This is a genomic window from Corynebacterium sp., assembly GCF_030532715.1.
GTDB lineage: Bacteria > Actinomycetota > Actinomycetes > Mycobacteriales > Mycobacteriaceae > Corynebacterium.
Genome location: NZ_JAUNKO010000004.1, coordinates 115344 through 230686, shown reverse-complemented (window position 1 = coordinate 230686; position 115343 = coordinate 115344). Strand labels below are relative to the sequence as shown.

The 115343-nt window shown below is 59.7% G+C and carries 107 protein-coding genes (2 of these 107 cut by a window edge); 42 read left to right on the top strand and 65 right to left on the bottom strand.

The annotated features are described in order from the left end of the window. The 4 genes from Q4D83_RS08005 to Q4D83_RS07990 form a co-directional block, all read right to left on the bottom strand. Positions 1-200, bottom strand: the 5' end (the start) of a protein-coding gene (locus Q4D83_RS08005) for an anaerobic C4-dicarboxylate transporter (RefSeq protein ID WP_303174525.1). The gene continues 1186 nt to the left of window position 1, outside the view; 200 of the gene's 1386 nt are visible here — the first part of the coding sequence; it begins with the start codon at positions 198-200; its stop codon lies off the left edge, out of view. 103 nt (positions 201-303) lie between these two features. Continuing rightward, positions 304-1086, bottom strand: a complete 783-nt coding sequence (hypB, locus tag Q4D83_RS08000; RefSeq protein ID WP_303174524.1) for a hydrogenase nickel incorporation protein HypB — start codon at positions 1084-1086, stop codon at positions 304-306. Between the two features lie 12 nt (positions 1087-1098). Further along, complete coding sequence (locus Q4D83_RS07995; protein ID WP_303174523.1) at positions 1099-1419, bottom strand: hydrogenase maturation nickel metallochaperone HypA; 321 nt, start codon at positions 1417-1419, stop codon at positions 1099-1101. A gap of 84 nt (positions 1420-1503) precedes the next feature. Further along, complete coding sequence (locus Q4D83_RS07990; protein WP_303174522.1) at positions 1504-3576, bottom strand: VWA domain-containing protein; 2073 nt, start codon at positions 3574-3576, stop codon at positions 1504-1506. A gap of 85 nt (positions 3577-3661) precedes the next feature. Here Q4D83_RS07990 and hypF point away from each other — a divergent pair, with 85 nt between their 5' ends. The 3 genes from hypF (at position 3662) to Q4D83_RS07975 (ending at position 7348) form a co-directional block, all read left to right on the top strand. Next, positions 3662-5779: a carbamoyltransferase HypF gene (gene hypF, locus Q4D83_RS07985; RefSeq protein WP_303174520.1), complete on the top strand. Its 2118-nt coding sequence runs from the start codon at positions 3662-3664 to the stop codon at positions 5777-5779. A 469-nt stretch (positions 5780-6248) separates the two neighbouring features. After that, positions 6249-6929 (top strand): response regulator transcription factor, encoded by a 681-nt coding sequence (locus Q4D83_RS07980; RefSeq protein WP_303174519.1) that lies wholly within the window; start codon positions 6249-6251, stop codon positions 6927-6929. After that, on the top strand, positions 6926-7348 hold the full coding sequence (locus tag Q4D83_RS07975; protein WP_303174517.1) for a hypothetical protein: 423 nt from the start codon (positions 6926-6928) through the stop codon (positions 7346-7348). Before Q4D83_RS07980 ends, Q4D83_RS07975 begins: the two co-directional genes overlap by 4 nt. 12 nt (positions 7349-7360) lie before the next feature. Here Q4D83_RS07975 and Q4D83_RS07970 read toward each other — a convergent pair whose 3' ends face one another. The 13 genes from Q4D83_RS07970 to Q4D83_RS07910 form a co-directional block, all read right to left on the bottom strand. Further along, positions 7361-8824, bottom strand: a complete 1464-nt coding sequence (locus Q4D83_RS07970) for a hypothetical protein (RefSeq protein WP_303174516.1) — start codon at positions 8822-8824, stop codon at positions 7361-7363. Continuing rightward, entirely contained in the window at positions 8821-9591 is a 771-nt protein-coding gene (locus Q4D83_RS07965) for an ATP-binding cassette domain-containing protein (RefSeq protein ID WP_303174515.1), read from the bottom strand. Before Q4D83_RS07965 ends, Q4D83_RS07970 begins: the two co-directional genes overlap by 4 nt. Positions 9592-9638: 47 nt before the next feature. Further along, positions 9639-10328, bottom strand: coding sequence for a response regulator transcription factor (locus Q4D83_RS07960; protein ID WP_303174514.1), 690 nt, complete (start codon positions 10326-10328; stop codon positions 9639-9641). Then, complete coding sequence (locus Q4D83_RS07955) at positions 10325-11506, bottom strand: sensor histidine kinase (protein ID WP_303174513.1); 1182 nt, start codon at positions 11504-11506, stop codon at positions 10325-10327. The genes Q4D83_RS07960 and Q4D83_RS07955 overlap by 4 nt, the downstream gene beginning before the upstream one ends. 20 nt (positions 11507-11526) lie before the next feature. Beyond that, the gene (locus tag Q4D83_RS07950; RefSeq protein ID WP_303174512.1) at positions 11527-12381 is read right to left on the bottom strand and encodes a trypsin-like serine protease; all 855 of its coding nucleotides are present in this window, start codon (positions 12379-12381) and stop codon (positions 11527-11529) included. Beyond that, positions 12381-12743: a hypothetical protein gene (locus Q4D83_RS07945; protein ID WP_303174511.1), complete on the bottom strand. Its 363-nt coding sequence runs from the start codon at positions 12741-12743 to the stop codon at positions 12381-12383. The genes Q4D83_RS07950 and Q4D83_RS07945 overlap by 1 nt, the downstream gene beginning before the upstream one ends. Positions 12744-12777: 34 nt before the next feature. Further along, positions 12778-13596 (bottom strand): ABC transporter permease, encoded by an 819-nt coding sequence (locus Q4D83_RS07940; RefSeq protein WP_303174509.1) that lies wholly within the window; start codon positions 13594-13596, stop codon positions 12778-12780. After that, entirely contained in the window at positions 13593-14207 is a 615-nt protein-coding gene (locus Q4D83_RS07935) for an ATP-binding cassette domain-containing protein (protein WP_303174508.1), read from the bottom strand. The genes Q4D83_RS07940 and Q4D83_RS07935 overlap by 4 nt, the downstream gene beginning before the upstream one ends. 4 nt (positions 14208-14211) lie before the next feature. Then, the gene (locus Q4D83_RS07930) at positions 14212-15465 is read right to left on the bottom strand and encodes a lanthionine synthetase LanC family protein (RefSeq protein WP_303174507.1); all 1254 of its coding nucleotides are present in this window, start codon (positions 15463-15465) and stop codon (positions 14212-14214) included. 6 nt (positions 15466-15471) lie between these two features. Next, positions 15472-18372 carry a lantibiotic dehydratase gene (locus Q4D83_RS07925; protein WP_303174506.1) on the bottom strand — a complete coding sequence of 967 codons (2901 nt, stop codon included), beginning with the start codon at positions 18370-18372 and terminating at the stop codon, positions 15472-15474. Continuing rightward, positions 18369-18845 carry a hypothetical protein gene (locus tag Q4D83_RS07920; RefSeq protein WP_303174505.1) on the bottom strand — a complete coding sequence of 159 codons (477 nt, stop codon included), beginning with the start codon at positions 18843-18845 and terminating at the stop codon, positions 18369-18371. The genes Q4D83_RS07925 and Q4D83_RS07920 overlap by 4 nt, the downstream gene beginning before the upstream one ends. Positions 18846-19082: 237 nt before the next feature. Then, entirely contained in the window at positions 19083-19226 is a 144-nt protein-coding gene (locus Q4D83_RS07915; protein ID WP_303174503.1) for a hypothetical protein, read from the bottom strand. A gap of 82 nt (positions 19227-19308) precedes the next feature. Next, the gene (locus Q4D83_RS07910) at positions 19309-19467 is read right to left on the bottom strand and encodes a gallidermin/nisin family lantibiotic (RefSeq protein ID WP_303174501.1); all 159 of its coding nucleotides are present in this window, start codon (positions 19465-19467) and stop codon (positions 19309-19311) included. 610 nt (positions 19468-20077) lie between these two features. Here Q4D83_RS07910 and Q4D83_RS07905 point away from each other — a divergent pair. Continuing rightward, positions 20078-21436, top strand: coding sequence for an HNH endonuclease signature motif containing protein (locus tag Q4D83_RS07905; RefSeq protein ID WP_303174499.1), 1359 nt, complete (start codon positions 20078-20080; stop codon positions 21434-21436). Between the two features lie 142 nt (positions 21437-21578). Then, positions 21579-21995: a hypothetical protein gene (locus Q4D83_RS07900; protein WP_303174497.1), complete on the top strand. Its 417-nt coding sequence runs from the start codon at positions 21579-21581 to the stop codon at positions 21993-21995. On the opposite strand, the gene hypE is transcribed toward Q4D83_RS07900, so the two are convergent. Beyond that, positions 21992-23074, bottom strand: coding sequence for a hydrogenase expression/formation protein HypE (gene hypE, locus Q4D83_RS07895; protein WP_303174495.1), 1083 nt, complete (start codon positions 23072-23074; stop codon positions 21992-21994). The two genes, Q4D83_RS07900 and hypE, sit on opposite strands and share 4 nt — an antisense overlap. Positions 23075-23151: 77 nt before the next feature. Between hypE and Q4D83_RS07890 the strand changes: the two genes are divergently transcribed. Further along, on the top strand, positions 23152-23421 hold the full coding sequence (locus Q4D83_RS07890; protein ID WP_303174494.1) for a HypC/HybG/HupF family hydrogenase formation chaperone: 270 nt from the start codon (positions 23152-23154) through the stop codon (positions 23419-23421). Between the two features lie 12 nt (positions 23422-23433). Beyond that, complete coding sequence (gene hypD / locus Q4D83_RS07885; RefSeq protein ID WP_303174492.1) at positions 23434-24564, top strand: hydrogenase formation protein HypD; 1131 nt, start codon at positions 23434-23436, stop codon at positions 24562-24564. Between the two features lie 15 nt (positions 24565-24579). Here hypD and Q4D83_RS07880 read toward each other — a convergent pair whose 3' ends face one another. The 5 genes from Q4D83_RS07880 to Q4D83_RS07860 are packed head-to-tail and all read right to left on the bottom strand — an operon-like array spanning position 24580 to position 27915. Beyond that, positions 24580-25020: a YdcF family protein gene (locus tag Q4D83_RS07880; RefSeq protein WP_303174490.1), complete on the bottom strand. Its 441-nt coding sequence runs from the start codon at positions 25018-25020 to the stop codon at positions 24580-24582. Beyond that, entirely contained in the window at positions 25017-25517 is a 501-nt protein-coding gene (gene purE, locus Q4D83_RS07875; protein WP_303174489.1) for a 5-(carboxyamino)imidazole ribonucleotide mutase, read from the bottom strand. Before purE ends, Q4D83_RS07880 begins: the two co-directional genes overlap by 4 nt. A gap of 1 nt (position 25518) precedes the next feature. Then, the gene (locus Q4D83_RS07870; protein ID WP_303174487.1) at positions 25519-26724 is read right to left on the bottom strand and encodes a 5-(carboxyamino)imidazole ribonucleotide synthase; all 1206 of its coding nucleotides are present in this window, start codon (positions 26722-26724) and stop codon (positions 25519-25521) included. Between the two features lie 4 nt (positions 26725-26728). After that, entirely contained in the window at positions 26729-27136 is a 408-nt protein-coding gene (locus Q4D83_RS07865) for a hypothetical protein (protein WP_303174485.1), read from the bottom strand. Beyond that, positions 27133-27915 (bottom strand): biotin--[acetyl-CoA-carboxylase] ligase, encoded by a 783-nt coding sequence (locus Q4D83_RS07860; protein WP_303174484.1) that lies wholly within the window; start codon positions 27913-27915, stop codon positions 27133-27135. Before Q4D83_RS07860 ends, Q4D83_RS07865 begins: the two co-directional genes overlap by 4 nt. A 205-nt stretch (positions 27916-28120) precedes the next feature. Here Q4D83_RS07860 and Q4D83_RS07855 point away from each other — a divergent pair, with 205 nt between their 5' ends. The 10 genes from Q4D83_RS07855 (at position 28121) to Q4D83_RS07810 (ending at position 37885) form a co-directional block, all read left to right on the top strand. Next, positions 28121-29740 carry an acyl-CoA carboxylase subunit beta gene (locus tag Q4D83_RS07855; protein ID WP_303174483.1) on the top strand — a complete coding sequence of 540 codons (1620 nt, stop codon included), beginning with the start codon at positions 28121-28123 and terminating at the stop codon, positions 29738-29740. A gap of 138 nt (positions 29741-29878) precedes the next feature. Then, positions 29879-31501, top strand: a complete 1623-nt coding sequence (locus Q4D83_RS07850) for an acyl-CoA carboxylase subunit beta (protein ID WP_303174481.1) — start codon at positions 29879-29881, stop codon at positions 31499-31501. Positions 31502-31516: 15 nt separating this feature from the next. Beyond that, entirely contained in the window at positions 31517-31750 is a 234-nt protein-coding gene (locus Q4D83_RS07845) for an acyl-CoA carboxylase subunit epsilon (protein ID WP_303174479.1), read from the top strand. Between the two features lie 225 nt (positions 31751-31975). Beyond that, positions 31976-32200, top strand: a complete 225-nt coding sequence (locus Q4D83_RS07840; protein WP_303174476.1) for a hypothetical protein — start codon at positions 31976-31978, stop codon at positions 32198-32200. A gap of 430 nt (positions 32201-32630) precedes the next feature. Continuing rightward, the gene (locus tag Q4D83_RS07835; protein ID WP_303174474.1) at positions 32631-33518 is read left to right on the top strand and encodes a GIY-YIG nuclease family protein; all 888 of its coding nucleotides are present in this window, start codon (positions 32631-32633) and stop codon (positions 33516-33518) included. A gap of 597 nt (positions 33519-34115) precedes the next feature. Continuing rightward, positions 34116-35543, top strand: a complete 1428-nt coding sequence (locus Q4D83_RS07830; protein ID WP_303174472.1) for a VWA domain-containing protein — start codon at positions 34116-34118, stop codon at positions 35541-35543. Between the two features lie 36 nt (positions 35544-35579). Next, on the top strand, positions 35580-36179 hold the full coding sequence (locus Q4D83_RS07825) for a nucleoside triphosphate pyrophosphatase (RefSeq protein ID WP_303174470.1): 600 nt from the start codon (positions 35580-35582) through the stop codon (positions 36177-36179). A 10-nt stretch (positions 36180-36189) separates the two neighbouring features. Further along, entirely contained in the window at positions 36190-36828 is a 639-nt protein-coding gene (locus Q4D83_RS07820; protein ID WP_303174468.1) for a peptidylprolyl isomerase, read from the top strand. After that, on the top strand, positions 36825-37202 hold the full coding sequence (locus Q4D83_RS07815) for a DUF3151 domain-containing protein (RefSeq protein WP_303174466.1): 378 nt from the start codon (positions 36825-36827) through the stop codon (positions 37200-37202). The genes Q4D83_RS07820 and Q4D83_RS07815 overlap by 4 nt, the downstream gene beginning before the upstream one ends. Continuing rightward, complete coding sequence (locus tag Q4D83_RS07810) at positions 37199-37885, top strand: hypothetical protein (protein WP_303174464.1); 687 nt, start codon at positions 37199-37201, stop codon at positions 37883-37885. Before Q4D83_RS07815 ends, Q4D83_RS07810 begins: the two co-directional genes overlap by 4 nt. A gap of 82 nt (positions 37886-37967) precedes the next feature. Here the strand turns inward: Q4D83_RS07810 and Q4D83_RS07805 are convergent, their stop codons facing one another. After that, a complete protein-coding gene (locus tag Q4D83_RS07805; protein ID WP_303174462.1) occupies positions 37968-39029 on the bottom strand; it encodes a Cj0069 family protein in 1062 nt (353 codons plus the stop codon). A 158-nt stretch (positions 39030-39187) separates the two neighbouring features. Here Q4D83_RS07805 and Q4D83_RS07800 point away from each other — a divergent pair, with 158 nt between their 5' ends. The 3 genes from Q4D83_RS07800 (at position 39188) to Q4D83_RS07790 (ending at position 42520) form a co-directional block, all read left to right on the top strand. Continuing rightward, complete coding sequence (locus tag Q4D83_RS07800; RefSeq protein WP_303174460.1) at positions 39188-40075, top strand: sulfurtransferase; 888 nt, start codon at positions 39188-39190, stop codon at positions 40073-40075. Between the two features lie 224 nt (positions 40076-40299). Next, the gene (locus tag Q4D83_RS07795) at positions 40300-42078 is read left to right on the top strand and encodes an acetyl/propionyl/methylcrotonyl-CoA carboxylase subunit alpha (RefSeq protein ID WP_303174458.1); all 1779 of its coding nucleotides are present in this window, start codon (positions 40300-40302) and stop codon (positions 42076-42078) included. A gap of 91 nt (positions 42079-42169) precedes the next feature. Next, positions 42170-42520, top strand: coding sequence for a hypothetical protein (locus Q4D83_RS07790; RefSeq protein WP_303174456.1), 351 nt, complete (start codon positions 42170-42172; stop codon positions 42518-42520). On the opposite strand, the gene Q4D83_RS07785 is transcribed toward Q4D83_RS07790, so the two are convergent. Genes Q4D83_RS07785 through prpD form a run of 3 tightly spaced genes read right to left on the bottom strand, consistent with a single transcriptional unit; the run spans position 42517 to position 46040 of the window. Then, positions 42517-43638: a bifunctional 2-methylcitrate synthase/citrate synthase gene (locus Q4D83_RS07785; RefSeq protein WP_303174455.1), complete on the bottom strand. Its 1122-nt coding sequence runs from the start codon at positions 43636-43638 to the stop codon at positions 42517-42519. The genes Q4D83_RS07790 and Q4D83_RS07785 overlap by 4 nt on opposite strands. Further along, positions 43639-44544 (bottom strand): methylisocitrate lyase, encoded by a 906-nt coding sequence (prpB, locus tag Q4D83_RS07780; RefSeq protein WP_303174453.1) that lies wholly within the window; start codon positions 44542-44544, stop codon positions 43639-43641. Beyond that, positions 44541-46040: a 2-methylcitrate dehydratase PrpD gene (gene prpD / locus Q4D83_RS07775; protein WP_303174451.1), complete on the bottom strand. Its 1500-nt coding sequence runs from the start codon at positions 46038-46040 to the stop codon at positions 44541-44543. The genes prpB and prpD overlap by 4 nt, the downstream gene beginning before the upstream one ends. Before the next feature lie 192 nt (positions 46041-46232). Here prpD and Q4D83_RS07770 point away from each other — a divergent pair, with 192 nt between their 5' ends. Then, a complete protein-coding gene (locus Q4D83_RS07770; RefSeq protein ID WP_303174450.1) occupies positions 46233-47687 on the top strand; it encodes a short-chain fatty acyl-CoA regulator family protein in 1455 nt (484 codons plus the stop codon). A gap of 18 nt (positions 47688-47705) precedes the next feature. On the opposite strand, the gene Q4D83_RS07765 is transcribed toward Q4D83_RS07770, so the two are convergent. From Q4D83_RS07765 to Q4D83_RS07755, 3 genes are all read right to left on the bottom strand, one after another. Continuing rightward, on the bottom strand, positions 47706-51107 hold the full coding sequence (locus tag Q4D83_RS07765) for a pyruvate carboxylase (protein WP_303174448.1): 3402 nt from the start codon (positions 51105-51107) through the stop codon (positions 47706-47708). Between the two features lie 162 nt (positions 51108-51269). Continuing rightward, the gene (locus Q4D83_RS07760; protein ID WP_303174447.1) at positions 51270-52676 is read right to left on the bottom strand and encodes an NAD(P)H-quinone dehydrogenase; all 1407 of its coding nucleotides are present in this window, start codon (positions 52674-52676) and stop codon (positions 51270-51272) included. Between the two features lie 47 nt (positions 52677-52723). After that, positions 52724-53857 carry an amidohydrolase gene (locus tag Q4D83_RS07755; RefSeq protein WP_303174445.1) on the bottom strand — a complete coding sequence of 378 codons (1134 nt, stop codon included), beginning with the start codon at positions 53855-53857 and terminating at the stop codon, positions 52724-52726. A gap of 50 nt (positions 53858-53907) precedes the next feature. On the opposite strand from Q4D83_RS07755, the gene Q4D83_RS07750 reads away from it, so the two are divergent. Continuing rightward, positions 53908-55428 carry a phospho-sugar mutase gene (locus Q4D83_RS07750; protein WP_303174443.1) on the top strand — a complete coding sequence of 507 codons (1521 nt, stop codon included), beginning with the start codon at positions 53908-53910 and terminating at the stop codon, positions 55426-55428. A gap of 10 nt (positions 55429-55438) precedes the next feature. Here Q4D83_RS07750 and upp read toward each other — a convergent pair whose 3' ends face one another. Continuing rightward, entirely contained in the window at positions 55439-56074 is a 636-nt protein-coding gene (gene upp / locus Q4D83_RS07745; protein ID WP_303174441.1) for a uracil phosphoribosyltransferase, read from the bottom strand. Positions 56075-56129: 55 nt separating this feature from the next. Between upp and Q4D83_RS07740 the strand changes: the two genes are divergently transcribed. From Q4D83_RS07740 to Q4D83_RS07730, 3 genes are read left to right on the top strand one after another with little or no spacing between them, the layout of a single operon-like run. Further along, positions 56130-56393 (top strand): hypothetical protein, encoded by a 264-nt coding sequence (locus Q4D83_RS07740; RefSeq protein ID WP_303174439.1) that lies wholly within the window; start codon positions 56130-56132, stop codon positions 56391-56393. After that, positions 56390-57184 carry a C40 family peptidase gene (locus Q4D83_RS07735; protein WP_303174437.1) on the top strand — a complete coding sequence of 265 codons (795 nt, stop codon included), beginning with the start codon at positions 56390-56392 and terminating at the stop codon, positions 57182-57184. Before Q4D83_RS07740 ends, Q4D83_RS07735 begins: the two co-directional genes overlap by 4 nt. 11 nt (positions 57185-57195) lie before the next feature. Then, entirely contained in the window at positions 57196-58401 is a 1206-nt protein-coding gene (locus tag Q4D83_RS07730) for a hypothetical protein (RefSeq protein ID WP_303174434.1), read from the top strand. A gap of 32 nt (positions 58402-58433) precedes the next feature. Here the strand turns inward: Q4D83_RS07730 and Q4D83_RS07725 are convergent, their stop codons facing one another. The 9 genes from Q4D83_RS07725 to Q4D83_RS07685 all read right to left on the bottom strand — a co-directional run bounded on the left by Q4D83_RS07725 (position 58434) and on the right by Q4D83_RS07685 (position 68118). Then, entirely contained in the window at positions 58434-59732 is a 1299-nt protein-coding gene (locus Q4D83_RS07725; RefSeq protein WP_303174432.1) for an adenosine deaminase, read from the bottom strand. A 9-nt stretch (positions 59733-59741) separates the two neighbouring features. After that, complete coding sequence (yhjD, locus tag Q4D83_RS07720; RefSeq protein ID WP_303174429.1) at positions 59742-60806, bottom strand: inner membrane protein YhjD; 1065 nt, start codon at positions 60804-60806, stop codon at positions 59742-59744. Between the two features lie 29 nt (positions 60807-60835). After that, on the bottom strand, positions 60836-61852 hold the full coding sequence (trpS, locus tag Q4D83_RS07715; protein WP_303174428.1) for a tryptophan--tRNA ligase: 1017 nt from the start codon (positions 61850-61852) through the stop codon (positions 60836-60838). Positions 61853-61863: 11 nt separating this feature from the next. Then, positions 61864-62646 carry an LGFP repeat-containing protein gene (locus Q4D83_RS07710; protein ID WP_303174425.1) on the bottom strand — a complete coding sequence of 261 codons (783 nt, stop codon included), beginning with the start codon at positions 62644-62646 and terminating at the stop codon, positions 61864-61866. Between the two features lie 13 nt (positions 62647-62659). Further along, entirely contained in the window at positions 62660-63550 is an 891-nt protein-coding gene (locus Q4D83_RS07705) for an exodeoxyribonuclease III (RefSeq protein ID WP_303174423.1), read from the bottom strand. 15 nt (positions 63551-63565) lie between these two features. After that, positions 63566-64831, bottom strand: coding sequence for an MFS transporter (locus Q4D83_RS07700; RefSeq protein ID WP_303174722.1), 1266 nt, complete (start codon positions 64829-64831; stop codon positions 63566-63568). A gap of 340 nt (positions 64832-65171) precedes the next feature. Next, positions 65172-65975 (bottom strand): DUF4261 domain-containing protein, encoded by an 804-nt coding sequence (locus Q4D83_RS07695; RefSeq protein ID WP_303174421.1) that lies wholly within the window; start codon positions 65973-65975, stop codon positions 65172-65174. Further along, positions 65941-66756, bottom strand: coding sequence for a DUF4261 domain-containing protein (locus Q4D83_RS07690; protein ID WP_303174419.1), 816 nt, complete (start codon positions 66754-66756; stop codon positions 65941-65943). The genes Q4D83_RS07695 and Q4D83_RS07690 overlap by 35 nt, the downstream gene beginning before the upstream one ends. Before the next feature lie 213 nt (positions 66757-66969). Next, a complete protein-coding gene (locus tag Q4D83_RS07685) occupies positions 66970-68118 on the bottom strand; it encodes a serine hydrolase (RefSeq protein ID WP_303174417.1) in 1149 nt (382 codons plus the stop codon). Between the two features lie 168 nt (positions 68119-68286). Between Q4D83_RS07685 and Q4D83_RS07680 the strand changes: the two genes are divergently transcribed. Next, positions 68287-70500, top strand: coding sequence for an NADP-dependent isocitrate dehydrogenase (locus Q4D83_RS07680; protein ID WP_303174414.1), 2214 nt, complete (start codon positions 68287-68289; stop codon positions 70498-70500). Positions 70501-70689: 189 nt separating this feature from the next. Then, on the top strand, positions 70690-71760 hold the full coding sequence (locus tag Q4D83_RS07675; RefSeq protein ID WP_303174411.1) for a hypothetical protein: 1071 nt from the start codon (positions 70690-70692) through the stop codon (positions 71758-71760). Between the two features lie 26 nt (positions 71761-71786). Here Q4D83_RS07675 and Q4D83_RS07670 read toward each other — a convergent pair whose 3' ends face one another. Both Q4D83_RS07670 and Q4D83_RS07665 read right to left on the bottom strand, forming a co-directional pair. Beyond that, a complete protein-coding gene (locus Q4D83_RS07670) occupies positions 71787-71987 on the bottom strand; it encodes a YbdD/YjiX family protein (RefSeq protein WP_303174409.1) in 201 nt (66 codons plus the stop codon). Continuing rightward, positions 71974-74277 carry a carbon starvation CstA family protein gene (locus tag Q4D83_RS07665; protein ID WP_303174408.1) on the bottom strand — a complete coding sequence of 768 codons (2304 nt, stop codon included), beginning with the start codon at positions 74275-74277 and terminating at the stop codon, positions 71974-71976. Before Q4D83_RS07665 ends, Q4D83_RS07670 begins: the two co-directional genes overlap by 14 nt. Before the next feature lie 142 nt (positions 74278-74419). Between Q4D83_RS07665 and Q4D83_RS07660 the strand changes: the two genes are divergently transcribed. Beyond that, positions 74420-75097 carry a hypothetical protein gene (locus Q4D83_RS07660; protein WP_303174407.1) on the top strand — a complete coding sequence of 226 codons (678 nt, stop codon included), beginning with the start codon at positions 74420-74422 and terminating at the stop codon, positions 75095-75097. Here the strand turns inward: Q4D83_RS07660 and Q4D83_RS07655 are convergent. Then, a complete protein-coding gene (locus Q4D83_RS07655; protein ID WP_303174405.1) occupies positions 75036-78551 on the bottom strand; it encodes a DUF5979 domain-containing protein in 3516 nt (1171 codons plus the stop codon). The two genes, Q4D83_RS07660 and Q4D83_RS07655, sit on opposite strands and share 62 nt — an antisense overlap. A gap of 480 nt (positions 78552-79031) precedes the next feature. Here Q4D83_RS07655 and Q4D83_RS07650 point away from each other — a divergent pair, with 480 nt between their 5' ends. Beyond that, positions 79032-80345 carry an O-acetylhomoserine/O-acetylserine sulfhydrylase gene (locus tag Q4D83_RS07650; RefSeq protein WP_303174403.1) on the top strand — a complete coding sequence of 438 codons (1314 nt, stop codon included), beginning with the start codon at positions 79032-79034 and terminating at the stop codon, positions 80343-80345. 129 nt (positions 80346-80474) lie between these two features. Here Q4D83_RS07650 and Q4D83_RS07645 read toward each other — a convergent pair whose 3' ends face one another. From Q4D83_RS07645 to Q4D83_RS07625, 5 genes are all read right to left on the bottom strand, one after another. Beyond that, positions 80475-81485: an HtaA domain-containing protein gene (locus Q4D83_RS07645; RefSeq protein ID WP_303174402.1), complete on the bottom strand. Its 1011-nt coding sequence runs from the start codon at positions 81483-81485 to the stop codon at positions 80475-80477. A gap of 114 nt (positions 81486-81599) precedes the next feature. Continuing rightward, complete coding sequence (locus tag Q4D83_RS07640; protein WP_303174401.1) at positions 81600-82463, bottom strand: heme ABC transporter ATP-binding protein; 864 nt, start codon at positions 82461-82463, stop codon at positions 81600-81602. 1 nt (position 82464) lies between these two features. Then, a complete protein-coding gene (locus Q4D83_RS07635) occupies positions 82465-83484 on the bottom strand; it encodes an iron ABC transporter permease (RefSeq protein ID WP_303174719.1) in 1020 nt (339 codons plus the stop codon). Between the two features lie 59 nt (positions 83485-83543). Beyond that, complete coding sequence (locus Q4D83_RS07630; protein WP_303174717.1) at positions 83544-84569, bottom strand: hemin ABC transporter substrate-binding protein; 1026 nt, start codon at positions 84567-84569, stop codon at positions 83544-83546. Between the two features lie 131 nt (positions 84570-84700). Continuing rightward, positions 84701-86593, bottom strand: coding sequence for an HtaA domain-containing protein (locus tag Q4D83_RS07625; RefSeq protein ID WP_303174399.1), 1893 nt, complete (start codon positions 86591-86593; stop codon positions 84701-84703). A gap of 189 nt (positions 86594-86782) precedes the next feature. Here Q4D83_RS07625 and Q4D83_RS07620 point away from each other — a divergent pair, with 189 nt between their 5' ends. Both Q4D83_RS07620 and Q4D83_RS07615 read left to right on the top strand, forming a co-directional pair. Further along, positions 86783-87334, top strand: coding sequence for a hypothetical protein (locus Q4D83_RS07620; protein ID WP_303174398.1), 552 nt, complete (start codon positions 86783-86785; stop codon positions 87332-87334). Positions 87335-87393: 59 nt separating this feature from the next. Beyond that, a complete protein-coding gene (locus Q4D83_RS07615; protein WP_303174395.1) occupies positions 87394-88476 on the top strand; it encodes a homoserine O-acetyltransferase in 1083 nt (360 codons plus the stop codon). Here Q4D83_RS07615 and Q4D83_RS07610 read toward each other — a convergent pair. Genes Q4D83_RS07610 through Q4D83_RS07600 form a run of 3 tightly spaced genes read right to left on the bottom strand, consistent with a single transcriptional unit; the run spans position 88465 to position 91255 of the window. Continuing rightward, entirely contained in the window at positions 88465-88776 is a 312-nt protein-coding gene (locus tag Q4D83_RS07610; RefSeq protein ID WP_303174393.1) for a DUF3017 domain-containing protein, read from the bottom strand. The two genes, Q4D83_RS07615 and Q4D83_RS07610, sit on opposite strands and share 12 nt — an antisense overlap. Beyond that, positions 88773-89627, bottom strand: a complete 855-nt coding sequence (locus Q4D83_RS07605) for a bifunctional methylenetetrahydrofolate dehydrogenase/methenyltetrahydrofolate cyclohydrolase (protein ID WP_303174391.1) — start codon at positions 89625-89627, stop codon at positions 88773-88775. Before Q4D83_RS07605 ends, Q4D83_RS07610 begins: the two co-directional genes overlap by 4 nt. A gap of 8 nt (positions 89628-89635) precedes the next feature. Continuing rightward, positions 89636-91255 carry a cation:proton antiporter family protein gene (locus tag Q4D83_RS07600; protein WP_303174389.1) on the bottom strand — a complete coding sequence of 540 codons (1620 nt, stop codon included), beginning with the start codon at positions 91253-91255 and terminating at the stop codon, positions 89636-89638. 62 nt (positions 91256-91317) lie between these two features. Here Q4D83_RS07600 and Q4D83_RS07595 point away from each other — a divergent pair, with 62 nt between their 5' ends. Then, the gene (locus Q4D83_RS07595; protein WP_303174387.1) at positions 91318-91806 is read left to right on the top strand and encodes a tRNA (cytidine(34)-2'-O)-methyltransferase; all 489 of its coding nucleotides are present in this window, start codon (positions 91318-91320) and stop codon (positions 91804-91806) included. Positions 91807-91836: 30 nt separating this feature from the next. On the opposite strand, the gene Q4D83_RS07590 is transcribed toward Q4D83_RS07595, so the two are convergent. The 8 genes from Q4D83_RS07590 to Q4D83_RS07555 form a co-directional block, all read right to left on the bottom strand. Further along, the gene (locus Q4D83_RS07590; RefSeq protein WP_303174385.1) at positions 91837-92514 is read right to left on the bottom strand and encodes a metal-dependent transcriptional regulator; all 678 of its coding nucleotides are present in this window, start codon (positions 92512-92514) and stop codon (positions 91837-91839) included. Next, complete coding sequence (locus tag Q4D83_RS07585; RefSeq protein ID WP_303174715.1) at positions 92511-93347, bottom strand: metal ABC transporter permease; 837 nt, start codon at positions 93345-93347, stop codon at positions 92511-92513. Before Q4D83_RS07585 ends, Q4D83_RS07590 begins: the two co-directional genes overlap by 4 nt. A 17-nt stretch (positions 93348-93364) precedes the next feature. Then, positions 93365-94183 (bottom strand): metal ABC transporter permease, encoded by an 819-nt coding sequence (locus Q4D83_RS07580; RefSeq protein WP_303174714.1) that lies wholly within the window; start codon positions 94181-94183, stop codon positions 93365-93367. A 25-nt stretch (positions 94184-94208) separates the two neighbouring features. Next, positions 94209-94892, bottom strand: coding sequence for a metal ABC transporter ATP-binding protein (locus Q4D83_RS07575; RefSeq protein ID WP_303174382.1), 684 nt, complete (start codon positions 94890-94892; stop codon positions 94209-94211). Further along, entirely contained in the window at positions 94889-96031 is a 1143-nt protein-coding gene (locus tag Q4D83_RS07570) for a metal ABC transporter substrate-binding protein (protein ID WP_303174380.1), read from the bottom strand. The genes Q4D83_RS07575 and Q4D83_RS07570 overlap by 4 nt, the downstream gene beginning before the upstream one ends. Before the next feature lie 90 nt (positions 96032-96121). Continuing rightward, positions 96122-96958, bottom strand: a complete 837-nt coding sequence (locus Q4D83_RS07565) for a CPBP family intramembrane glutamic endopeptidase (RefSeq protein WP_303174378.1) — start codon at positions 96956-96958, stop codon at positions 96122-96124. A 10-nt stretch (positions 96959-96968) separates the two neighbouring features. Then, positions 96969-98315 carry a PH domain-containing protein gene (locus Q4D83_RS07560; protein ID WP_303174376.1) on the bottom strand — a complete coding sequence of 449 codons (1347 nt, stop codon included), beginning with the start codon at positions 98313-98315 and terminating at the stop codon, positions 96969-96971. Next, on the bottom strand, positions 98312-98767 hold the full coding sequence (locus Q4D83_RS07555) for a PH domain-containing protein (RefSeq protein ID WP_303174374.1): 456 nt from the start codon (positions 98765-98767) through the stop codon (positions 98312-98314). The genes Q4D83_RS07560 and Q4D83_RS07555 overlap by 4 nt, the downstream gene beginning before the upstream one ends. A 142-nt stretch (positions 98768-98909) precedes the next feature. On the opposite strand from Q4D83_RS07555, the gene Q4D83_RS07550 reads away from it, so the two are divergent. Both Q4D83_RS07550 and Q4D83_RS07545 read left to right on the top strand, forming a co-directional pair. Then, on the top strand, positions 98910-99830 hold the full coding sequence (locus tag Q4D83_RS07550; RefSeq protein ID WP_303174372.1) for an ABC transporter ATP-binding protein: 921 nt from the start codon (positions 98910-98912) through the stop codon (positions 99828-99830). Next, entirely contained in the window at positions 99827-100513 is a 687-nt protein-coding gene (locus tag Q4D83_RS07545) for an ABC transporter permease (RefSeq protein ID WP_303174370.1), read from the top strand. The genes Q4D83_RS07550 and Q4D83_RS07545 overlap by 4 nt, the downstream gene beginning before the upstream one ends. On the opposite strand, the gene Q4D83_RS07540 is transcribed toward Q4D83_RS07545, so the two are convergent. Both Q4D83_RS07540 and Q4D83_RS07535 read right to left on the bottom strand, forming a co-directional pair. Beyond that, the gene (locus Q4D83_RS07540; RefSeq protein ID WP_303174368.1) at positions 100510-103614 is read right to left on the bottom strand and encodes an error-prone DNA polymerase; all 3105 of its coding nucleotides are present in this window, start codon (positions 103612-103614) and stop codon (positions 100510-100512) included. The two genes, Q4D83_RS07545 and Q4D83_RS07540, sit on opposite strands and share 4 nt — an antisense overlap. 18 nt (positions 103615-103632) lie before the next feature. Further along, the gene (locus tag Q4D83_RS07535; protein WP_303174366.1) at positions 103633-103947 is read right to left on the bottom strand and encodes a hypothetical protein; all 315 of its coding nucleotides are present in this window, start codon (positions 103945-103947) and stop codon (positions 103633-103635) included. 424 nt (positions 103948-104371) lie between these two features. On the opposite strand from Q4D83_RS07535, the gene Q4D83_RS07530 reads away from it, so the two are divergent. Continuing rightward, positions 104372-104584 carry a hypothetical protein gene (locus Q4D83_RS07530; RefSeq protein WP_303174365.1) on the top strand — a complete coding sequence of 71 codons (213 nt, stop codon included), beginning with the start codon at positions 104372-104374 and terminating at the stop codon, positions 104582-104584. A gap of 24 nt (positions 104585-104608) precedes the next feature. On the opposite strand, the gene Q4D83_RS07525 is transcribed toward Q4D83_RS07530, so the two are convergent. Beyond that, on the bottom strand, positions 104609-106126 hold the full coding sequence (locus Q4D83_RS07525; protein ID WP_303174364.1) for an ABC transporter substrate-binding protein: 1518 nt from the start codon (positions 106124-106126) through the stop codon (positions 104609-104611). Positions 106127-106326: 200 nt separating this feature from the next. Between Q4D83_RS07525 and Q4D83_RS07520 the strand changes: the two genes are divergently transcribed. The 6 genes from Q4D83_RS07520 (at position 106327) to Q4D83_RS07495 (ending at position 111796) form a co-directional block, all read left to right on the top strand. Then, positions 106327-107184: a MetQ/NlpA family ABC transporter substrate-binding protein gene (locus Q4D83_RS07520; protein WP_303174362.1), complete on the top strand. Its 858-nt coding sequence runs from the start codon at positions 106327-106329 to the stop codon at positions 107182-107184. Positions 107185-107264: 80 nt separating this feature from the next. Then, on the top strand, positions 107265-108296 hold the full coding sequence (locus Q4D83_RS07515) for a methionine ABC transporter ATP-binding protein (RefSeq protein ID WP_303174360.1): 1032 nt from the start codon (positions 107265-107267) through the stop codon (positions 108294-108296). Beyond that, positions 108293-108970, top strand: a complete 678-nt coding sequence (locus tag Q4D83_RS07510) for a methionine ABC transporter permease (protein ID WP_303174358.1) — start codon at positions 108293-108295, stop codon at positions 108968-108970. The genes Q4D83_RS07515 and Q4D83_RS07510 overlap by 4 nt, the downstream gene beginning before the upstream one ends. 51 nt (positions 108971-109021) lie before the next feature. Then, on the top strand, positions 109022-109660 hold the full coding sequence (locus tag Q4D83_RS07505; RefSeq protein ID WP_303174356.1) for a hypothetical protein: 639 nt from the start codon (positions 109022-109024) through the stop codon (positions 109658-109660). Continuing rightward, positions 109657-110613 (top strand): PrsW family intramembrane metalloprotease, encoded by a 957-nt coding sequence (locus Q4D83_RS07500; RefSeq protein WP_303174354.1) that lies wholly within the window; start codon positions 109657-109659, stop codon positions 110611-110613. Before Q4D83_RS07505 ends, Q4D83_RS07500 begins: the two co-directional genes overlap by 4 nt. A gap of 64 nt (positions 110614-110677) precedes the next feature. Beyond that, positions 110678-111796: a methyltransferase domain-containing protein gene (locus tag Q4D83_RS07495; protein ID WP_303174352.1), complete on the top strand. Its 1119-nt coding sequence runs from the start codon at positions 110678-110680 to the stop codon at positions 111794-111796. 2 nt (positions 111797-111798) lie between these two features. Here Q4D83_RS07495 and Q4D83_RS07490 read toward each other — a convergent pair whose 3' ends face one another. Beyond that, positions 111799-112677 (bottom strand): sucrase ferredoxin, encoded by an 879-nt coding sequence (locus Q4D83_RS07490; RefSeq protein WP_303174350.1) that lies wholly within the window; start codon positions 112675-112677, stop codon positions 111799-111801. 217 nt (positions 112678-112894) lie between these two features. Here Q4D83_RS07490 and Q4D83_RS07485 point away from each other — a divergent pair, with 217 nt between their 5' ends. Next, complete coding sequence (locus tag Q4D83_RS07485; protein ID WP_303174349.1) at positions 112895-113452, top strand: hypothetical protein; 558 nt, start codon at positions 112895-112897, stop codon at positions 113450-113452. Positions 113453-113471: 19 nt separating this feature from the next. Here Q4D83_RS07485 and Q4D83_RS07480 read toward each other — a convergent pair whose 3' ends face one another. Continuing rightward, positions 113472-114956: a DNA polymerase Y family protein gene (locus Q4D83_RS07480; RefSeq protein ID WP_303174347.1), complete on the bottom strand. Its 1485-nt coding sequence runs from the start codon at positions 114954-114956 to the stop codon at positions 113472-113474. A 3-nt stretch (positions 114957-114959) separates the two neighbouring features. Then, positions 114960-115343: the 3' portion of a hypothetical protein gene (locus Q4D83_RS07475; RefSeq protein WP_303174346.1), read on the bottom strand. Its footprint extends 366 nt past the window's final position; only the last 384 of its 750 coding nucleotides appear in the window; its start codon lies beyond the right edge, outside the window; the stop codon is at positions 114960-114962.

Below are 115343 nucleotides of genomic sequence, written 5' to 3'. Positions count from 1 at the left end.
ACGATGGTCAACATAACTGCCACGGGTGGTTCGCCCGGCTGCAGGCCGAAGACGAACACCATAATGAGCAGACCAATGCCCGAAATTAAGCCGAGCCCAATCCCACCGTAGTGCGTTCCCCGAAGCAGGCAGAATAAAATGACTACCACTTGGAGAATGATCGCTACCGTGGAAGTAGGTTCCAAAACCGAAGCCAGCATTTCGCTTGCCTTCCACTAGAAAATAAATAAGCAATATTTTGCGCACTATTTATTTTTAGGTTAGCAGTTAGCGAGGTCGCCGGTCTACGAATACGCCAGAAAACTAAAGGTCAGACGACAGCCATTGCAGCCAATCACCCATGCCTTCCGAAGTTTTTGCGGAAACTTCAAACACAGGAACGCCCGGGTTCACTTTCTCCAAATTCGCGCGGAACAATTCCATATCGAAATCAAGGTGCGGCAGCAGATCGATCTTATTGACCACTACGGCATCCACGGAGCGGAACATCACCGGATACTTCAACGGCTTATCCTCCCCTTCGGTCACAGAAAACACCATGGCCTTGCGGTGCTCCCCCACCTCAAACTCGGCGGGGCACACCAAATTACCTACGTTTTCAATGAGCACCAGGTCCAAGGAATCCAACTCCAACCCCTGCAGCGCCCGCGACACCATCGGGGCATCCAAGTGGCATTCCCCGCCGAAACCTTGGCCAGTATTGAGCAACGAAATCTGTGCCCCGAAACCCTGCAAGCGATCCGCATCCAACGAGGTTTCAATATCCCCCTCAATGACCCCAATGCGCACCTTGCCCTGCGCCGCGCGCAACACGTGCTGCAACACAGCCGTTTTTCCCGCCCCCGGCGAACTCATCACGTTCACCGCCTGAACATTATGCTGGTCAAACGCCTGGCGGTTATGCGCCGCGCAATGATCATTTTCCGTAAAAATATCCTCCAACACTGCGATCCGCTCGCGGCCGGTCGCGTACCCGGAGTGATCCCCGTGATCATGTTCATGGTGGTGATCATGGTGGTGATCATGATCATGATGATGGTGATGGTGGTGCTCAGTGCCATCGTCGTGGCGGTGGAAACGACCCATTATTCGTACCTTTCAGTCAACGTCGATGTCTACGACGCGGAATTCTTCACCCGAAACAATGTGCGTGCGTGCGTCGCAATGCGGGCAAGATAAATCCAGTTGGCCGACAACCTCCGTAGTATGCCCAGCCTCGCACTTCACCCGTAGCGGCACCGGCAGAATCACCAGCCGCGCGGACTGCAACGGGGTGTCTTGGATAACAAAACGCCAGGCATACGCCAAGGTTTCGGGCACAACTTGCCGCAACGCCCCCACTTCAACTCGCACCTGACGCACCGTGCGCCCAGCTGCGGCGCGCGACACCACCCGCGCCAGTTGAGTACTCAACGCCACTTCATGCACCATTCGAACGTAACAAGCGGGTGCGACAAAACGGGGAAAGGGGTGCGCGCGGGGGTATGCCACGTGCGTTCGGCGCTAACGCTTCCGGCGCACCAGCACAAACACGCCCAAACCAAGGAACACCAGCAAGCCTAGGGCCATGACGCCCAGCAGCACTTTTACCACCACGCTCACAATGCCGCCGTTCGGCCCGAGCCCCTGCGCGCGCGGCGTGTCTTCCGTGACGCTATCGTACGTAAATTCGGGGGCTTGTTGAGCCTCATCAAGGGTTTCCACGGCGAGTTTGAACTGTACCGGGGCGGGCTGGTAACCCTCGTCCAAGTCCACTGGGAATGTGTTAAAACGAATCGCCACGTATTGTTCCCCGGACAAAAACCCCTTGCCGTAATTTCCGTTGTCAGCGTTCGCCCAGGTCAAAGGCTGCGTCACTGAAAGCGCCTGTTTGGGTTGCTCAGTATTAGTGAAGAGCGCGTAGGTTGGTTGCCATTTGTTGTCACTGAACGTTTCGGCCTCCACCGGCGCATACACGGGGTTGAGGAATACCCATTCGAGGAAGCCGTCGATCGGCACGGTGTCCTCCGCCACGGGCTCGGCAACCACCGGGGCAACGGGCGCCGCAGGCTCAGCCGGCTCAGCTGGCGCCGCAGGTTCAGCGGGTTCGGCGGGAACTTCAGCCGGAGCTTCGGCGGTGCCGGGCGCAATAGGCGGGGTTTCCAATTTGATTTGCAGCCGTTGGCCTTCCTGTACTGGCACTTTAAACCAGAGCATGTCGCCGGAACCGAGGATCGCATCGTACACTCCGGGTTGCACGACCGGCGCGTCGCTTAGGCCTAGCGCGCTCGGCAACGGGCCCGCAGGGTTGCCGATTTCCAGGTTCGGCGGCGGCTGCGGCGCGGACGTACTTGTCGACGCCGCGTTCGGCGAAGCTTCGCTCGTTAGCGTCGCGCCCGGCGACAACTCCAGCTTCTGCCGGTGCTTCACATTGGGCAGCCGCCACAATTTAAACTCCACCGGTAGATCCGATTCGGCGCCGAGCGCACCGTCACGGGAAATCACCACATCGAGCTCGCCGGGTTTGCAGGCAAAGAGGTCTTTATCGTCAACGTCTTTGGATACCGCGTACCCCGCGGAGGGTTTACTAAAGCCGTCCGCGATTGAGGATATGCCTTGATCTTCAGAACACGTCCTGCCGGTGGAATCAAAAATGTCCACCTTCTGGTTCATGTAAATGCCTACATCGTTGCCGGCCACGGCGGGCGGCGGGGTGACAAAACCAATGGCGAATCGTTGCCCGGGTTCCACCTTCACCTTGTAGTGCAGGGCCTCGTTGCGGGGCATGACGTCTTGGTAATGCGTGGGTTGCGGCACGCCATCCTTAAGCCCACCGAGTTCCAGCACGGGCGCATCTTTTGCTTCCTTGGTGCCCTTCACCTGTACACCGCCGGTGAGATACTTCTGTTCCACGCGCGTCGACTTCAGCACCAACTGTTTTTTCAACGAATCCGCATCACTCGCATCCGCATAGGATCCGCCGCCCGCGCCCGCAATGCATTGCAGCTCGCCACGGGCCTGTTCGTCCACATTAAACCCGACGACGTTGATCACCACGTCGCCGGACCGCTCGCGGATCTCCTTGGCAATGTCGCACGCTGGCGGTGGGGCACACCCGTCCGCGCCGGAGGACACAAGAACAATCTGCCGCTGCCCCTCGGCTGGGAGTTCGCGTTCCGCCTGGAGTAAACCTGCGCCAAGCGGCCGATAGCCGCGCGGCTGCACACCACGTAACCCGTCGATAGCGGGGCCCCGATCCTGGCTCAGCGGCGCAATGGTGCGCGCATCCTTACAGCCGGCCTCCCGCTCCTCAGGTGCCGTGCCAGTACCATCACCAATCGCCACCAAAGCGAACAATTGTTCGCTGGGGAGTTGGTTGAGCAATCCCTCCACCCCTTGCTTTTCGGCGTCCATGGGGTTTGGTCCCCCAAGGTTATTCACCAACATCGCTGCGGAGGCGTCGATAACCAACGCCGTGGCAGGCTGAGCCTCCTGAGCAGACGCAGGGGGTGACACGCTCACGCCAACCACCAAACCAACAGCAACCGACAACGCCAACAATGAGCGCAACCGTAACACGCCACTCGGACTCAGCATGCGTACAGCGTAACAAAGCGGAAGTCCTACACCACGCAACATGCACGGCTAGGAAAACTCGCACAATTGATTAATGTGAGTGAACATGGGTGTGATCCGAACGCGGTATATTGTGCGCGGCGTAGTGCAGGGGGTGGGATTCCGGCCGCACGTTGCCAACGTCGCCGCCGCCTTCGCAATCACCGGGTTCTGCGGCAACGACGATTCGAGCGTGTTTTTGGAAGCCCAAGGGGAAGCTAGCACCGTCGCCGAGTTCTTTTCACAAGTAATTTCAACGCTCCCGCCGTTAGCCCACGTGGTATCCGTGGCCGAATCCAGCATGCCTGTTATCGCGGAAACCGGATTCCGCATCGTCGAGTCCAAGCACTCGGCTGGGGCGCGCACGCTGCTACCACCGGACGTGGCAATGTGCGCCGACTGCCGCGCGGAAATGCGGGACCCGACGAATCGCCGCTACCGTTACCCTTTTATCACCTGCACCAACTGTGGTCCGCGGCTCAGCATCATCACCGACCTTCCCTACGACCGCCCCAACACCACCATGCGGAAATTCCCCATGTGTGCCGCGTGCGAAGCGGAATACACCGACCCTACCGATCGCCGCTTCCACGCCCAACCGATCAGTTGTTGGGATTGCGGGCCCACCTTATGGCTAGAACAAGATGGCGAACTCGTGCGGGATGAACCGATCGCCGCAGCGCAAGCCCTCCTCGCCCAAGGAAAGATTCTCGCGGTCAAAGGGCTCGGCGGATTCCACTTGATGTGCGACGCCGCGAATGCCAACGCCGTTGCTACCCTACGGGCGCGCAAACAACGCCCCGCGAAACCATTCGCACTAATGATCCCATACAGTGAAACCAGCACGGAAATGGCCGCCGATCTCGTGCGCCCCATCCGCATTACCCCTGGTGAACCCGGAGAAGGCATCGCACCGGGGCTACGAGAGTTGGGGATAATGGCGCCATACACACCCCTGCATGAGCTGCTGGTTACCACCACCCTAGTGGCCACCTCGGGCAACGCAAGCGGCGAACCGTTGTGCTACACCAACGAGGATGCGCGGGCGAAGCTTGGACATATGGCGGACGCGTTCCTCATGCACGACCGTGATATTTACGTTCCCGTGGAGGACTCGGTGGTGCGCGATAACACCCCGGTGCGTCGGAGCCGTGGGCTAGCGCCGCTTCCAGTACCGATTCCGGAAGGTCCAAATGTATTGGCAGTTGGCGGGGAACTCAAAAACACGTTCGCATTTGCGGTAGATGGGTTCGCCCATATTTCCGCCCATATCGGCGACATGCACAGCCTGGCGACCCAGGAAGCGTTCGATCGCGCCGTCGCACAAATGTTAGGCACCCACCGCAACGCCCCAGAGTTAGTGGTGTGCGACCTGCACCCGAACTACGCCACCACCGCATGGGCCGAACGCTATTGCGATAAGCACGATATTCCACTGTTGCAGGTGCAGCACCACGCGGCCCACGCTTACGCCCTGCTCGCGGAACACGATCGGCACACGGGAGTGGTGGCCACACTGGATGGCACGGGCTACGGCACGGATCGCACCATTTGGGGCGGCGAGATTTTGCGCATCACCGGAGCGACGTGGGAACGGCTCTGGCACATCCCGTCGTTCCCGCTGGTAGGCGGCGACCTTGCGGTCAAGCAACCATGGCGGATTCTGCAAGGCATCGCCCACGCGTGGCAGCTGGACCTGCCCAGCCCCAACCCACTCGTAGCCTCGCAATTACGTTCGGGGGTCGGCGTAGTGCAGACAACCTCGCTCGGTCGGATTTTCGACGCCGCGGCCGCGTTACTCGATCCCGAACTTGAGGTGACCTACGAGGCGCAGGCGGCCATGTGGTTCGAACAGCTTGCAACCTCCGGCCATCCCAGCAACGCCACCACGATTGCGGACGCATTGCTGGAGCTACAGCAAACGCGGGACGCGTTTCGCTTTCACCATGCCATCGCCCGCATTGTCGCCTCCGCGCTGCGAAGTACTGGCGAAGATATCGTTGGCATCAGTGGCGGCTGCGCGCTCAACCGTGTGCTTGTTGAGCTGCTACGCGAAGAACTCGGCGGCGTGGAATTGCTGACCCATCGCGTGGTGCCTCCCAATGATGGCGGGTTGTGTCTCGGGCAGGCCGTCGCTGGGCGGCTCGCATTGGCCTCAACCACCCCCGCTGGCGTAGTCCCCTGACAAACCCGTTTTCGTTTCGCTCCCCCGCGACGCGGCGTTTTCGCTAGATTCGAAAGAATTTTACAGGCGGGTAAGTGTTTGACGGACGAACCCGCCGAACGGTGTATGTTGTACGCAGTACAAATAGGCATCACACAAGGTATCGTGTCCGCTATGGCGCTAGCACATGTGTAAACCTTCGCGCGTAGCGCGAAATACATCCCATGCCTCGGCGCATCGAATAAAACGTGTTCAATCGTGCGCACCCCCGCTCAAATGCCGCTATGTAACATTGCTTCGCAAATGCTCCGATCGAGCGCGGAAACCCGGCGGAATACAGTGACGGACCGCGCAACGAAAGGCACCGTGACTATGAGACCGAGTTTTTATCGCGCTGGCTTCGGCCGCTGATTTTCCCACAAACAAACACATGATTACCCCACACCAAAGCCGGGGGTCTTTGGGCAACAACCCGATTGGAATTCTGTGAATGTGTAGCGAGACAGCAACCGCGATCCGAGTGTTGGTGGTGGATAATGATCCCCTTGCGATCTCCACAATCAAACGCTATTTGTCCTGCGAAAATGACATTAACATCATCGATGAAGCCGAGAACGGTTTCGATGCATTAGACAAACTTAAACACCACACGGTAGATATCGTGCTTGCGGCGATCCGCATGCCCTCAATGAGCGGCATTTCTCTTTTACAAGAAATGCAGATGCGACACATCTCCGCCAATTTTATTGCGATGACAGCGCTAGACAGCGACACCAACATGATCGAAGTGCTGAAAGGCGGCGGATCTGGATACATTGTGAAAAGCTCCACCCCGCGAGAATTATGCACCGCTATCAGAAACGTTGCCGACGGCGGCGTCGCCGTGTCCCCCAAACCGTTGAGTAGGCTCGTTTCCTATATTTCGGAAGCCCACCCGAACCCGCCGCAGCAGTCTCCGGTAGCGCGCACCTATGAAACGCTCAACCCGATGGAGAAAAAGGTGCTGGAGAACTTATGCTGTGGCAAATCCAACGCCGAAATAGCTCGCACGTTGCAATACTCCCAGGCGACGGTAAAGAAATACATTTCTTCGCTGATTGCACAATTTCACGCAAGTTCCCGACTCGACCTCGCCATCCTAGTGATTGAATCGGGGGTGATTGCCAAATGAACCGCTGCCTGCCTTGCGTTCTTGCGGCGCTACTGTGCACCCTCGCGGCGGGGTGCTCGGCGCAGCAACCGGAGCTGCCGTCGAAGGAGGATTTACTGTTTGGCCGCAACCCTGACGAACCCGTGATCAAAGATGTGGATGATACGGGGCACTGCTCACCCGCCGTGGTGAGCTTTGAACATGGGAGCGATTCCTCCACGTTGACGTACCGCGGCCAGCCCGGCGACCACGTCACCTACACCCTGCACTACGAGGACGGAATGCAGCACGAACGCGAGGCCGAACACGACGACGAAATGGTGAAAGTACTGCACCTTTCTCCCACCGACACCGCCGGGCTGGCGCGCGTAGATGCCGCAGCCACCGGAGCAGTGGGTGCGGCAAACTCGTGTGTGATTGAAGTGTCTACGGCAAACTAACCAATCGGCAGTTTATGCGTACCGGCGCTGCACCCGCAGCGCCCCACGCAACGCCACCGCCGCCAGCACGCAGCCAACCGTAGCGAGCACCACGGCAATGCCGTACCGTGCCGGCGTGGTGGCCAACTGCGGCCACACGGGGAACGCCACGATCCACAGGAAGGTATCGGCGAGCACGTCGCCTCCCAAGGTGATGGCTATCAGCGTCCAGATGATCATGGCGGAAATTGCCGCGCCGGTACCGAAGCGCACCATCAGCGCCAGCCCAAACCACAACAACGTCGTGCCAACCAACAGCCACAGCAGAAACTTGCCAAGCGCAGGCACCACGGCAACGCCACCGCTGATCAATAACACAGTGACCAATGCCGATAACGCCACCAGTACCAGCACATGGACCACAGCGAAGGCCAGCGAAGTACGGGGGTTTTCCGTCACCACTTGCGTGTATGTGCTTTCCTGCGCGCGCCACGCCAACACCGGCAGGATGCCGGTGCCGATGGGAAACACGGCGAAAGCGAACAAACTGGACACAATGCCGGGTGAGTACGCCAATGCGCTCACGATCATCACTAGGGCGGCCAGCACCGTTACGGTAAGGACGCCGCTGCCTTTCAAACCGCCGAGCATCGCACCCACAGGCAATGCTCGGGGATTCCGCCGGGCAGTAGCCACAGCGGAAGCCAGCTCGAACGGGGTGGTGGTTTCCGCCACCACCGATGCAGCCGGCGTACGCGGCACCGCGGGTTGACGCTCGCCCACCTGGATGGACACCGCCCAGACCACCAGTGCGAAGCACACACAGAGGATAACGCTGACGGCATGGGGCTCGTTGAGTGCCGGATGGGTCGGGGGCATGGGTTCACCATTGGCCTGAACCCCGATCGGCACCAACATGATTCGCACCGGCCAAGCTGGCGGGATGAGCCACCACGCAGCAAGTTCCGCGGTGAGCGTGCCCAACACCTGCCACACAATGCCGAATACAAGTGCGAGGATGACGCCGAAACGGCGCGCAATCATCGCCCCCAACCCGAGCAACGCCAGCGCACCCAGCCAGGCGCAGGCACCGCCGACGGCCGCGGCGTCGAGAGGCGCGCCAAAGAGGATCGCACCGCCGAACGAGAAGCACTGAAACAGGGCTGCCACAAACGCCACGCCACACAAGCGCGCCAAGCGATCGCGCCTCACGGAGGCGCCGCGCCACGCAATACCACCATTGCGCGCCACACGTTCGCGTTGTTCGGAAAGCCCCGCGAGCAGCATCATGAGCGGCGCGGCCATCCCCGTAACATACATTGCCTGCCACGCTAACGGGTTGGATTGGAAGCCCGCGCTCTGCGCACCCGCGGACAACATCACCCCGCTGATGCAGATCAGCACACCGATGCCCGCAAAGTACAGCACAGACGACCCCTTCAGCCGCAGCGCCTCCGCGCGGAGATACCTAGGCATGGTTACCAGTGCGGTGGTCATCGCAAACCCTCCTCTACGTATCGACGCCCCGCGTGACCAAACCCGGGCGCATCCACAAACGGATTCGGCTCCGGCGCGGCGGTCGCGTCGAGGAAACGCGCCTCCAAGTCACCGCCTTGCAGGAACTCGTCCGCGGTGCCGGAGAACACCGTGCTGCCGTTGTTAATAACGGTGATATCGTCTGCCAGCCGCTCAACTTCACCCAATTGGTGGGAGCTCACAAGCACCGTGCCACCCGCCCGCGCCCACTGCCGCAAGAATTCCCGAAGGTCCGAAATCCCTTGCGGATCGAGGCCGTTCTGCGGCTCATCAAGGATCAAAATCGGGGGCGAACCAAGCATCGCAATCGCCAACGCCAATCGCGCGCGCATCCCAGTAGAAAACGAACGCGCCTTCTTCTTGCCGGTCTGCGCTAACCCCACGAGCGTGAGCACACGCTGCACCTCCGACTTCGGGAGCCCCAACAACGACGCGTGAATCTTCACATTGTCCCGCGCGGAAAGATGCTCATACAACGCCGGGCCGTTAATCGAAGAGCCAATCTGCTGCAAACTCGCCGGGGTGATCGGGCCGCCGAACACCGTAATGGTGCCCGCCTGCACCGGGACGAGGCCAAGCAACGCCTTGAAGGTGGTGGATTTGCCGGCGCCGTTGCGGCCAAGGAGGGCGTGCACCCGCCCCGGAAAAACGCGCAACGACAAATTGTTTAGGATCTTATTTCCGCCAAGGGCGACGGAAATTTGCTGGATTTCAATTGCTGTTTGCATACTTTTATCATTTCGTACGCAACAACTCATGTAATCCGACTGCGGTGCTAACTTCCTTCTCCTACCACGGTATGAGCATGTACACCGGCCTCTCGGGCTAAAATTACCAACGCCACCCGATCGCGGCAATGCAATTTAGCCAACAGGTGCGAAACATGAGTTTTTACCGTGGTTTCCGAGATAACAAATTGCGCGGCAATTTCCGGGTTAGTTTTCCCTTGCGCAATGCTGGTGAGTATCTCCGCCTCGCGCGGGGTAAGCAAACTTAAGCCCTGCTGCACCTCGGCGGCAAGCGGCTGCGCCGGATTGCACAATTGCTGCCGCCACGCCTCGATCACATGTCCGGTCACCCCAGAACTCAGCACGGATTCGCCCCGGTGTATCGAGCGCACAGCTTGTAGCAGCACCTCCGGCTCGGCATCTTTCAACAAGAAACCCTGGGCACCCGCCGCAAGAGCACGCTCGATAAGGTCAGGGACGTTAAACGTGGTCAGCATGAGCACCCGAACGTGCGGGTCAATGCGGCTGATTTCCTGCAACGCGGCGATACCATCCTTCACCGGCATGCGAATATCCAAAATCGCGATATCAATACCGCCCTGCCGCACCGCCGCCACCGCTTGTTCGCCGTCGGCGCAGGTGGCCACGACGTCGATATCCGGTTGGCTGGACAGGATCGTAGCGAGGGCGGACACGAGCATCGGTTGATCATCGGCGAGCAAAACGCGAATTGTCATTGTGGGTCCTTCGGCAGCCAAGCGTATGTCGTTGCAACATTATGTTTAAGGTCAAATTCAAAGCCACCGCCGAGCGCAACGCAACGCTCCTTAATTCCCTCGAGGCCGAAACCACCAGAGGTAGGATACCGCTGCGAAGTGGTGGAAATCACTCGACTAGAGGCACGCAATTCAATGCGTTGTTCCCGCTCCTCAACGCTTAATCGAACTCGTGTACCCACACCCTGGTGTTTGAGCGCATTGGTTAACGTTTCCGTCAGAATTCGATGCAGCGCCAATTGCACGATCGGCGAATATGTGCGCAAATCCACCCGCACATCCTCCGCAATATACAAGCCCGCAGCGCGGAAGCGTTCCACCACATCATGCAGATGCAGCGTGTGCGGCACATCCACATTGCCCGAGCGCAACGCATTCACAATCATGCGTACCTCGGCGATTCCCTCCCCCGCCACCTTATGGATGGTTTCCAAACTAGTTTTCGCAGCTTTTTCGTCGTACATTCCCGCTGCCGCCTGCATGCGAATCAAGGTGAGGGAATGCGCCAGCACGTCGTGAATCTCGGAGGCAATTCGCAAATGCTCTCGTTCGCGGCTGCGCACAATGGCGTCCTGCCGCGCCACTTCCAACGCCTTCCGGCGCAACCCCAGCAGCACCAGCGCCAACACCGTCACCCAATGCAACGCCAACCACGTGTACCGATCGTCTCCGCCACGGTAGGCAATCCCGCCGTTATCCGCCAGCTGCCACATCAACGGCGAAATCAAACTGCCAATCGAAGCCACCACGCCCACGATCACCGCCGCCCGCTGCGACACGCTCGGTGCCCGCGCCACCCAATACAGTGCCCACGGAGCCAACAACAGCACCAGCGGATACCCCATATTCACCGGAAGCACACTGATCGACGCGGCGGACCACACCCCCAACAACACCAAGATGGCGACCGAACAAACTATCGGGTAGGCGCGGAGGTAACACGCGGCGCCCACCAACGCTACGGCCACCGCCGCATGCACCCAGACCACGACGATCACGCCCTGTTCCGCCACCCACGTGGGCGGCGGAACGGGCGCCTGCGCCGCCACCGTAGCGTCGTAGGCGATCCAGATGTAAAACGCCGCCATGACCGCGGTCAACGCAGCAATCGCCACGTCGCCGCGGGCAGGACGTTTCATAACCACAGGCTCCAGTCTAGCTACCTGGGTGAAGTCGTGGGTGAGGTCGTGGGCCGCTCACACTGCCCGCCAGCGTGGGGGTCCGCGGGCGTGCAACACGCGCATTCATCGAGAATGTTCCCGGCGATATGGGCGATCGGCTGCACAATCACATCACCCAGCGACTTGGAAACACCCACTACAATCCCCGCGAGGACGTATTCGCCGCGAGAATCCTTGCGAAACACCGGCGAGCCAGAATCACCTGGCCGCGTGGGGGATCCATCCATCGCCGAAGCCCGAATCAAATCATGCGACACCACCCCCAAATCCGCATTCTTGCCAACGTAGTCGGTTTGTTCGACACGGAGCTGTTCCTCGTGCACGCCCCCAGAGCTCACATCCACGGTATACAAATCCAGTGTTTCTGCCGGCTCCACCGGTTCCTCCGAAACCTGCACGCAATCCGCCGCAAACACGTCCGTATCCAGCGTCACCACCGCCGCATCGACATCCGGAACGTCCGCAACATGTTCGACGTTGGCTTCCGGATCAGCGAACAACGTGATGTCATCGAACGATTCCACAGCGTCAGTGCAATGCTGCGAGGTTAAAAACTGATTCGCACCCAATGACACTCCGCTGCAATGCACCTCGCCCGCGTCCGTTTTCAACCCATACAACACAAATTGCGCACCGTTTTCCGTGGTGTGCGTATTGTTCTCCGGGACAAGTTCGGATTGCGGCGTGTGCGCAAACGGCAATGCCTCCAGGCCACCGACAATGGCATCCGGCGCGTGCTGTGCCCCGGCAATACCCGGCGTTTGCCCAGTAATTAGCGCCGCAAATGCCAGCGCGCCAACCGTGGTACGCGAAACAACATTCCTAAAATTCATCACTGCCCTCCCCCATTTCCAAACAACAAATCCTGCAACCCAGTCGAAGAAGAATACTGCTGCTGGAAGCACGCCACGCCTTCCGGAGATTCCGGGTCGAATTCACCACACGTGCTATTCACATTGCTCATCATCAACAGCGTCGCCGCAGCAGCAAAGGCAATGCCCACCACATTCAACAACAACGCACCCAACGCCGCTTTTCGACGCCCCGTCCCCGCCGTTTTCCACACAGCTACAACGCTCGCAATACACAACACCACGGCAATCACGCCGGCGATAATTGCAAACCAGCAAGCAATAGCAACAATCAACGAAACGCCAAACAACAACAGAGTCATCGCAGATACAACACGACTCAACGTACAACACTCCTTCACATAGCAAATAGATGGTTTAATACCCGCCGATGGTTCCGTTGATGCGGCACTTCCGCATCCCCCAACAGAACACGTAAATACCCAACGGCGCGAGGAAACAAATCCACATCAAGGCCGGGACCAGCACGCCGAACGTCTGCGAAAACTCGGAACCGGTCAGGGTAGACAACCGCAGCGCCGACATCACAGACGTGGTGGGAACATAAAAGGCCAGGTTTTGCAGCCACTGGGGATAAAACTCCACCGGAAACATCACCCCAGAGAACAAACCGACTACCACGGTCACAGCCCAAGTAAACGGCTCACCGGACTTGGAATTCAGGATGTAACCCGCGGCGCACAGCCCGATGGAAGACATCAGTACAAAACCAATGACGATGGTGAGCAGCAGATTCAACCAGTTCACGCTGGCCGAAACATGAAACACGTAAAAGAAGCAAGTCATCACCAAGGTGGTGCTGATCAGCGTGGACAGCAGATTCACCAACAAGCGCGTCACAATAATCGTGGGCAGGCCGAACTTCGACATGATGATGAGCTCCAACGTTCCGGTCCGCTGCTCCTCCCGAATCGTGTCCTTGGGAACATTCATCAGCATGAACAAAATCGACGAGCCCATCGCACCCGTGACCATAAAACCAATGACATTGCCGCCATACGCTTCCAAACCCGGCAACGAGCCGCCCTGGGAAAGGAAAAGCCCCAACAGGCCGAATTGAATCAAGCCCACAATGGAAGACAACAACGTGAGCACCATTTGCGTCTTATAGGTCCGCTTTTCCCGCCAAAACCGCAGGATTTGCGGAATGATCAAAGACACGGCGTCGGTAATCATCGCAAAAACTCCTCCGACGTAATGACATAGTCGCTCACCTCAGCGAGCTCCATGTCATGCGTGGACACGATCACGATATGCCCACCGGCGGTCAACGCGCTGATCATGGCGTACACCACCCGCCGATTGCGGGCGTCAAGGGTGCTCGTCGGTTCGTCCAAAATCACAATCCCATGCGATGTGAGCGCCGCCACGAGCAGGCCGTAAATGCTGCGCTGCCCCAACGACAAATCGCTAAACCGACATTCAAAAAACCGCGCAGCGTCGAACCGACTAAACAACTCGTCAATCCGTTGACGCACCTCATGCTTATGCAGACCATTCAGCGCGCCAATAAACTCAGCGTTTTGGTAGCCATTCAAACGAAAGTTGAAACTTCGCTCGGAGTACAAACTCAGCCCAATCTTGGAACGAAACTGCTTCCAATTATCGGCGGTGTTCCAATGGCCAAAATACACCCGGCCGCTGCTGGGAATAACAAGCCCCGTGAGCAGCTTTAACAGGGTTGTTTTACCGGACCCATTGGGGCCAATGATCGCCGTCGATGTCCCCGGCGGAAAATCCTGCGTCCAGTGGTACAGCACCGGACGATCCGGGTAAGAAAAGCTCACATCGTCACAACGCAATGTTTCCACAAGGCACCCCCAAAATCTGCAATTGTTTCGGCAATGGTTGCCCGCTCGCAATCGCATGCATCACAACATGTAACCCGGAAACACCGTCCCAAAAACCCCACTTATGATCCGAATCTGCAGCATAAGCGCCCTCCTTTTCAGCGAGTTCCGCCATGAACTGCTCAGCGCGCTCCCACCAAGCGCCGGGGATCGGCTTGCCAACCAGATAATTCAAGGACATGCGTCCCGCTAACCCGTGGCACAGGCCGGGCTCATCAAACCCGCCGGAGGCAGGATCGAGGTAGGTCGGGGCGTCGAAACTCATTTTGATTCGATCAGGAATGTCCAAACCGTAAGCCCACCAAAACGCCTCCACCATGGGCAAGCCGTAACACCACCCGTTGCGCGCCGCGGGACCTGGATGAGGAGTTTCGGCACCGGGACCCCACCACGCCGCACTCGACGGATGGCCGCACAGATAATACGGCAAACACGGCACGATCGAGGCGTCATAGCCGCGGACAAGCGCCGCCAACAAAGGCGCAATCGCAGGCTCCACAATCTCCCGATCGTCGGTTTGAAGCTTCAGTAGCATCAGCCCAAGCACGCCCGCGATGCCATGCGCCTGGCCAAAATCCAGAATGCCGAACGCCGCCTTCGGCTCCTGCTGAATTACTTCCGGCGGTACGGAAATCGACGGGCTCCAGAAGAAGTCTTCGAAATCGGATGTGGCAACTTGCGCAAGGAATTCCGTAGCCTCCCGAACAAGGTTTTGATTGTTGGGTTCGGCTGGGGGAAACAGGGTGAAATAGTACAGCTGCCCAGTCAGCCCAATGGCGAAATCGTAATCGAAGCGCGGCATGCCCACGTCGCGGCGCAATCGCTCCAAGCCTTCCTGAACATGCCGCAACATGCGGCTCTCCAGCTTGTGCAACGCACCCGCAAACTCCTCGGGGGAAGACTTCGCCGACTGGAGCAACAACGCCAGTCCGGTCAAGCCGCCGAGCACCCCAGCGTGATGGTAACTATTCCCCCCTAAGCTGGCAAAAATGCCATTGAGGTGGGTAAGTACAACGTGGTCCCAATCGTAGGAATCATCCAGTGCTGCCATCGCGGCCGCCGCATACGCCTTCCCGAGGCTTCCCTGGTTGATATGCAGCGAATCCTGTGCCCGGCATTCCCGCGCCAGTTCGCGAAACAACACCGCGTTGCACTGCTCCCACGTGCGATAGGTGTGGACCTTGAGAGTTTGCATCGTACTTCACGCCCTTTCCAACGCCGGCATTGTTTTCGCCAGCGCTTTCCAAACCTGTTGTTCCTCTTCAGTGGAAATTCCCAGCCGGTTGCAGAACAGGTGTGCCGCAACACCCCAGGGTTCACGCAACTCCGGAATTGCCGCCACGACGTTGTCCATCGCACGAGCGATCGCCTCGAAGAATGCGTCGATCTGCTCCCGATGCGGCTGCAATGAGTCCGCCAACGCATCCGGAATAACCACGCGCGTTTTCCCACCGCGTGTGCTTCGTTGCTGGCGCGCCACCTCGCGGTGCACTCCATATGGGAGCGGACTGGTATGCAACCACCGGCGCAACAAAAACGCCCGCTCGGAGACCGACAACGGCTCCAAAAGCTTTTTCGAAGCAAGCCAGCTGAGCAACGCCGATTCTGCAATAAACAATTCGGAAAAGGCGGCGAATCCCGCCTGGCCGCCGTAGCGCTCCACCTCAAGGCGGTGCTGCTGTTCTGTCACCTCACTGACCCAGCCGTCCCACACCAACGCGGCGAAAAACTGTCGAACATCCGCTTGCATCATGTGTTCGCGAAGCAGGCGCAACCGGACACACGCTTTCCCGGACTTGGTGGAATAGCGCACAAAGTAGAACGGCACATTCAAACCGGAAAACAGCGAGATTAATGGATGAACCTCTCCGCCCCGAGGCACAATCTCTAAATTGCACCAATCGCTCGTCGCCGGAATTAATTGTTCGTAGCCGTAGGAATCGACATCTTCAAACTCAAGCAATGCCTGGTGGTTTAACGCAGCGACGCCCTCACCCGCGGCGGGCGTGTGTTCGCGCGTAGGATCGGCGAATTTCCGCACACATTGAAACGAAACCACCAATTCGCTGTGAAACGCATGCCCCGCGGAATCCGTGCACAATGGAACGCCGTGTTCAATGCCAGCATCGTCCACCCATTTGTCCCCGGAACGGAGTAGATGCGCCAGCGTCGAAGAATCTGCAAGTGTCGTACGGTTCACCAACACTTTCCGGTCGCTCATCCCCAGGCGAACCAACGGCCCAATCCCCAACTCGTCGCACCACGCGTTGAACGCCTCCAAGGTTTCCTCGCCCCGATACCGAAACTTCGGCCGCTGCAAAATCACGTTGTCAAAACGCACACCAGGCAAGAAGTCGTGGAATCGTTCTAACGAACCCCAATCCCACTGAAGCGCAGGCCAATCCGCGGTCGCCACCACAAACAACAACCGCACCCACTCCGGATACAAGTGCAGCGACACCATGGAAGTCGGTTCAAAATGCAACCTCGTTCCATCTTCCTTTTCGATGAACACGCGCTTGCCGTCGGACCATACATACAGGTCACTGCACACAAGCTCATTCTTGGACGTAGCAAACGCATTCACGTTGAGCGTGTAATCAACATCCTGGCGTGATTCCCGAATCGCATTGACTTTCCTGTCGTTGCTCATCCAATCAATAGCGGCCGTTGCCACCCCCTTGCGCGCCGCACCCGAGTTCGCCACAGGTTGCGAATCATCGCCGCGGAGCAACCGATACCGCGCAGTGAGCACGGCGCTCGGTACCGCGACCACCCCATCGCAAGCCAAAAACTGCACACCCCGCTGGGAGTCTTGGCCGTCGGGCACACGATGCGGAACCACCGGCACCGCAAACGACTCGAAATTGGCAGCGTATTCCGGGTCGCTCGCACCCTGATCGCGCGCAATTAACCGGCGAATCTCCGGCGCATTGAGGTCCACCCAACGGTCGTTATGAATCGCAGCTCGCGCGCAACACTCCGCAAGGCGAGACGTAGCGCCCTCCGCCGACGAAGCACCTTGAGCTGCGCTAAATTCATCCACGACGTCCTGGTAGGAAATACCAAACGCAGGGTGAATAAGATCAACCAACGAAACCCTGCTAAACCCATAACGTTCGTGCAGAATTTCCGCAAACTTTGCCGCTAGCCCCTTATCCACAGTGCCCAACAGCCCATTGCGCAATAAGAAGCCGTAACACTTTTCCAAACTCTCCAACGCTTGCGCCCCAATGCTGACGTCGGCGTCGCGCCTCGCCTCAAACTCAGCCTCGTTATGCTCAATGACCCAATCCCGAAGAGCGCCACCGAATCGCTCACACTGACTCACCCGCGTATCGACGCCCTGCTCCCCACAGCTCTCCGCATACCCCACGCTCCTAGACGAAAGCAGAAATTCCCGCTTGACCAGGGATAACACCGCCTTTTCCACAACGCTGGCATCGGCGATATTAAATTCCTCCAACAATTGCTGCACAAGCTGATCCCACGAAATCGGATTCCGCGCCAGCTCCACAATCCGGGCGATCACATCGTTGCCACCAACGGAACCGAACACCTCCTTGCGGCAGCGAGGCGCGGTGACAAAGTAGCGGGAACCAATCTCAATCGCACTAGGATTCCAGCGCACCGCTGGCGGCGCGGCCGCATCCGGCTCCCCCGCAGTAATCGGTGCCGCGCACCCAATTTCCAGCTCATCCCGCAACACAACACGCAGCTCGCGTGAACCCAAGCGACGGTGCGCAGACTGTGAGGCTGCGGCGGGCGCGGCGTCGATAATTGGTTCGTGGGTGTGGCCAACGCGACCGACGAGCCGTGATGGTGTTGCCCGCGTGGCTGCACGAGCCATCAGAATGGAAATGTGCCGCAGCGTTTTCCGGCCCTTTTTCGAATCCAAACGCAGGTCACCAGCCAGGATGGCGCGCGCGTTGGCGTCTACGATCGGATTGAACGCCCGCAACGTCGTGCTGATGATCGAGCTCTCATATGCGAGGCGAATTTTGGCCAACCCGTCGGTGGTATCGAGGAAACGTTGGTACTCCTCCCACCGCACAGCAGCCGAACGAATCCCTTGCACAGAGGCGCGTAGTTTGTACGTCATAGTTCCACACCCCGATCCTCAAGGTTTGCTTCAACGTGTTGGCGTTCCTCCGGATCCAACGAATCCACAACTTGCGTCAAACATTCCTTGAGTGCGGTGCGCGTATTGTCGGCAAACCAATCCTGGCAACCCGGCAACACCGGCCCCCGCAGGAAAAACAGCGCCCGCCAAATATCCCCCTGCTCTAGGCTCGTGAATACTTTCCCCAGGTCACTACTGATTTGAGCGTTGGTGAGATACACGCGGCTTTCCGCATTGTATTCGATATCCACGCCGAGCGTAGAACACCCCTTTACCGGGTACCACAACGCATTCTTCGAACAGAAATTGTTGTAGAGCTCGCAGAGGATCGTCTTCTTCGAAATTTTGCCATCGTTTTCAGAAAGCAGGTAGGCGAGCTCCAGCGCCTTAATATTGCTTACTGGATTTCCGTTGGCACTCGGTTTACCAGTCAAAGTGATGGTCAGCAACATTTTCTCCCATCTTGAAAAGACAAACACGAAAGGTTTTGTTATCCCAAGCCTGAGGCCCCAAACATCTTGGGATAAGAAGTTGATCAATCGATCGAAATTGACTGTATAAATCCCGTTACAACCGGGCAAGGAGTTTGCACAGGTATATCCATAAGTGGATCCCTCATTGCGTTCACGTATCCGCTTGTCTACCTTCTGGTATTCCCCCAATACATTTTCGAATACTTTGAAAAACTATTACGTCAATTCCAGCGGCTCGCTCAATTGTTTGAGCACCATGGCGCGTGCACCCGACGCCGGGCATATCCAAATGTCGCCCACTACCCACATGTCCCCGACCTCACTGCCTTCCCCCGATCTTCGGGTAGCCGGGCTTACCATCCCCGACCACCACCACAATCACACAAAAAATGCGCGGACCAGGGAGAATAATCCCACGGTCCGCGCTTGTGAGCGCTACGCCCTACTTGGAGATGTGCACGTGACAGGTAATGGACTTGAACGCGCACGTCTGCAGCGCGCCGGTGATGCAACCAGGCGTGCACAGCGACTTGGAGGTGATTTGGGTCTCCACGTCGTCCTGGGTGTCGCCTTCTGCGAAATCAAATTCATAGTCAGCCATGATACTCTCCCTTTCAAAACAAGAATGGTGTTTACATTTCGCCGCATTTCCGTTGTTCTCGGTGCGACAATTTCAAATATAGGCCGCTTTTTTGACTTGAAAAGAGCAAACGAAATCAACTAATTCAAAGACATTCCAACGTGACTCAACCCGAAACAGAGCAAACCAATTTGCATCAATGCAATTGAAATTCGCGCGGCAATGTGGCATAAATATCACGCGCGGGGCGTCGATAGGCGGGCGCGGGATGCGGGCCCCTGTTTGGGGGTGGCGGGAGGAAAATTTTCCATCTTTAATCTCAGCGTTTCTGCCGTTCAGGCCACCTTTTAGCCTGCCATGCCGCAGGTTCGTGCGTCACACAGGGCAATGCGGCGGCCTCAGGTACGCCACAACTCAGCGAGAGTGCTACCCATTCAAACATAGCCTAAGGGGCACACTACTCAACACTGTTTGATTCCGCTGGTCGCGCCACGCACCGAGGCCCGTGCTCAGGAAGCAAACATGGCCGTGAGCTGTGCAAACACTGGCTTCAAAGGTGCGGATTCGGTAAAATAAGAGGTATCTGAAACGGCGCACTAAATGTACAAGCCGCACTGGGGAGGTGAACATCATGGGGAAACAGCAAGCTTGGTTCAATGTAGAACGCAGCAAACACCCCGCGGCGCAACACAGCGTTGCGGAAAACAAGCGCGCGTTGGGCATGCTGCTGGGCTGCACCATCGACCATGATCTCACCGTGGTGGATTTACACACCCTCGCGGAACGCACCGCCGCATACACAGTGGGCCTGTACACGCCGTACCAATTGGAAGACGCACTCGGCTTTTGCGCGCGGCTCCACCGCGAACTCGGTGGATTCAAACAGCACGCCCGCGCAGCTGGGGTGGTGAGCGTGCGGCACATGATTGTGATTGAGCAAGTGTTGCGCCGTATGGACAGCCCACTGCCGCCTCATCGCATCCCCCAGCTCGACGCGGCACTGGTGGACAGGTTCACCGCGCACGTACCCAACCAGATCGTGCCCACCCCCGGCCATGTGCGGCGCTGGCTGGAAGACCTACTGCGCGGTTGGGGCATTGAAGACGAAACAACCCCGGAGCCGACGCCGTGCGAGACAGTGCTCACGGTCCCGTCTCTGTCACCGGGGATGACCATGCTCAGCGCGGAACTTCCCGACCTTGACGCCAACGCCATCATGGACCGGGTGACAGCCCACGCGAACGCCCACGATCTCTCCAAGGCGAAAGCCCTGCTGGATTTGGTATGCCACACCACCGAGGTGGAGCGCACCATTGACCGGCGCATCCTGTTCGGCACCGGCACCATCCGCCCTGGCGACCAAGTAAACACCACCTGGTTGTACGGCACGGGCCCAGTAACCAAGCAGCAACGCTGCCTGCTGGACGGCGTCGACGTCGACTTTGTAAATATCCACGAGATCGCCAAACAATGCCGCGCCACGCACGATCCCACCCTGCACTTGCGGCTCGCCGTGCAACTGCGCGACCTTACCTGCCGCTTCCCGGGCTGCACGAAACCCGCCCATCAGTGCGACATCGACCACGTGATCAACCACGAAGCTGGCGGCTGGACCACACTGTCCAACCTGCAATGCCTGTGCCGCAAACACCACAACGCGAAAACGGACCGTCGGGTGCGCGCCGTGATGGACGCCCTCGGGTCAGTAACCTGGTTTCACGCCGACGGCACACTCATCGGCACCACTACCCCCAACGGGCCGCTCGCCGGGATCGAAGGGCTCACCGGTGGAATCACCACCCGCCACTCTGGTCACACCCCTCACGATGGCAACACGAACCCACCCGGCAACAACGGCATCGGCCGCTGGGGTTACACCCTCGCGCAGAAAAACCGTCGCATCCAACGCTGGCGCCAGCAGCAACACACCGCCGCGATCAACTCCGACCCTCCGTCGGCGCTGCCACCCCCGCCTGCGCTCACAACCTAGCCAGCCCCAACGGGAAACCACCCCCGCGGGGCCCCTACCCATGCCCGCAACACGCGAGTTGGCTGGCCAGGCAGGAAATATGCTACCACCTGCGGCAATAATCGGAATCGGCAAATGCGCGTTCACCGATTACGCTGTCACCATGACGATGGTAATAAACAAAATTATTGCCGCCGCGGTGCTAGTTGCGGTGATTGCCTCCTACGTCGTGGTGTTTTCCGGCACCGCAGTACGAGAACTTATCGACTTCTTCATCCTGTCCCTCATCACCGTCGTGCTCGCCGCACTCAACGCCCTCGTCGCCCTCGCGCAACGCAACCAAAAATCAGCGCCCCGCCACCCGTTTACGCTGATCACCAACGTCACCTCCATCGGCGTACTCCTCCTCATCGGCGCCCTGTTTTTCATGCTGTCCGGCGGCTCACCCACCGCCGAAGACGGCAGCAACATCGGCGCAGGCCTCGTCATGCTCGGCGTACACCTATTCGCATTCTTCAATGCGGTACTTGTCCTCGTGACACGCCGGCCCCGCCCAACGCAGCCGGAACCCGCGCCTTAACAAATCCGCGGCAACGGGTCGCCCACCAGCATGTCCACCATGCGCGTCCCACCGAACCCAGTTTTGAGAACTACCGACGCCGCGGGCCGCTCCACCACCTGCCCAACCGCACGCCCTTCGGGCAGGCAAGCAAGCGCGGCGTCAACATCCGCGGGCGGCACAACCACCACAAACGTCCCCTCATTTGCCACGTACAAAGGGTCGATTCCCAACATGTCGCAGGCGGCACGCGTCATATCCCGCACGGGGATCGCAGAATCCTCCAACGCCACCCCCCACCCCGTAGCGCTCGCAAGTTCATTCACGACGGTCGCGAGCCCACCGCGCGTAGCGTCCCGCACCCACCGCGGCTCACAAACTTCGAATAGAGATTCCACCATGTGATGGATAGGGCGGGTATCAGACTCAATCGGCGCCGAAATCGCAAGATCGCCCCGCGCCAACATCACCGCCATGCCGTGATCCGCAATCGGGCCGGAAACGATCACCACATCGCCGGGCTGCGGGGGTGTGGACAAGCGGCCGGGGGGCACCACGCCGACGCCCGCCGTCGTAATATACAGGTTGTCACCTGCGCCTTTCGGCACAACCTTCGTGTCCCCGGCGACAATCTGCACCCCCGCCGCAGCGGCAGCATCCCGCATCGCAGCCACAATCTCGCGCAGCACCGCAATTTCCAGCCCCTCCTCCAGAATAAACGCGGCGGACAAAAACTTCGGCTGCGCGCCGCCCGCGGCGAGGTCGTTCACCGTGCCATTCACTGCGAGTTCGCCAATATTTCCGCCCGGAAAGACGATCGGGTTCACCACATACGAGTCAGTGGAAAATGCGAGCGATCCCTCCGTAGTTGCGGCAATCTCCGCAAGCGGAATCACCGCGGAATCCCCACGCTGCTCCAACACCGAATTCCCGTAAGCGTCGTAAAACACCACCTCCACCAGCGCCGCCGACGCCTTGCCACCAGCACCATGGGCGAGCGTCACATGACTATCAGCAAGCCTGTGCCCCCTCGAACGCACCCGCGAAATATTGAGGTTCACCCGGCGTTCATCCTGGTTCAGACGGTTTTTCGGTTCCATGATTCTCCTTGCCTAGCAACGTTCAAACTCATGGTATCCCCGCTGGTAGTGTGAGACGTGGTGAAAGGAGCAGCAATATGTGCCTCGGGGTGCCCGCGCAAATCGTGGAAATCCAAGACGACGCCCGCGCGACAGTAAGTATCAGCGGCGTATCCAGGGTCATTTCAACCGAACTGTTAATCGGGGAAGAACTTCACCTTGGCGATTGGGTGCTGGTGCACGTCGGCTTCGCACTCAGCACCATCGACGAAGAAGAAGCCCAGATTACGTTGCAACAAATCAAACAACTCGGCGGCGATACGTTCGAAGACGAACTCGAATCGTTTACCACCTCGGATATCACCTAGTAGGCACCCCGCATGAAATACGTTGATGAATTCCGCGACCCCGCCGCCGCGAAAGCCCTGCTGCACCGCATCGAGCGGGACGCCGACAAGGTGGGCACACAGCTCCACCTCATGGAAATCTGCGGTGGTCACACCCACACGATTTACCGCTACGGGCTGGAAAACCTCCTGCCAGAATCAATCAACCTAGTGCACGGCCCCGGCTGCCCAGTGTGCGTCATCCCTATGGGCCGCGTCGACGACGCCCTGTGGCTCGCCGAACAACCAGACGTCATCCTCACCACCTTCGGGGACATGATGCGAGTGCCCGGCAGCTCCGACTCGCTCCTCGGCGCCCGCGCTCGCGGGGCAGACGTCCGGTTCGTCTACTCCCCACTTGATGCGCTCAAACTTGCAAAAGAAAACCCGGCGAAACAGGTGGTGTTTTTCGCCGTCGGTTTCGAAACCACCGCACCGTCGACCGCAGTCACCCTGGAAACCGCGCGCCGCGAACAACTACCCAACTTCTCCGTATTCTCCAACCACGTCACCATCGAGCCCCCGCTCCGCGCACTCGTCAACGACGGCAACACTCAAGTGGGCGGCTTCATCGGGCCCGGCCACGTAGCCACCATTATCGGCACTCAAGCATTCGAATTCTTGCCGCGCGAATTTAATCGCCCCGTCGTGGTCGCCGGGTTCGAACCACTGGACATTTTGCAGGCGGTTGACATGCTGCTGCAACAATTCATCGAAGGTCGCGCCGAGGTAGGGAACCAATACGCCCGGGTAGTCCGCCCAACTGGCAACCCCGGCGCCCTCCAACTCATGAAACGCGTGTTCGAGACTCGAGATAGCTTTGAATGGCGGGGGTTGGGCTGGCTGGAACACTCCGGCCTCGGCATCGCCAGCGAATACGCCACCTGGGACGCCGAACAACGCTTCGACATCCCCGGAAAGCGTGTGCCTGATCCCGCAGCCTGCGAATGCGGGGCAGTACTCACCGGCCACATTAAGCCTTGGCAATGCCGAGTCTTCGGCACCGCATGCACCCCAGCAACGCCGATCGGCACCTGCATGGTCTCCCCCGAAGGCGCTTGCGCCGCCTATTACAATTTCGGACGAATCGACCGCGAAGCCAACGCCGAACTCTCGCTCACCTAAGAGACCGCACGCAACCTACCCGCCACGCTGGTAGGTTTTCCACCTGCGCCACACCACGCGCGCGCCGGAATGCAAAAAGGCGAAAGCTTCGCGTAGAAGATGCTTGAGCAGCACTTCTCGTGGGGTGCGGGCGCCCACGACTTGGACGGGGATGTTGTGGTGCCACGCCCACATGCGTACCCGCGGGAGGTGGTAGGTGTTGGTCACCACCAACCAGCCGCTGCCCCCAAGTAATGCGTGGACGCGTTCGAGGTTTTCGTTCGTGGAGGTGGCGTGTTCCTCCGTAATAATGACTTCCGCGGGTACGCCACGGGCGATGAGCCAGTCCCGCATATACGGCGCTTCCCCATATCCAGTGACCACAACACAATGCCCAATATGCGGCAATGCCGCCTCCAACCTGCGATCAAGGGCAGGTCCGGGGCGGCAGCCGAGGATCACTACAGGTGTGTTCATGCGCCGCGCAGCCGCTCGCGAAGCGCTTGATCTTTCTTCAGTACCTCCACCCGCATGGCCTCCTGATAGTTCACCATGCGTTCGAGCAGCTCCGGCGCGCCAGCACTCAAGATTCGCACCGCCAAAAGTCCGGCATTCTTGGCCCCGCCAATGGAGACGGTAGCCACGGGCACCCCACCGGGCATTTGCACAATGGAGAGCAGCGAGTCCATGCCGTCGAGTTCACTGAGGGCGCGGGGCACACCGATCACTGGCAGCGGAGTAGCCGCCGCGACCATTCCTGGTAAGTGGGCGGCGCCGCCGGCGCAAGCGATGATGCATTTCAATCCGCGGGTGTGGGCCTGCTTCGCGTAGTCCAGCATGCGGTCGGGGGTGCGGTGCGCGGACACCACCCCAACCTCGAAGGGAATGCCGAATTCGGCGAGGATTTCTGCGGCTGGTTCCACGGTGGGCCAGTCCGAATCGGAGCCCATGATCAGGCCAACCAACGGCGACATGCTAGTCCTTTCGAGCGGGATACCCGTCAGCCCACACGGCGTGCACGAGGAAGTGGGCGGCGAGTTCGGCGCGGCGTCGTAACTCGGTGACGGGTTCGTCGGAGCAAATGTTTACGTGGCCGATTTTACGGCCCGGGCGCCACCCCTTGCCGTACAGGTGCACCTTCGCATCGGGGAACCGCTGCCACACCTCACGGACCCGCTCCGGCATCGGCAGCTCAGGGTCTTCCTCGCCGCCCAACACGTTCGCCATCACGGTATGCGCGCCGAGGCAGCGAGTGGCGCCCAACGGACGGTCCATAACGGCCCGCAAGTGCTGCTCAAATTGGCTGGTCACGCACCCGTCTTGAGTCCAGTGCCCAGTGTTGTGGGGGCGCATGGCCAACTCGTTTACCCAAATGCCGTCTGCGGTTTCGAAGAGCTCCACGGCCATCACCCCGGTCACGCCAAGAGCGTCGGCAATATGGCATGCGAGGTCGGTGGCGGCGTCGGCGAACTGGCAGTCCTCGGCCGGGGCGATGGCTTCCACGCAAACGCCGTCGCGCTGAATGGAATGCACCACCGGCCACGGCTCGACGGTTCCACTAGGGGTGCGGGCAACCATGGCGGAAAGTTCCCGCACGAGGGGCATTTTACGTTCGGCCAGGAGCGGCACGCGCTGGGTAAGCAGGGTGTCAACAAGCTCGGTGAATTCGGCACGTGTTGCGGGGAACCACACGCCCTTGCCGTCGTATCCGCCGCGGCGGGCTTTCAGGCAAACTTCGCCAGCGACGGTATCCCAAAAAGCGAGCGCATCCTCGCGGGTAGAAACCTCCGCGAACGGGGGCACCGGCGCGCCGATTGCCGCCAACCGTTGGCGCATCACCAGCTTATCTTGGGCGTTGACGAGCGCTTCCGGCCCGGGCTGCACGTTCACCCCCTCCGCAACCAATTGGTGCAGGTGTTCGGTTGGCACGTGTTCGTGGTCGAAGGTGACCACGCACGACCCAGCCGCGACTCTGCGCAGCGCATCCAACTCAAGGTAGTCCCCGAGGACAACGTCGGCGGCAACTTGCGCAGCGGAGGCGTTCCGCGCGCCGGCCAGGAGGCGAACGGATTGGCCGAGTTCGATGGCGGCAGTGTGCATCATGCGGGCGAGCTGGCCGTCGCCGATTACTGCAACGACGGGCATTCCCGGCGCGTGGGCGTCAGTGGGGTGGTTATTCACCCGATTAACTATAGGACAGCTGGTTGATTGTATCCGCAATTCTTTTCGCTTTTGGCACGCCCGTGACGTACACGGGGCCAGCCTGCGTGTGTAGCGTGAGCATGTCCCGATGACGCCCAGCACCCCGCACCACCCGCATCGGAATCGTCATGGTGCGCGAAAACAACCCAGGGTTGCGCACCCGAATTTCAGTGTCAGTGACGGTGAGGCGTCGGCGGCGTTGCTTGAGCAGCGGCAGCACGAAGCGCCACAACACGCACAGCGCCCACACCAGCACCACGAGATTGCGCCACGGGTAGAAGTCACGGTCGAGGAAACCCACCAGCATCCAAAACGCCGCGGTGAACGCCAACATCTCCACCACCGGCATCGCCATTGCGCGCAGCGGGGACGTCACATCAACGTAGGTCATTGCAACCTCAGGTGGGTTACATCACCTGCGGCCAACTCGTGCAGAGTTCCCTGCTTATCGACGACCCGCAACTTACCGTCTTCAGCCACATCTACCGCCTCACCAAGAAGGATTGCATCACCAGGCAACACTACCTTGACTTGCTGCCCAATGGAGGAGCACACCTGGCGGTAGTCGCGGATCAGGGTGGGGTCGTTGTGAATCCACTGGCTCAGGCGATTGTGCAACGCCAACAGGATCTGCGCCGCCAATTCCGTGCGATCGAACTGCTGATCAGGGAAGGCAAGGTCGAGGGAAATGGCATGCGGCACCGGAAGTTCCGCCTCCGTGAGCGAAACGTTGAGCCCCAACCCCATGACGAGTGCGGGGTGCTCGTCAAGAGCCACGGCCTCGCCTAAGATCCCGCACAGTTTGCGCCCCTGCACGAGCACGTCGTTGGGCCATTTCAGGCGGGCTTCGATGGGCAGGGCATCAAGGATCGCCAGCCCGGTGATCAGTGGCATGGTGCCTAAGCGTTGCAGCGTCTCCGCGGGCGGGCGCATCAGGATAGACAAAATCACCTGGCTACCCGACGGTGCCGTCCAGACGCGGCCGTGCCTGCCCCGCCCCGCATGCTGGTACTCGGTCACGTGCGCCGTCCACGCTGGGGCGCCGCGCTGCGCCGCGAGCGCCAAGTCCGCGTTGGTGGAGCCGGTGGATTCCGTGTACACCACATCCGCGTAGACGCCTGCGACGGCGGCACGCAAACGCGGCACATCGAGCGGTGTTCGGTCAGTCATGGGTGCCACTCTAGCTGAGACGTGACTGGGGCAACACAATTTCTTGAGGTCGATGTTCGCCCCCACAACCTTTGCAACACTCAGCATTCCCGCTGCTCACACACAGTTCATTTTGGGGAGAAACACATCCAACTCTGCAACGTGGCACAAATCACTCGCGTTTTGTAGTGGAAACAAACGCAGCCATGGTCTAGTATCCAAAAACATGACTATTTCCTCACGTTTGATCGAGATCGCGCCCATGACCACTGCCGACAAGATCGCTGATCTGAAGGCACGCCGTGCAGAAGCGCAATACCCGGTCGGCCACCGCCCGGTGGCAAAGGTGCACGACGCCGGTCGCCTCACCGCACGGGAACGTCTAGATTACCTGCTCGATGAAGGCTCCTTTATGGAGACCGACCAGCTGACCCGCCACCGCACCCATGCGTTCGGTATGCAGAAGCGCCGCCCCACCACCGACGGCATCATCACCGGCTGGGGCACCATCGACGGCCGTGAGGTTTGCATCTTCTCCCAAGACGGCACCGTCTTCGGCGGCGCGCTCGGCGAAGTCTACGGTGAGAAAATGATCAAGATCATGGAGCTGGCCGTGGCTACCGGCCGCCCGCTGATCGGCCTGTACGAAGGCGCCGGTGCCCGCATCCAGGACGGTGCGGTGTCGCTGGACCTCATCGCGCAGACCTTCTACCACAACATCAACGCCTCCGGCGTGGTGCCGCAAATCTCCGTGATCATGGGTTCCTGCGCTGGCGGCAATGCCTACTCCCCCGCGCTCACGGACTTTGTGGTGATGGTGGACCAGACCTCCAAGATGTTCGTCACCGGGCCCGACGTGATCAAGACCGTCACCAGTGAAGACATCTCCCAGGAAGAACTGGGCGGCGCAAACGTCCACATGGAAAAGGCCGGCAACTCGCACTTCACCGCAACCAGCGACGAAGAAGCCCTCGACTGGGTGCAGGACCTGGTGTCCTTCCTCCCCTCCAACAACCGCCAGCAGGCGCCGCTGGAGGACTTTGACCGCGAGGAAGGCACCATCGAGGAAAACATGACTCCGGATGACCTCAAGCTGGACCACATCATCCCGGATTCCCCGACTATTCCTTATGATATTCGCGACGTCATCGAAAGCATCACCGACGACGGCACCTACCTGGAGATCCAGGAAGACCGCGCCCCCAACGTCGTCATCGCGTTCGGCCGCGTGGAAGGCCAGTCCGTGGGCTTCGTGGCAAACCAGCCGATGCACTTCGCCGGCTGCCTGGACATCGACGCTTCCGAAAAAGCCGCCCGCTTCGTGCGCACCTGCGATGCCTTTAATATTCCGATCGTGATGCTGGTGGACGTCCCCGGCTTCCTGCCCGGCTCCGGCCAGGAGTACGACGGCATTCTGCGCCGCGGCGCCAAGCTGCTCTACGCCTACGGTGAGGCGACCGTGCCGAAGATTACCGTGACCCTGCGCAAGGCCTACGGTGGCGCGTACTGCGTCATGGGTTCCAAGGGCTTGGGCGCCGACGTGAACTTGGCGTGGCCGACCGCGCAGATCGCCGTGATGGGAGCCGCGGGCGCCGTGGGCTTCCTCTACCGCCGCGAAATTGCCGACGCCGCGGAGCGCGGCCTGGACGTCGCCGAACTCACCAAGTCCTTCGAACGCGAATACGAGGACTACATGCTCACCCCGTACCTCGCCGCGGAGCGCGGGCTTATCGACGCCGTGATCGTACCGTCCGAAACCCGCGGACAGATCGCCCGCAACCTCCGCCTGCTGCGCGATAAGAACGTGGCACGGCCGGCCCGCAAGCACGGAAATATCCCGCTGTAAGGCACCCCCAGCCGTACCCCCTGTTCTCTCATGTGATCTTGAGCGGTTACCCCCATTGATGTGGGAAAAACCACTCAAGATCACAGTTGTTTGCCCACACTGGCAAAAAACTGCGAACAAAGATTTACACTGATTGCCATGACTGCTGCCAACACCGGCGCCGAAGCGCCTGATCTCACCACTACCGCCGGCAAGCTGGCTGACCTACGCGCCCGCATTGCCGAGACCCAAGCGCCCATGGGGCAAGCCGCCGTGGAGAAGTCCCACACGGCTGGTAAGAAGACCGCGCGCGAGCGCATCGAATACCTCCTTGACGAAGGTTCGTTCGTAGAGATCGACGCCCTCGCACGTCACCGCTCCAAGAACTTCGGGCTCGACGCGAAGCGCCCGGTTACGGACGGTGTTGTGACCGGTTATGGCACCATTGACGGCCGCAAAGTCTGCGTCTTTTCCCAAGACGGCGCCATCTTCGGCGGCGCACTGGGCGAAGTTTACGGCGAAAAAATCGTCAAAGTTATGGACATGGCCATCAAGACGGGTGTACCGCTGATCGGCATCAACGAGGGTGCGGGCGCCCGCATCCAAGAGGGCGTTGTCTCCCTCGGCCTTTACTCCCAAATCTTCTTCCGCAACACGCAAGCTTCCGGCGTGATCCCGCAGATCTCCCTCATTATGGGTGCCTGCGCCGGTGGCCACGTGTACTCCCCCGCCTTGACCGACTTCATCATCATGGTGGATAAGACCTCCAAGATGTTCATCACCGGCCCCGACGTGATCAAGACCGTCACCGGCGAGGAAGTCACCCAAGAAGAGCTGGGTGGTGCGCACACCCACATGGCCACCTCCGGCACCTCCCACTACACCGCCTCCGACGACGCCGACGCCCTCGACTGGGCACGCGAACTCGTGTCCTACCTGCCGCAGAACAACCGTGCGGAAGCCCCGCGGGCGGAAGCTGACCTCATGGTGGGCTCCATCCAAGAAAACATCAACGAATCCGACCTCGAGCTGGACACCCTCATCCCGGATTCCCCGAACCAGCCGTACGACATGAAAGACGTGATCACCCGCGTCGTCGACGACGGCGAATTCTTCGAAATCCAGGAAGGCTACGCCGAAAACATCATCATCGGCTTCGGCCGCGTCGAAGGCCGCTCCGTAGGCATCGTAGCCAACCAGCCCATGCAATTCGCCGGCTGCTTGGACATCAAGGCCTCCGAAAAAGCCGCCCGCTTCGTACGCACCTGCGACGCCTTCAATATCCCAATCATCGAATTCGTTGACGTCCCCGGCTTCCTGCCCGGCACCAACGAAGAATACAACGGCATCATTCGCCGCGGCGCCAAGCTCCTCTACGCCTACTGCGAAGCCACCGTTGGCAAGATCACCGTGATCACCCGCAAGTCCTACGGCGGCGCATACTGCGTCATGGGCGGCAAGGAAATGGGCGCAGACCTCGTCCTCGCATGGCCCACCGCACAAATCGCCGTCATGGGTGCCGCAGGCGCAGTTGGCTTCATCTACCGCAAGGAGATCAAGGCCGCCGCCGCCGAAGGCAAAGACGTCATGAAGGTGATGAAGGAATACGAGCGCGAGTACGAAGACACCCTGGTCAACCCGTACATGGCCGCCGAACGCGGCTATGTCGACGCCGTCATTCCGCCTTCCGAGACCCGCGGCCAAATCATCGAAGGCCTCCGCCTGCTGGACCGCAAGGTTGTTCAGGTTCCGGCCAAGAAGCACGGCAACATTCCGCTGTAAACCGAAAGGCCCTCTATGTCTCAAGACACCACCACGAGCGAGGCAACCAAGCCCTTCCTCACCATCGTCAACGGCAACCCCGACGATACCCAGGTTGCGGCACTCACCGTCTTGTTCGCCACCATGGCATCCAACGCCGTGGCCCAAGAAGCAGAACGCGAGCGCAACATGTGGGGCAGTTACGACGACCGCCTGCGCATGCACGCCTCCTACAACCCTGCATCATTCCGCAACGTGAGCTTCTACTAGTCGCAGCTCACCCGCCGAACTCCCCCGCTTGTTGGCCGGGGGAGTTTTCGTATCGGCATGACAAACGATAACAACAAGGTTTCAGCACATGAGCTGTGTAATATCCACAGCACACCCTTCGATACATTGAATGAATAGCTCAAGAAGCACTGCCTTATCCTGAATCTTCCACCCATAAAGATTCCGGGCTATTTCATTGTTTTGTAACTCGAACCGAAGGACACCATGACCAACAAATTCACTCGCCGCATCACGACCGCAGGCGCCACCGCCCTCGTCGCAGGCACCGCGCTCATCCCCCAAGCAGCCGCCGCTGACCTCAGCCAAAGCGTGAAAGAGTCAGTTCAAGAATTCCTCTGGAACGCCCTGAACACCATCTTCTGGATCCCCGCGGGCATTTCCATGGAACTCGGCATCTTCGACCTGCTCGGCAAACTATCCGGCAACTAGAACCGTAGGCTGCGAAACAAAAGCAACCGCAAATCAACCACCAACAGGGCACCTACTTGAAAAAGTGGTGTCCTGTTGTCGTGTGCAACTGCCACCTACCTGTTAGCTGGACGGGAAAATACGATCACTGCGATACCCACGGTGTCAAAAATTCAGAAATGTCATCTCTCGCCATGCACGCTTTTCACTCGCATCAGGATTGCGCAAAGACGATAGCCCTGCCCGTGACAGCACCAACTCTTGCCAGCGTTCACTTGCACGCGGAAGCAACGTGTGAAAGCTACATCGTTGCAGTTCACGTAGATACCTGGATCAACACCTTGCAACTAACCTAACTATCACAACATATATCCTTGTCGAATAGGCACAACAACGCGAGGAAAGATTGAGGTTACCCGTGGCATTCCCTAGGACTGTCCAGCTTTTCTTGATGGACGGCTCACCCAATGGGCGGATCAAGTGTTCCCTCGACAACTGGGTAGGCAAGGTTTATTCCATCCCTCGAACGGAGATCACCCGTTCGAAGGATCGCTCCGAGCTCAGCCAGACTGGTATCTATCTACTGTTCGGCACTGACATAGAGTCCGGCGACGAACTGCTTTACGTTGGTCAAGCACGCGAACGCAAAAATGGAAACGGTGTGCTAAGCAGAGTCGCTGAACATCTAGGGGATGAAAAGCTGGATTACTTCACGCACGCGATTCTGATCATTGACTCTGATAATTCACTCGGACCGACCGAAATTTCATATCTAGAAAACGCTTTTTACCAGCAGGCGATTGCCGCGGATCGGGTGCGGGCGGTCAATAGCAATGACCCCTCACCAGGCAACGTCACCGAAGAGAAACAGGCTGCGTTGGATGAATTCATTGCCAACGCGAAGATCCTTATCGGCTCACTTGGTTACCGAGTTTTCGACGCAGTAGATGACGCAAAGGCAGCCATCAAATCCCCGACTGAAGCAGCATCTCTGAGTGTAGAGCCGATGCTGTACCTCAACTGTGCTGGCGCATCTGGTTATGGTCGGCAGACCACTGATGGTTTCGTGGTCTTAGCTGGAGCAAAGCTGCGACCTAATCTGACTCATTCGGCACCCGAAGCAACAAAGAAGAACCGCGAACGTTTCGCCGATCGAATTAGCCCAGACTTTGAACTGCTACGCGACACCTTATTCACTTCGCCGTCCGCGGCCTCCAACTTCCTCACAGGTTCCTCCACCTCCGGTAAGGCGACTTGGAAAAATGGTGACGGCACTACACTTCGCGAACTGGAACAAGCTGAACTCAAGGCTGCGTCAAACAAGGGGCTGTACTTCTAAATTGTCCTCACATCCAGTGCCGCCCCTTCATTGGCCGAGATACCTTGAACTCAAAACCGACACCCCTCCCTTTTAGACTATCTTCTTGGCAACTTGAGAACACGCATACATGACTGCCCAGGATGCAGGAATCGCACTGGACATCGAGGACCCTACAGCAGTACATAATTAGCACAGTGTTACGTCTCGGCCCTTTACCCCGATAGCGTTAGTAGCAGCCCAAATGCATTTGTTTTTCCGAGATTGCCACCCCTCAGCTTTTGGGCTGCACCCCATATACTGGCCAGCTTCTGGGCACAGACGTTGAAGCGCGACCGCCGGAGAATCGTCGGACCTCGTTGCTGGCCACGAAGGGACGTGAGGGATATGGCCGCCCCGTATGAAATCTCTAGCATGAGCGGCACCGAACGTTACCACTGGTGAGCAACACGGGGCCGTTCACCCCGGCGCGCAGCTCGAACAAGCCCTCGAAAACACCCTTTGACCTGCCCATCAACCTCCTACCCCCAACCAAAAGATCATTCCCAATTGGGTAGCGCGCTTGCTATTCTAGTTGCAGCATTTCTACTGCTTTGAAACCTTCCTTGGGGGTTTGCCATGCACACTCGCACAGTTGTGATCCTGTGCTCCACTTTGATGTTCTTGTCCGGATGTTCGCTGTTTAGGTCGGATCCTCCCACCATGCTGGTGTTCGACGCTTCTTCCAGCATGCTCATCAACGATGCTGACGGTTTGCGCATCAACGCCGCGAAGGCTGCCGCCCGCAACTTGATTGAGACAATGCCGCAGAAAACCCAGTTGGGTATTGTGGCTTACGGGCATAGCGTGGGCGATAGCCCTGCCGAAAAGGGGTTGAGCTGCCAGGATGTGGCGCTGGTGCGTAAATTGGAGCCGATTGATAATTCCTCGGTGACTTACAACAGCATTGGCGGTATCACTCCCCGCGGGTGGACTCCCCTGGCGAAGGCGATTGAGGAAGCCGCCAACCAGCTGCCTTCCGACCAGGCTTCCAGCATTATCGTACTTTCCGACGGCGTGGATACCTGCGACGGGGATTTTGAGGCGCTCACCAACACCATTACTCACACGCACCCAAACCTGCGTATCGACGCCGTGACGTTCAAGGAAGACGCCCAGCATTTGGAGGCAATCACCGCCGCTACCGGTGGAATTTCCGTGACGGCCGATAATCAGCAGCAGCTCACGCAGCGCATCAATGCGTTCCGGGATGAAGACCTGCACAAATCCCTCAACGGCAACGGCATAGACGGGATCAACCTAGGCGATTCGGTGGAGGAGATTCAGCAACACAAACCGGGCTTCCCCAACGTGGAATGCAACGAGTCCACCTGCACGGTGACGTTTAAGAAGAGCGATTTCGTGTTCCAGGATGGCAAGCTGCATTCCATTGAGCCGAGCAATCCCACCACCATTGACGGCGTGGTCATCGGCGACTCCATAGAGAAGGCCATCGAGTTGTGGGGCGAACCCGCGGAACAAAAGCAACTCCCCGACGGCACCACCGAATATCTTTTCCCGGTTGGGGACGAGAACTCTTGGAAGGTGACCACCCAAGACAAGGAAATCATTAGCATTACCCTGTGCCGCTGCAAACCCAGCCAGCAGGCCTCCGAGCGGAAAAGCACTGGTGACATCGCTGCGGGTACCGCGCTCAAGGACCTGCCCGCGGGCTTGGATATCGGCAGCGCCACCACCATGGGCGACTTTTACGCGGTGAAGCACTCCAACGGGGTGCTCATTTTCGCCGAAAACACCGACAGTGATCCCCTAAACACGAAGGTGGCCTACACGCTCCCTTTTAATCACGACGGCGAGCTCCGGTTGAATACCCGCCAAGAAGCTGACGAATATTTCGGCCAGCCCGAGAAATATGGCGTGAAAAACGACAAAGAGTTCGCCGTCTACCCCACCGATGATCCGGATTTGTTTTACGCCGTGCAGTGGAACCCCGGCAAGGAGGGCTATACGGAAATCTTGCCGTTGAAGTCCGCTGGGGATTACTAGTTGGGGTGAGGTCCGCGGCGTCGATAAGCTACGTGCATGCGTATTGTGCTTGCTTCCGCGTCCCCTTCCCGGCTTGCTATCCTGCGCGGGGCCGGAGTCGAACCTGTGGTCCACCCCGCCGACGTCGACGAAGCACGCTTGCTCGAAAGCATGGGCGACGCGGGGGCGGCGGAGAAAATCCTCGCGCTCAGCCAAGCGAAGGCCGAAACCGTAGCCGCCAGCTACCCCAATGATGTGGTGATAGGCTGCGACTCCATGCTGCTCCTTCCTGGGGAATTGCAGGGCAAGCCCCTCACCGTGGAAGCCACCATCGAGCGCTGGAAGCAGCAATCCGGGTCCCGCGCTGAGCTCGTCACTGGGCACTGCATCATCGCCCCCGGAGGAAACGAACGCGTACTCGAAGCGGCAACCACAGGCGTTGTGTTCGCCGAGGTCAGCGACGCCGACATCGAAGCGTACGCAAACAGCGGCGAACCGCTCCACTGTGCGGGAGCGTTCACCCTCGAGGCGCTCGGCGGCTGGTTTATCGACCGCATCGAAGGCGACCCCTCCAACGTCATTGGCCTCAGTCTCCCGCTGGTTCGCCGGGCACTTTATCAATTTGGGCACAACGTTTCAGATTGTTGGATCCGTTAACATATGACATATGAAATACGTGCCCTACCTTGCCGTCGTTGCACTTGTGCTGAGCGCTTGCTCAACGAATGAACCTGGGGACACAACACCCAAAGACAACACGTGCAACTTCACCGAACACGGCAACGCCGCGCGGGAAGTTTCCATGCCCAGTGGACCGAACACCGGCAACGTCACCGTCAAACTCGCCACCAACCAAGGCGAGCTAGCCCTGAATCTCGACGGCTCGAAAGCCCCGTGCGCAGCTGGAACAATTGAGCACCTCGCCAAGCAAGGGTTCTATGACAACACCCTGTGCCACCGGATTACCACGGAAAACATTTTCATCCTCCAATGCGGGGATCCCACGGCGACGGGGTCCGGCGGACCAGGGTTTACATTCCAAGACGAATACCCCGTAGGCACGGACGAGCAAGGGTTGTACACCGCCGGCGTCGTCGCAATGGCGAACTCAGGGCCGAACACGAACGGATCCCAGTTCTTCCTTACGTACAAGGATTCGCCACTGCCGCCGAACTACACCATCGTCGGGCGCCTCACCGAAGAAAGCATGCCGGTACTCCAAAGCATCGCTGACAAAGGTGCCGCCGAAGGTGCCCGCGATGCCGCCCCCGCACAAGCCGTCCACATCGAAAAGGCCACCTCATGATCAATAAAGACTTGCTAGCCCCGCCGCCCGTGACCCTGCCAGACACCCTTGCGCATATCGACGCCCGCGAGCACCCCGAAAGCCCACTCGCTTGGGCGTTACTCGCCGAAAGTGCCGACAATGATTTGGTGCGCTACGCCTATGCCCGCCCCGGATACCATCGAGGACTCGACGCATTACGCGCAAACGGATGGAAAGGATTCGGGCCCGTGCCCTGGTCGCACGAACCCAACCGTGGGGTCCTGCGCTCCATCGCGCAACTCGCCCTCGCCGCGAAAGCCATCGGCGAGGACTCCGAATATGATCGCTGCCGCGCACTGTTGTCCGATTGCGATCCAGCCTGCGTCTCGCACCTGCTGGATGGGCAGCAATGAACTATAACGCCCAGCCAGAAGGCTTACACGTCCTCCCGGAATGTCTGCCGCACGGCGTTGACGACGACCAAGCACAAGAATTCCTCGACCTGTTATGGGCCATGCTGCTCCAAGGCGGCGATCCTGAATTCGACGAAATGGTCGATTACATTTGTGAGTACCCCTTCTTTAGCGAGAGCGATCCTTCCCAGGAATTAGAGCCGCTGGGTGTCGAGGAAGCCGAGCGCTTGGCGGAATACCTTATCGAACAACGAATCGCACAGCAGCGCACCTTCGGTGAGGTCCCGCCCATGCCAATCACGCAGGCTTTCGCAGAATTGGAGGAACTTGGGGTCATAGCCAAGGAAAATTTCGCCTGCTGCCAAACGTGCGGGCACGACGAAATCCTGTTGCAAGTCCGCGATCCCCAGCAGTGGAAAGGCTACGTGTTTTTCCACCAACAAGACGCCGAAGACATATTCGAGACTGGGGAAGGTGCATTAGCGTTTGGCCACGCCCCCGGCGGCACCGACCTCGATATTGCCGAGCTCATCAACGGCACCATCCTGCCGGTGCTGCACAAACACCACATCACCGCCACCTGGAATGGATCCCCACGCACCCGCATTCTCCTTTCCGGCGTACAGCTCTACTACCCGCTCGAACCCCTCACCCCGCAAGAAGCCCAAAGTCCCCACAGCTGAGCACCAACGCAAAGCAAAGCCTGGACAATGAATTGCTCCCCGCCACACTCGGTGCAGCGGGGAGCAATTCAATCTTGCAGGATTAGGCGTGCTTGTTCTCCACACGGGAGATAGCTTCATCAGCAACCATTTCCTGAATACCCATGTCCAATTCAGATGTGAAACCGACACAGGAACAGTTGATTTCGCCGAGGACGTAGGTGTCGCCGCCGTCCGGGGCGTCGTCAAGCATGAAGTCGGCGGTCCAGATCAACGGAATGTTGTCGCCGCCCAACTTCTCAGCAATCACTGGGCGAACCTCAGCGAACATGTCCACCAAGTCCTGCCACTTCTCCGGGGAGTCGTAGGTGTACTTCGCGCCAGAGAACAAGGTAGCGGAGAAGTTATCGCCACCCGCGGCCGGCTTCTTGTGCACCACGAACACCGGGTGCGGGCCAACCAGCAGAATGCGGATCTCACCCTCGACGATGCGCGGCATGAAACGCATATCCACGAGCATGCCGTTATCGCCAATGATGTACTGGTCGCAGAAATCCATAAACTCGCCGAGTTCACGAATCTCAGTGTGGTTATCCACAGCCTCGGTGCAGCGCAGCTTCGTGTCGAGCGGCAATTCGGTGCCTGGTTCGACAGATGCTGCGAGTTCCTTATCTTCCAGCTGGACGCGCCAAATGCCCTCGCCGGTGGAGCCGCGGTTCTGCTTGAGCACGCGCTCACCGTAGGAAAGCGAAGACGGGAACGTCTTGTGGAAGGTTTCCACATCGTAGTAGGCGTAGGTATCAGATGGGACAAGATCGGTATCGGCGAGCTTGACCAACGCGTCCTTGGCGCCGTAGGACATCATCTCGTCGGGGCGAGACATACCCACGAGGCCCGCTTCGTCGGACAGCTTCGTAAGAAGGTCGAAGTAGCCCTTCTCACCGCCAGGAATGTTGCCTGGATTCACACGGGAGATGTAGGCATCAAAATTCTTGGAGATGTACTCGAACAAAGCTTCAGACCACTCGGGGCGGTAGTACACAACTTCCGCGTGCCAACCCTTCGCTTTGATGGCTTCCACGATTGGCATCGTGTCCTTGCGGTGGCCATTGAACTGCTTGTCGCTGCCGCCTTCTACCTCGAACACGACAATAGCCTTATGCATAAACTCTCCTCTTGTGTGGGGGATCAGACAACCACCGTAAGAATAAGACATAAGACCACACTGGCGCTGGCGACGTAACCGACGCCACACCCACAACCGTGCCTGTGGGTTACCGTAGGAATAAGCTGGATTAGGCATCATCGTAGAGAGGACATTCAATGACCGCCCCGTTCGACCCGAATCCCCAGTTTGCCGAATACGCCCACCCAGAACGCCTCGTCTCCGCATCATGGTTGAGCGCACGCTTAGGCACACCCGGGCTGCGCGTGGTGGAATCCGACGAAGACAGGCTTCTGTATGACATCGGCCATATCCCTGGGGCGGTCCGAATCGACTGGCGCAAAGACCTCAACGATGCCGTTGTGCGCGACTATATTTCCGGCGAGGCGTTCGCGGAGCTGATGAGATCAAAGGGGATATCGCGAGACGACACGGTAGTTATATACGGCGACAAGTCCAACTGGTGGGCCTCCTTCACCCTGTGGGTATTCGAACTCTTTGGCCATAAGGACGTTCGCCTGCTCAACGGCGGCCGCGACGCGTGGATGGCGGAAGAGCGCGACACCTCCTTCGTGGTGCCCGAATACCCCCGTTCGGATTACCCTGTGGTCGAACGTGTCGACGCCCCGCTGCGCGCCTTCGCCCCTGAAGTACACGCGAACATTGGTACTACTCCCCTGTTGGACGTTCGGACATTGGAGGAATATACGGGTGAGCGATCCAACATGGAAGGCTACCCCGAAGAGGGGGTAATGCGAGGTGGCCATATCCCGACCGCGATGCACATCCCGTGGAACTTGGCGGTACACCCTAATTCCCGGTTCCGCTCGCGCGCGGAGTTGGAGGATATCTACGCGGAGGTTGCGGACGGCTCCATTGTGTATTGCCGGGTTGGGGACCGCAGCGCCCACACGTGGTTTGTGCTCAAGTACTTGTTGGGCCGGGACAATATCCGCAACTATGACGGCTCCTGGGTGGAGTGGGGCAACATGGTCCGGATGCCCATTGCGGTCGGCCCCACCCCCGGTGAGCTAACATCAAATTAAACGTCATTCAGGCACGCAGGTCGGAGCCATAGTCACCCCTGTACAGGGGACTAGCGCTACCCCCTAGCGTGCATTTTCGCTGCAATCCCGCCTTGGTTTCACAAGTTTGTGTGTAAGAATGAGTGGTGTTCTACTGCTCCTCATACCCCAAGTGAGAAGCGGCACATTTGGTAACAGAGGCGGCGCTCGTCGCGTCGCGGTGCACAAACTTCAGGAGGGCTCTCGTGACAGTCGAGACCAAGAAAATCACTAAGGTACTGGTCGCCAATCGCGGCGAAATCGCTATTCGCGTTATCCGCGCCGCTCGTGACGCGGGCATTGCAAGTGTTGCTGTCTACGCAGAACCGGATGCAGATGCACCATTCGTCACCATGGCAGACGAGGCGTTCGCGCTGGGGGGCCAAAACTCCGCAGAGTCGTACCTAGTGTTTGACAAGATTCTCGATGCTGCTAAGAAATCCGGGGCTGACGCAATTCACCCCGGCTACGGCTTCCTTTCCGAAAACGGCGATTTCGCCGAGGCCGTAATTAATGCCGGCCTGATCTGGATTGGCCCTTCCCCGCAGTCCATCCGTGACTTGGGTGACAAGGTTACCGCACGTCACATCGCGTTGAAGGCGAACGCCCCGATGGCTCCCGGCACCAAGGAACCGGTGAAGGATGCGGACGAGGTCGTTGCTTTCGCAGAAGAGCACGGCTTGCCTATTGCTATTAAAGCCGCATTCGGTGGTGGCGGCCGCGGCATGAAGGTCGCTTACACCATGGACGAGGTGAAGGACCTCTACGAGTCCGCTACCCGTGAAGCGTTGGCCGCGTTCGGTCGTGGCGAGTGCTTCGTGGAGCGCTACCTGGATAAGGCCCGTCACGTGGAGTGCCAGGTCTTGGCCGACCAGCACGGCAACGTGGTGGTGGCTGGTACCCGTGACTGCTCCCTGCAGCGTCGTTTCCAGAAGCTGGTGGAGGAAGCTCCCGCACCGTTCCTCACCGATGATCAGCGCAAGCGCCTGCACGAGTCCGCCAAGGCTATCTGTAAGGAAGCCCACTACTACGGCGCCGGTACCGTCGAATACTTGGTCGGTTCCGACGGTCTGATCTCCTTCCTCGAGGTGAACACCCGCCTCCAGGTGGAGCACCCTGTCACCGAAGTCACCACCGGCCTCGACCTCGTTCGTGAGCAGTTCCGCATCGCCGAGGGCCGCGAGCTGCACATCAAGGAAGATCCGACGCCGCGCGGCCACGCTTTCGAATTCCGCATCAACGGCGAGGATGCTGGCACCAACTTCATGCCGGCTCCGGGCAAGATCACTAAGTACGTGGAGCCCGCCGGCCCGGGTATCCGCATGGACTCCGGCATTGTGGAAGGTTCCGTCATCGGCGGCCAGTTCGACTCCATGCTGGCCAAGTTGATCGTGTACGGCGAGAACCGTGACGAGGCTTTGCAGCGCGCACGCCGCGCCTTGGACGAATACGTTGTCGAAGGCATGCCCACCGTTATCCCGTTCCACCGCCACATTGTTGACAACCCGGCATTCGTCGGCGACGGCACCAAGTTTGACGTCTACACGAAGTGGATCGAAGAGGCGTGGGACAACCCGATTCCGGCCTACGTCGACCCCGCCGACAGCGAGGAAGAGGAAGAAGCAACGCCGGCGCAAAAGGTTGTCGTGGAGATCGACGGCCGTCGTGTCGAGGTGGCACTCCCCGGCGACCTCGCCTTGGGTGGCGGCAATGGCGGCGCCAAGAAGAAGGCCAAGAAGCGTCGTGGTGGCGCTGGCAAGAAGGCCGTCTCCGGTGACGCCGTGGCAGCCCCAATGCAGGGCACCGTGATCAAGGTGAACGTCGAGGAAGGCCAAGAGGTTGCCGAAGGCGACACCGTGGTGGTTCTCGAGGCCATGAAGATGGAAAACCCGGTCAAGGCTCACAAGGACGGCGTAGTCACCGGCCTGGCGTGCGCCGCTGGTGAGGGCGTTTCCAAGGGCGCCGTGCTCATGGAACTGAAGTAACCTTCACCGCCCCAAACCTTTGGGTCCGCTTCGGCGGGCCCATTTTTATATCCCCCATTGAACGCGCGTCAACTGCGTTACACTTGCCTCCATGGAAGCAATGGAACTCAATGGGGGCCGCTTCTACCTGCGCCCCCTCCACGACGACGACCGTATCGACGATCGCCCTGCCCTCAGCGCCATTTCCGACGACCCCGCCGCGCTCATCGCGGAGGCACGAGCAGGCTGGGCGTCAGAACGCGTGTTCACTTGGGCGGTTTGCGAACAAACAAACGTTGAAATGCTGGCGCTGGCACGCTACGACGGTACGGTGAAGGTAACCCCGATTGGGGACCCACAACGAATCCTCCCCAACGACCCGGTACTGCCACAGAAGACTGTGGCCGATGCTGTGGTAGCTGGAGAGGAGACGGTTACCCGCTGGGCAGAAAGTTTCTTTTAGTCGATCGTAGCGGGAACCTTGCGTTGCTCAACACCGTTGTAAGCGGACAGCGGGCGGATCAGCGAATTGCTCTCATTCTGCTCGATAATGTGCGCGGTCCAGCCTGTGATGCGGGACATCACGAACAGTGGGGTGAAGAACTCAACCTCAAACCCGAGCAGGTGATAAGCCGGACCTGACGGGAAGTCAAGGTTCGGCTTAATGCCCGTACGCTCATCCATAGCCGCAGCCATTTCCTCGTACATCTTGACCCACTTGGCACCATCGTGCTTCTCGGCGAGCTCGCGGAAGGCCGCCTCCATGGTGGGAACGCGGGAATCACCGCGCTTGTACACACGGTGGCCGAAGCCCATAATGAGTCGCTTGTTATCCAACGCATTATTGACCCATTCGCGCGCCTTTTCCGGATCTCCGATCTCCAGCATCGTATGCATTACGGCCTCATTTGCGCCGCCATGCAGTGGGCCCTTCAAGGCGCCGATCGCGGCGGTCACGGCCGAGTAGGTGTCCGACATCGTGGAGCTGACCACCCGAGCAGTAAAGGTGGACGCGTTGAAGGAATGCTCAGCGTAGAGGATCATCGACTTATCAAACGCCTCAACATCCGCACGATCACACACACCTTCGCCAAACACCATGTCGAGGAAGTTTTCGGAAAAGCCTTTCTTAGTGGATGGCTCCACAAAGTCTTGTCCGCGGCGACGCCGGATGTCCAACGCGACGATCGTGGGCAACTTTGCCATCAATTCCAACGAGGAACGGCGAATGTGATCTGAATCCTTGGTGTATGCCTCCGGATCCTGGGCACCGATGTAGGAAATGGCGGAACGCAGCACGTCCATGGGGTGGCAGGACAGCGGCATTGAGCGCACCATATCAATCAAACCGCGATCGATTCGGCGCAATGCCTTCTCACGAATGGAAAACCGGCGCAATTCGTCCGGGCTGGGGAGCTCCCCATTCCACATCAGATAGGCCACTTCTTCGAACGAGCAATAGCGGGCGAGCTCCTGAACCGGGTATCCGCGGTAGGTCAGGGAGTTCGTTTCGGGGACCACTTTGGACACAGCGGTGTAATCAACTACAACGCCATTGAGGCCCTTATGAATTTCGGTCATTTAATTTTCCTTCCTATACGTGAAGATCTCTTGGTCGAACACATTGAATTCGGAATAGCGGAGCAATTCATAGAGCCGGGAACGGTGCTGCATGCGGTCGATCCACCCGGTCTGCGTGCCGGTTTCGGCAATTTCTTCGAGCGCCGCTTCGACCTGGCCCATGGCGATGCGCAGCGTGGTTACGGGATAGATCACCGCGTTATAGCCGATGGCTTCCAGGGTTTGCGCGGAAATCAGTTCGGATTTGCCAAACTCGGTCATATTGGCAAGTAGTGGGGTATCGACCGCCGCGCGGAACTTCTCGAAGTCAGCTTCGGTCTGCAGCGCTTCGGTAAAGATCAGGTCCGCCCCGGCATCCGCATACGCCTTGGCACGGTCGATGGCGGCGTCTATGCCCTCGATGCCGGCGGCATCCGTTCTCGCACAAATGATGAAATTCTCATCACGCCGTGCACTCACTGCAGCACCTAGGCGACGCACCATTTCATCGATGGGCACCACCGCCTTGCCATCAAGGTGGCCACACCGTTTGGGGTTAACTTGATCCTCGAGATGGCATCCAGCCACGCCCGCATCTTCCAGCTCAGACACTGTGCGCGCTGCGCTCATGGGCTCGCCGAATCCGGTGTCCGCATCCACAAGGACAGGTAGTTCTGTGACCCGTGCGATCTGCCGGGAACGGCCCGCGACCTCTGTCAGGGTGGTCAAACCAATATCCGGCAGCGCCAAATCCGCGGCAACGACCGCGCCGGAAACATACACGCCTTCGAAACCTGCTTCGGCGATGGCACGGGCAACCAGCGGGGAAAACGCTCCGGGGAGCCGCTGAATCTTGCCCGAATTAAGGCCCGCGCGAAATACTTTTCGACGCTCGCGCGCATCACCCGATGAGAACATGTTTGTCATAGCAGCCCCTGCGGCGTGGCCGGAGCTTGGTTGAGTACCTCTGCGGAGAGTTCGATATTAAGCTCGCCGAGGTCATCAAGGGTTTCAATATTGGTTACTGCGGCAAGGAAGCGATCTTGTTCCGCCGGTGCAACGATGCCGTCAGCCAACGTGCGGAACTTTTCTTCGTACTGCTGACGAGCGAACGGACGTGCGCCGAGCGGGTGGGCGTCGGCAATCGCGAGTTCGTCTGAGATCACGGTACCGTCCTTGAGACGCACCTCAGCGCGGCAACCGAAAGCCTTTTCGTTGGGATTTTCGGCATGGTAGCGGCGGGTCCACTCCGGATCCTCGACGGTACGAATCTTGTGCCACAATTCAATGGTTTCGGGGCGGTGCGCACGCTCGGAAGCATAAGAGCGCTCGTGATGCCACGAACCGTCTTCAAGTGCGACGGCGAAAATGTACATAATCGAATGATCAAGCGTTTCGCGAGTCGCATCTGGATCAAATTTCTGGGGATCATTCGAACCGGTGCCGATGACGTAATGCGTGTGATGGCTGGTATGCAAAATGATCTCTTCGATTTGGGTGAGATCACCGATCTTGTCGCGCATTCGTCGCGCCAAATCAATCGGGGCTTGTGATTGGTATTCGGCGGAATGTTCCTTGGTAAAGGTGTCAAGGATCGCCCGCTTTTCCTCGCCCGCCGCGGGCAATGGAATCGTGTACGCATGATCGGGTCCAGATAGCAGCCAGGCAATCACGCCGTCTTCACCCTCCCAGATCGGGGACGGCGCGCCTTCGCCACGCATAGCACGGTCTACCGCCTCAATACCCATCTTTCCGGCGAACGCCGGTGCGAATGCCTTCCAAGAGGAGATCGCACCCTTGCGTGATTGACGGGTGGCAGTCGTGGTATGCAACGCTTGTCCAACCGCCTGATAGATCACCTCCACCGGCAGTTTCAACATGGTCCCAAGCCCTGCTGCGACCGACGGGCCAAGGTGCGCGACATGGTCGATCTTGTGTTCGTGCAGGCACATGCCGCGGACCAGGTCGACCTGAATCTCGTAGGCAGTAGCAAGGCCACGAATCAAATCGGTTCCGGAAGCCTTCACGTGCTGCGCCACGGCCACCAGCGCCGGGATATTATCGCCCGGGTGCGAGTATTCCGCAGCCAAAAACGTATCGTGGAAATCCAGCTCACGGACCGCCACGCCATTTGCAAATGCTGCCCATTCGGCCGAGTAGTTTCCGCTAATACCGAAAACTTTTGCGCCATTGGCTGATACTGGATGGGCCTCAGCCTGGCGGCGCGCAACGGTGACGGGGCGTCGCAACACAGACGCCGCAGACACCGCGGCATTATCGATGATGCGATTGCAAATCATCTCCTTTGTATCCGCGGGTACCGCTACTGGGTCCGCGGCTACTTTCGCAATTTTGTACGCCAGGTGCTCGGCGATGGGAAAATCCTCCGCCGAGCGGTGCGTACGAACAATGTGTTGCTCCATTCAGTCTGCTCCTCACAAAGCTGCTTAACCCCCCAATTTGGAGGGTGATATCGGACGAACAAAACTGACCGTATAAGCTTTTTGAAGTGCATAAAGGCTTGTGTGAGACGCAAAAATATGCGTCCATATTCGGCGATTTTGCGAAATTTGTGTAACTCGCTGGTCGTCGTAGAAACGGAAAGGAAAGCGGCCATGGAAAAGCTGTATGCGGGGGCAAGAATTCGGACGCTGCGGCGCACGCTTGGCTTGACCCAGACGGCAATGGCAAAGCAAGCGAATCTCTCAACCAGCTACCTCAATCAACTTGAAAATGATCAGCGCCCTCTTACAGCCACGGTGTTAATGTCATTTACCAAGGCTTTTTCCCTTGATTCGACATACTTCTCCCCAGATGCCAACGCCCGTTTTGTAGCCGATCTACAAGAAGCATTTACTTCTGCCGGCCTCCCCAATGTTCGCGCCGATGAATTGCATGACCTAGTGAATCGCTACCCCGAGCTAGCGCGGGGCGTCATTCACCTTGCGCATTCCCTCGCCGATGTGACAGCAGCAAGTCAAATTTCCACAGACTTCGCAGGAATCTCCTCAGCACCCCTTCACACTACCCCCGAGTATGTTCCTACAACTTGGAATACGAATGCTTTTGAAAACGTCCGCGACTTTTTCTACGAACGCCGGAATCACATTCCCGAGCTGGATGAAATCGCCGAAGAGTTCGCTGGCACGCTCGGCGGGCCTGGACTGCGGGTAACAAGACTTACGGCGGCATTGGACGCACACCACCAAGTATCCGTTCGCTACAAAGCGCACCAAGATGGTCCGCGGCGTATCTACATAGATCGGCAAGTTCGGCTACGTTACGATCTCACAGAAGCCCAGCAGTGCTTCGAACTTGCTCTTCAATGGTGCTTTTTAGAGCACAGCAAACTTTTGCAAAACCTTGCGTCCGACCCAAAACTCTCTTCGGAAGCGCAAGCACTAGCCAGGGTCGGGCTGGCCCAGTATTTCGCCGCTGCCGTAGTCATGCCATACACCGAATTTTTAAATATGGCGCACCAAACTGCGTACGATATCGATCGTATCCGGGCGCACTTCGGCACAGGATTCGAAACTACTTGCCATCGCCTATCAACACTCCAGCGCCCGAAACAACAAGGCGTTCCCTTCTTTTTTATCCGCACCGACCGAGCGGGGAATATCTCTAAGCGTCAATCCGCCACATCGTTCCACTTCTCTCGCTCCGGCGGCGCGTGCCCAAAGTGGATTGTGCACCGCGCATTTGAAACACCCGGCCAAATCGTTCGCCAACTTGCCCAAATGCCTGACGGCAGAACATATCTTTGGATTGCCCGAACCGTTACGGGCCCGTCCCGCGGCTTCGGCACCAGCCCCACGCGATTCGCTATCGGCCTAGGCTGTGACCTCGAACAGGCCCGCAACCTTATCTATTCCCAGGGGCTCACCATATCCCCTGACGCCGCAACCCCGATCGGCGCCGGCTGTCGGATTTGTCCCCGCGACACCTGCCACCAGCGCGCCTTCCCAGCTACTGGATATGCACTGGAAATTGATGAAAACATCTCCCCCGATATTCCCTACCGTCCGCACCTAGATTCGGGGCTGGCACAAGAATGCCAACCCCGCTAGGCCGAGAAGACCTGCAACCTACGTGATCACCAGCAACAGGTCGCCGCCTTCAACCTTGGTAGCCTGGCTGAGCACCACCCGCTCAACGGTGCCGGCAACGGGTGAGGTAATGGTGGCTTCCATCTTCATCGCCTCAATGATGGCTACCGGTTGTCCCGCTTCGATGGTGGCGCCAACCTCGGCGGTGACGGTCACCACGCCGGCGAACGGCGCGGCAACATGGCCCGGGACGCTGCTGTCGGCCTTCTCTGCGGACGCAGTTACGGATTCGACGGAGTTGTCGCGCACCCGCATGGGGCGAATCTGGCCGTTGACGTTGCACACAATGGTGCGCATGCCTTTTTCGTCAGGTTCGGAGATGGCGTCGAGCCGCACAAGCATATGGGTGGAATCGCCCAAGTCAATCATCGTTTCCTTGCCTTCGACCAACCCGTAGAAGAATTCCCGATCGGTCAGCACGGAGGTGTCGCCAAAACGGCGGCGATGCTCGGCAAACTCAGCGGCCGGCTTGGGGAACATCAGCCGGTTGAGCGCCCCGCGGCGAGCGCTGGCGGCACCGGAGGTCAGTGCCTCCGCTTCCTCGGCGGGCACGGTGACTTCGCTGTTTGTGGGCGCGCGGCCCTCCAACGCCCGCGAACGCAGCGGCTCCGGCCAACCGCCGGGCGGGGTGCCAAGCTCCCCGTTGAGGAAGGCGATGACGGAATCGGGAATGTCGTACTTCTGGGGATCAGCGGCGAAGTCCGCGGGGTCGACGCCTGCGCCAACCAAGTGCAAGGCAAGGTCGCCGACCACCTTGGACGACGGGGTGACCTTTGTGGGTCGACCAAGCATGTCGTTGACGGCAGCGTAGTAGTCTTCGATGAGCTCGAAGCGGTCCGCCAACCCGAGCGCCACGGCTTGCGCACGCAAGTTCGAGAGTTGGCCACCCGGGATTTCGTGGTGATACACGCGGCCGGTGGGTCCGGGGGTTCCAGATTCGAAGGGCGCGTACATCTGGCGGACGGCTTCCCAATAGGGCTCCATGTCGCTCACGGCGTCGAGGGAAATGCCGGTATCGCGCGGCGTGTTCGCGAACGCTGCAACGATGGCGGACAGGGAAGGTTGGGAGGTAGTGCCGGACAGTGGTGCGGAGGCACCGTCGACGGCGTCGGCACCCGCGTTGGCCGCTGCGAGGTACGTGGCCAATTGGCCGCCAGCGGTATCGTGGGTGTGCACGTGCACAGGCAGGTCGAACTCGCGGCGCAAGGCTGAAACGAGTTTGGCGGCCGCCGCGGGTCGGAGCAGCCCGGCCATATCTTTAACGGCCAGAATGTGCGCGCCGGATTCCACAATTTGTTCGGCAAGCTTGAGGTAGTAATCCAACGTGTACAGCTGTTCGGCAGGGTCGGCGAGGTTGCCGGAGTAAGCCATGGCCACCTCTGCGACGCTGGTGCCGGTTTCGAGCACGGCGTCGATAGCCGGGCGCATTTGGCTGACGTCGTTCAGAGCATCAAACACGCGGAAAATATCTACGCCGCTGCGGGCCGCCTCGTGCACGAACGCGCGACACACGGAATCCGGGTACGGGGTATAGCCCACCGCGTTGCGGCCCCGCAACAGCATCTGAATATTGATGTTCGGCATCGCGCGCCGCAGCTCGTCCAAACGTTCCCACGGATCCTCGTGCAGGAAGCGCAAGGCCACATCGTAGGTGGCGCCGCCCCAAGCCTCTACCGATAGCAACTCGGGCGTGAGGTGGGCGACGTGGCGGGCGGCGTCGACAAGCGCGGAGGAGCGTACGCGAGTGGCCAACAGCGACTGATGCGCATCGCGGAACGTCGTATCCGTCACGGCCAACGCGCTTTGACGCCGCAGCGCTTCCGCAAATTTTTTCGGACCAAGGTCGCGCAAGGTATCGCGGGAGCCCCGGCGCAACGCCCCCAACTGCGGCAGCTTCTCGACGGCCGCCCCTACCGCCGGCGGTGCCCCATGCGGGCGGTTCACCGTCACGTCAGCAAGGTAGTCCAGGATCCGTCCCGCCTCGTCGTCTGCGGGCGGGGCGGACAGCAACCACGGGTGATCTTCAATAAACGAAGTGGAAACGCGCTGGCCAGTAAAGTCCGGCTCGCGCAACAGGGCCCGCAAAAACCCAATATTGGTAGCCACGCCGGACACGTGAAACTCCGCCAGCGCGCGCTGGGCGCGAATCACGGCGCCATCAAAATCCGCGCCGCGGCACGTCATTTTCACCAACATGGAATCAAAATGGGCGGTAATCTCGCCGCCGAGCTGCGCCGCACCATCCAATCGAACACCCGCACCACCGGGGCTACGGTAGGCGGTAACCACGCCAGTGTCCGGACGGAACCCATTGCCCGGGTCCTCCGTGGTAATCCGGCATTGCAACGCCGCACCCTCGGTGTGAATCTGCTCTTGGGTGAGCCCCAATTCCCGCAACGTCGCGCCAGCGGCAAGGCGCATCTGCGCCTTCACCAGATCGACGCCGGTCACCTCCTCAGTGACCGTGTGTTCGACCTGAATGCGGGGGTTCATCTCGATGAATACATGGTTTCCGTTTTCATCGACCAAAAACTCCACGGTGCCAGCGCCGGTGTAGCCGATCTCCTTACAGAACTTCACGGCATCATTACAGATCCGCTCCCGCAGCGCCGGATCAAGGTGCTGCGCCGGGGCAATCTCCACCACCTTTTGGTGCCTGCGCTGCACCGAACAATCCCGCTCGAACAGGTGAATAACCTCGCCGGAGACGTCACCCAAAATCTGCACCTCGATGTGCTGGGGGTTCATCACGGCGCGTTCGATGTAGACGCGGGCGTCGCCAAATGCGCTCAACGCCTCCCGGGAGGCCTCCGCCGCAAGATGCGGCAGCTCCTCCGGCGTGCCAATAAAGCGCATGCCACGACCACCGCCGCCCGCCACAGCCTTCACAAACAGAGGGTAGGTTTGCCCCTCGGCGCGCTTGACCAACACGTCAATATCGTCGCTGGGTTCCGTATCCTCCAGCGTGGGCAAGCCCGCCCGGCGGGCGGCGGCCACGGCCGCAGACTTATCACCCGTAAGCTCGAGCACTTCGGGCGATGGACCAATGAACGTGATGCCATGCTCCGCGCATTCGCGGGCGAAATGAGCATTCTCCGAAAGGAAGCCGTAACCAGGGTAAATCGCGTCCGCGCCGGCCTGTCGGGCCGCCCGCAGAATTTCATCAATATCCAGGTAGGCCTTGACCGGCGAACCTTCAGCACCGATACGATACGCCTCGGAGGCCATAGCGCGGTGGAACGAATTGCGGTCTTCCTGTGGGAACACGGCAACAGTTTTCGCGCCAATCTCGTAGGCGGCGCGAAATGCGCGAACTGCGATCTCGCCGCGGTTAGCGACGAGAATCTTCGCAAAAGTGGCAAGCTTGGGTGTTTTAGTCACGTCTCTGCCTTTACAGTGGGGTGAATGCGTGAATTCGGTCACTAGAATACCAATTCTATGCCACGAATCTCGCAAACTCGGGCAAAGTGATCCACTGCGTGAATTTTTCACTCCCCCACGGGGCATATTCGCAATTTTTGCCCGGTGTTATCCCGGGCGGGACTACCCCAGATCGTCGTGCTGCACGAGTTGGCGTGCGGCTTCCGTAATGGATCCGGAAAGCGTGGGGTACACGGCGAAGGTGTTGGCCAAATCGCGAACGGTGAGGTTGTTGCTGATGGCAACGGCAATCGGGAGGATAAGCTCGGAGGCCGTTGGAGCGACCACGACGCCGCCGATAACGAGGCCGGAGTTTTTGCGGCAAAAGAGCTTGACAAAGCCGTGGCGCAGGGAACGCATTTTGGCGCGCGCGTTGGTGGCCAGGGGCAGCACTGCCACGCGGGCGGACACCTCGCCGGATTCCACTTGGGCGTGGGTAACACCAACTGCAGCGATTTCGGGGCGGGTGAACACTGCGGTGGCCACCGTCTTCAGGCGAATCGGGCTCACGCCTTCACCGAGGGCGTGGTACATGGCGATGCGGCCTTGCATAGCGGCCACCGACGCCAACGGGAACAGGTCCGTGCAATCGCCCGCCGCATACACGCCAGCCACAGAAGTGCGAGACACGCGGTCGACCTTAATGTGGCCGGATGGGGTGAGCTCCACCCCGATCTTTTCGAGGCCAAGCCCGTCCGTATTGGGGACGGAACCCACCGTCATCAACGCGTGGGAACCGTGGATCTCACGGCCGTCGGTAGTGCGCACGGTGACTCCGCTGTCGGTGCGGGTCACGGCGTCGACACGCGCGTGCTTTTCCAGGGCGACGCCGCGTTCCGCAAGCACGGTTTCCAGCACGTCGGCGGCGTCAGCGTCGTCATGTGGGAGGATGCGGTCGCGGGACGCAACCATGGTCACTTTCACCCCGAGCTCAGCGAACGCAGAAACGAACTCGGCGCCGGTCACGCCGGAACCCACCACGATGAGGTGCTCGGGAAGTTCCGTAATGTCGTACACCTGGCGCCAGTTCAAGATGCGCTCCCCATCGGGCTCGCAATTCGGCAGCACGCGCGGGGACGCGCCGGTAGCCAACAACACCAGGTCGCATTCGATGGTTTCTTCGGTGCCGTCGGCGTGGGTGACGCGGACGTAGTGGGTGGTTTGCTTGGGCTGATAATCGTCGAACACGGCTCGGCCCTCAACCACCGTGATGCCGGCGCGTTCCATCTGGCGGCGCACATCGGCAGACTGGGCGTGCGCGAGCTCCTTGACGCGGGCGTTCACGGCGTCGAGATGCAGGTGTGCCTCCCCCAAGGACGCGTCCAAACCCATATCGTCCGCGCGGCGCAGGTCCGTTTTAATGGCGGTTGCGGAAATGAATGATTTCGACGGCACGCAGTCATACACCACCGCCGAACCACCCAAGCCTTGATCCTCAACCAAAGTAATTGTGGCGCCGTACTTCGCGCCTGCGAGTGCCGCCTCGTAGCCAGCCGGACCGCCGCCGATAATGACGATTCGTTGAGTCAAAGTAAGTCCTTACGTTTCAGGGGATGCCAGGTGAAGCCAAAGATGGCTCACAGTCTATCTGCATGCAGGACCGAAGCAAACAGCTTCACCCCGACGTCAATGCAGTTTTCATCAACGATGAGATCCGACTGGTGCAAGTCATACTCTGCGGTGGTTTTACACCCAAGCCGCACCATACAGCCGGGGATCTGCTGGAGATACCACGAGAAGTCCTCGCCACCCGAGGATTGCAGGGCTTCCACCACCCGAAATGGGGAATGATCGATGAGCAAATGCGTTGCTATCGGGTCGTTGACCACCGGCGGGATCCCACGCGTGTAGTCGATATCGTAGCTACACCCGGTGGGGGCAAGGATATGCCCGATGAGTTCCTCGAGCAGGGGCTGGATTGACAGCCACACATCCACCGAGGCGGTTCGCAACGTGCCGGAAACCGAACCCATTTGCGGGATGGCATTTGCGGCGTTCCCGGCATGGATGCTGCCGAACACCAATACGGTACCGGTGCGCGGGTCTACCCGGCGCGACAGTAGCGCCGGCAATTGGGTGACCAACGAGGACAGCGCGAATACCACATCGTTGGTGAGCTGCGGGCGCGAGGTGTGGCCGCCGGGACCGTACACATTGACGGAAAGGATGTCGGCGGCGGAGGTGATGGCCCCGGCGCGCACCCCGATCGTGCCCGTCTCCAGCGCGGGTTCACAGTGCACGGCGTAGATTTTCTCAATCCCCTGGATGCCGCCCCACGAGATCACGTCCGGCGCCCCGCCGTACATGACTTCCTCGGCGGGCTGGAAAATCACCCGGCAATCCACCGGCTCCGGGTACTCGGCGAGGGCGCAGGCAATTGCAAGCGCGATGGTGGTATGCACGTCGTGCCCGCAGGCGTGCATCACACCGGGGTTTTGAGAGCTGAACGGCAGCCCCGTTTCCTCTTCAATTGGCAGGGCGTCAATGTCCCCGCGAAAAGCGATGCGTGGCGTACCGATATCCACCATCAACCCCGTTGTGGGGAACAGGTGCGGTTCCAGCCCGTAGCCACGCAAAATCCCCGCAATATAGGCGGTGGTACCGTGCTCTTGATGCGATAATTCGGGGTAGGCATGCAGGTAACGACGCCACGTGAGCACTTCGTCCCGATTCTTCTCCAGCCACCGGTCGATGTGCGAGCGGATGTTCACATTATTCCTTTCCCTGGCGATCCTGCTTGCACCCATCCTATTATCAGGCTATGACCCCGTTAACCTTCGGCACCGCTGGGTTACGCGCGCCGGTCGGCCCCGGACCCGAACAAATGAACGTTTCGCAGGTAACTCGCACAACCGCGGGTGTGGCTACGTGGCTGGCGCAACGCTCCGCTCGACTGCATTTGCAGCACGCGCCGTTAGAATCCGTTGCACTGCACACTGACGACGGCCCCCTACAAGTCGTCGTGGGTTTCGACGCCCGCTACGGATCGCACACCTTTGCCACCACCGCCGCGGAGGTGCTAGCTGGCGCGGGCGTGGAAGTACTGTTACTGCCAACCCCGACGCCAACGCCGGTGATCTCGTGGCTCATCCGCGACCGGAAGTGCGACGCGGGCATTCAGATCACGGCGTCGCAAAACCCGGCGACAGATAACGGCTATAAGGTGTTCGATTCGGACGGTCGACAAATTACCAGCGAAGACGCACACGCTATCGAAGCGGCGATCACCGATTGCGGGCCGGTGCCGCGGGTTACGGTGCGCCCCGGCGCGGACCAATTACGGCGCTACCTCGATGAGGTGGTCGAGCTGGTCAACCCAGGCACGGACCTACTGCGGATCAACAACGAACGCGCCGCCTGCCGGGTGGTGTACACCGCCATGCATGGGGTGGGCGGCCGCGCGCTACACCACGCACTGCAAGCCAGTGGATTCGCATTAAGTTTCCCCGTGGAAGAACAACAGCACCCCGACCCTACGTTCCCTACTTTGCGTTTCCCCAACCCGGAGGAACCGGAGGCGGTGGAGCTGCTGCTGCGCACCGCGCGGGAAGTCGAAGCCGACGTCCTCGTCGCACTCGACCCCGATGCGGACAGATGTGCGATCGGTTACCGGCGCGGCGCGGAGTATGTGATGTTGCGCGGCGATGAACTCGGCCCCCTCCTCGCCCACCGCCTCGTGCCCGCCGGCGGCGTGGTGGCCACCACCGTGGTGTCCTCCCAACTGCTGCAAAAGATGGCGCAGCGCCGCGGCTGGGGCTACTGCGAAACTTTAACCGGTTTCAAGAACCTCTCCCGGGCACACCCCGAACTGGTATTTGCCTACGAGGAGGCGGTGGGAACGTCACCTGCGCCGCACATGGTTCCAGACAAAGACGGGATCGCCACGGCGCTGATCGCATGCGCCTGGGCCGCCGAGCTCAAGGCTCTCGGCCGCACCCTGGGCGACGAACTCGACCTGTTACACCGCGAATTTGGCGTCCACCTGGGTACACAGGTCCCCGTCCGCACGACCGCCCCACAAGCGTTTGTCGACGCCCTGCGCGGCTCTCCGCCCACGCAACTCGCCGGGATGCCCGCCACAATGACCATGCTCCCCGCCGATCAAGGGCTCGTATTCACATGCGAATGGGAAGAAGGTACGCTGCGGCTCATTGCACGTGCATCCGGCACGGAACGGAAGGCGAAACTTTACCTTGAGGTAGTGAGCCCGTCGCGCCAAGCCGCACAACGCGTCCTCGCCGAACTGCGCAAGGACGCGGAAGAGCTCGCGGCAAGCCACTAGGGGCTGAGCCCTAGAGATCGATGTTGCGGGGGCCGTACAGTCGGTCGCCCGCATCCCCCAAACCGGGCACGATATAGGCATCCTCATTGAGTTCGGGATCGATGGTGGCGGTCACGAGGCGCACCGGCAGCCCGGAGTCGGCGAGGGCATCCACGCCGGGCTGGGCGGACACCATACACACGGCGGTGATGTCAGTGGCGCCCCGATCATGCAGCAGGCGAATCGCATGCAGCAGCGAACCACCAGTGGCGAGCATGGGATCCACTACGAACACGGGTTGCCCGGTGAGATCGTGCGGTAAGGCCTCCAAATAAGGCACGGGCTGGTGGGTTTCCTCGTCTCGGGCAATGCCGATAAAACCAACTTGAGCGTCGGGGATCATCTTCAGCGCGGGGTCGATCATGCCGAGCCCTGCGCGGATCACCGGCACGATGATCGGCGGGTTTTTCAGCCGGGTTCCCTGCGCCACCCCCACCGGCGTGTGCACGTCAAAGTGTTCGACGGGAAGGTCGCGGGATGCCTCGTAAATCAGCATGGTGCCCAAGTCAGCCAATGCCGCCCGGAACACCGTATTATCGCTGCGCGCATCCCGCATCATGGTCAAGCGGGACGCGGCCAGCGGGTGATTAACAACGGTGATCTGCATACCCCCAATCGTAGCCCTCATGGAACCTTAAGCCCTACCCAAGCGTCCAAGGTGTATGGAACTGCAGCCAGATGAAGTGCGTACCCTTCTCACCGAGCTGTTGCGAGGCGCTGGCACCGCCGCCGCTGGGTATCACACCCCCGACCCCGCGCTGGGCGCATTTTCCACCGCCCTAGCGGCCGCGATTGAATCCTGCTCGCGGCGCAGCTTGCACCTCGGGCAGCACGCTGAAAGCATCGCCCAACGCGCGGCGAACTACGTACTGCAGGTGGAAGATGCGGATAATCAACTCGCCTACCAGCTGGGGCAACTCGCATGATCGACACCATCCTCGCGGAGATTGATCGGCGCATCCCACACCTCGAGGTGCAGCCGGTGCAACTTCCGGATATCAGTGCCGCCATCCCCCTGGCGGAAGCCTTGGGCGTGGAATTGCCGCTGATCGGCGCGCACCAACAATTGGCTGCTGATGTCGCCACCATTGATCGGCTATTGCAAACCTTGCCGGATATTGAGGCGAAACTCACGGACCTCGCCGGGCAAGTGCTGCACCATGTGGGCGGGCTGCTGCCCCGGCTGGCGGCGTTTGAACCTGCGGCGTTTGCGGAGCTCGCGCAATTGCCGCAATTGGTGGCGGGGATGGCGGAGACCCTGCTGCCGGACCTTGGGCCCGCCACCACCGAATTGGAAACCATCGCAGCCTCCACCGCCGGACTCGAACTCACCGTCGATCATGGGGATGCGGGTTCGGAAGGCGGGGCGTCGGCAAGCGGGGAGCAAGCGGTCGCGGCAGCGCGGAGCGCACTGGGCACCCCCTACGTCTGGGGCGGCACGACTCCCGGCGTAGGGCTGGACTGTTCGGGGCTCACGCAATGGGCCTGGCGGCAGGCTGGCGTGGAACTACCCCGGCTTGCCGAACAGCAGTGTGTAGGCAGAGAAGTGAGCGAGGCTGAGCTGCAACCCGGGGACCTCGTGGTGTGGGACGGGCACGTAGCAATGTACTCCGGAAACGGAAATATGATCGAAGCCGGTGACCCCGTGCAGGAAAGCCCGCTGCGAACCACCAATATGGGGATGGCCTTTCAAGGCTTCTTTCGGCCGACCGGGTAGAATCACGCCTCATGGCACAACAAGGAATCGTACCTGTATCCATCGAGTTCAGCGACGGCAAGTTTTATACGCTGTGGGCGCCCCGCTGGAAGGAGCACGGGCAGGAGTGGCAAGCGTTCCTCGGCTATGGAGACAACGTATATATGTTCAAATCTCCCGCCGAGGTGCTGGCGTTTATTGAATCCGGCGACAAGCACGACCTTGTGACGCACCCCAAGTGGGGTCATTTCAACGCGGGCGACGCAGCGCGCGTGGTGCCCGCCGAACGCGATGAGGTTTCCTTTGTGGAGCTGCCCCGCCACCTTGCGGGCCGGCCGTCCTACCAAAACGTCAGCGCCGTAGCGCGCGGGTTCGCATTGGCAAAGAGCTTAGGATCGGTGTGTTCGCTGAGCGCGGTGGAGTCCTTCTTCGCCGGGCACTCCATCTTGGCGAATGTGGAGCGCGGGCACGATCATTTCGGCGGTGACCATGGCATGTCCGAGTGGTCCGCAATCGGCCGCGTGGTGCTGGTGAACTGGGACAAGGTTGCGGATTCACTCGACACTGTGGTGCACACCCCCGAGGTGGAAGTCGGGGACGCTGCGGAACGCATCGCCGCGGCGCAGCAAGCTGCCGAGGAGGCGGCAAAAGCGCGAGCCGAGGCCGCCGAGGAAGCCGCGGACCCCTACGACACTTCCGTGTGGGCCGCCGCCGGCATTGACCCCATCAAAATTGTTATCGACGGCCGCACCCTGTACACGCTGCGCACATACCTCGGCGAGCAACCCATCTTCTTGGGTAAGTTCGGCCAAATTGTCACGTTTAACAACCGGAAGGCCATGGCGCGGTGGCTGGCGGAACACTCCGACCATGACCTAGCTGCCGTGTCCACCTGGCCCACCATCATGGACGAAGTCAACGGCGGCGAATTGGATATCACCGTCCACCCCGACAACACCTATGTGTTTACCGGCCTGCGCCAAGACATCGGCGAAGGTACCGACGCCGTGGACGCCGAACAACTACGCCAAGCCTACGAACTGCTTGCGGACTCGGCGGACTGGGCAGACGATGACTCCGTCAACTCGGTGCTGGTAGCAAACCCGGCCTTGCAGGAATACATCTCCTACATGCTGGGATCCGCCACCGGGTACGTGCCTTCGGCTCCCTTCACCGCCGAAGTTGACGGCTGGAAGCAGCTCGAAGATACCCTCATCGCCCGCTTCAGCAAGTTCTAGGGCGCGCGCGGCTCGCGCGCGCCTGCCGCAGGTTATTTTTTGTTGTCGCCGTCTTCTTGATCCTCGCTTGGCGGCAACTCCACTGGGCCGTCGTCCGCGCCGATGCCGAGGTCGGACAGGTTGATCCCAAGATCTTCGAGCATGCTCAAGTCAAAGTTCAGATCGTCCACGTTGTAGTCTTCATCGTCGCCGACCATGCCCAGTGCGTCACGGCTGAACTCCTCCATCTGCGCAAATTGGCGCGCCTGGTAGGCGGGAAGAATAATCTTTTCAAGGATGATCCGCCGCAGGAACCACGGCGCAAACGCGTTTTCGATTGCATTTTTGGTGAGGTCGAACAGCTCGGCTTCTTCGAAACCAAAGTAGTCCACCAAGATCATCATTTCGCGGGTCAGGGTGGTGCCGGAAACCAACCGATTGTCGGTGTTGACGGTGCAGCAGAACCCCATCTCCCGCAGCATCGGCAGCGGATAGTCGGCGTAGTCGTCCACAATGCCGGTTTGCAGGTTTGACGTTGGGCACATTTCCAACGCGATTCGCCGGTCCCGCACGTAGCTCGACATTGGCCCCGTAGCCAAGCCGTTAATCACGGCGTGGAAGTCCTCGAACATGCGCACACCGTGCCCGATTCGCAGCGTCCCTTGGCGCACCGCGGATTCCAATGATTCCACCCCGGCCGCTTCTCCCGCGTGAATGGTAAACGGCACGAAGTTTTCGCGGAGCAGCTGGAACGCTTCCGCATGTTGGGAGGGCGGGAAACCGTCCTCGGCGCCCGCGATATCAAACCCCACCACGAGGCTGTCCTGGTGATAGTTATCCACCGTAAGCTGCGCGATTTCTGCGGTGCGGTTCGAGTGCCGCATGCCGCACAGGATAAGGCGCGCCTCAATACCCCATTCGTTGTCCACGAGTTCCATGCCTTCACGCAGGCCGTCGGTAACGGCGTCCACCACGTCCTGCAGGCTCAGCCCATCTTCGAGATGCTGTTCGGGTGCGAAGCGCAGCTCGGCGTAGACGATGTTGTCGCGGCTGAGGTCGATGACGGCTTCCCGCGCCACGCGCCGAAGCGCCAAGGCCGTTTGCATCACCGCACAGGTGTGCTTGAAAGTTTCCAAGTATTTCGGCAGGGACCCTGACGACGCCGCGGTGTAAAACCACGACTCCAGTTCCTCAGGGTCGGTGGTTGGCAGCTCCGTGTATCCGCACTCCTGAGCTAGCTCGATAATCGTTGCTGGGCGCAGGCCACCGTCGAGGTGGTCGTGCAACAGCACTTTTGGCAGGCTGTGGATTTCCGATTCGGAAAGGACTGGCGAAGCATGATCAGGTTGCATGCCGCCAGTCTATCGACGGAACAGGCGACCGGCTACCGCCGCACCAACGGCACCAGCTGCGGCGACAGCCGCAATCGTGCGCGAAGACGGCGCCACGCGCACCTCTTGGCGCACCCGAATCACCGCCGGATTCGGCACCGCAGGCTTAATCAACGCCAAGGATTCCTTCGTGGTGGCCGCCCACGCCGAGCAATACAGCAGGATGCGCCACACGAAATACAGCAGCACCATCACGCCGATAACGGGCCCGAACGTCGCCCCCGCCGGGTTCGTGAGTGCGTTCGAGAAGAATATGGAGGCAACCTGTTTGAATACCTCAAAGGCCACCGCACCAATCATCGCGGCGCGCACCGCGGACCGCCGAGGCACCTTCACTCGCGGCATGAACTTAATCAGCCAATAGAACACGATAAAGTTCGCCACCAAGCCCAACAGCACGGCAATGGAACGCAACACAATAAACATCCCCGGCACATTCGCCAACGCAAACGCGTCCAAGATGCGATACGCCAAGCTAGAAGAACCGGCCACGGTCACACCGAACGCGATCACTAGGGAGACAAACAAACCGAACAGACCGAGCAGATCCTTAAGTTTGTTGTTCAGCATGGTGCCGTCGTTTGGATTGATGCGCCACATTTTGGAAACGCCGTACCGCAAGTTGTGCATCCACCCCATGCCGGACCACAGTGCGGTCACCGCACCAATGCCGGCCACGGTGCCGCGCTGACTAATCGCCGTTTCCAAAATGGTATTGATGGGTTCCGCCAGCTGGCCGGACACCTGCCCAGCAATCTGCTCTTGGATTTCCACCACCATCTCTGGGCGGCTGGCCAGCACGAACGCCACCCCAGCAAACACCAGCATCAAAATCGGCAGCATGGAAAGCACCGAAAAGTAGGTGATACCTGCGGCGTATTGATTGCCACCCATGTCGGTGTAGCGTTCGTTCATCCGCATCAGGTGATCGAACCATGGCCAGCGCTGGCGGTAGCGATCCACAACACCAGGTTGATCCTGGCTCACGCGCTCAATGCCGTGCACATCAACTCGGGTTTGCGGGGTAGCTGTCAACTTCTGCTGCCTTCCTACTTGGAGATGCGCTAGGTTTTCGGAAGAAAACCAACGCGGTCGTACACATCTGCAAGGGTGCGCGACGCAACTTCACGGGCACGGTCCGCACCTTGGGCGAGGATTCGCTCCAATTCACCACGGTCCGACATGAGTTCATCGAACCGGGCACGCAACGGGGTGGTGAAAGCTTCCAGCGCTTCCGCCGTGTCCTTCTTTAAGGCACCATACCCGCTACCTTCGTAGCCGCGCTCAAGATCCTCAATCGGCGTGCCGGTCAGCGCGGATTGAATTACCAACAGGTTTGACACCCCCGGTTTGTTCTCAACGTCGTAGCGGATCACCGCCTCGTTGTCCGTCACCGCGCTCTTAATTCGCTTAGACGAAACTTTCGGATCATCCAAAAGGTTAATCAGGCCCTTCGGATTATCACCGGATTTGCTCATCTTCACCGTAGGATCCTGCAAGTCAAAAATCTTCGCCGCCCCCTTTGGAATAAACGGCTCCGGCACCGGGAACGTTTCCTTATACCGCGTATTAAAACGCTCCGCGAGATTCCGAGTCAGTTCCAAATGCTGACGCTGGTCCTCTCCGACGGGCACCAAATGCGGGCGATAGAGCAAAATATCAGCCGCCATCAGCATGGGATACACAAACAAACCGGCGGAGGTCCGATCCGCCCCGCGCTTGGCGGATTTGTCTTTGAACTGGGTCATTCGGGAGGCTTCCCCGAAGCCAGTCAGGCACGTAAGCACCCACGAAAGCTCCACATGCTCCGGCACATGAGACTGCACGAACAACGCGGACTTTTCCGGGTCAATCCCCGCCGCGATCAACTGGGCGGCACCCGCCACGGTGCGATGACGCAATTCCTGCGGATCCTGATCCACGGTAATCGCATGCAAATCAGGAATGAAATAATAAGCATCGAACTCGTTTTGCAGATTGATCCACTGCTTCAGCGCACCTAAGTAATTTCCTAGGTGGTATGAGTCTGCGGTCGGCTGAATACCTGACAGAACGCGCTGCTTTTTTTCGGGAATTGTCATGGTCTCATAGCTTACCCCGCACCACCGAAGGAGGCTTCACCGACCTCACCTGTCCGCGAGTTAGACAAAATGGCCAAACTGTCGCCGAACAACACCGCTCGATCATATTTTCCGGAAGTTTCCGCGGATACATTCATGATGTCCGAGCCGGGGAATCCGAATTCGCTATCCACCCCGCCGAGGCGCTGCCAGCGTTCGTGGATACGGCCACCGATGTAATGGATGCCGCTGTCCTGCGCGGAATACAGCCAGGTTGCTTGTTCGAATCCCTGGCGGGCGCCGGAGCCGACCTTTTCCACGTCGGTCGTGGGCATGCCGAGCAGCCCGCTTTCCCCGCCCAACAAGATGAATTTGATCAAAAATTCGTTGTACATTGCGTGCGCCCCCGTGCGTGGCGACCAATACAACATGCCGTGCTCATACACGGCTTTCGCGCCCCCATCACCGGCTTCCACGATGCGGGTGAGCGGCTTGCCTAACTTGCCGCGTTCCCCGCCAAGGCGCTCGTACTTCTTCTCGATTGCCTCGGGGTGCTCAGCAAGCGGCAGATGCTGCGCGATCGTGGCCTGTTGTCGAGTCATCCCGGCAACCACCTCGGCCAATTCCTCTTCGCTCGGCAGCGAATTGTCCAACGGGGTTGGCTGGCTAGCCACTGCAGCTTGCACTTCTTTGTAGCTGTAGTTGGGCCCTTTGTCGGCGCTGGGGGCCGCCAGCAACCCATTGGCCGCGACGATCGAACCCACGCCGAGGACAGCGACGATCAGGGATAGGGGTAATGCTTTTGAATGATTCACCCAGATCAGTGTACTAGCGGTATTCCACAATGACAGGAGCGTGATCCGACCAGCGCAGGTCGTAGCGGTCGGCTTTTTCCACCCAGCTGCGGTGCGCGCGTTCCAACATTGCGCGGGTCACGGCCTGATAGTCGATGCGCCACCCCGCGTCGGTGTCGAACGCTTTTCCGCGGTAGGACCACCAGCTGTACGGCGCGTCGTCGGGCTGTAAGCGGCGCGCCGCATCGAACCACACCGGCTGCGTGTTCGCTTCTCGACGCCGCGCCCCCACATAATCGACCGCCCCGAAGTAATCGCCGAATTCCGGGATCTGGCTGGATTCGTCGGGGAAGGTGCCAAACACGGCGTCCATAAACGCCCGCTCGTCGGGCAAAAACCCGGCGCGTTTTTGGTTGTTCTTCCAATTTTTCAGGTCCTGCTGCCGGTGGCAGATGTTCCAGTCCCCGCCGATCACCATGTGCTCGTACTCTGCGGCTTTGCTGCCCAGCACCTGCTCAAACACATCAAGGAAGCGGAACTTCTCGTCCTGCTTGTCAGTCCCCGCTTCGCCGCTGGGCAAGTACAGCGAAGCCACCCGCACATCCTGCGTGGTGGCTTCGAGGTAGCGGCCCGCATCTTCGAAGCCGGCGATGCCCACCGAGACGTCGAGAAGCGGGGTGCGGGAGAGGATGCCCACCCCGGCGCGCCCCTTCGCCGCAGCCTCGGCGCCGGCGTAGTGCCAGCCTTGGTCCAGCGCCGGCGCCAACGCCTTCAGCGTATCCTTTTCGGTCGCACGTACTTCCTGAAGCAGCACAACATCCGAACTGGTGTTGGACAACCAATGCAGGAAGCCGAGGTTCTCCTCGCTGCGCTGCTTCACAGCCGCGCGAATGCCGTTGACGTTGACGGTAGTGATGGTAAGCATACGGCTCAGCGTACTTTATACCGCCGACACAGTCTGCGGCGCGGCGGCCGCGGTCCGGCTGCGCACGGTGACCCGCTTAGTACCGAAACCGCGGCGCAATACAAACGCCGGCGCCCACAGCGCCAAGCCGAGCACCGCCAGTACGGCACCGCCTAAGGCGGGCGCGCTGTAGCTGTACCCACCAGCGATCATCGCACCGCCGAGTGCCGCACCGAGCGCGTTTGCGGTGTTCAACGCGGAATGGTTGAGGGAGGACGCCAAGGTTTGGGCGCGCCCCGCAACGTCCATGAGCCGGACCTGGAGCGACAGTGCCAGCGTGGAGCCGAAGAATCCAATGGCGCCGAAGTTGACCACGGCCAACCAGGGAGAAACGTTGGTGGCAAAGTAGAATCCCACGAGCAGGGACAGCAGCGCCAGCAGGGACACCACGATGCCCACCTCGACGTTGCGGTCGGCCAACCGGCCGCCAGCGAGGTTGCCCACGACCATGCCCACGCCGTACACCATGAGCACCAGCCACATCCACGACTGGTCCAGGCCGGCATCGCGCATCGTCCACGTAATATATGTGTACACGGCGAACATGCCGCCGAACCCCACGGTGCCAATCGCAAGCGTGAACCAAACCTGGGAGTTCGCCAAAGCGCCGAGCTCCACAATGGGGCGGGTTGGCTGCATCAGCGTCATGTGCGGCATCAAGTACCACAGGCTGATCAGGCACACTAGGCCGATGAGCGCCACCAATGCGTAGGCCGCGGCCCACCCGAACGCCATGCCCAACCATTGCGCTGCGGGAACCCCCGCGACGGTGGCCACAGACAACCCGAGGCCCACGGTCGCCACCGCACGCCCGCGCTGTCCGGCTGGCGCCATGGAAGCCGCCGCAAGGCTCGCCACGGAGAAATAGGCGCCGTGCGGCAGGCCCGCGATAAACCGTGCCACTAACAAGCTGTCGTACGACATTGCCGCCGCACTTGCCGCGTTGCCCACCACGAACGCGGCAGTCAACAGCAGCAGCAAGCGGCGACGGGGCAGCATGCCGGTGCATACCGTGATCACCGGCGCACCAACCACCACGCCGAGGGCGTATGCGGCGATGACGTGCCCGGCTACATCTTCGGTGATTCCGAAGTCCGCGGCCACAAGGTCCAGCAACCCCATGGAAACGAATTCGGTCGTGCCAATTCCGAAACCGCCGAGGGCGAGTGCAACCATCACCACGAAGCGACGGGTGGCGCTCACCTCGGTCTGGCGCAAAACAGTACGTCGTTGATAATTCACGGATCGGAACGCTACACCGCGAACCGCGCCATTGCGTATCGACGCCGCGGCCTCCGCCCCGCCCGCCGCACCGAGCGTCGCTTGACCAAGCGTCAAATTGACAACGATTCCTTTTTCCCAGGTCACATGCCCTAGCCCGCAGCCGCAAGTGACGGCCGCCACGTGTACGGCTCCTGGCTGGTAGGTGCCGGTTCCATCGCCGTGTAGAGCCTCGATGCGAACCACCAATCACAGCTTCCTGTACCCACAATGCGCTTGCGCACCATGCGAGGCACGTGGCCCCTCATCTCACACAAGCGGAAGGCAAAGTGAAAATCGCCACACTATTGCAGGCGCTGGCCTATGATCCGCTCGCGCGCTCCGGTGAATTTTGGTGCTCTTGAAGCTGGATCACCATCTTTCCCTCCTGAATCATTGACGGCGCAAAGCGCACGATGATGCGCTCCCCTTCCTCCTGCCCGACGGTGTCGCCGTCCTTGATCACCAACCCATTTCGAATCAAATAGTCCGCAACGCCAGCTAGGAAATCCAGCGTTTCACCGGGAGTTTTGGTACTTTCCGGCATTTCCAAGTCCATCAAATCCATACGATCAAGACCGACCGTGGCCGCCGCGAAATTCCCGGAAGACTGGGTGCCAAAACTAAAGTTCAGCCAAATCGGCAGCAGCGGGTCCGGCAACATCGAACACGCAACGTTGCGGAACACCTCCGGCATAATCAACTGATCCGAGGCTGGCCACACCACAGCGAAGGTCTCCCGCGAAATCGCCACCAGCGAAGCCACCACCTTGGACAGCAACTCCGCCTTTTGCACCCCACTCAACGATTCCGAATTCGCCACCATCACCAGCGAATGCGCCTGATATTGCTCATTGAAGTCCGCGCCGTTTGGCCACAGGCTGCTGGCGGCCCGCTTCTCAATCGGTTCTTGACCAAACGGCACCGGAATCGGCTTGACTAAAAACCCACTATCCCGGTACGTGAACGCGGCCATGCCAGGCTGCTGGTCGCCGGTGAATTCGGGGTCGTCGGCAAGCTGATGTTGCTGGGCTAACTCCGGCCAGTCCTTGTGCAGCTGCTCGCGCAGCGCATCCTGGGTAACTTCCTCATCAATAGTGTTCTGCAAGAGGATCGCGATTGCCATAACGCAGGGCTCCTTGTGGCTTCTGATTAGTCAATTGAATAACGGTTTTTTCGGGATCCGTGGAGGCCTTCGCATACACCGCCCGGATACGTTCTTGTTCGGATTCGCCCACGGTGTGGCCGTCTTCAATCACCAACCCGCGGCGAACTAAGTAATCAGCCACGTTGACCAAAAACTCATGGGTCTCCCGCGGAGTTTTTTCACTATCCAGGATTTCTAAATCCATCAAGCCTAGGCGATCCAGGCCCTGCGTCGACGCGTGCAACCGGCCATCCGAGCGCTGCCACATCGGAAACGCAACCCACAAATACAACGGCGCCTCTGGCAGCCGTTGCATGGCCATCTCGCGGAACATCGGCGGATAAATCAAATGATTCGCGCCCGCCCAATACACCGCGATCGTCTCCGAAGAAATACGAATCAGTGAAGCAACCACCCGCGTCAACATCGCGGCCGCGTGCCGTTCATCACGGGTTTGATCAGCCACCGCGACGATGCAATGCGCCTGGTAGGCCTCATTAAACGGCTTCCCGTCCGGCCACAACAAGCTAGGACCACAAAGTTCCGAAACATCATCGGTAAACGGCGAGTCCACCGGCCGGATATAGATGCCCGATGAATCACTGGCCAAACTCGCCTGGCCATCGGCATGTTCCCCACGCTCCTGCACAATGCTGACATCACACCCCGGCCAATCCTTCAACATTTGCGCCCGCACACCAGCCGCCGTCACGGCGGGATCAAACCGGTGCTGGAACACTACCGCGAATGCCGTAGACACTTGTGTTGTCCTTTCACTGGGTGAAACATGCTGCGGTGACCCGACCTTAGCAGAAACGCAACAAGCGAAACCGCAGGTAAACAAACACAAATCCGATTGTGTGCATGTTTTCTCGGCGCTTCCCAGCAGGGCTCACCAACGCCAACGCAACGATTGACACAAATGGGCGAAACCCCAGGGTGGCACCCCCGACGCAAAGTGATGTCCTCAAAACTACGCCAGCACGGACGAGGACATCACAACGAACGCCACCACCGCCACTGCAAAGAAATCCGGAGCGAAACGCAAAATCCACAACGTTGGCGTACCACTGACAATCCGCAACGCCGCCCCACAGACGAATGCAAGTGCCGGGCCCAACCACAACACACGCAACCACGAGCTCAGCGCAGCCACCCCAACAGCCCCGCCTAGAACTAGCGCGTACGTTCCAAAAAGGGCGAGTCGTTTCGCGCGACGCTCGCGCACCGTGGGCAACGTAGGTTCCTCCCCCAACGCTAACCGAATCAACGCCTCAGACAGTTGCTCCAATAGCGGCGTAGTGACGAGGAAATCGGCGTACGGCACCAACAGCACGACGCCGAGATCACGCTCCGGGATCAATGCAAACATCGTGGTAGTGCCCGGCGTTTTACCCGTATGCACCATCAAGCGCACACCCGCATGTTCCTTGAGAATCCAGCCGAAACTATAACTACCCTCCTCCCCGAACACGCCAGCGACCGCTGGAGAAGGCCCGGTAGGAACGGCGTCGAGAACCGGAACCGGTTGGGTAAGGAGCGCTTGAAGGTACGCGCAGGCGCCGCGCAAACTCATCGCGAGCGCCCCGGACGCGGGCTGAATCCAAGACGAATGTTCGGTAGGAAACGGGCGTGTGCGCACCCACCGTCCGAACACCGCGGTGTGGCCAAAATGAGAGGAACCTTGCGCGCTGGGCGCGATTCGACGGCGCACATACTGCACGAACGAAGTTTCTGAAAGCTGTTCAACGAGCTGCCCCAGATAGTTGTAGTTCTGGTTCGCATAACGGAACGATTTGTCCCGCGCAAGTGTGGAATCCGAGCGCACACCACTGCAATGCTGCGCCACCTCTCGAACAGTTGCATTAGGCAACACGCGAGCCTTTGGAAGGTAAGCGCGCAGCGGCACATCCAGTTCAAGCAAACCCTGTTCCGCAAGCTGCCGCACCGCCAAACCCGTAACGGACTTGCTGGTAGAACCCAACAAAACCGGCGTTTCGAAAGTTATATCCCCAACCACCGCCGCAGCAATCACCCGCGACGATGACACCATCGCAGCGGCACCCGCAGGACACCCCGCGGCCTCGAGCCCACGTGCTAACCAATCGTGCAGGGTGCGCATGGCACTGATGCTACCGCGAACCACGGCTTTCCATGCGCGTTGAGAGCACCCGATCGGGGTTACAGTCGGGTACCCCTACGCCCAGCACCGTGCGAAAAGGTGGTGGTGGTCACGCAAAAAGGGGTACTCTGGTTAGCCGAATCGCAATCTTGTATCAAGGGAGCTCCATTGGCAAAGATCATCTACACCCGCACCGACGAAGCGCCATTGCTGGCCACCTACTCGTTGAAGCCCGTCGTTGAGGCGTTTGCGGGAACCGCAGGCATCGATGTGGAAACCCGGGACATCTCCCTCGCCGGCCGTATCCTGGCCCAATTCCCCGATTTCCTGACCGAAGAACAACGCGTCGAGGATGCACTCGCCGAACTGGGTGAGCTGGCAAAAACCCCGGAAGCCAACATCATTAAGCTCCCGAACATTTCTGCGTCCGTGCCGCAGCTGAAGGCCGCAATCAAGGAGCTGCAGGAACAGGGTTACGCGCTGCCCGAGTACCCGGACAACCCGGACACCGAAGAACAAAAGGACGTTCGTGCTCGTTACGACGCCGTGAAGGGTTCCGCCGTAAACCCGGTGCTGCGCGAGGGCAATTCGGACCGCCGCGCCCCGATCGCCGTGAAGAACTTCGCCAAGGCCCACCCCCATCGCATGGGTGTTTGGTCCCCGGATTCGAAGACCAACGTTGCCACCATGGATGCCGATGACTTCCGCCATAACGAGCAGTCCGTGATCATGCCTGCCGCTGATGAGCTGACCATCAAGCACATCGCCGCCGACGGCACCGAAACGGTGCTCAAGGACGGCCTGAAAGTGCAGGAAGGCGAGGTTATTGACGGCACCGTCATGCGCGCCGCGGCCCTGCAAGACTTCCTTGCCGAGCAGGTCAAGCGCGCCAAAGAGGAGGGCGTGCTGTTCTCCACGCACCTCAAGGCCACCATGATGAAGGTGTCCGACCCGATCATCTTCGGCTACGTGGTGCGCGCGTATTTCGCTGATGTTTTTGACAAGTACGGCGCCGAATTGGATGCCGCTGGCCTGAACGGCGAAAACGGCTTGGCCGCGATTTACGCCGGTTTGGAAAGCTTGGACAACGGCGCCGAAATCAAGGCCGCGTTCGATAAAGCACTCGAAGAGGGCCCGGCGTTGGCGATGGTGAACTCCCACAAGGGCATCACCAACCTGCACGTTCCTTCCGACGTCATCGTGGACGCCTCCATGCCGGCCATGATTCGCACGTCTGGGCACATGTGGAATGCCCAGGATGAGGAGCAGGACACCCTCGCCGTGCTGCCGGATTCCTCGTACGCCGGCGTGTACCAGGTGGTCATCGAGGATTGCAAGGCCAACGGCGCGTTCGATCCCACCACGATGGGCACCGTGCCCAACGTTGGGCTGATGGCGCAGAAGGCCGAGGAGTACGGCTCCCACGATAAGACCTTTAAGATCGCCGCCGACGGTACGGTCGCCGTGGTCAATTCCGCGGGCGAAACTCTGATCGAGCACAAGGTTGCCGCGGGCGACATTTGGCGCGCCTGCCAGGCCAAGGATGCCCCGATCCGCGACTGGGTCAAGCTGGCTGTGACTCGTTCCCGCCTGTCCGGCATGCCCGCCGTCTTCTGGCTCGACCCGGAGCGCGCGCACGACCGCAACCTGATCACGCTTGTGAACAAGTATTTGGCCGACCATGACACCGAGGGCCTGGACATCCGCATCCTTTCCCCCGTGGAGGCGACCAAGTTCTCCATCGAGCGCATTCGCCGTGGCGAGGACACCATTTCCGTGACCGGCAACGTGCTGCGTGACTACCTCACCGACCTGTTCCCGATCCTCGAGCTCGGCACCTCCGCAAAGATGCTGTCTGTGGTGCCACTCATGGCTGGCGGCGGTTTGTTCGAAACTGGCGCAGGCGGCTCGGCGCCGAAGCACGTGCAACAATTGGTGGAAGAAAACCACCTGCGTTGGGATTCCCTCGGCGAGTTCCTCGCGTTGGCTGAGTCGTTCCGCCACTTCGCCAACACAGACGGCAACGCCAAGGCTGCCGTGCTTGCCGACGCCCTGGACCGCGCCACCGAAACCCTGCTCAACGATGGCAAGTCCCCCTCGCGCAAGGCCGGTGAGATCGACAACCGTGGATCCCACTTCTACCTGACCAAGTTCTGGGCCGATGAGCTGGCCAACCAGACCGAAGATACGGAACTCGCAAAGATCTTCGCACCTGTCGCGGCTGCCTTGAACGAGCACGAGGAAGAAATCGCCGCGAAGCTTATCGAGGTACAAGGCAACCCCGTTGACCTGGGCGGATACTACAGCCCTTGCGACGAGAAGACCTCCGCAGTGATGCGCCCCTCCGAAACCTTCAACGCTATTATCGACGGCCTGAAGTAGCTCGAACATCTTTACCGCTCCCCGCTGGGCTTGGCTTGGCGGGGAGCTTTGCTGTGCCGACGCTGCACTATCAGCAATGTGGCGCAACATGTACATCACTGATATGTGAAAATGGCTGCCTCACGGAATGTCGCGCTTGCTATGGGGCGGATGGTTCAGCGAACATTGAACTCCGAAAGGAAGTTTTCAATGAACCACAATCTCGAACAAATCAAACAGTTACGCGAACGCCTTGACGTCTTCTTGAGCAAACTCTGGGAGCAGGCGGAGGAGATTATTTCCCAGGCGAAGACTGTTGCGCCAGAGCCGACGGACACCGATCCTGCGGAGTTCCACCGCTCTTGCCTCGCGTTCGAGGCCGCGTTACGCAAGCAAATGCGAGAGATTGTGCAACGCGGCCAGAAAATTTTCCAAGAGCGATTCGAGGTCTACGTTGATTCAACGGACCCCACAATCCGCGCCGCCTATGCGGATGCGGAAGCCGCCGTCCAACAACTCGAAAAAGATATCGAACTCGCGACGGATGAAGTGTTCGCCCCGTTCACCGACTACGAGGCGGAACGGCAATTCCGCCGCGCCGTCGCCGATTGGGAAAAGGCTGCGGAGAACTTTCACTGCAAACATTGCAGCAACCCCCTCCCCGTAGAACATCTTTACTACCAGGCGCAATATGTTCCGTGTCCGAAGTGCGGGAAGCAGACTACCTTCACGCCGACGCCAGCGATGCAACAGGCTCCCCAGTGGGCGGAGGCGATTGCGGACTACCGCACAGCCAGGTTCAAAGAAAAGGTAGACCTCGTGGCGGCGACCCCGGGCGGCTGGGCTGGCCAAGTCATGACCACATTTATTGACTACGCGTTGAAGCGCCACCGGCACTTAATTGAAATCTTGCCAAATTACGCCCCCACCCAGGTTGATTCCCTGCGCCGGGCGGTGTTTGTGGAAGCGCACCGCAAGGAACACACGCGCATCGAACCCGCTGGCACCCGCGAAGCCGACATCACCTACTACAACCTGATCGGAAGTTTAGGCGATACGCTCAAGACGTACCGAGCGCACAACGACCCCGTGTTCGCCGAGATCATCGAGGGTATTGTGCGCGACTTGGCCCGCCCGGATTGCGAGGTCGCCACCGCCGTCCTCAACAACACGTTCACCCACCAGCTGTGGGCGAAGTACTCTCGCATCGCGCACCAGCAACCCGAGGCCTCACAGCCTCTCGACGCCGCGCCAAACATCCGGCATTCAAATCAGCAATAAGACCCCAGGTCAATGGGCGGCGAACGCTAGCAGCAGCGGCCCTGCGGGTTGAGCTCTTGATCAGCCCAGCGCATTCGCCAATATTCGCGCTCGGTGGGCACGGGCCGGCACGGATGGTGCCGCTGAAGGTACTGAACGTACTTTTGGTAGTCACGTTCGCCCATAATTTCGCCGAGGTAGCGCCAGCAGGCGCGGAGCGCACGCCAGCTGACGTTAATGATGCACATGCGCACGCTCCTGTGGTGGCACCACTTCGTCCCAAACTTTCTGCAGCTTTTTCTCCACGTCACTGGCGAACAAGCCCCGCGGCGCAAAGTATCCGGAAAAATGGAACGTTTCTTCGGTCGTGTGTGCAGCGTCGGCACGTTCATGATCGGTTCCGGCCCCGGTGCGCACAGCCTTGACACAGGCGGCAACTGCGGCGCACAGCACGATCAACACGAGGACCGCGAAAAGTACAGAGAGTACGCCCTGGATAGCGGTGTTTCTGATCACGGCGTCGATAGCCTCGGGTGATTTAGCGCTGCCGAACTCGGTGAGGCCTTGGGCTTTGGCGTCCTTAAAGCGATTATGCTGCGCCCAATAGCCGATACTCGGATTATTCGAGAATATTTTCTGCCAGGATGCGGTCATGGTGACGATCACGTCCCACACGAGCGGCACGGCGGGTATCCACGCCCAACGGTACAGCCCGCGCTTCACCACAACCACCAGTACCAGCGACAACGCAATCGCGGCGAGCAATTGGTTCGCTATGCCGAACAGCGGGAACAGCACGTTGATGCCGCCCAACGGGTCGGTCACCCCCATGAGCAGAATGGCGCCCCACAGTGCGCACACGGCGAAGGTGGATACCCAGTTGCCGAGGGTCCAGCTGGGGTCTTTGAAACGGCTCAGGCCGGGGACGTTGGCGAGGGTGTCGGTCATCATGAAGCGAGCCACGCGGGTGCCCGCGTCGACGGTCGTAAGAATAAACAACGCTTCAAACATGATGGCGAAGTGATACCAGAATGCCTGCATTTCCGGGTGCCCGAAAATATCCGTCAATATTTGCGACATTCCGAATGCCAAGGTCGGCGCGCCACCGGTGCGGGACACTACGGTGTGTTCCCCCACCATGCGGGCGGCGTCCGCAAGCTGCATTGCGGTAATGTCCGCGCCAGGCAACCCCAGGGAGTTTACAAACTCCGCGGCTTGTTCCTCATTCCCGCCAGTGACGGCGGTTGGCGAGTTCATGGCAAAATACACGTGCCGATCCAGGATCACTGCGGTAATCAACGCCATGATTGCCACGAAGGATTCCAGCAGCATTCCGCCGTATCCAATGGTGCGCATCTGGCTTTCCTTCTCCACCAGCTTCGGTGTGGTACCGGAGGAAATGAGCGCGTGAAACCCGGAAAGCGCGCCGCAGGCGATAGTAATAAACAGGAAGGGGAACAGGTTCCCCGCGAACACCGGGCCGTTGCCTTCCAGGGCGAAGCTGGTTACGGCGGGCATGTGCACCTCGGGGCGGTCGATAAGAATACCCACCGCGAGCAGCGCAATCACCCCGACCTTCATAAAGGTAGACAGGTAGTCGCGCGGGGCGAGCAGCAGCCACACCGGAAGGATGGCGGCGACCACGCCGTAGCCGATCAGCACCCACGCGAGCGTGACCTTCGACCACGTGAACATTTCGACGCCCCATGCGGTATCTGCGACCCAGCCGCCCGCGACGATGGATAGCACCAACAACGCCACCCCGATGGCGGATACTTCACTGACGCGCCCGGGGCGCAAGTAGCGCAAATACACGCCCATAAACAGCGCAATCGGCACGGTCATAGAGATGGAGAACACACCCCACGGGCTCTCAGCCAGGGCGTTGACCACCACGAGCGCGAGCACGGCAATAATGATCAACATAATGGTGATCACGGCAATAATGCCGGCGGCGCCACCCACGGGCCCCATTTCGTCGCGGATCATTTGCCCGAGCGACCGCCCCTTGCGGCGCGTAGATACCCAGAGCACTAAGTAATCCTGCACGGCTCCTGCGAAAATGACGCCGATAACAATCCACAATGTGCTCGGCAAATAACCCATTTGCGCGGCCATCACGGGGCCAACCAGCGGACCTGCGCCGGCAATTGCGGCGAAGTGATGGCCGAACAATACGCGCCGATCCGTCGGCATAAAGTCTTTACCATCGTTGGCGTATTCGGCGGGAGTGGCGCGGTCATCACGAGGTTTGACCACCTTGTATTCAATCAACCGCGCATAGAACGTAAAACCGATGATATAGGAGCCTACCGCGGCTAACACTAACCAAACAGCGTTCACTGTTTCCCCGCGGGCGAGGGCAATTGTGCCCCACCCCGCCGCGGCGGCAATAGCCACTGCGGCGAGCGCAAGTTTTTTCCAGAGGGGGAATCCGCGGCGGTCTTTCACGCCCACTGGCAATTCGGATGATTCGGAGTATACGTATTCCACTCCCTCCGGCGGGGGCGGCACGGGTGTTGCTGCATTTATCAGCATGTCTGCCTACATCCTTCCTTACATTGCGAGCAATTAATGTGACACTTCACATCAATTGTTTTAGGTGTATACCGCAATAACATTACGGACAATTTAAGCGCGTGCCTAGCTTTTCGGCCCCCAATCGGATATTTCTAACCATATGAATCGTGTTCTTGCCACCACCTGCGCCGCGCTCATTGCCCTGCCCATGCCCACCGACCTTGCCCAAGACAAGGTGACGGCCAGCAACCAGCAATGCGTGGTCAGCTCCGCAGAACAGCAGGCCATCCAGGATTTTTGGGATGATATTGAGCAGCAGGCCCGCGCCAAACGGATCCAGGAGCTCGACACGACGATCCCTCACTTTGCGGCGGACCTCGCCCGCTACGACACTGAAGGCGCCCCCATCGCCGGCGAGTTACAACAAAAGTTGACGGACGCGAAGGTCCCAGAGTCGCTTGCGGAACTGTCCAACAAAACATCTGAGTTCATGCAAGACCCCGAGTTTCAGACCACCTACACGTATGAGCAAACGGTGAACGCGGCGGCGTCGATTAGCGAAGACCCAGCAACCGCAGTCGCGCAACAGCTGCGGGAGAAGCAGCGCACCCGCCTCGACGAAATCCGCATCACCGTGTTCGATCAGCAGGATGTGCGGGAACGGTATAACGCCCGCCAGCTGGAATTCAAGCAGGCGCTGGAGCAGTGCGCAGACGAAATAGCGCCACCCGCAACGTGGCCATGGTACGTCGCGGGTGGCGCTCTCGTGGCAGCGCTTATTGCTGCTCGGGCGTGGTGGAATTCTCGGAAGCCGAACCGTCATTCGAAGGCTGTGTAGCCTCGCCGGCAGCGCGCTCCACCATCATTGGCGCGAACGGTACTGCCAGCCACCATGCCGGCGGGTTAGCGGTGTTTGCCACCGTCAATTTCACACGTTGACGGGGTTGCACGGTCACGGTCACGTTGCCGTCACCGTGGTTCTGCAAAGCCGCCGGAGGGTCGCTGATATAGCCGGGCAACCCCCAGTGCACCACGGCGCTGTTTTCTGGCAACACTTCGCGGATGGTTACCGGCGTGCCCACGGGCAGCGGCGGCAGATCCTTGTACGTTTCGCCAGCCTGGACGGAGAATTCTTCGGCGAATTCTTGCCCATTTTCGCGCCATGTCGCTTCGAACGTGTAGGTATTTTGGTTGGAAATAATCCGCGCGGCAGGACCGTCAAGCTTGGTATCCACCTCAACCGTGCCCAGTTCCGTGTACACGTTGCGGAGCACTGCTTCGGAAGTCCCATCCTTGGCGGTGATCTTCGGCGCGACGATTTCCGTCACGGACTGCTCGCTTTCGTAGCGCACGTCGTCCGCGGTGAGCTCATCGACGCTTTGCGTCACAGTGCATTCCGCACCGACATAGACATCGCGAACATCAGCGTGTTCCCCGGGTTTCAGGGTCACGCTGCCGTCCGCAACCACCACGCCATTGGAGGCACACACGTAATCCATGCGCGCCTTATGTTCCTTGGCCTGCGGCATGTCCACGCCGGAACCCGCACCTGCGTTAGTGATGCGCAGGGTGCCACGCCGATCCTCATACTTACGCGCCGCTTGCAGTTGCGTCTGCTTGTTGCGCTCCAGCACGAGCACACTGTTGTACCCGGAGTTTGCCAGATCCCCGCTCCCCACGCCGGCGTCCTGCTGTGACACCGTGCAGGAAGAACCCTCGGGAATGCTTTCCGACGTCGCGGACTCGCCCGCCCCAATCGCGCCCAAGGTTCCTACCACCTCGGGCCCGTCAGCCGGCGGCTTGCACGCGTATTGGAACGCATACGCACCGCCCACAGTGGAAGCCTTCGGATCATCCAGTTTCATGGTGATGGTCATGTCGCCCTTCCCACGGGCGTACGCGTGCGTCACCTCCACCTCTGGAGTGTTACCCTTGGCAATTTCCACCGGGGACCCAATATCCGTCACGAGGGTGGCGCCTGCGGTATGCGGGTCGTCGCTACGAACCACGCAGCGATACCCGGCCGGAATGGGATCGGACTCTTTCTCGTGCCCGTCCGCCACGCCGGCGATTTCTCCCTGAATCTCGGGAGCGCCGTCCCGGTTACAGGTGTAGCCGAAATCAAATACCTCAGGCACTCGCCCCTTGCCGCCAACCGTAACCACCTTGTTCTTCACCTTGAACGTGCCCATTTGCGGGCCGTACGCGAGATGAAACTCCGCCGGCACGAACGGGGCATCGGCAAGGCCCAAGGTGATCTTCTGGCGCAATTGCTCCTTAGGGTTGGTCAGGTCAAAACCAGGCACCCGAGCGGAGGTGGTATCCAGCTCCACCTCACACTCCGCGCCGGCCGGCAATTGCGGCGACTCCACCGTCTCACCGGGGCGCGCCTGCAATTCGCCGCGAGCGGCCCCGCAGGTATAGCGGTAGGTCACCGGCTCTACGAGCGCATCGGTGCCTTCCACCAAGTTCGTCACCACAAACTTAGTCAGCTGTGGCGCGTACGTGTTGGTGACTTGCACCGTGGCCACTGGGGTGGCCGCGCCCGACCCGACCGGCACCACAATCTCTTTGCGGTCGAAGTGCGGCACCAATTGTTGGCCTTCAACGGCCGCAGCTTCCTCATCCTCGCCGTGGACCGTGCACTTGGTGCCGGCCAAGAACTCGGGCGATTCCACTACGGTGCCGTCGCCGCGGACCTTCAGCTCCGCCGGCCCTTGGACGGTGCCGTCATTACTGGGCTTATCACATTCGTAGCGGATGACATACTCGCGGTTCGGATCCGCCCCTGCGGGTTTCGGATCCGCGATCACGCTGCGCACGGCAAACGTTCCGGATTTCGGTGGCGCCTCGTAGACGGTGCCGAAGCGCAACGCCTTGACCTCGCCCGCCTCCACGACAATGGTGCGCGGGTTTTCACCGATATCAACCTTATAGCCGTCTAATTCACTGCTTCCCTCATCCTGAGTCACAGTACAGGTGGTACCGTGCTTGAACTTTGGTGATTCTTTGGAAGTCTCGCGGGCTTTCGCCGTGAGTGTCCCCGTCACACCATCGCAATCAAAACTGAATTGAAACTCCTTACCCTCCGCCTTTCCGGTATCGCCTACAACTGCATTATCAACGCGGAACATGCCCATCGTGGCCGTAGCCCCAGAACCGTCGATCGGTTGGGTAAAAATTTCCGCGTGCTCGTCAGACTTAATGGTCAACCCATTAATATCCACCGTATTTTGCGCGATGGCGCGCTCCTCGGCGCCGTGTTCCGGAAGGTTTTCCGACGGCACAAAGGTGTAAAACACAATGCGGTATGCGGCGCCCTTAACCAGCGGCGTCATTTTCAACTTGAAATCCTTAGGCAGCTTTTCGTGCCACTCCAGTTCAGGAATGCCGCCTTCCGCGGAAACTGCCTCCACAATGCGCCCGGGGCGCTCCATTACTTCATTGCCGCGAATCGTGGCAACCAAGTCCGCGCAATCAATCCCCTGCTCACGGGCGGCGGCGCAACCCGGCTCACTCGCGTCCCAGACGCCGTGTTCCGTGGCGCCGCCGTCACGGCGCAAGATCTCAATTTCCATATCGGGCGCCAAATACTGCGGCACCGTCCAACCACCCCACGCGTCCGACTTCACCTCTTGGAGCATGTCTTTCAGCGTGAGGGACTGCGCCAAATCAAAATTCTCCGCCGGCACATCCACAACCCACTGCAAACGCACATAAGACTCGCCGTCATACTCCACCTCTCGAAAGCTGTGCAGTGACGTCGTGATGGGACCAGTGCGCGCGTTTGCACTCGGCGCGACCGGAAGATGCGTCTCCTCGCTTGGAGGCTCAACCTTGTCGCTGGTGTCGCCGACCACCAATTGAAAAACATTGGTGTCTTCTTTACCCCAACGTATCGAGTCGGTGCCTTGATTTTCAAAGGCATTCATACCCAAGACGAAGTGGCCACTGAGCTCTTTATCTTTCTCGTCCTTCACCTTGTCAGTGAAGGTACATTTCACATCCGCTGCCGCCTTTGACCACGAACATGTTGTGTAGTCGCCTGCTTTCAAATCGGTGTGATCCTCGGTTGGCCGAAGCCAATCGGGCAGGTGAACTGTCATCGTATCGCCCGGTTTCGGGCGCTGCTCACCTTTAGGAATCACCCACGTGAACGTGGATTGCAATTCTTCGCCATGTCGCAATGGAGACTGCACATAGCTTTCGCTTTCTACGTCCACTTTGTTGCGTTTGATATTAAGGTCTTGACCATAGCTTTCGGCATGATCTGTCGCGGCGTTTGCTACCACGACCGAACTGCTCCCAAATATCAAAACGAGTATCGCAATAAGGACCCAAATTATCCGCATGCTAGTTATGCGGTGGGCGAGATGCATCCTTGACATCTGGACTACTTTCTCCGGCGTTGGGGATGAACCGTGAAAAATACAACCTAGTTATTGCACTTAGATTCTTCTTATCGAACTTATAGGCCAAATTGGTCCCAACAGACTAGGATAGCGAACGGGAAAATACCTGAGTACCTGCGAAAATAGGTCGTACGCTACGAACTTTCATGTTGGCTTCATCTGGTGAGGTCATGGGCTATTCTTGCGATACTTCACCAGTAACCAACCTCCCCCAAGGGGGTAGCGAGAATCAATCTGTACCTCCGACGTGGGGCCTTTCAATATCAAAGACCAAGCGGTCTACCCCACAAACATTTTTCACCAGTTGCACTAGACCAAGCTGTCCATTATGTTGGTTGAAAACTACCGAAGGGACACACCGTGACCAAGTACAACAATGCTGACACAACAGGTTGGGGCTTTGAAACCCGCGCCATCCACTCCGGGCAACCGGTGGACAGCGAAACAGGTGCACGCAACCTGCCGATTTACCTTACTTCATCGTATGTATTTAACTCGGCAGAACACGCGAAGCAGCGTTTCGCACTTGAAGATGCCGGCCCCGTCTATAGTCGGCTGACCAACCCTACGGTCGCGGCCGTCGAAAACCGCCTTGCGGACCTTGAGGGTGGCGTCCACGCCGTGCTCTTTGGCTCCGGCCAAGCCGCCGAAACCGCCGCCATACTCAATATCGCGCGCGCAGGCTCCCACATCGTCGCATCAGCGCGCCTCTACGGCGGCACCACCACCCTGTTCGAAGTAACACTCGCCCGCCTCGGAATCGAAACTACGTTCGTCACGAACCCCGACGACCCAGCCGCATGGCAAGCCGCTGTGCAGGACAACACCGTGGCGTTCTACGGCGAAACCTTCGCAAACCCGCAGGCAGATATCCTCGACATCCCCGCAATCGCCGACGTGGCACACGCCAACAATGTGCCGCTTATAATCGACAATACTGTGGCCACTGCAGCCCTCGTGCGCCCTCTCGAACTCGGCGCAGACATTGTCGTTGCATCCCTCACCAAGTTCTACACCGGCAACGGCTCCGCACTCGGCGGTGTACTCATCGACGGCGGCAAATTTGACTGGACCGCGGAACGCGAGGGCAAGCCAATCTTCCCGGACTTTGTCACCCCAGATCCCGCCTACCACGGGCTAAAATACGTAGACCTCGGCGCCGCAGCATACGGACTCAAAGCACGCGTTGGACTCTTGCGCGACACCGGGGCCGCCGCCTCCCCCTTCAACGCTTGGGTCACTGCGCAAGGACTGGACACCCTCGCGCTACGCATCGAGCGCCACAACACCAACGCTCTGGCGGTGGCAACATTCCTGAACAACCACCCGAAAGTTGCAAAAGTGCATTACGCCGGACTGGAATCCTCCCCTTGGTACCCCGTCAAAGAAAAGCTCGGGCTCAAACACACCGGCTCTGTACTATCCTTCGACGTTGCTGGCGGCCAAGAAGAGGCATGGAAATTTATCGACGCCCTCACGCTGCACTCCAACGTCGCCAATGTTGGTGACGTCAGGTCGCTCGTGGTCCATCCCGCAACCACCACCCACTCCCAATCATCCCCAGAGTCCCTGGCCAACGCCGGCGTAAGCCAGGCGACTGTCCGACTTTCCGTAGGCATCGAAAACATCGATGACATTATCGCGGACCTTGAACGCGGATTCGCCGCAATCTAACGTTTCGCGGCCCCTCACGGTAAGCACGCGGAGGCCACAAGCTGCATCACGCAACAAAACATCCCCTCGCCGTAACGAGGGGATGTTTTGTTCACCTGTACCTTAGCGGCCTGAATGGCCTGAGTTCACCTAACGCTTGAACATGTTGAGCAAGCTACCACCGATGCCAGTCAGGATGGCTATCAAACCACCGATGGACAGCAAGCTCAGAATCGCGCCAATCGGATTGCCTTGGAAGTCCCGCAGGAAGTCACGGAAGGTCCGGAATTCCGGCTTTGGCTCCGCATTCGGGGCGGTAGTGGGAACACTAGTTTGCGGCTTGCTTGACGTCGTGGGAGCACTTGTCGCTGCGGTGCTTGGCGTAGTCGGCTTCGGTTCCGGATTCGACGTAGTTGTCGTTGCCGGTGAGCTCGGTTCGGCGGGCTGGGTCGGCTGCACTTCGCCTGGCTCTTCCTTTGGTTCCTTGAACTTCGCGCAGGTCAGCGACCCGCCAATTGGATCCAACGGATCACCAAGATTATAAACACCGTTAAACAACTGGTTATTGGTGTCATTGACCACTGGAGTACCGGTAAGTACGTTGGCTTCCTTGGCGGTAAAGCTAAAGGGCTTTGCCAAAGTGACTTGCCCAATCACTCCGTCTACGACATTGTGCTGGATGGTTTCCGCGCCGGCGTGAAATTCTTTCGCTTCGGCAGCTTCGAAGTCGGCGACGATGTCCACCTTGGTGCCGTCGATCACCAGTCGAACATTGTGGATGTGGGAATTCAACAAGCCTTCGTGGCCGGTGAACGTAACGTCACCTTGAAATGCGATCGTTCCCGTGTCATCGTCTTGGGCGGTGACAGCACCGGGGGCGAATTGGAACGCAAAGCCGTTGTCTGAGGGATTAGTTCCGGTGGCACTCGTGGTGAACTCCACCTTGCCGCGCGCGATCTTGCCGGTGATGTACTTGCGGAAAGACTCGCGGATTCCCCAGTCGAAGGAGCCGGTGAAGCTCTCGCAATATTGCGCGGAGGCAGCATTTCCTGGCGAGGCCGGCTCTGCGGGGGCTGCAATGGCGTTGGGAACCACCGTGGCTGCCATTGTGGCGGCGAGTGCTGCGCTCGTGAGGCGCACACGGTTCGACAAAATGTTCACATGAACTCCTGGGTGTTAGGCATTCTCGGGGCGCCTCACCGACACATCGGATGAAAGGCAACCCTTACCTTAGGGAAGCGTTAAGGCTAGGTCAATTATTAACTAAGGCTACGCTTAGATGACTGTTGGTTTGAGTAATTCCAACGCGTCTACGTCGAGGTTTTCCACCCCGCTCGATTCCGGCACTATCCGTAACCCACCCCCATCTGGGGAGTCGGCGATCCGAATCGGCCACCCGTAAGCCGATGAGAGCACATGATCGACAAACACTTGTTGAGTGCTTCCATACGCTGCTACTTTTCCGCCCGCAAGGCACAAAATTCGATCACAATAGGCAGCGGCGGCCTGCAGATCATGAAGGACAATCACCACGGCGGCTCCCCCACGTGCCATCCCCCGAATAAGACCCAAAGCCTGTTCTTGATGTCCAATGTCAAGGGCCGCCGTTGGCTCATCCAAGAGCACCACCGGAGTTTGCTGCGCGAGTACGCGCGACAGCGCAACACGTGAGCGCTCCCCTCCAGACAGCGTCATAATGTCGCGTTCGGCAAGGTGCGCCACCCCAGTGGCAGCGAGAGCAGCATCGATCAAAGATTCGTCACACTGGTCATACGACGTACGGGACCACGGGCGGCGCCCCATCGCCACGACGTCGCGCACAAGAAACGCAAACGAGACAGACACATCTTGCAGCATGACGGAACGGCGCCTGGCTAGATCGAGATGCGAGGCGGTGTGCGCGTTCAACCCGCACACCGATACCTCACCGGCGTCGAGGCGTAAATCTCCACTCATCGCGGCGAGTAGCGTCGATTTTCCCGCACCATTGGGGCCAATGAGACCGAGGACTTCGCCGGGATATGCGTCAAGGGAAACGTCGTCAAGCAGGGTGCGTCCCCCGACGGTCACGCGGACGTGACGCGCCTGGAGTAATGGCGTCAAACCAACAGCAGACCCATGGCAGGCAGCGGTGGACATGTCAGCGGCGTCCTTTCATCAACATGCGGCGCAGCAGAATGAAAAACGTCGGCCCACCCACCAACGCAGTGAAAATGCCGATCGGCAAATCTGCGAACGAAATGACGGTCCGAGCTGCGATATCCGCAAGCCCAATCAACATCGCCCCGGCCAGCGCAGAAGCAGGCAATAACACTCGGTTGGCGGGACCGGTAAGGGTGCGCAGGAGATGCGGGACAATCAAGCCGACGAAACCGATCAACCCCGCGTATGCAACGGCACCCGCAGTAAGCAGGGTCGATGCACCGATCGCAAGGATGCGCAAACGCGTAACGTTGAGGCCGAGGTGTCCCGCCGCGGCGTCGCCAAGCGCGAGCATGTCAAGCTGCCCACCCAAGCGCAGGGACACGAGGAGCCCCAAGCACACCACAACGAGCACCACGGACACATGTTTCCACTGCGTACCGTTCAACGAACCCATTTGCCAAAAGATGATCTGCTCGCGGTTAGCCGTTGGAGCTAGGTACACCATGATGGAAATGATCGCGCCGGCCACGGCATTGATAGCAATACCCGTGAGGATGAGGTTGATTACGTGAACTTTTCCCTCGTGGCGCGCAAGCTGATACACCACGGCCGTGGTCAGCACAGCCGTCACAAACGCGGCGACGGGGACGGTCGACGCACCAAACACCGTAAAATTGAACACAATGGCGATTGCGGCCCCAACCCCAGCGCCGGCTGTGACGCCAATGACGCTCGGCTCCGCAAGCGGGTTCGCAAACACCGCCTGCATGAGCGCGCCGCTCACGCCGAGCGCGGCCCCGACAAGCAACCCCAGCACAAGGCGCGGGAGGCGAATGCGCCACACTACCGATTCCATAATGTCCGTGCCGGCGGGCCCCTTGGCGAGGATGCCGGGAATTTCGCGCAGCGGAACTGTAAATTGCCCCACCGCAATGCTAACCACGACGGTGCCCGCGAGCAGCAGCACCAACACGATAAACAGCGCCACACGCCGACGCGAACGCGCCGCAATCACCGCGCCTGTCGACGCCGCGTGCCGCTGATAGCCGCTCGTTTCAGCCACGACAGTTGCGCTCACTGTTGTTGCTCCGGGCTGTACAACGCCTGCGCGATCCGCAACAACACTTCGCCGGTTTGCGGGCCGAAGGCTAACGACGCCCCGTCAGGCACCGTTACCACGCGTTTTTGCTGCCCGGCTTTCGTTTGCGCCACCCCTGGACGCGCGAGCAAACCCTCAATTCCGCCGGTGGATTCTAGGCCGTCTTCCATCATAATGAATACATCAGGATCCACCTTTGCCAAGGCCTCCGCGTTCGCTGGCGTAGTTTCCCCAAGACCGTGCTCGACCGCGACGTCGACACCGCCAACACCTTCGATAAGATCCTTGGCGCCGCTGCCTTCACCGAGGATAAAGAACACCCCGCCGTTGCCGCGGGCGTACAGGAACGCCATGCGGAGAGGCTCTTGTGGCACCAGCTTTTGGATAGCCTCACGGTCTTGCTGAGCATCCTCGACGCTGCGATCCGCCAGCTTCTGGGCCTCCTCCGGCAGGCCGACCACACCGCCGAGATCAAGGATATCCTGGCCAATGGATTCGATGGTTCGGGTTGGATCCATCACCACGATATCCACGCCCGCATCGCGAATTTGATCGATGGCTTCGCGGGGCCCAATGGAGTGGTCCACAATCACCAAGGTGGGGTGAAGCTCCAGCACCGCCTCCACATTGATATTGTGGCCGCCTTGCGTGACCACAGGCAGGTGTTTCAGGCGCTCCTCCGTGGAGGAAACGGTGCGGCCAACGATATTATCCGCCAAGCCAAGGCCGGTCAGAGTCTTGGTGGAGGTTCCATACAGGTCTAGGGCGAGGATGCGAGAAACATCGTCGACCTGGACGTCGTAACCGTCGGCGTCGGTGAGTTCCACCGGCAACTGCGGAGATGGGTTTTCCGTCACGGGAACGACATCACCGATGCCGGTGACTGCGCTCACGCCGGTAAAGCTGCGGGGGTCTTTGAGCGAACCAGCATCGGGCAGCGATTCACGCAGCTGGCCAGATGAACTTTGCGGCGTTTCGTCCCAGGATGCGCAGCCGGTCAATGCGACCGCCACAACCGCCGACACAGCAACAAACGCTCGTGCGAAACTTCGATTGGGTTTCAGGGATTGAATTGTTTGGAGGAAAGTCACAGCACACCTTTCAAAAAATCGGGTTGAGTCAGAAACGATCACTACCGGGAAGCCGGGTGGCGCATCACCAACTGGGAGAGGCTGCCGCCCGCCACCACGAACGCCGCAATAATCAGCAGCACAGACGTGGTAAACGAGGGTTTTTCAAAACCAGAAGCGTTAGCGTTTTTAATCTTGAAATTGCCGTTGCTGGCGTGGCCTTCGCTATCCCCATCAGTGGTCGCGCCATTGACACGAGCCGCAACGCCAGGCCCAGAAGTCTTCTTTTCCGCCGTGGTTTTCGAACCAGTCTTCGCATTAGCGGCGGCCTTTGCACCCGCGCCACCGGTACCGGCGGCACCACCCGATGCGCTTGCACCCTGACCTGCGGCACAGCTGGCCGCGCCGCCAAGCGAGGCGGTAAAGTTCACCGGATCGAGTTCCGTACCCACTGCATAGAACTCCGCAAAGGCCGCAGAACCTGCCTGGGTGAGCGAGGCACTGGCCGTGCCACTCGCGGAGGATTCATTCACATTCAGGGAACCAAAGCTAAGATCCGCCAATGCGACGCGGCCGTAATCCTTGTGATTTCCTTCCATATCGCTGGAGCTCACCTGGGCGATCAACGACCCACTATTGCCGTTCCACTGGATTTCAAGATCGGAAATCTTCAGGTTAAGCACGCCGTCGTGGCCAGTGAAATGCACGGATCCAGGCATCAGAATAGTGCCAGTACCCTTCCCGGGATCCACGGCACCGGAGCTACCGTGGAAATGGAACTGACCGTTGCTGTGTTCCACACCGCTCAGCGCCCAGGAACCCTTGGCGATGGACCCGGTGATATATGACTGGAAGGATTGCTTCACACCCCAACTACCAGTGGTCTCAACTACGCCAACAGAACCATCAGCGGTACATACGTCGGAGCCTCCACCGCCGCCCCCGTCACCGACTGCCGCGCCCCCACCACCGCCGCCACCGGTAGTGCCGCCAGCTGCGGTGCCGCCAGCACCACCAGAGGGCTTAGCACCCCCAGTGCCACCCGTGCCACCCGTCCCGCCAGTCGCAGTACCGCCACCAGCTACGGCGCCCCCGCCACCGCCGACCTTGCCGCCGGTGATGTTATTGGCAAGCTTTTCGGTATTGCCGATCAACTTGTCGGTATTCGTGACCAGATCGTTCATCAATTTAATGAAGTCATTAGTTTCCTTCAGCACGGAGTTAACGCTGCGATCTTTGGAGTCTTTGCTGGAGTTCGAATTACCGCCGCTGGTACCACGAGAACCCAAGGAGCCACAGCCCAGTTCGCCGCCGATCGGATCCATCGCTTGGCCCGCCTCGTAGGCGATAAAAAGCTCGGCCCCATCGGGGGTCAGCACGGGGGTGCCGCTAAGTGCCGCCTTACCGGCGGTAAAATTCACGGCGCTATCCAGATTTACCGTGGCAATGGCGATATCATTGCCACGAATTTCTTCCGGCGTCGCACCGTGCGTGAAACTATCCACCTTATTGGCCACATAGTCCACAGTGATTTCGGCGCTAGCACCATCGACCTTTAGCCGAAAATCGGACATTTCCATGTGCAATACGCCGTGATGCCCGTCGAACACAATCTCACCTGCCAGCGGGATTTCGCCAGTGTCTTCATCTTCGGCGGTAATGGCATCGGCGCGCACACCGAACGAGAAATAGAAATTAGCGTCGGTAAAATCGTCACTAGTTTCCACATCTGCAGAAGTTGACCAGGTACCTTGAGCGACCTTTCCGACAAGGTAGTCACGGAAGCTTTCCCGGAGCCCCCAGTTAAATGTCCCGCCGAAGTTTTCGCATACCGCGATGTCTGCCTGCGCGGTTGGCACGTCGAACACCGGCGGCGCGATCGCAAGGCACGCGGCTAATGTTGCTGCGGCGGCAAAGGGTGTGCGCCGCGGCTTCGGGTGGTGGCGATAAGTCATTGCAGCCAAAACTCCTGAAACTTAACTGAGACTGACAGCAATCCCCCATCATTTAGAAGATTGCCTTAGCCTAGCCTTACTATTAATCTCGACCTAGACTAACCTAACCTAAGAAAGTTTCTTCGAAAACCCCCAAGGTCAGCCGCACCTCCGTTCGAGGTATGACCTTTTGGATACCCCCACACGACCATGGACACACCACCCTTTTCCCTCATTTATCCCGATGTAGACCCCGCCCGCCCAGTACCCCCAACATACGGGGAGCGGATTTCGCTGGTCACGGCGTCGATAGTCCTTGCGTTCGGTGCCGCCGCCGGAGATTTGCTGGTGATGGCAGCCGGGTTACTCCTGACGCTTATCGCCGCAATCGCACCGATGCTGAAAACCCCTCGCAGGATCCGTAACGAGGCCCGCTCCCGTTTCCCCCACGAACAGTGGGCAGAAGATGCCCCGCAGGTAATCCCACTGGCGATTTCCTACCCGTTGACCTGGCTGTTTATCATCGCCATCGTGGGTAGCGCACTTTGGTTCGTGCCGGAAAAATACACCCTGTGGGGCGCGGGCGGCGCAGCGTTCCTCACCGCGCTGCTGGTGTGGTTTATGCCGGGCCTGTCGCCGATCTGGACCGAGCGCCAGAAACCAGAGCTAGAGCCCTTCGAGTTTTCCGACCTACCGCCGGCGCAACCGTTTCCCGACCGATTTGCGCCGGTGCAATCGCATACTTCCAAAGCAATGGACTAGACAGAGCTGTATGTCTAGAATTGGGGAAATCATCGCTCCCCTGCAGAAAGTACAGCTTTATGACGCACAACGATTCCTCTGGTGAGGTGCAGTTTCAGCCCATCGGCGACTACACCACCGAAGCCGGCGCCGTGATCCGTGATGTGACCGTCGCGTACCAGCAATGGGGCACTCCGCGACCGGACGGCAGCAATATCATCCTTGTCGAACACGCACTGACCGGGGATTCCAACGCCGCCGACTGGTGGTCCGGCGTCATCGGCCCCGGTAAAGCGCTGGATACAGACCGTTTCGCCGTGCTGTGTACCAACGTAATCGGCGGATGCCGCGGCACTACGGGGCCGTCCTCCCCGCACCCGGATGGCGGGTTTTGGGGCTCGCGTTTCCCCGCCGTTTCGATCCGCGACCAGGTTGCCGTGGAAAAATTGCTTTTCGACGCCCTGGGCATCCCCCGCATATTCGCCGTGATCGGCGGTTCCATGGGTGGCGCCCGCAGCTTGGAGTGGACCCTCATGTACCCGGAGATGGTGCATTCGGCGCTCGTCATCGCCGTTTCCGCGCGGGCAAGCGCCTGGCAGATTGGCATTCAAGCCGCACAGATCGCCAGCATTGAAAACGACCCCGCGTGGCAGGGCGGAGATTTCCACGGCACAGACCAAGCGCCGTTTGAGGGCATGGCTACGGCGCGGCGCATCGCCCACTTGACCTATCGCGGCGAGTTGGAGATTGATGAGCGTTTCGCCGCCGATGCGCAACCGGGTGAAAATCCGCGCGGCCAGTTTCGGGACCCTTCGCAGCGCTTCGCGGTGGTGAGCTACCTCGACCATCAGGCAAAACGCTTGGAACAGCGGTTTTGCCCTGGTTCGTATGTCACGCTCACTGAATCGCTCAACCGGCATGACATTGGGTTGGGCCGCGGCGGGCTCAACAAGGCACTTGCATCATCCACGGTGCCCACCATGGTGGCGGGCGTGGATACGGACATTTTGTATCCCTACCACCAGCAGGAACACCTTTCCCGAAACCTGGGCAATTTATTGGGCATGGCACGCATCGCCTCGCCGGTAGGCCACGACGCGTTCCTCACGGAAACGCGGCAGATGGACCACATTATGCGGCGGTTTATTTCCCTAGCTTCCTAGGGAATCAACCGTTCCGGCGAGGAACATCATACTGCCGCCGATGGCGACGCAAAACGCGGCGTCGAAACGCTGGGATCGCACGGACAACACCCGCAGCACATCGCTATCGCAGGACATCCGCAACCCGGCGAGCCACAACATACAACAGCCCAGCGTAAAGGTGGCGCGGCGCCAATGCTCGGTAGCCAAAAAACCGCACGCTACAACCAAACCCAGCACAAATATCGCCACCCCGAGCCGTTGAAACCGGGGTGACAGCGAGGCGGGCTTCGCGTTCACATCATGCGGGTTCAGCGTCACAGCGATGCCAACTTCTCCGCGCGCTCCACCACGTTGCGTACCAAAAACGCGCGGGTCAATGGGCCAACGCCGCCCGGGTTCGGGGACACAAACCCGGCCACGTCCCACACCTTTGGATGCACGTCGCCGGCGAGCTTGCCGTCCTTACGGGACACACCGACATCGAGCACCGCCGCCCCCGGCTTCACCATGTCCGGCGTGAGTATGTGCGCCTGCCCCGCGGCGGCAACAATAATGTCTGCCTGGCGGGTTTCCGCCGCCAGATCCCGGGTGCCGGTGTGGCATAAGGTGACGGTCGCGTTTTCGCTGCGACGAGTAAGCATCAACCCAATGGGCCGACCGACGGTCACGCCGCGGCCGATCACTACCACCTTCGCGCCATCGAGGGGGACGTCGAATCGCCGCAGCAAGTGGATCGCACCGTTCGGGGTGCAGGGAAGCGGCGCGGGCTCGTTGAGCACGAGCTTGCCAAGGTTGACGGGGTGCAGGCCGTCAGCGTCCTTGGCGGGGTCGATGCGCTCAAGCACCTGATTTTCGTCTAGATGCTTCGGCAGCGGCAATTGCACAATGTAGCCCGTGCACTCGGGGTCTGCGTTCAGCTCGTCGATCACTTGGTGGAGCTGCTGCTGCGTCGTATTCGCAGGCAGGTCGCGGCGGATGGAACGCACCCCAATCTGCTCGCAATCCCGATGCTTCATTCGAACATACGAATGGCTGCCGGGATCGTCTCCCACCAGCACCGTAGCCAACCCTGGGACGATGCCGCGTTCCCGCAGCGCCGCCACCCGCGCAGACAAATCAACGAATAATTCGTCGCGGTAGAGATTTCCGTCCAGTTTCTTCGCAGTCACACCCGCCATTATTCCATTGGGGAGGACTGAGATTCCAACGTGGTTGCGTGCGAACATTCGGCGTACGCTTTGAACGCGACGTCAGCAAGCTCGGTGCCGGCGCCGTCGTAGAGGTTCAACGTCGCATCTACCCCAAGGGAAACAAGCTCGGCGGTAGTGTTGCTGTACTTTGCCAGCGCCGCGGTCACGAAATGTTCGTCCACGGTCTCCAACACCCGCAACGCATCCACGTTCGCACTGTGCTCGGGCATAGCCAACACGATCAACCCGGGGTGCCGCTCACGCGCCTGCACCCGCATCCACAACTCCGGGTCGGTGGCGTCGCCCTGGAATACGGTAAAACCTCGATCCCGAAGGGTTTCCACGCGGTCGGCGTCGAACTCAACACCCGCGACGTTCATGCTGTATTTTTCCTGCAGTCGACGGTAAGCGCCGACACCCACGCGCCCCATGCCCAGCACCAAGGCATCGACACCCTCCACATCAAGTGGGCGCTCGCCGCGAGCCAACCGCTCCACCGGAAGCTCCGGAACCCACGGGACTACCGTCTGCATAATACGACCGACCTGGAGTTTCGCCAGCGAACACAACACAAAACTGCCGGCCACCGCCACCGCCATAATCTGCAACCAGGCGGCCGGTAGCAGCATGCCCTGCACCGCAATCGCCACCACAATCAGGCCAAACTCCGAATAGTTACTCAACACACCTGCCGCCAGCGTGGACGTGCGATGCGACATCCCCGAGAAATACAGCATGCCCACAAAGAACAGGGTTTTGATCGGCAACAGCACCAGCAGCACGCCGGCGGCGAAAAATCCCGCCAAGTCTGGAACGCCACCAAGTCCAATATTGATAAAGAACCCCACGAGGAGCAGCTCGCGCACACTTGTCAGCGCATTAAACATGCGGCCGGCGATCGGGTGCGCGGAAATAATCAACCCGGCCAGCAACGACCCCAACGAACCGCTCAACCCCGCCAGTTCGAACAAAGCATAGGAAGCCACCGCCAGCGTCACCCCGGCAAGGACCAGCAAATCCGTGCGGTAAATCTGGTCCGGCAGACGGCGCAACAGCGGCCGCAGCAGCGGCAAGAAAAGGAACGCGGCCGCCCAAGTCTCCGGCATCCGACCCGACGCGCCGACCAGGAATGCCACCGCAATCACGTCTTGCAGCACGAGCACGCCGATGGCAATGGTGCCCACCATGGAGCGCGTGCGGCCCGTCTCATCCAGCACCGCCATGACAAAGACTGTGGAGGAAAACGACGCGGCCAGGCCGAGGAGCAAATACGAACCCCAGCTCAGCTCCCCCATGAGCGAAAGGCTGCCAAAGAACGCAAACGCCACGGCAAACGCCGCAGTGGTCAGCAGCGCGTGCCCCACGGTGGTACCCACGATCCTCACTTGCGCAATCGCTTTCGGATCTAGGTGCAGCCCAATGGTAAATAGCAGCACCGTCACCCCGAGGTCGGAGACGGCGTCAATGCCGGGCAAGCTGGTCACTCCCGTGGTGCTCAGCGCGAACCCCGCGGCTAGGAACCCCACCAGCGGCGGAAGCCGTAACGCGGATGCCCCGAGGCCACCAACAATGGCGAAAATTGAAGCAATAAGTAGTTCTGGCGGCATACTGTACGAGTTTACGTGCACGGGTTGGCAAACTTAACCGCACGCCTGCAAAGATAGTAGCCATGAGTGACACGCAGCCCGGCTGCCCGATCCACATTGTTTTCGATCAGCCCTGCATTCCGCCGAATACTGGCAACGCTATCCGCATGTGCGCGGGCACCGGCGCGCATCTTCACCTCACCGGACCACTCGGCTTCGACCTTGCAGAACGTAACCTTCGCCGCGCGGGTTTGGATTACCACGACCTTGCCACCGTGACCGTCCACGACAATCTTGCCGCCTGCCTCGACTCGCTGCCACACAACCGCGTGTTCGCATTCACTTCAGGCGCGACTACCTTTCACACCGATATCCGCTGGCAACCAGGCGACGTGCTGCTCTTCGGCACCGAGCCCACCGGGCTTGACGACGCCGCGCTCACCCACCCCCGCATCACCGCGCAGGTTCGGCTGCCCATGCTGCCGTCGCGTCGGTCCATGAACCTCTCAAACGCGGCAGCGGTCGCCTGCTACGAAGCTTGGCGCCAACTGGGCTTTCCCGGCGGCGTCTAGCACCCGAGGCATTCCGGTGCCTGAACCAGGCTACGACGAAGCTTTCTCGTCGAGGACATTGATTGCCCACAGGCTCGTTTCTGCAAGCGGCACATCCACATCGTTGACGCGGATGGTGCGCATGCCGGGGTACGGGGCCGCCGCCATCGTGATGGTCACGCCGGGCCGAATGCCGTATTCCGCGAGATAGCGCAACAACTCTGGGTCCCGATCATGAATGCGATCAACCACCGCGGACTCTCCCGGCGCCACATGCCCGAGATCCCGCAGGGCGAGCGTTTCCACCACACCTTCTGCGTCTGGGATGGGGTCGCCGTGCGGGTCGCGGGAGGGGTGACCAAGGAGGGCGTCGATACGCGCGATAAACATGTCCGACACGGCGTGCTCTAACCGATCGGCCTCGTCGTGCACCTCGTCCCAGCTGTAACCCAGCGTGGAATGCAAAAACGTTTCAATCAGACGGTGGCGGCGCACCATCACCATAGCCAACGCGCGACCCTGGCGGGTCAGCTGAATTCCCCCGTACTTCGGGTGATCCAGCAAACCGCGCTCCGTAAGCCGCTTAATGCCCTCGGACGTGGTGGAGGTCTTCTGCCCCATGTGCTCCGCAATATCCCCCAAGCTCGCTGCCTGGCCCGTCCGCTCACACAGGTCCCAAACAATTTTGAGATAATCCTGTGTCTTCTCCGGCAACTCGCTGACATTCATGGACTAACAGTGTAGTTGAAACGGCGAGCCAACGATTGGACACCAATACAAACTCCATACCACACCCCCGCCACCACAGCAATCATACCGCCAGCGGAAAGATGCAGGTAAACACCCACAACAAGACCAATCACACTGATGAACACACCTGCGGCAGGTGACAGCACAAGAAACGTCCGCACATTCGAAACAAGCCCTTTCAAACCCGCGGCTGGGGCCGCTACAAGAGCAATGGAAACGATTGTGCCGACCGCCGGAATCACCACCACAACGGTGGCCACGATCATGCCAAGGATCAAGGATTCCGCAAGCAAGAAAGAATGCCCGGCGGCGCGGAAGCCAAGGGAATCAAAACACAAAAACGCAAGGCGATCGCCGTACCACCACACAATGAACACAGTAACGGCAAGCACCACGGCGGCCGCCCACACGTCCGGCGCGCGGACGGTAAGGATAGAACCGGTCAGGAACCCCTCAATCTTTAGAGGCAATGGGGCGAACCACTTGGCAAGGAAATAGCCCAAGGAAAACCCCACCGTAATCACGATGCCGGCCGCGGCCTGCGAGGATTGTTCAGGAACACGCGCCAAACCGTACATCAGTGCGGCAAGCGGAAGGCACATCAAGGCCGCGCCAGCAAACAGCGAAAAGGATAGATCCCAGCCGATCGCCTGCGCAATAACCACCCCAAGCACGGCACCGGGAAACGCCCCGTGGGTCACCGACTCCGCGAAAAACACGCGTTGTCGGAGCACCGCAAAAGCGCCGACAAGCCCGCACAGGGCGCCGATCACCACGGCTTCCATCAGGGGTAATCGGATAATCTCCCACATCGAAGTCAGCTGCGGGGTCATCGGGGCACCACCTTAAGTTCTCTGATGACCAAGGCCACGGCGTACAGGGCACACAACGAAAGCGCCACCGTGGCCTGCGGGGATATCGGGCCGGGCAGCGTCAGCGCCACCAACCCGAGGTAGCCACCGCACACGCCGACCCCCATAGCTACGGGAACCATTGTGCGAACGTTCGTAGCGAGGAGGCGGGCCGCGGCGCCTGGGACAACAAGGTAGCCGATCACAAGTAGCACACCAATGGCCGAAGACGCCGCAATAACGACGGCCGCGATGGCGACGTTGATGCAAATGTCCATCGCCAGCACATTAATGCCCGCGGCGCGGGCACCATGGGGATCGAACGCGACAAACACTTGACGCTGCCAAGTGAGCACCATCAGGATCAAAGCGAGGGCGCACACAATCAGGGCGTCGCGCAAGCGCACCTCCGTAACCTCCAGCAGCCGACCGAACATAAGCGCTTCCAATTGGCCGGATCTATCCCCAAACTTTAAGGACAACACGACGCCGGCCGCGAAAAACGAGGTGAGTACCACGGCGGTGCCCGCCTCCGAAGCGTGGCGAACCCAGACCAGCGCTAGGGTGACAAACACCGCCGCCACGGCGGCACCGGGGATAATCCAGTCGATGCCGCCGAAGACCGCCCCAGCGACGACGCCGGGGAACACCGAGTGGACCATGGCCTCCGCGTTGAATTCCAGGCACCGAAGGTTCACCATGACGCCGACGATGCCGGCGGTGCAGCCCAGAACGACGAGGAGGATAAACGGCCGAAATACGAACGGCGTATCGGACACCGGAGTAAGAAAGGGCACCTGTTCGACAACCAGCCGGAACGACTCAAACACGCCAACCTCCGCCATACGCGAGTTGCATATTACTTTCGTCCAGAGCCTCGTCAAGCCGGTCGAACGCGATTTGCTTACCGGCGAGCAGCGCGGCCTTTTCGCATGTTTCTTTGGCAAGGCGAAGGTCATGCGTGGAGGCGACCACCGCGACGCCATCGTCCTTTGCCTCCTGAATGGTTTGCAGAAGGGCGACACGATTTGGCTCGTCCAAGCCATTGAAAGGTTCATCCAACAGGATCAACTTCGGTTGACACACCAGTGCGCGAGCCAAGAGGACCCGCTGGCGTTGGCCACCAGACAAACTGCCGAAGCGCAACGGTGCTTTATCGAGCAGGTCAACGCGGGCGAGCGCGGCGTCGATACGCGCACGCTGTTGGTTGATGCGCACACCGATCAAACCCATGCCCACAACTTGACGCACAGTAACCGGAAACGTGAGATCGAGATCTGCGGATTGCGGCACGTATCCCATGCGGCCGGGGGCGCGGCGCATCACCCCGCTGGCGAGCCGAACCTCACCAAGAATGCCGCGCAATAATGTGGTCTTACCAGCACCATTAGGGCCGATCAAAGCGAGCGCCTCGCCGGGGAAGACGGTACCGGTAATACCCGTGAGTACGGGCGTGCCGTTATAGGCGAAACTCGCTTGATCGAACTCTAGTGTGGGATTGGTCATCGCAGGCCCGCTGGAATATCTGCCGGCTTCCCGCCCCACGCATTTACCAGGGTGGACACATTGTGAATGATGGAATCAATATAGGTGCCGCCCGCGGAATCGGCCGGGCCGAGAGAATCGCCGTACAGCGCCTCATCGTTGATAATCGCCTTGACGCCGGCGGCTTCGGCGATAGCTTCGATGGACTTGGAGTTATTGGAGTTCTCCGCAAACAGGGCGACGGCACCCGACTTCTTTACCTCATCGGCGGCGTGGCGAATATGCTCCGCGGTGGCGTCCTGCTGTTCATTAAAGTCCGAGAGAGCTGCGCCGATAAACTCAATTTCGTATTCCTTGGACAGGTAACCGAAAGCGTCATGGGAAGTGAACAAGACGCGGTGATCCTGCGGCACGGTTTTCAACGAGTCCGCGGCCCACATATCGAGGGCGTCCAGCTTCTCCTCGTACGCCTTAACGGCCTTGTCGATCGTGTCCTTGAAATCGGGAGCTGCGTTCGAAAGCGCGGCGCCGATATTGGACACCTGGATCTTGGCGTTCTTCGGGCTGGTCCACACGTGCGGGTCGAAGCGGAATTCCGCTTCCTCACCGGGTTCCGGTGCGAACGGCCATTCCGCAACCTTTACCTTTTCTTCCCCGCGATACACCTTATACGGCAGAGACTCCTCTGCCTTTTCCTGCTTGGCTAGGTCATCAACGTCTGCGGCGGACAGCACACCGGTGGTGGCAACGAGGGTGCCATGAAAACCGGAGGAGCTAATCGCATCATCGAGGAAGTGTTCAAGATCGACGCCGTTGACCAAAAGCAGGTCCGCCTCGGAAAGGGCGCTCATCTGCTCGCGGGTCATCTCATGGTCATGGGCCGAAGCATTCGGGGCGAGCAGGCACGTGAGTTCGATTTGCTGGTCCTTGCCCTCGTTAGATTTGGATACCTTGCCCGTCGCATCGTGGACGATGGTGCCAAAGTCTCCGCTGGACATGATCTGGTTGGTGTAATCGCAAATCTGCGTGGTGGATGCGACGACCTTTAAGTGGTTGGCATCGCCAACGGGGGCCACCTCCTCCTGGGTGCCGCCGGAGCATGATGCCAGCAACAGGGCCGCCATTGGAGCCACAATCAACAGGGCTTTCCGCTTTAACACGTGGAACCTCACAATCGATCTGGGATTGGAACAAACTAATGAGTTCACCATTACCATAATCGGTTTGCCGCAACGTGAAAAGTTTAAAGTTCAGGCCTTTGAACTTCTGGGGGTGCGTCGAACCCTCGTCCCCCGCAGGCGGCCGGTGACCACGACCAACAACGCGAAAACCAGCAACCCCAACGCCGCAGGCCACGAATTGTCCGCAGCCTCCCCCATAACCGCCACCAAGGCCCAGTTCACAGCATTGTGCGCGAGGATGATGGGGAGCAGGCTGCCGGTCGCGGCGTCGAAAAGCCATGCGAGAATAACGGAAAGGCTGAGCACCACCACAAGGTACGCTACGAGTTGGCTGGGGTTACCGCCGGCGGTATCCCATTCGCGCACGGTAAACATAGGCAGGTGCCAGAACGTATGCACGAACCCAAGGATTAACGCGGCGCTCAGCGCAGAGAATCGCTCCTGCAGCAACGGCAACGCAACGCCCCGCCAGCCGGGCTCCTCCTGCACCGGACCGCCGAGCAAAAATACGATGAAGGACACGGCAAGTGTGCCGATGGAGGTGGCGCCGGCGAGATGGCTGCCGCTCAAGAGGTAGGAGACGACGATGCTGACCGGAATTGCCACCATCGCAATGAAGTACCAGTAGGGGTGCACCCGCCACTGGAACATTTTTCGCCACAGTTGGCGAACACCCTCGCGGCCGTGGAGAAGGCGGGTGACCAGAAACGCCGCGGCGAAGGGGCCAAGGAAAAGCCCCAGCTGGTTAAAGCCCGCGATCGCCGCGAAAGGGAGTTCTATTGGAAGAATCCCTAGGCCGTTGCGGGAAGCCCACATCGGGGCCCAACCAAGCCAGGAGCCGGCGTATGCCAGTGCCACAAAGGCTACGAAGGGATGCCTGCGACCTGTTTCTATGAGCTTTTCCATAGGCACTAATCTAGTGCTGGATGGCGCTCGGAAGCTCCCGTCCGCGCAATGTGGCAAGCAACCGTTGAGCGTCGTCTGGGGCAAGGTCGCGTGCGGACATACGTGCGGGGCCATCGACAAGGTCGAGGCGGATGGTATCTACGTGGGCGAGCCGCTGAATCGGACCGCGGCGCCACGTTAATTCTTGGATATGGCTGGGATGGATGATGGTCACCCTGCGCTGCCAACGTCCCTCGTGAATAATCACCGCGTGATCGAACAAAGTTGTGGCTTGTTGGGAAAAGTCTATGGGGGAAACCCAACGCGCGCGCAGCGGGCTCCGGAAATCCGGGGCAACGAAACCTTCCGGCGGCGCATACGCCTCCAGTTCGGCAGCGCTAAGCGGCGTGATCACGGAGGCAAGATGCATCGCCTGATCGCGAGTGCCCACCGGCAGCAGCCGCGTAGTACCCGCCTTCTTATCCCCTAACGCATAGCCCGCAATGGAGACTTCCACGATCCACCAATCACACAGGCGCCATAGCACGGGTTGGCGAATACGAACAGCATGGATGCGCTGCAGCGGGATGGATTGCTTACGCTTATCAGCCAATCCGTAGCTGACGTGAAACACGTCCCGATCCAGCGTGGCGGTAAAATTCCAACTGCGGTCGGTCACGGACCACACCGCTGGTAGCGCGGCCAAAAGCATCGGCAATAGGATCCCCGGCCCGCCGAACACAGCGCCAATCGGGGCCGTACCACCGAACCACAGCGAGGCCAGCGCCGCGGCGATAAGGCTGCGGGAAACGGGAATCGGCGGGATCACCACCTCCCCGGCCGGTTCGCGTGGAGGCTCGTCTCCTAACTCGGCCCCTACCTCGGTCGGTGTGCCACTACGGAGATCAAGGATTTCCTCCCGTAATTCCTCCGCCATGGCGCGACGCAGGAAAGCGATATTCAGTACGGAATGCTTGCCACCTGCAGTTTCCACCCGGACGGCCGCGACGCCGAAGATGCGGGAGATGACGTTTTCCACGACGTCGACAGCCTGGATACGGTCGTAGCGGGCGGTGCGCAACTTTGTGTTCAATACGCCGCTCTTTACGGAAATTTCCTCGCCGTCAAGGCGATACCCGTACGCGCGCCACCACACCCCAGAAATCGCCCAGACGAGCCCGCAGGCAATTGCGAAGCCAGCGAAAATGACAAGCGCACCGAGCCAGGACGGAATGGTGGTGACTTCATTCAAAAGGTCCCGAATATCGCGCAGCAGTTCCTGATTGAGATTCACTACCGCCACCGCGATCGCGGCAAGGATAAACTGCCAAAACTTCAATAACGGGGTGAGGCGATGGACGCGTTGGTACTGTTTCATAGCCCACTCATCCGCTCACGAGCTTGGGCGGCGAGCCGGTCACGCAACTCGTCCGCGATGTCTCTGGGGAGGCCGGAGATCCGGGAATCGGAGGTGGAGGAGGCGGTATGCAACTCCACGGACTTCAGCCCGAACATTCTGTCTATTGGCCCGGCGACGACATCCACAAATTGGATCCGTCCGTAAGGCACAACCGTAATTGTGTGCCACAATTTGCCTTTCGCAAGCACGAGCTCGTCCGGCGTCTCCAACCATCCCATGTTGCGCACTTGCATCGGAATAAGCCACAACGCCCACACCAACGTCGCGAACACGACCGCGCTCACCGCCCACAGCCAGGTGTAGAACCATGTCGCCGCTACTACCGCGGCAATCAGTGCGATAAGAAGCCAGGGGACAAACGCCACGTAGCGGGCCTTCACCAGGTTCGGCGAGACGGGATTGAAGTTCATAACTTAACGGTAAACGAAGAGCTCACCTCGGCGCTTCCCCCCACGGTTTCGCACAAAAACCCCTGCACATAGCGAGATTTCGCCCCCGTTGTTCACCGTTTGACAAGCGCACACCCCATAATTGCTGTGGAAAGGAAACGTCATGGATGTCGTACGTTGTGACCACGTCACGCGGCGGTTCGGTGCTGCCCGCGCCCTCAACGACGTCTCCTTCACCGTCGCCAAAGGCGAAATCTTCTGCATGGTGGGGCCGCGCGGCGCCGGCAAAACCACGCTCATTGAATGCCTCACCGGCACGGATCGCCCTACCGAAGGCACCATCGAGGTGTTCGACACTGACCCCGCCACACGACACCGCGATATTGCCGGCCGGCTTGGCGTGCAACCGCAGCATCCTTCCCTCATGCCTCACCTTTCCGTCGCTGAAACCTTGCGTTTCTTCTCCGCAATGCATAACGACGCCCTGCCGTGGCAAGATTTGCTCGAATCTCTCGGCTTGTCCGACGAAAAACGCACCAAGGTGCGTCGGCTGACGGTAGAGCAACAGCAAAAAATCTCCCTCGCGCTATCGTTTCTGCATCAGCCGGAACTATTGATCCTCGACGAGCCAACAGCGGGGCTGCAGCCGCAGGACCAGCAGGACATGTGGGAGGCGCTCAACACCATGTGCGACTACGGCACCACGATTTTTCTGGTCACCCAAGACCTCAACGAGGTAGAGCAATTGTGCGACCGCGTGGGGGTAATGGATCGCGGGGAATTGTTAACTACCGGCACAGTGCCCGGGCTGATCCGCGGCTGTGTCGGCGAATCCGCCGCCTTTTTGTCCCTCGATCAACCCGCGGGCACGGTGCCCAACCTCACCGAACTAGCGGGCGTGACGCGCATTGTGCCGGAGGGCCTTTCGCTCACCGTGTATGGGCAAGGCGGGTTCGTGCACCGCATTTTGGCGCATCTTGCGGCCCACGGCATCCAAGTAACCACGATGAACGTCACCGAACCTAAGTTTGCGGACGTGTTTTTTAATCTCACGGGGCGCAGCTTCGACGAGGCTGCCGCATGAAAACGCTGCGGCTCATGAACGTGTTTTGGCGGTCTCGCCTGCGCCACCCCATCGGCTGGTTCACAGTACTGTTTGCCCCCGCCCTCCTCCTCACCATGGCGCTGGTGTTTGACCGTTCCGTGTCAGTAGCTTCCTATGCGGTGCTTCCACCAATGCTTGTTGGCGCCGTGTTGGTGCCCTACCACTTGTTAACGTTGCGTGAGACTGGGGTGCTACAGCGCCTGCGCTTAATCCCGCTTCGCCCGGCGCGTATTCTTGGCGCCAAATTGATGGTTGATTTTCTCCTATGTTGCCTGGGCAGTGCGGCCACTTTAGGCTGCGGCTGGATGGCACTCCACAGCACCCCGAATGGAAACTGGTTTGCTATCGCTGGTGGGGTGGCGGGAACGGCTGCGGCATACGCCGCCGCAGGACTATTGCTGGCCAGCGTGTATCGCTCGCGCCGAGCGGCAAACATACTGAGCAGCATCGTGCTGGTCATGCTGGTTGCCACCTCTGGCGTATTCGAAATTCCAAACGTTGCGTACTTGAACTACTCGCCAAGCTGGCAAGCGGCGGCGTTGCACCGCGGCCTATGGGACGGCCGCCCCATTACCGACCTGCTCGTTCCCGTGTACGTACTTTCCGGAATGTTTGCCGCCGGCGGGTTGCTGGGCGCGAAGATGTTCCGCTGGCGCCGCTAACGGAAGTCCCTGGAGCTACGGTTGAAAACTTCCGCCAGTTCGAAGCGCTCCAAATGGTCAGCCACCACCATGACCGCACCGGAGGCGTTTTGCACAATCCCCCGCACCACGAGCGCTTTGGCCGTAGCCGCCAACTTGTGATGACGTTTCCACAACCCAGGGCTCACCATCACGTTGATCAGCCCCGTTTCGTCCTCCATGCCGAAAAACGTAATGTTACCTGCAGTTTGGGGGCGTTGCCTGTGCGTTACCACCCCGGCGATGTGGATGCGTCGACCGTCCTCAACGTGCCGCAAATCAACGGCCGAGATAATGCCGCGGGCAGCCAACTGCTGACGCAACAATGCAATCGGCTGATCTTGATGCGTGACACCCGTACTCGCAATATCCGCGGCCATGAGTTCGAATTCGCTCATGCCAGGCAAGGTTGGCGCAGTCACTTGCGATAGCCCGGGCAGCATACCCACATGCTCCGTGGCGGCAATCCCGGCGGCCCACTGGGCCTGCCTGCGCGACAAACCAAAACACTCGAGGGCGCCCGCACGGGCAAGCGCCTCCACCTGGGCGACGCTCAAGTGTGCGCGGCGGGCGAGGTCCGCGATGTCGGCAAACGGAGCAGCGCTGACGATCGCCTCGGCAGCGGCACCGAGGCCGCGAACAAGGTTTAACCCGAGCCGAATTCGACCCCGCGCACAAGTCGCCTCTACTTTCGATTTCTGCACGCAGATAGGATCGATAACAACGCCGTGGCGGCGGGCGTCCGCAAGCAACGACTGAGGCGAGTAAAAGCCCATGGGTTGAGCGCGCAACAATCCCACGCAAAACTCCGCCGGGTAGTAGTACTTGAGCCAGGCGGAAAAATACGCCAATGCCGCAAACGATTGCGAATGCGATTCCGGGAATCCATATGCGGCGAAGGCAACCATCTTATTCCAGAGCCTCTCGGCGATCTCCCCGGCGATTCCCTGCGTATCGCGCAAGCCTTCAAAAAACCTGGTCTTTAGCGCGGCCATTTTCGCCGGTGAACGCTTCGCACCCATGGCTCGGCGCAGGCTATCCGCCTCAGCTCCGGAAAACCCGGCAGCATCACGCGCAATCTGCATAAGCTGCTCCTGAAACAGCGGAATCCCCAGGGTTTTCTCCAGCGCTGGGCGAAGGCAAGGGTGATCGTAAACCACCGGCTCCAACCCCTGACGGCGTCGAATGTACGGGTGCACGGAGCCGCCTTGGATCGGGCCGGGCCGAATAAGCGCGATCTCCACCACCAAATCAAAAAACTTTTCGGGCTTGATGCGGGGCAGGGTTGCCAGCTGGGCACGGGACTCCACCTGGAACACCCCCACCGCGTCACCCCGCGCCAACATCGCATATACGTCCGAATCTGCGAGATCGAGCTCCCAGAGATTAATCCGCCTACCGTAGTTTTCCGCGATCAGATCTACCATGGAATGCAAGGCCTCTAGCATGCCCAACCCGAGCAGATCGAACTTAACTAACCCGGCGGCGGCGCAATCATCCTTATCCCACTGCACCACTGATCGATCTTGCATGCGAGCCCATTCCGTAGGCACCACATCCGCGATGGGACGATCACAAATGACCATGCCGCCGGAGTGGACACCCAAATGCCGCGGCTGGCCCATAAGTTGTTCCGCCAGTTTGATCACACGTTCGGGCGGCTCTTCAACGCGCCGCGACCAGCCGTCGATGGTGCCTTGCGGGTAGCCGTAAGCACGTGCGGCGTCCCGAAGCGCACCTTTCCAGCGGTAGCTGATCACGTTTGCCACCTGCGCCGCACACTCCCTGCCGTAGGTTGCGTACACATATTGGATAACCTCTTCGCGGCGGCCGGATTCGATATCAATATCAATGTCGGGCGGGCCATCACGGTCAGGAGCAAGAAAACGTTCGAATAGAAGTTCCGCCTGGACGGGTTCAACGTTGGTAATCCCCAGCGCAAAGCACACCGCCGAGTTCGCGGCCGAGCCTCGGCCTTGAGCGAAAATATTGCTACGGCGGCAAAAATCCATAATGTCGCACACAATAAGGAAGTATCCGGCAAACCCAAGGTCCGCAATCACCTGCAACTCATGTTCGATTTGACGCTCGGCACGCTGGCGAATGTCAGCGGGGCGAGAAGCGTACCGGCTCACCCCGCGCGTACGCACCAATTCCGCAAGCCACGAATCCTCCGTGTGCGACACCGGGATATCACACTGCGGCAACTCCGGTGCCACCAGCGCAAAAGAAAACGCACATTCGGCGGCAATTTCAACGCTGGTTTGCAGATAGGGTCCCGCAGCTGGGCACGCGCGTAGCAACGTCGCCCCATCGCGCAACCACATCCCGCCCACCGGGTGCAATTCATGGCGCTCACCACCACGCAACACGTGCTTCGCCGCAGCGAGTGCCGCCTCGTTACGCGTAGCCGCCACGGGATTACCTGTGATTACGCGCCGCAACTTCGGCGCGGCGTCTAGGGCTGCATGCGCATCTGCATCTGCGGGCGTGCCGGTGACCCGATACTCCAACGCCACGTTCGAATCACCGAAATATTCACGCAGTTGATCGAGGTGAGGCAACCAAGTTTCGTCCGCAAGCAGCTGCCACGATTCGCACGCTTGTTCTGCAAGAACTTTGAGCGGAGGATAGCAAACTTTCCCTTTCTCCCCGCCTTTCATCTGTGCGGCGGCGATCACTCGAGATAGTCTTTGATAGCCCTCTAGACCCCGCGCCAACACCGTAAGCACACCCTGCGGAAGCGACAATTCCGCACCGAACACGGTGCACAATCCGCACTTTGCGGCGGCTTCCGCAAACTGAACAGCGCCATAAAACCCATCCCTATCCACAATGGCGAGGGCGGAAATTCCCAGTTCAATGGCCCTTGTTACAAGCGCCTCTGGGTCGCTGGCGCCGCGCAAGAAACTATAAGAGCTCACCGCATGCAATTCCGCGAATGGCATCGCATCACCGGCAGGCTGTGGCGACATTGCAGCGTCCGCAGGATCGTGGACCACGGTGAGTGAACCCACGGTTTTTCCCGAAAGGATCCCCTCCAGCTGGGGCCAGCTTAGTATCCGACCACCGTTCCACCGCATACGAACAAATGTACGCTTTTACACGGGGATGACAAAGTGCCCCCCGGCTTCGAGCGTGTACTGATCGTTTTCGATCGCGGCGAACACTTCCTCTGCGGCTTTCTTGCTGATTCGATCCGCCTCATTCACGGAATCCAACTCAAGTTCAAAGATGATGTAGAGCCTGCCCGCACGGCGAGCTTCCGCCACCTCGGCTTTTAAAAATTGACGGTCCCCCTCATCGGATTGAAGTTTATCTATTGCGCTTTGCAATTCTTTCGCTGCCGTCTCTGAAGATTCAGCCGGAGTTACCGTCACCATCATCCGAGAGCGGACTAGCATCTGGCGCCTCATCAACAAGACCCCTTCCCATGAAAAGCCTTAAAATCAACTAAGTGTTAGCATCTATGTGAACGCGCAAACCTGCTATAACGCTACTAAACTAGCGACTTTAGTGATATGACAACACCCCCGCTCAACCCCGTAATATACGTTCGAAAAGTAGCCGTTGTGCAGCGCGAATGCGCATTTAAGAATATGTTGTGGGCAATGAAATATCAGGTTGTCTACCATGCGAATCGGGGCAAAAACATGAGAACGCGCCGCAAGTCACAGTGATATACTCACGTCACACCCGTTTGTGGCGCAGCTCACTTTACTTCCTGAGTGTGATCACCTTGGATGGAAGGTAAGGGTACTGTGTCTTGACCCTCTAGGCCAACCCTTGTGATCGCATCAAACCCTTGTGGTCACGCCAAAAGAACGAAAGGACCCCACAATGTTGAAGAAATTAACCACCCTGGAAGCACCCGAACTGGACGCGTACTTGGGCATTGTCATCCTTGCCGCAACTCTCACCGTGATCCCCCTGATCGACGGCGACCCATTCGCCACTTGGATGCTCCTGCCGCTTGCCGTGTGTGCCTTCGCTGCCGCATTCATTATGAATGCCCGCCGAGGTAAAGAAAGTCCACCAGTGGACTGGGGCTAACCACCGCCCGTTTCGTACCGCCACCTAGTCCACGGCGCTGATGATCGGCGTGCCTAAGGACATTCGCACGTCCGGGCTGCCTTTGGCTCGGCCGTGGACGGTTTGGCGGACACCCCAAATGATCAGCCCGCCTTCCTTGGCAAAGGTTTGACCAAGTGTGTCCAAGTCCGCAGCGCGGGCTTTCCTGCCAGTAAGTTTGGCCAGCTCATCGGACCATTCTTCATCTTCTCCCCAACCCGAAAGGTTGTATACACCGCCGGCCGCGCCGTAGAGCGGCAACGCGTACTTCACCGGCAGGTTTGGCAAGCAGGCGGCGAAGAGCGCCTCCTGCTTGATGGTTGCCATCTCGGCAGGATAGTGGGCGGGGTCGTGTTCCTTAACGGTAAGTTTCACCCCGGCGTCGTTGAGCTGGTCCACAAGAAGGAACGCGGCATCATTCATACCAGGGGAAAGCTCGGCGGTGTGGATGGTTAGGGTTTTTACCCCAGCGGCGTCGAAAAGCTTTTTGGCGGTATCCACGTCGCGTTTTATGCGCAGGCCACGGGGAAAGTTTTCCAAACTTTGCCCAGGAAGATCGTTGCCGGGTTTGCCGTGCCCGTCAAAGATAACCCCGGCGAGCTTTTCGCGATCGACCGCCAGTTTCATTGCACGGCGGACGTCTTTGTTGTCGAACGGCTCGGCGTGAACGTTCAGCACGAAGCACAGATTTTTGGTGTCGCTGGGCCCGTATTCCCAGGCTTCCGCGTCGTTGGAGAACCCGGGTGCGGGGCCAGCTGGCAGGTCCAACGCAAGGTCCACGTCACCCTCATTGAGTGCCCGTTGCCGCTCAGCGGCATCGGCAATCGTGCGCACCTCCAGCCCGCTGGACAGCCGCCACGCCGGCGGATAGTGCTGGTTTGCTTTAAACTCCCAGCCGTCGGCACCGCCGCCCGAGTGATACACGTAAGGCCCGGACCCAATATTGCCGCTCGGGTCACCACCGCGAAACACGGGGCTGGCCAGGGCCAATACGCTTTCCACAAAGTCGAAGCGGGATTCGGTAAGCCGCAACACGGCAGTGGTTTCGTCGAACGCTTTGCTTTTTTCCAGATCAAGTGGCGCGAGGATGTCCTTGGTCAGCTCGCCGTCCGCGAGGTATTCCAAAGAGTCCACCACGTCCTGGGCGACGACGGGGCTGCCGTCAGAATAGGTGGCATCGTCGCGCAGCACGACAGTCCAGATCGTCGCCTCCTCATTGTGTTCGATTCGCTTGGCCAGCTGATACACCGCGCCCTGCGGCCCCATGATCACGAGCGATTCGAACATTGCGTAGATCGCGGTCCACGCCGCGAGCCCGGTTGCGGTTTTGGGGTCGAGTTCGTCATCAGCATTGCCGGGGGCGGCAATGCGCAAGAGTCCGGCTTTGGACGGGGAAGGTTGCGTGGCGATCCCGGTGGTCGAGGCGTCCATTCCGCATCCGGCGAGCGTACTCGCCGCGCCCACAGTACTGACGGCGCCGAGAGCACCCATTGCGGCCGCTGCGAGAAACTGCCGACGATCCATAGTCCAAGCCTCCATTAACAATAGGTCAACACGAGGCTAGTCCAATCCGGCAGGGAAAACCGGGCAACACCCCCAGAAAACCCTCCCCAACCACCAAAAATAGACCGAGCTGTACAGATTCGATTATAGATGTTAGAGTAACCAACCGACTAGAAAGCTCTGTCTAGTTCCGCTTCAATACTCCTAAGGATTTCAAACAAATGTTTCTCCGTCGTTTCGCGGCCGCCGCTGTTGCCAGCGTGATCGCCGCTACCAGTTTAGTCGCCTGCAGTTCCGGCTCCGGCGAAGTGATTCGCATTGGCACCACCGATAGCAGCAAGAAGGCGTGGCAGGTCTTCGAGCAAAAGGCGAAGGATAACGATATCCAGCTAGAGATCATCAACTACGGCGACTACAACACGCCCAACCGCGCACTCAGCGAAGGGCAGCTTGACGTAAACCTGTTCCAACACTTGTTGTTCCTCGCGGAGCATAACAACGGCTCTGGCGATGACCTCACCCCGGTTGGCGCTACGGAGGTTGTGCCGCTCGCGTTGTTCTGGAAGGACCACGAGAACTTGGACGGTATTGAGGGTAAGTCCGTGACCATTCCGAAGGACTCCTCCAACCAAGGCCGCGCAATTAACGTGCTTGCGGACGCTGGCCTGCTCACCCTCAAAGAAAAAGATTTGATTACCCCGACGCCTGCCGACATTGACGAGGCAAAGTCCAAGGTTAAGGTCACGCCTGTCGACGCCGCGCAAACCACCACCGCCTACGGCGAAGGCACGCCCGCAATCATTAACAACTCCTTCTTGGACCGAGCCGGCATTGACCCGAAATCCTCAATTTTCCAGGATGATCCGTCGTCGCCTTCCGCGGAGCCGTTCATCAACGTGTTCGTGACCAAGCCAGAGAAGAAGGACGATCCGAAGATTAAGCGGCTCGTCGAGTTGTGGCACGACCAAGAGGTGCTCGACGCCGTGGCGGAAGATTCCGCCGGTACCTCTGTACCGGTAGAACGCACCCCGGAAGAGCTGGAGAATATCCTCGAGCGCATTGAAAAGTCCCTGAAATAACTTTGTACGCATCGGACGCCCCGCGCCAGCCAACAGCCGGGGCGTCCGGCGCGTTCACACCTACTAGGAAAAGAGACACTGTGTCCGATCCTCGCGGCACCCGCATTGAATTCCGCAATGTCAGCAAGGTGTTCAACAACGGCAAAACATCCACCAACGCACTTTCCAACGTCTCGCTTGTCGTGGAACCCGGCGAAATCCTCGGCGTGATCGGTTATTCGGGGGCCGGAAAATCCACGCTCGTGCGGATGATCAACGGCCTCGACACCCCCACCTCGGGCAAACTGCTTATTGATGGCACCGACATCGTCGGCATGCGTGAAAATAAGCTTCGGGTACTGCGCCGCAAGATCGGCATGATTTTCCAGCAATTCAACCTCTTCTCTTCGCGCACTGCGGCGGGCAATATCGAGTACCCGCTGAAGTTAGCGGGCGTCGATAAACAACAGCGCCAGAAGCGCGTGCGGGAGTTGCTGGACTTCGTTGGCCTCGGCGACAAAGGCACCAGCTACCCCGAACAATTGTCCGGCGGGCAGAAACAGCGCGTGGGTATCGCCCGGGCATTGGCAACTTCGCCGTCACTGCTGCTGGCGGACGAGGCGACTTCCGCACTCGACCCGGAAACCACCCATGAAGTGCTGAAACTCCTGCGGAAGGTGAACAAGGAACTGGGCATCACCATTGTGGTCATCACGCACGAAATGGATGTTGTGCGGTCCATCGCGGATCGCGTGGCGGTGATGGAAGACGGACGTGTGGTCGAGCACGGCAGTGTCTACGAAGTCTTCTCCAACCCGCAAACCGCTGTCGCGCAACGATTCGTATCCACCTCGCTGCGCAACACGCCCGACCAGGTGGAATCCGACGACCTCCTCGCCCACGAGGGCCGCCTGTTCACCATCACGCTGACTGAGGAATCGGGCTTCTTTTCCGCCAGTGCGAAAGCCACAAACGACGGGGTGAGCGTGAGCATCGTCCACGGTGGGATGACCACGCTACAAAAACACTCGTTCGGAAAAGTGACGGTGCGGCTGACTGGCCCCGCCGACGCCATTGAAACCTTCTACCAAACCGTGTCCGCAACCACCGACGTCCAGGAGATCCTGCGATGAACACCATGACTCTGGCAACTGACTGGTCGCGCTTGAGCGACCGTTTCCAAGACGCGATCCTCACCACCTTATATATGGTGAGCATCACCATCGTCGTGGGTGGGCTCATCGGCTTGGTGTTGGGCGTGCTGCTCTACACCACTCGTCCGAACGGCGTGCTGAGCAACAAACCCGTATTCACCATCCTGAATATTTTGGTCAATGTTGTCCGGCCAATTCCGTTTATCATCCTGGTGACCGCAATCGGTCCGATCACTCGTTCAGTCGTGGGCACGACCATCGGCACGGACGCCGCGGTGTTTGTGATGTCCGTTGCCGCCTCCTTCGGCGTAGCACGCATCGTCGAACAAAACCTGGTGGCTATTGATCCCGGCGTGATCGAAGCGGCCCGCGCAATGGGCGCCTCACCGTGGACGATTATCACCACAGTGATTGTGCCGGAAGCACTTGGCCCGCTGATCTTGGGCTACACGTTTATCTTTATCGCCGTCGTGGATATGTCTGCAATGGCTGGCTACATCGGCGGCGGCGGCTTGGGCGACTTCGCCATCACCTACGGCTACCAAGCATTCGACTGGCAGGTGACGTTGGTGGCCACCATCGTGATCATTGTTATCGTGCAGATCGCCCAATTCCTTGGCAACTGGATCAGCGCCCTCGTCATGCGGCGCTAACCACTACCGTCGCCTCCCTCCATCATCCACGCCGTGGGCTAAGCTAGCGGCGTGGATTATCGTTTTAAACCCAGTGCGCGCGGCGGCCAAGTCGCCGTCGTTTCACTTTTGTTTATTGTGCTCACGCTGCTACCGCTCGTGCTTTTCGTGGCGCTCCCAGATAATCCGAGCGTAAAGAAGTACTCCGCGATTGAGCTTTCCTCACCCCGTTCAGATTGGAAAATTCCTATCCAAAACGGCGACGACAGTGACATCGTGTGCGAGAACCTACTGCAGGATCCGTCCGTGTTGCAGTGGGATTGCGAAGGAACGATCGTAACCTCCAAAATCGTTGAATCCACCGCCGCTATGGAAACTATTACGCGCCGCATGTTACGGTCGGCGACGTTTAGCAACGCCGCGCTCGACAGCGAAGTCATTGAGAAAAACAACGTGTTTTACAGCGGCATCAGCAATGCCCTGCTGGATGCTTCGGTGATTACCATGCAGGGTAGCGGCGACCACGACCGAGAGGTCATCGTTGCGCTGGTCCAGGGTGACAATTACGAGGTCATGGCCGACCTGATTTGGAAGCGCCTATCCAAGTCAGGTGAACTTCCGCTGTTTGTTCCCAACCCTTCGGAAGATCTGGAAACTCCACTTCCACCGCATTTGCCAACGATGCCGGAAGGGTTTGGTGATGCGGCATGAGCACCCTGATTAAATCATTCTTGGGCGGGCTCATCGTCCTATCGTTCCCGATGGCGCTACTCGTTGTCGTCGATTCGCTCATCGTCGATTTTGTGGCAACCGGGGCGAATGCGCTGTTCACGCTGGTACAGGCTGCACTGGTGCTCCTGCTGCTGCGGTTGAGCCCCATGTGGCCGACAAAGGCGCACCCCATGTGGGTGGTTTCCTGCCTAGCGTGGGGCGCGATTGGTTCCATTGGTTTGACGTTGCTTATCGCCATGCCTACCGCCGAGGTTGCCATCAAGCTTGGGGTGCCGTCGTTGCAATACCCCTTGTCCGGCGGCTACCCCGAGGAAATCACCAAAGGCATTGGCGTTTTAATGATCGTCTGCGCCTTCCGCTGTATCAATCGACCCTGGCATGGACTGGTCACGGGCATGCTCGTGGGCATGGCGTTTGATGTGTGCGAAAACTTCACCTACGCCGCACAGGGCGCGCTCATGAATCCCGAGTCCGATCTGTTCGGTGTGCTGGAAACGTGGGGTACTCGCACGTTGTTTGGCCCCGGCCTGCACATGATGTTTGCGGGTTTCACCGGCTACGGCATCGGCCTAGCATTGTTCGCCATCGGGCGCTCCAAATGGTGGCGGGTGCGCGTTGGCGTCTTTTGGTTGTTGTTCGCGTTTGTCACGCACTTTTCCTGGAACCTTATCGCCGCCGAAATTTTCTACGGTGTTATTTTTGCCACGTTGGTTGCCTACCCGACGTTTATTTCGCTGATCGTGGTGAGTTGGCGGCAAGCCCGCCGCGATTCCGGCTACCTTTCGGTTCAGCTGCAATCGGGTTACTCCACGCCGATTGGCCCGGAGAAGCCAGCGCTGACGGCACCCGCAACCAACGCTTCGGCGCTTGAGCTGGTTCCGGTGAGCGTGCCCCTGCCGGTGCTCACCGACCCAGACCCACACCCTCAATAAAAGAAGTATTTCCCGTGCATGTTTTCCAGATATAATGGAAGCCTCACCTACCAAAGGAGTGATCATGACGGGATCAAAGCACCTCCAAGGACACTGGCTACTGGCCAAACTTGGCAAACGAGTCCTGCGCCCCGGCGGCCGCAAACTCACCACATGGATGGTGGAGGCGGCGAACCCTACCGGCAAACGGGTTGTAGAACTCGCCCCCGGGCTAGGCCTCACCGCGGCTGAAGTGCTGGAGCGTCACCCGCAATCCTATGTCGGCGTCGATGAGGACGCTCACGCGGTGGAGTCGACACAACGCGCCGTGGGCAGCCGCGGCACGGTGGTCACGGCGAAGGCACACGAGACTGGGCTGGATACCGGCAGCGCGGACCTCATTATTGGCGAGGCGATGCTCACCATGCAGGGCAACCGCGGCAAAGAAGCCATCATTGCTGAGGCGTGGCGCGTGCTTTCGCCCGGCGGAACCTACGCAATCCACGAGCTCGCGCTCACTCCAGATGACGTTGATGAATCCACCGCCGACGAATTGCGCAAGGCGCTCGCCCGCAGTATCCGCGTCAACGCCCGCCCGCTCACCGTCGCCGAATGGACAGCGCTATTCGAATCCCAGGGTTTTGAGGTGGTTGCTGCGCGCACGGCACCTATGGGGCTGTTGGACCCAAAGCAACTGCTCGCCGACGAGGGCCCACGCGTAGCACGTATCATGGTGAACCTGCTGCGCAACCCAGACGCACGCGCCCGTGTACTGGATATGCGGCGGACGTTTACCAAATATCGCGATCATCTCGCCGCGGTGTCGCTGATTTGCAAGAAAAAGGAACTCACGTTCCATCCGCCTGCCGATAGCCGCGGCGAAGAGCTCCGCGCATTCGACGTGATTAACGACGCCCCCGCCCCCACCGCCGGCGACAGCCCCGCCGTCAAACGGCTGGTCACCGCAGATGGGGTGAACTTGATCGCCATGACGTTCCAAGCCGGACAGGTGTTGCAGGATCATCGCTGCGCGCATCCCATCACGGTGCAGTGCGTCAGTGGGCACATCGTGTTCCACGCCGGCGAGCACAGCGAAGTGCTTACCCCGGGCCGGATTGCCCACTTGCCAGCGCAGATCACACACCGAGTTGAAGCCACCGAGGACAGCGTGTTTTTGTTGTCCATGCTCACGGCGCAGGGCTGAAACTAACCCACGTGTTCCACCGAAGTGACTACCCACGAGTGGCCGACCGTGGGTACTCCCCCACAGGAGGCGATCACCCCATCGACCTCCTGTTGTTCCAGCTGCACCCGCCAGCGCCTGCCATCAGGGTGCCCCACCACGCGAGTGGTCTCACCGTCGGATGCGACCATAAGCGTACCGGGGGCGAGGGGTTCGCGGGCGTCGAGAAGCACTTCCGCCACAGCAAGTTCGGCAACTTGTCCGATTGAGTCGAAGGTGCCCCGCCCGCGATTGCCCTTCAGGTACATTTCGCCAAGGCTGGCGCGCTTCAGCATTTCAATCGCCGCGGGTGCTTTCAAACGTCCATACGAGTAGCCCCAAGGGAAGAGCAGCATCGAGGGCGCAAACCGGTGCCCTTTGGTGTGCGAGGACTCCCAGATTTCGTCGCCGAAAAAGCAGGTTTGCATGGCTGCTGCCACGGGGCGCCCTTTAAGCGCGCAGCACATGTCCCGCTTGCCGTGAGTGCACACCAGTGCCAATGGGTGATCGACCGGTTCCGCGCCATTGCGCCCAGGGCCGGTAAGGTCGAGCCGCAAAATGGCGGCGGGGCCAGTGACGGCTAAGGTTTCGATCACGCCGAGCTCACAAAACACAAGGTACATTCGCCGATGCGTACGATGCCTTGCCGCGCGGCCAGGTTTGCGAATCAACTGGAGTTGGGCACCAGTTTTTTTCAGGTGCGCCTTAATATCGGCGGTGAGGTCCGCCCCGAAGGCGACCCCGTCGAGCACATCACGACCCCACCCTTGTAGGTGTTCCAGCAGCACATAGACGCTCCCCTCCTTTGCCGTACCGGGCAGTGGCTCATGAAGCGCTGCTGAACAACGCGTTGTGGTGCTCATAAGTCTCCAGAATAGCGATCTTTTACAACGATTCGTTTACAATCGGCCGCGTCAGACTATCTTGCCCACAATTTGTAGATACGCTAACAACATGTCCGTGCAGTCACCTCTTGGTCTTCCCCGTGGGTTCCTTGCCTGTACTTTCAGCGCTTGCATCCTCGCAGGCATGCTTGGCGCGTGCGCACCAAATGGAGCAACCCAACATTCTTCCGCCTCCATGAATTCCGAAAATTCGTCCGGTTCCAGCACCGCTTCACCGCGGGCATCCAGCGCTGAGGCGACGTCCACAGGCGGCACCAGCACGGAGGCCCCCAGCCATGCCGGACTAGCCCCGCTTGGCGAGGCTTCCCTAGAGCCGCATACACACAACCCCGCAGACATGGGCATGCTGGTAGTCACCTCGGTACGCGCCGCCAGCCACGACGGTTTCGACCGCATCGTATTTGAAACCACCGGCTCCGGCGCACCGGGCTGGATTGCGGACTACACGGACTCCCCTCGGCAACAGGCCAGCGGAGACCCCATCGAAGTGCCGGGCGACACCGCTTTGGAAATCATGATCACGGGCACCGCGTACCCTTTCGAACTCGGGGTAGATAACCCGAATATCGGGCGGGTGGAAATGAATACCGAGTTGGTTTCGGACATCGTGGACGGCGGCACCTTCGAGGCGCAATCCCAGTTCATCATCGGCATCAAGGGCGAGCGGCGCCCGTATTCGGTGCAAGTGCTGGAAAACCCCACCCGCGTGGTCATCGACATTCTGCATAAGTAGCGCCCGGGCGCAGGCACTACTACGCGTAGCTAGCCTCCGCCCGCCACGCTTGAGCTGCCCAACACAACAGGTAGGCGTTATCGCTGGTCAGTACCTGTATTCTAGCTCGGCTGCCGTCAAGCCACGGACCCGCCCATCCGGTGATTTCGTGGCTTGCTCCACCTAGGCGCAACCGCGTCGGCGGCGAGGTTAGTAGCGCTTCGTCGTCGAGGGTGACGTGCGCATCCGCGGCGTCGAAAAGCGTTGCTTCGGTGTTGAGCATACGGGTCGGATGCGGGCTGAGCAGGGCGCCATTCCAGCGGGGCGCGCAGGTGGTGGGTTCCCCGTAGGGGGCGAACGCCACACGCGACACCGCGCCTCGACCACCAGTGCGAAAAGGTTGGAGCACACGGTCCGGCCCCAGCGTAGATTGCACCCGCTCAATGACGCGCCGCGCCTGTTCCTGCGGCCGCGCATCGCCCCACAATCCGGCGGTATCCGGCACACCCACCTCGAGCGGATCCAAGGTGAGCGCGACAATCCCGCCGTCCTCGCCTATCGACGCCCCACCGCGCAACCAGCCGTCCAATTGCCACCGCACGCGGTCGGCCATGCCCTCCTCTGACAAGGTGTCCCAGGTGCGCCACACGCGTTCTACGGTGTCCCCATTGGAAAGCTCCGCCCGAACACACAATCGTTGGCAAGCGAGCCCATAGTGTTGCAGCGTTTCGTGCAGCTCGTGGGCGAGCTGGCGGCCGAGGAACGCTGCGGCATCGACCCGCTCGATGGGCTCCTCGGGGCGGTACCGCACCGCAAACTCCGCACTCGGCGCTGGCGGCGCTACCCTGCGCTGCGTATCCGCAACGGCAATCCGATACACGCGTTCGCCCGCCGCGCCGAACCGAGACACCATGCTGTGCGCGCCTACATCCGCAACCTGCCCGAGGGTGCGTAACCCAAGTTCAATCAGCGTTTGCACCGTGTGCGGGTCTACGTCCAGCGCGTCCTCCGCACTTAGGATACGCACCGGCTGACTAGCCAAAAACGTCTTTGAATCTTTCGGCGAGACCAGCGCCGGCACTCGGGCGGCAATCATGGCGGTAGTGATCTCATCTGCCACCCCCGCAAAAGAGTCCACACCACACATCGCCGCCGCATCCACCAAAAGCTCGATCGCGCGGGCCTCGCCGCCGTGGTACGTCGCCGCCGCACACGCATCCACCGCCACGAGGCCTGGGCGCAACACTTCCACACCCGCTGCAAGCCCATCCAACGCCACGACTATTTGTTCGAATTCCTCGGAGTCGCGGCGCTGATCTTCAGCCGCCACCTGCAGGCGCGGGCACAACGCTTGGGCGTGCCGCACCCGCATGCCGCGCCGCACCCCGACATTGCGGGCCGCCTGGTTACACACCCACACTTCGCCCGCGCGTGCGATGGCGATGGGGTCGTGGGGTTGCGCCCCCAGCGCCCGCCGCAACACCTGCACCGGCCAATCCGGAAACCACAGCACCAAACACCGCATGGCTCACACCGCCCGCAGCAGCTGCCTGTCGGACGCTAGCGGCGCACCAAGCTGCAGGGTGGTGCTTGCCTGCTGGCCGCGCGCCGCCACCTCGACTTTCAGCTCTATCGTTCGAATGCGCCCGACACCTTGGCCGACACCGTGGAATCCCAGCACCGTGCCTCGGACGCGGGCCGCCGCGCCAGCGATATGCGCGCCCACCAAAATGACCGACGCCGTACCCCGCCGCAGCTTTGCCAGCAGCGGGCGCGCGCGGGAAACAGTCACCTCCGTTTGGGGCAGATAGCAACACACAAGATCGAGCCCCTCCCCGAGCGTCGCAGCCACCGACAGCGGCTCTATCCCAGGGTCGGGGACACACACCACATGCCGAAACGCCTCACTATA

Excerpts from the sequence above, each read along its gene's own strand:
- hypB (WP_303174524.1), bottom strand. The coding sequence starts at position 1,086 with ATGGGTCGTTTCCACCGCCACGACGATGGCACTGAGCACCACCATCAC.
- Q4D83_RS07990 (WP_303174522.1), bottom strand. The coding sequence starts at position 3,576 with ATGCTGAGTCCGAGTGGCGTGTTACGGTTGCGCTCATTGTTGGCGTTG.
- hypF (WP_303174520.1), top strand. The coding sequence starts at position 3,662 with ATGGGTGTGATCCGAACGCGGTATATTGTGCGCGGCGTAGTGCAGGGG.
- Q4D83_RS07980 (WP_303174519.1), top strand. The coding sequence starts at position 6,249 with ATGTGTAGCGAGACAGCAACCGCGATCCGAGTGTTGGTGGTGGATAAT.
- Q4D83_RS07975 (WP_303174517.1), top strand. The coding sequence starts at position 6,926 with ATGAACCGCTGCCTGCCTTGCGTTCTTGCGGCGCTACTGTGCACCCTC.
- Q4D83_RS07970 (WP_303174516.1), bottom strand. The coding sequence starts at position 8,824 with ATGACCACCGCACTGGTAACCATGCCTAGGTATCTCCGCGCGGAGGCG.
- Q4D83_RS07965 (WP_303174515.1), bottom strand. The coding sequence starts at position 9,591 with ATGCAAACAGCAATTGAAATCCAGCAAATTTCCGTCGCCCTTGGCGGA.
- Q4D83_RS07960 (WP_303174514.1), bottom strand. The coding sequence starts at position 10,328 with ATGACAATTCGCGTTTTGCTCGCCGATGATCAACCGATGCTCGTGTCC.
- Q4D83_RS07955 (WP_303174513.1), bottom strand. The coding sequence starts at position 11,506 with ATGAAACGTCCTGCCCGCGGCGACGTGGCGATTGCTGCGTTGACCGCG.
- Q4D83_RS07950 (WP_303174512.1), bottom strand. The coding sequence starts at position 12,381 with ATGAATTTTAGGAATGTTGTTTCGCGTACCACGGTTGGCGCGCTGGCA.
- Q4D83_RS07940 (WP_303174509.1), bottom strand. The coding sequence starts at position 13,596 with ATGATTACCGACGCCGTGTCTTTGATCATTCCGCAAATCCTGCGGTTT.
- Q4D83_RS07930 (WP_303174507.1), bottom strand. The coding sequence starts at position 15,465 with ATGCAAACTCTCAAGGTCCACACCTATCGCACGTGGGAGCAGTGCAAC.
- Q4D83_RS07925 (WP_303174506.1), bottom strand. The coding sequence starts at position 18,372 with ATGACGTACAAACTACGCGCCTCTGTGCAAGGGATTCGTTCGGCTGCT.
- Q4D83_RS07920 (WP_303174505.1), bottom strand. The coding sequence starts at position 18,845 with ATGTTGCTGACCATCACTTTGACTGGTAAACCGAGTGCCAACGGAAAT.
- Q4D83_RS07915 (WP_303174503.1), bottom strand. The coding sequence starts at position 19,226 with ATGGTAAGCCCGGCTACCCGAAGATCGGGGGAAGGCAGTGAGGTCGGG.
- Q4D83_RS07910 (WP_303174501.1), bottom strand. The coding sequence starts at position 19,467 with ATGGCTGACTATGAATTTGATTTCGCAGAAGGCGACACCCAGGACGAC.
- Q4D83_RS07905 (WP_303174499.1), top strand. The coding sequence starts at position 20,078 with ATGGGGAAACAGCAAGCTTGGTTCAATGTAGAACGCAGCAAACACCCC.
- Q4D83_RS07900 (WP_303174497.1), top strand. The coding sequence starts at position 21,579 with ATGACGATGGTAATAAACAAAATTATTGCCGCCGCGGTGCTAGTTGCG.
- hypE (WP_303174495.1), bottom strand. The coding sequence starts at position 23,074 with ATGGAACCGAAAAACCGTCTGAACCAGGATGAACGCCGGGTGAACCTC.
- Q4D83_RS07890 (WP_303174494.1), top strand. The coding sequence starts at position 23,152 with ATGTGCCTCGGGGTGCCCGCGCAAATCGTGGAAATCCAAGACGACGCC.
- hypD (WP_303174492.1), top strand. The coding sequence starts at position 23,434 with ATGAAATACGTTGATGAATTCCGCGACCCCGCCGCCGCGAAAGCCCTG.
- Q4D83_RS07880 (WP_303174490.1), bottom strand. The coding sequence starts at position 25,020 with ATGAACACACCTGTAGTGATCCTCGGCTGCCGCCCCGGACCTGCCCTT.
- purE (WP_303174489.1), bottom strand. The coding sequence starts at position 25,517 with ATGTCGCCGTTGGTTGGCCTGATCATGGGCTCCGATTCGGACTGGCCC.
- Q4D83_RS07865 (WP_303174485.1), bottom strand. The coding sequence starts at position 27,136 with ATGACCTACGTTGATGTGACGTCCCCGCTGCGCGCAATGGCGATGCCG.
- Q4D83_RS07860 (WP_303174484.1), bottom strand. The coding sequence starts at position 27,915 with ATGACTGACCGAACACCGCTCGATGTGCCGCGTTTGCGTGCCGCCGTC.
- Q4D83_RS07855 (WP_303174483.1), top strand. The coding sequence starts at position 28,121 with ATGACTATTTCCTCACGTTTGATCGAGATCGCGCCCATGACCACTGCC.
- Q4D83_RS07850 (WP_303174481.1), top strand. The coding sequence starts at position 29,879 with ATGACTGCTGCCAACACCGGCGCCGAAGCGCCTGATCTCACCACTACC.
- Q4D83_RS07845 (WP_303174479.1), top strand. The coding sequence starts at position 31,517 with ATGTCTCAAGACACCACCACGAGCGAGGCAACCAAGCCCTTCCTCACC.
- Q4D83_RS07840 (WP_303174476.1), top strand. The coding sequence starts at position 31,976 with ATGACCAACAAATTCACTCGCCGCATCACGACCGCAGGCGCCACCGCC.
- Q4D83_RS07835 (WP_303174474.1), top strand. The coding sequence starts at position 32,631 with ATGGACGGCTCACCCAATGGGCGGATCAAGTGTTCCCTCGACAACTGG.
- Q4D83_RS07830 (WP_303174472.1), top strand. The coding sequence starts at position 34,116 with ATGCACACTCGCACAGTTGTGATCCTGTGCTCCACTTTGATGTTCTTG.
- Q4D83_RS07825 (WP_303174470.1), top strand. The coding sequence starts at position 35,580 with ATGCGTATTGTGCTTGCTTCCGCGTCCCCTTCCCGGCTTGCTATCCTG.
- Q4D83_RS07820 (WP_303174468.1), top strand. The coding sequence starts at position 36,190 with ATGAAATACGTGCCCTACCTTGCCGTCGTTGCACTTGTGCTGAGCGCT.
- Q4D83_RS07815 (WP_303174466.1), top strand. The coding sequence starts at position 36,825 with ATGATCAATAAAGACTTGCTAGCCCCGCCGCCCGTGACCCTGCCAGAC.
- Q4D83_RS07810 (WP_303174464.1), top strand. The coding sequence starts at position 37,199 with ATGAACTATAACGCCCAGCCAGAAGGCTTACACGTCCTCCCGGAATGT.
- Q4D83_RS07805 (WP_303174462.1), bottom strand. The coding sequence starts at position 39,029 with ATGCATAAGGCTATTGTCGTGTTCGAGGTAGAAGGCGGCAGCGACAAG.
- Q4D83_RS07800 (WP_303174460.1), top strand. The coding sequence starts at position 39,188 with ATGACCGCCCCGTTCGACCCGAATCCCCAGTTTGCCGAATACGCCCAC.
- Q4D83_RS07790 (WP_303174456.1), top strand. The coding sequence starts at position 42,170 with ATGGAAGCAATGGAACTCAATGGGGGCCGCTTCTACCTGCGCCCCCTC.
- Q4D83_RS07785 (WP_303174455.1), bottom strand. The coding sequence starts at position 43,638 with ATGACCGAAATTCATAAGGGCCTCAATGGCGTTGTAGTTGATTACACC.
- prpB (WP_303174453.1), bottom strand. The coding sequence starts at position 44,544 with ATGACAAACATGTTCTCATCGGGTGATGCGCGCGAGCGTCGAAAAGTA.
- prpD (WP_303174451.1), bottom strand. The coding sequence starts at position 46,040 with ATGGAGCAACACATTGTTCGTACGCACCGCTCGGCGGAGGATTTTCCC.
- Q4D83_RS07770 (WP_303174450.1), top strand. The coding sequence starts at position 46,233 with ATGGAAAAGCTGTATGCGGGGGCAAGAATTCGGACGCTGCGGCGCACG.
- Q4D83_RS07750 (WP_303174443.1), top strand. The coding sequence starts at position 53,908 with ATGACCCCGTTAACCTTCGGCACCGCTGGGTTACGCGCGCCGGTCGGC.
- upp (WP_303174441.1), bottom strand. The coding sequence starts at position 56,074 with ATGCAGATCACCGTTGTTAATCACCCGCTGGCCGCGTCCCGCTTGACC.
- Q4D83_RS07740 (WP_303174439.1), top strand. The coding sequence starts at position 56,130 with ATGGAACTGCAGCCAGATGAAGTGCGTACCCTTCTCACCGAGCTGTTG.
- Q4D83_RS07735 (WP_303174437.1), top strand. The coding sequence starts at position 56,390 with ATGATCGACACCATCCTCGCGGAGATTGATCGGCGCATCCCACACCTC.
- Q4D83_RS07730 (WP_303174434.1), top strand. The coding sequence starts at position 57,196 with ATGGCACAACAAGGAATCGTACCTGTATCCATCGAGTTCAGCGACGGC.
- Q4D83_RS07725 (WP_303174432.1), bottom strand. The coding sequence starts at position 59,732 with ATGCAACCTGATCATGCTTCGCCAGTCCTTTCCGAATCGGAAATCCAC.
- trpS (WP_303174428.1), bottom strand. The coding sequence starts at position 61,852 with ATGACAATTCCCGAAAAAAAGCAGCGCGTTCTGTCAGGTATTCAGCCG.
- Q4D83_RS07705 (WP_303174423.1), bottom strand. The coding sequence starts at position 63,550 with ATGCTTACCATCACTACCGTCAACGTCAACGGCATTCGCGCGGCTGTG.
- Q4D83_RS07695 (WP_303174421.1), bottom strand. The coding sequence starts at position 65,975 with ATGGCAATCGCGATCCTCTTGCAGAACACTATTGATGAGGAAGTTACC.
- Q4D83_RS07685 (WP_303174417.1), bottom strand. The coding sequence starts at position 68,118 with ATGCGCACCCTGCACGATTGGTTAGCACGTGGGCTCGAGGCCGCGGGG.
- Q4D83_RS07675 (WP_303174411.1), top strand. The coding sequence starts at position 70,690 with ATGAACCACAATCTCGAACAAATCAAACAGTTACGCGAACGCCTTGAC.
- Q4D83_RS07670 (WP_303174409.1), bottom strand. The coding sequence starts at position 71,987 with ATGTGCATCATTAACGTCAGCTGGCGTGCGCTCCGCGCCTGCTGGCGC.
- Q4D83_RS07665 (WP_303174408.1), bottom strand. The coding sequence starts at position 74,277 with ATGCTGATAAATGCAGCAACACCCGTGCCGCCCCCGCCGGAGGGAGTG.
- Q4D83_RS07660 (WP_303174407.1), top strand. The coding sequence starts at position 74,420 with ATGAATCGTGTTCTTGCCACCACCTGCGCCGCGCTCATTGCCCTGCCC.
- Q4D83_RS07640 (WP_303174401.1), bottom strand. The coding sequence starts at position 82,463 with ATGTCCACCGCTGCCTGCCATGGGTCTGCTGTTGGTTTGACGCCATTA.
- Q4D83_RS07625 (WP_303174399.1), bottom strand. The coding sequence starts at position 86,593 with ATGACTTATCGCCACCACCCGAAGCCGCGGCGCACACCCTTTGCCGCC.
- Q4D83_RS07620 (WP_303174398.1), top strand. The coding sequence starts at position 86,783 with ATGGACACACCACCCTTTTCCCTCATTTATCCCGATGTAGACCCCGCC.
- Q4D83_RS07615 (WP_303174395.1), top strand. The coding sequence starts at position 87,394 with ATGACGCACAACGATTCCTCTGGTGAGGTGCAGTTTCAGCCCATCGGC.
- Q4D83_RS07600 (WP_303174389.1), bottom strand. The coding sequence starts at position 91,255 with ATGCCGCCAGAACTACTTATTGCTTCAATTTTCGCCATTGTTGGTGGC.
- Q4D83_RS07595 (WP_303174387.1), top strand. The coding sequence starts at position 91,318 with ATGAGTGACACGCAGCCCGGCTGCCCGATCCACATTGTTTTCGATCAG.
- Q4D83_RS07590 (WP_303174385.1), bottom strand. The coding sequence starts at position 92,514 with ATGAATGTCAGCGAGTTGCCGGAGAAGACACAGGATTATCTCAAAATT.
- Q4D83_RS07585 (WP_303174715.1), bottom strand. The coding sequence starts at position 93,347 with ATGTGGGAGATTATCCGATTACCCCTGATGGAAGCCGTGGTGATCGGC.
- Q4D83_RS07575 (WP_303174382.1), bottom strand. The coding sequence starts at position 94,892 with ATGACCAATCCCACACTAGAGTTCGATCAAGCGAGTTTCGCCTATAAC.
- Q4D83_RS07565 (WP_303174378.1), bottom strand. The coding sequence starts at position 96,958 with ATGGAAAAGCTCATAGAAACAGGTCGCAGGCATCCCTTCGTAGCCTTT.
- Q4D83_RS07560 (WP_303174376.1), bottom strand. The coding sequence starts at position 98,315 with ATGAAACAGTACCAACGCGTCCATCGCCTCACCCCGTTATTGAAGTTT.
- Q4D83_RS07555 (WP_303174374.1), bottom strand. The coding sequence starts at position 98,767 with ATGAACTTCAATCCCGTCTCGCCGAACCTGGTGAAGGCCCGCTACGTG.
- Q4D83_RS07550 (WP_303174372.1), top strand. The coding sequence starts at position 98,910 with ATGGATGTCGTACGTTGTGACCACGTCACGCGGCGGTTCGGTGCTGCC.
- Q4D83_RS07545 (WP_303174370.1), top strand. The coding sequence starts at position 99,827 with ATGAAAACGCTGCGGCTCATGAACGTGTTTTGGCGGTCTCGCCTGCGC.
- Q4D83_RS07540 (WP_303174368.1), bottom strand. The coding sequence starts at position 103,614 with ATGCGGTGGAACGGTGGTCGGATACTAAGCTGGCCCCAGCTGGAGGGG.
- Q4D83_RS07535 (WP_303174366.1), bottom strand. The coding sequence starts at position 103,947 with ATGAGGCGCCAGATGCTAGTCCGCTCTCGGATGATGGTGACGGTAACT.
- Q4D83_RS07530 (WP_303174365.1), top strand. The coding sequence starts at position 104,372 with ATGTTGAAGAAATTAACCACCCTGGAAGCACCCGAACTGGACGCGTAC.
- Q4D83_RS07525 (WP_303174364.1), bottom strand. The coding sequence starts at position 106,126 with ATGGATCGTCGGCAGTTTCTCGCAGCGGCCGCAATGGGTGCTCTCGGC.
- Q4D83_RS07520 (WP_303174362.1), top strand. The coding sequence starts at position 106,327 with ATGTTTCTCCGTCGTTTCGCGGCCGCCGCTGTTGCCAGCGTGATCGCC.
- Q4D83_RS07510 (WP_303174358.1), top strand. The coding sequence starts at position 108,293 with ATGAACACCATGACTCTGGCAACTGACTGGTCGCGCTTGAGCGACCGT.
- Q4D83_RS07500 (WP_303174354.1), top strand. The coding sequence starts at position 109,657 with ATGAGCACCCTGATTAAATCATTCTTGGGCGGGCTCATCGTCCTATCG.
- Q4D83_RS07495 (WP_303174352.1), top strand. The coding sequence starts at position 110,678 with ATGACGGGATCAAAGCACCTCCAAGGACACTGGCTACTGGCCAAACTT.
- Q4D83_RS07490 (WP_303174350.1), bottom strand. The coding sequence starts at position 112,677 with ATGAGCACCACAACGCGTTGTTCAGCAGCGCTTCATGAGCCACTGCCC.
- Q4D83_RS07485 (WP_303174349.1), top strand. The coding sequence starts at position 112,895 with ATGAATTCCGAAAATTCGTCCGGTTCCAGCACCGCTTCACCGCGGGCA.
- Q4D83_RS07480 (WP_303174347.1), bottom strand. The coding sequence starts at position 114,956 with ATGCGGTGTTTGGTGCTGTGGTTTCCGGATTGGCCGGTGCAGGTGTTG.